This is a genomic window from Streptomyces sp. NPDC085481 (assembly GCF_044541845.1).
Lineage (GTDB): Bacteria > Actinomycetota > Actinomycetes > Streptomycetales > Streptomycetaceae > Streptomyces.
On the sequence record NZ_JBITTJ010000015.1, the window covers coordinates 113,830 to 223,729 of the forward strand.

Here is a 109,900-nt window from a genome sequence, read left to right on the forward strand (position 1 = left end):
CTGCGCCGGCGCCGTCGCGCCGCGCTGCTCGGCTGGGACGATCCCGAGCACAACGTCCAGCGGCGGATGCTGATCCCGAGCTTCACGCTCAAGCGCGCCGAGGGGCTGCGACCCCGTATCCAGGCCACCGTGGACCGGCTGCTCGACGCGATGGAGGAGCAGGGGCCGCCGGCCGAGCTGGTGAACGCGTTCGCGCTGCCGGTGCCGTCGATCGTGATCTGCGACCTGCTGGGGGTCCCGTACGCGGACCACGCCTTCTTCGAGGAGCAGTCCCGGCGGCTGCTGCGCGGCCCGACGAGCGAGGAGAGCGAGGCCGCGCGGACCGAGCTGGAGGGCTATCTGGGCGACCTGATCGACTCCAAGCGGGACAAGCCCGGAGAGGGTGTGCTCGACGACCTGGTGGCGCGGCAGCTCCAGGAGGGTCGGCCCGAGCGCAGGGAGCTGGTGGAGCTCGCCACGATCCTGCTGGTCGCCGGGCACGAGACCACGGCCAACATGATCTCGTTGGGTACGTACACCCTCCTGCGCCACCCCGAGCGCCTGGCCGAGCTCCGCGCCGATCCCGGGCTCGTTCCCACGGCCGTGGAGGAGCTGCTGCGGTTCCTGTCGATCGCGGACGGGCTGCTGCGGGTGGCACGCGAGGACGTGGAGGTCGAGGGGACGGTGATCCGCGCGGGCGAGGGGGTGGTGTTCTCCACCTCCGTCATCAACCGGGACACCACCGCCTACGCCGACCCCGACACCCTGGACTGGGGCCGCTCCGCCCGCCACCACGTGGCGTTCGGCTTCGGCATCCACCAGTGCCTCGGGCAGAACCTGGCCCGTGCCGAGATGGAGATCGCGCTCGGGACGCTGCTGCGGCGGCTGCCGGGGCTGCGGCTCGCCGTGCCCGCGGAGGAGATCCCGTTCAAGCCGGGCGACACCATCCAGGGGATGGTCGAACTCCCCGTCACCTGGTGAGAGGAGCAGCGCGGATGCGTATCACCATCGACTCGGGCGTCTGTATCGGCGCCGGGCAGTGCGCCCTGACCGTGCCGGACGTCTTCACTCAGGACGACGACGGGTTCGGCACGGTCGTCCCCGGCCACGAGGACGGAGCCGGCCGGCCGCTGGTCCACGAGGCCGCCCGGGCCTGCCCCGTGCAGGCGATCACCCTCGACCACGATCAGGAGGGGTGAGGACCGCCGCTGTCGCCCCGGCCGGGGCTTCCATGACCGCGCTCGTGTGTGCCGGTCACAGGCTCGCGAGGAGGTCGTCGAGCGGGGCCGGTACCTGTCCCGGGTCGAGGGCCTCCACCAGGAGGCGACCGTAGCGGATCTTGCGGCCCTTCTTCGTACCGAGGAAGCGCCGCAACTGCCGCTCCCGCGGCCGCCCGTCCTGTGCGGGCTGGCGCTGGAAGGTCTGCCAGGCGCGCTGGTCGCCCTCGGTCCGGACGATCTCCTCGACCTTCGCGGCGCCCAGCGCGCGGATGAGCTCGTCCTCCAGGTCCGCCACGCAGACGAAGAAGCCGTCGCGTGGCGCCCCGGCCCGCTCCAGGCCACGGACGTAGAAGGGTTGCTCGCGCTCGTCGCACAGTCCTGCCAGTCGCAGGGCGAGACCGGGCGGCCCGAGCAGTTCCGCGTAGCGGCCGACGCTCATCGCCCCGCCCATCGCCACGACGCTCACGCCCTCGCTCGCGAGGTCCCGGCCGCGCCGCGCCGCGAGCGCCTCGACGGCCTCGAGGTCGCTGCGCCCCTCCAGCAGCACCGCCGTGCGCAGCCCGAGTCGCACCGCCAGGTCGCTCGCCGGTTCTCCCGGGCCGCCGGCCGCCCAGCCACTGACCGCGTCCCGGAACGCCCCCATGTCCACCATGGAGCGAGTCTGCACGGTCACCGACCGGCACCGCACGGAATATTCGGAGGGGTGGCTCGGGGGCCGCTCCTCTTCCCGGCGGCTTCTTGGCGGCTTCTTGGCGGCTTCCCGGCGGCTTCCCGGCGGCTTCTCCGAGGTCAGGCCCTGCCGCGCCCCGGGCGGTTGCCACGACGCCTGTTGCCTCCGCCGCCGCGGCGGTGCGGAGACGGGACGGGGGCCTGGCCTCCGGCGGCGTCCGGGGACGAGAAGGCGACCGGGACCACGGGCGGAGGCGTCGCGGGCGCGGGGGACGCGGGGGCCGCCCCGACCGCGGCCGGCTGGGCGGTCAGCGTGTCGCGGGTGCCGGAACTCCCGGCGCCCGCGAGGACGGTGGCGTGGTTGATCAGCGGCGCGCAGGCCTGGCAGATCTCGGCGAGCGTCCAGACCTCGGCGATGGCCGGGTTGTGGATGAGGACGAGCAGCGTCCGGCCCGTGCAGGTGGCGCGCGCGGAGTGGTGGCGGCAGGCGCTCGCGCCGCACGCGCAGGCGGCGTTCGGGCGCGGGGTGGCCAGGCGGGCGTGGGCGCGCACGTGCTCGGCGGCGAAGGCCCGCAGCGCTCGGAGCTCCTTGGACCTGGCGGGCATACGGCAGCCCGGGGTGGTGCAGGTGACCGTCGCGGAGTGGTCGGGGTGGCCGGTGAGGCGGATCGTCCAGATTCTGCCTGGCAGACGTGATCCGGGAAGCATGCTCAACGCGCGTGTGTCCGTTCGAACGAGAGGGGTGTTGGTGATGGTTTTACCCCGAAGGCGTCGAGACTTCACCTCTGACCCCCGTTCCACGGCCGCGCATGACCGCGTCGGCCCTGTCAGCCGACCGGCCTCGCGCGGAGCCGGCGCACGGCGAGGAGGCCGCCCACGCCCGGCAGGAGGGCGGTCGCCCGCGTCCGGGGCGCGGCGTGCGCGAAGCGCCAGGTCGCCACGACCACGAACAGGTAGGCACACCCGTGGGCCGGGCCGAGCAGCGAGGAGAGCGGGCGCAGATGGACGGTGGCGAGGTTGGCCAGCATGAGGACGAGCGTGGCGAGTTCGGCGTGGGCGGCGATGCGCAGCGGTCGGAGGTCCATGGTCATGCTCCGGTGGTCGAGCCGGGGCGGATGATCATCAGGACGGTGACCGTGGCCCACAACAGGTTGAACACGCCGGTCAGCATCGCCAGTCGGCCCGCCGACGGCGCGTCGAGGTGCTGCGGGGCGGCGGGCTGAGAGGCGGCGTGCTGTCCCTCAAGGGTGGCGAGTTCGCGGCGCTGGGCCGGGAGGACCGCGAGCACCAGGACGGCGGCCGCCGCCGCGGTCAGGGCGATCGAGGCGATCAGCCAGGCGCTGCCGAGCACGCCGAGGCTGCCGGCCGTGGCGAAGCCGAAGACGGGTACGGCGATGCCGAGGGCCGCGTACACGCGGCAGATGCGGTGCAGCGTGCGCAGCGTGGTGCGCGCCTCACCGTCCTCGGGGGCGCGCCGCGCGCGGCGCAGGGCGGGCGGGAACATGCCGGCCGCGACGGTGACGGGGCCGACGGCCACGATGGCGGCCAGCACGTGCAAAGTGAGGAACAACTTCGTCAAGTCAGGACTCCTGGGGTGACAGAGCGACGGGTTCCGACGCTATGCCGTGCGTCCGACCGCCCCCAGTGGCGTAAGTGACAGGTTCCAACGGAAAAGTGCCAATGACGGCACGAGCACGCTTGACCTGGGAGAACAGGGGTCAGTCGCCCTCGACAGCGAGGCTCAGCACCCCTGTGTGTGGCTATATTCCTGCCATGCACACCGTCGCCGTCCTCGCCCTGGACCGGGTGATCCCCTTCGACCTGGCCACTCCCGTCGAGACCTTCACCCGCGCCCGTCTGCCCGACGGTCGCCCCGGCTACCAGGTCCGTGTGTGCGCCGCCCGGCCGGAGGTCGACGCCGGGGCGTTCACCCTGCAGGCGCGCTGGGGACTCGAGGCGCTACGGGATGCGGACACCGTCGTCGTACCCGGTACCGCCGATCCGACCGCACCCCTGCCCGACGACGTGCGCGACGCGCTGTGCGCGGCGGCCGCGAGCGGGACGCGGATCGCGTCCATCTGCGTGGGTACGTTCCCGCTGGCCGCGACCGGTCTGCTGGACGGGCTGCGGGTGACCACGCACTGGATCGCGGCCGATCTGCTGGCTGCCACCCATCCGGGGCTCACGGTGGACCCGGAGGTGCTGTACGTCGACAACGGCCAGTTCCTGACTTCGGCTGGCGCGGCGGCGGGGCTGGACCTGTGTCTGCACATGATCCGCCGCGACTACGGGTCGGCCGTCGCCGCCGACGCCGCGCGGCTGTCGGTGGTGCCCCTCGAACGGGAGGGCGGGCAGGCCCAGTTCATCGTCCACGACCGGCCGCCCGTTCCAAGCGGCTCCGACATGGAGCCCCTGCTCGCCTGGTTGCAGGACAACCTGGCGCGCAGCCTCACCCTCGACGACATCGCCGCCCGCGCCGGGACCAGCACGCGGACGCTCATCCGCCGCTTCCGCGAGCAGACGGGGACGACCCCGTTGCAATGGCTGCACCGGGCGCGGATCCGGCAGGCCCAGCACCTGCTGGAGACCACGCGGCACTCCGTCGAGCGCATCGGCGCGCAGGTCGGGTTCGGCTCCCCCACCGCGTTCCGCGACCGGTTCAAGCGGACGACGGGGATCAGCCCTCACACGTACCGGCGCAGCTTCAGCTGACCGGGAACCCTGCCCCCGGGCGTGCGGCTCACGCCGGACGGCGGCGCGCGTAGCAGAACAGGTGCTCCTCAGGGGCGGCCGTGTCACCGTCGGGCCGGAAGAGGGAGACGGCGTCGTGGAGGACCTCCAGGCCGCACTCCTCCCGCAGCAGGCCTGCGTACTCCTCGGCCGAGAAGCTGGAGACCCGCACCGGGTGGCCCATCCACTCGATCTCGACCTCCTCGACGCGCGTTCGTACTCCTGGCCCACGTCGTCGAAGAGCTCCGCCGCCGAGACCGGTTTCCTGCGGCGCGAAGCCGACTGTCGGCGTTCTTCGTGTCCGTCCACCGTGCTCTCCCCTCCGTCGGGTGCCCGGGTCGGGACACCCGGGCGCTCCGGCGTCTACCCCGTTCGGTGGAGCGGTTCACCCCCTCGCGGGCGGGCCGCTCCCGCGCGGCCGGCCCGCCTGCGGTGGCGGGGCGCTGGTGGGCCACGGAGCATGGAATTCGGCGATGCTGATCGCAGAGTGTCTGGAGTTCCGCATGACCGAGAACGAGGCCTGGGGCGACGACGTCTACCAGCCCGACGGCAGTGAGGTGCAGGACGACGCGGGACTTCTGGACGCCTCGGACACGCTCGACGGCCCCCTCGACAGCCCCCTCGACGAGGGGTACGCGCCGCCCGACCGGCCGTGGGGCGTCGAGAGCGCGGGCACCACGGCGGCCGAGCGGTTGCAGGGCGAGAGCCTCGACGAACGGCTCGCCGAGGAGGAGCCCGATGTCGCCGACACGGACTGGGACGGCATCGGTGACACGACGGACACCGACGGCGAACCGCTGGACGACCAGGTGGGCCATCGCCGGGCCGGTCGTCTCGTGTCCGACGGGGAGGGCGTCGTCGTGTCCGCGCGCGAGGGGTTCGCGCGGGACGTGGGGATCGACGGGGGCGCGGCTTCCGCCGAGGAGGCGGCCATGCACATCGTCGACGAGGAGTAGCCGAGGCTTCGATCACGGGGAGGGGCCGGGGCTTCGATCACGGGGAGGGGCCGGGGCTTCGTCCACAGGGAGGGGCCGGGGCTTCGTCCACGACGAGTGCCGCCCCGTCGTCGCCGGGCGTGTCCCAGGGATGATCCCTAGAGGACCACGCGCAGGGAGACCCACAGCGCGAACGTGGCGGTGAGCAGGGTGAACGGGACGGTGAGGAGACCCAGTCGGCTGAACTCGCCCAGTTCGACGTCGTGGCCGTGCTGGTGGGCGATGCGCCGCCACAGGAGGGTCGCCAGGGAGCCCGCGTAGGTGAGGTTCGGGCCGATGTTGACCCCGAGGAGTACGGCGAGGACCGCGCCTGGGCCCGAGGGCGCCGCCAGCGGGGCCAGGGCCAGGACAGCCGGGAGGTTGTTGATCAGGTTCGCGAGGAGGGCGGCGACAGCCGCGGTGCCGAGCAGGGCGGGAAAGGAGACGCCGTCCGGCAGGATCGCGCCCAGCGCGTCACCCAGGCCGTTGTCGACGACCGCGCGGACGACGATACCGAGGGCGAGCACGAAGCCGAGGAAGGGGAGGGCGGCGGAGCGTACGACGGCGGCGGGGGTCGTACGGCGCCGCACCAGCGCGCGGACGGCCAGCACCGACGCGCCGGCCGCGGCCGCCCACGCCGGGGCTACGCCGAGTACCGAGGTCACCCCGAAGCCGACGAGGGTCGCGAGGACGGTCACCAGGGCGAACCACGGCATCTCGGGGCGCTCGGGAGCGGCGTCCCCGGTGGGCACGGCATCGAGGCCGGCGGCGAAGAAGCGGCGGAAGAACGCGTACTCGACCGCGATCGCCGCGAGCCACGGCAGGAGCATGACGAGGGCGAAGCGGGTGAAGCCGAGGCCGGTGGCGGTGAACGCGAGCAGGTTCGTGAGGTTGGAGACCGGCAGGAGCAGCGAGGCCGTGTTCGCCAGGTGCGCGCCGGCGTAGGAGTGGGGGCGCGGGCTCGTCCCCATGCGGGCGGCCGTGGCGAAGACGACCGGGGTCAGCAGGACGACGGTCGCGTCCAGGCTGAGGACGGCGGTGATCAGCGACGCGAGGGCGAAGACGGCGCCGAGCAGTCGCCGGGGCCGGGCAAGGGCCCAGCCGGCCATCCAGGTGCCACAGGCGCGGAAGAGCCCCTCGTCGTCGCAGAGCTTCGCCAGGACGAGGGCCGCGGCGAGGAAGCCGACGACCGGTGCGAGGCGCGTGAGCTCCTCCTGCGCGTGCGCCACGGATATCGCGCCGCTCGCGATCAGGAACACGGCCGGGGGGATCGCGAACACGGCCTCCGACAGCCCTCGGGGGCGGACGACGGCGCAGACCAGCACCACGCCGAGCGCGGCGACGGACAGGGACTCGAACAGCATGCCCACGATCATGCGGCAGGCATGCGGACGCCCCTGCCGCGGGGGCCCGCGCTGACGCCCCACCGCCGGGCGTTTTCGCAGGTCCTCAAGGGGAGACACGGCGAGACGCCCTCTAGGGTGTGAGCATGACGACGCGACCTCAGACCCCCGCGGACGCCCTCGACGCGCTCATCTCCGGCAACCTCCGATTCGTCTCGGGCACGCCCCACCACCCGAACCAGGACGCCGTGCGCCGGGCGGAGCTCGCGCCGGGGCAGCAGCCGTTCGCCGTGCTGCTCGGATGTTCCGACTCGCGGCTCGCCGCGGAGATCATCTTCGATCAGGGGCTCGGTGACCTGTTCGTGGTCCGTACGGCGGGCCATGTGATCGGGCCCGAGGTGCTCGGCAGCATCGAGTACGCCACCACCGTCCTCGACTGCCGGCTCGTCGTGGTCCTGGGGCACGACTCGTGCGGGGCGGTGGCGGCGGCGCGTGCGGCCGTGGACGACGGGATGGCGGCGCCCGGGTTCGTCCGTGACATCGTCGAGCGGGTCACCCCGAGCGTCCTGGCCGCGCGCGCCGCGGGTCTGACCGAGGACAGCGACATCATCGACACGCACATACGGCACACCGTCGACCTCCTCCTCGACCGCTCCCGCGTCCTCGCCGGGCAGGTCGAGTCGGGCAGCACCGCCGTGGTCGGCCTCGGCTACCGTCTGGCCGAGGGCACCGCCCGTACGGTCACCGTGCGCGGCCTCGAGGCTCCGGCCGTCAACGGCCGGTGACGCGGACTCTCAGGATGTAGGGGCGGCCGCTGCTGATGGCCTCGGCCTGCTCCCGCAGGTCCGCCGGGGTGAAGCCGAGCAGTGCCCGGTCGGCGGCGTCCCGCAGCAGCGGCACGATCTCCGCCACCGGCCGGCCCCGGTGGGATGCGGCGAGTTCGGCGAAGGAGCGCTGGTAGGGCGCCTCGTACGCGCTCGCCGCGTCCGCGAGCAGGTGGTCCAGTTCACCGCGTTCGACGCTGATCTCGCCCATGACCGCTCCCGTGCGTGTCGTCGGGCCGGGCGTGCCCCGGCCTCTCCTGACGACGCTACGAGGGGGGTCTGACAATGAAGGCCTACCCGGCCTCCGTCGGGGGCCCTCGGGGTCCCTCGGCGTCCTTCACGGTCTGCCCCCGGGTCTGACCGGCGCTTCGGCGGCAGGCAGTCCGCCGGCCTCTTCCCCTTTCGGGTGACGATGCGCGATGCCTAGCCACGGCGCGACGCGGGCCGGGAGGATGGCCCTTACGCGCAGCGCCAGTTCACAGGACCCAACGGTGGGGGGATCGTGGAAAGCCTTGCCCTGCTTGCCGCCCAGGCACTCATCCAGGCCATGACGACCGACGCGTGGAGCGCTGTGCGGGAACGCCTGGTCCAGCGCTTGCGCCGGGACGACCCCGACGGGGCGGAACGGGCCGTGGACACGCTCGACAGGACCGCGTCGGAGGTGGCCGGGCATCCGGGAGGCAGCAGTGCGGTCGTGGGGCTCCTGCAAGGCCGGCTCGAGCCGCTGATCGCCGCCTCGCCCGAGCTGGGGGCGGCGCTTCAGGTCGGCACCTGTCGGCAAGTAAGCAGCGTGCTGTCGGAGCAGCACAATGACGCGATCTACCTCAAGGCGAACTCCGGGTCGGCCGATCCCTTGGAGGCCATGGCCATCCACAAGGAGAGGTTCCTCTTCTACACACGGGCGAACATCGACAGCGCCCGGCAGTCCTTCGCCTCCCTCAACACACGGGAAGTACCAGGCGAGCTGAGGGAAGAGCACGCCGCGGCGAAGAGGGCACAGGACGACTGGCTCGCCCGGATGGAACAGGACGTGCAGCGGTACGACCGAGAACTGAAGGAAGGCGACTCCGCCGGCAAGGTCAACACCATGGGCGCGGCCAGCCAGCCCTGGCACACGCGGCTCAACGACGCGATGACCTCCCTCGCGGGAGAGAGCTGCCGGACGACAGCCACCACCCCCGGCTCATGAGGCGGGCGTAGCGCCCAGCACGTCCACGACCGAAACCGCGCCCCCGAACCCGTACACCTGACCCCGCCACGCGACCTCAAACGCGAAAGGCGGAGGGATCTCACGCCGTCTTGACGCCTGAACAGACCGCGCGACAGGCGTTACCCAGCCGTTATAAACGGGCAGTTTGCCCCCCGTCCTCCGCATTTTCCGGGCGGCAAGTGAGGGATTTCCCGCACGCCGGCGATTCGTGCACCTATCGCACTTCCCTCCTCTTGCACAACCCCTTCGCCCGAGGCAGTTCGGCGACCCGCTCGGTAGCTTCGGCCCACATGACCACAGCCCACACCACGCTCCCGACCAGGGGACTCGCCATCGGCAGGGCCCAGATCACCGACGGTGCCGATCTCTGGCGGATCGCCCGCGACTCGGGGGAACTGGACGTCAACTCGCCCTACAGCTACCTGCTGTGGTGCCGGGACTTCGCCGACACGACCGCCGTCGCCCGCGACGCCGGAGGGCGGGCCGTCGGGTTCGTCACCGGCTATCTGCGGCCCGAGGCGCCGCACACGCTCTTCGTCTGGCAGGTAGCCGTCGATGGTTCGTATCGCGGAAGCGGGGTAGCCGGAGCACTGCTCGACGCTCTGACCTCCCGTGTGGCGGCCGAGCGCGGGCTGAGCCGGGTCGAGGCGACCGTCACTCCGGGGAACGTGGCCTCCGACCGGCTCTTCCGTTCGTTCGCGCGCCGCCACGGCGCGGCCGTGACCCGGGAGGTCCTGTTCGCGTCCGCCGTCTTTCCCGGCGGTTCCGCCACCGACGTCGACCACGAGCCGGAAGTGCTGTACCGCATCGGCCCTCTGACGCCGAGCGCCCCTGAAGCCCTGACCTGACGACCTGATGACCTGACGACCTGACGCCCCGGCGCAACGACCGCGGGGCGATCCGACGCCCCACCCCCCACCCAGATCCGGGAGAACCGTGACCACCCTCACCGAAGCAGCCACCGCCCCGTCCGTCTTCGAGACCGTCGAATCCGAGGTCCGCAGCTACTGCCGCGCCTGGCCCGTCGTCTTCGAGCGGGCCGTCGGGAGTCGGCTGTACGACGAGCACGGGCGGCCCTTCCTCGACTTCTTCGCCGGAGCGGGCTCGCTCAACTACGGCCACAACAACCCCGTGCTCAAGCGGGCACTGCTCGACTACCTCGCCGGGGACGGCGTGACGCACGGCCTCGACATGTCGACGACCGCCAAACGCGACTTCCTGGAGACCTTCCGCACCACGGTCCTGGAACCCCGCGCCCTCCCCTACAAGGTGATGTTCCCCGGGCCCACCGGCACCAACGCCGTCGAGGCCGCCCTGAAGCTGGCCCGCAAGGTCACCGGCCGGGAGACGGTCGTGTCGTTCACGAACGCCTTCCACGGCATGTCGCTCGGGTCGCTCGCCGTCACCGGCAACGCGGCCAAGCGGGCCGGCGCGGGCGTCCCGCTCAACCACGCCACGCAGATGCCGTTCGACCACTACCTCGGCGGTCACACCCCGGACTTCCTGTGGTTCGAGCGGCTGCTGGGGGACCCCGGCTCCGGTCTCGACCACCCGGCGGCCGTGATCGTCGAGACGGTCCAGGGCGAGGGCGGAATCAACGTCGCCCGGGCCGAGTGGCTGCGCAAGCTCGCCGACCTGTGCCGCCGCCGCGACATGCTCCTGATCGTGGACGACGTCCAGATGGGCTGCGGTCGCACCGGCGACTTCTTCTCCTTCGAGGAGGCCGGCATCACGCCCGACATCGTCACCCTTTCCAAGTCCATCAGCGGCTACGGCCTCCCCATGGCCCTGTGCCTCCTCCGCCCCGAGCTGGACCTGTGGCAGCCGGGCGAGCACAACGGCACCTTCCGCGGCAACAACCCCGCCTTCGTCACCGCCACCGCCGCCCTCGACGCGTACTGGCGCGACGGCCGCCTGCGCGAGCGCACCCTCGCCCGGGGAGCGCGCGTCGAACGCGCCCTGCTCGAACTGTGCGGTGACGACGGCCGCTCGGGCGTCGCGGCCCGTGGGCGAGGGCTCGTGTGGGGCCTGGAGTTCGCCGACGGGGAGCGGGCCGAGGCGGTGTGCCGGCGGGCCTTCGAGCTCGGGCTGCTCCTGGAGACGTCCGGGCCGCGCGGCGAGGTGGTCAAGCTGCTGCCGCCGCTGACCGCGACGGACGACGAGCTCGACGAGGGCCTCGGCATCCTGGCCCGCTCCGTACGCCACACCGCCTGATCACCCCACGACCGAAAGGCCCCCGCACATGATCGTCCGTTCCTTCGACGAGCTGGAGAACACCGAGCGGCACGTGAGGGCCGCGTCCGGCACCTGGGAGAGCAAGCGCATCGTCCTGGCCCGCGAGCGGGTGGGCTTCTCCCTCCACGAGACCGTGCTGTACGCCGGGACCGAGACCTCCATGTGGTACGCGAACCACGTCGAGGCCGTCGTCTGCACCGCCGGCGAGGCGGAGCTCACCGACCACGAGACGGGCCGGACCCACACCATCGTGCCCGGAACGATGTACCTCCTCGACGGGCACGAGCGGCACACCCTCAGGGTCAAGCAGGACTTCCGCTGCCTGTGCGTCTTCAACCCGCCCGTCACCGGCCGCGAGGACCACGACGAGAACGGCGTCTACCCCCTCCTCACCGAGCCCGAGCCCGAGCCCGAGCCCCGTCCCGGTCCCGGCAAGGCCTGAGAGCCAGGCCTGGGCGCCAAGGCTGAGCGCCAGGTCCGAGCGCCACGTCTGAGAGCCAGGTCCGAGACCACCCCCGAGTCCGTACGCGAAAGGAAGGCAGCCCGCCCTATGACCTCCGCACCCACCCGTCCCGTCGACCTCTACCCCACCCGCGGCCCCAAGGAGGTGCTCATCGGCCGCAAGGACCCCGTCGTGTGGTCCGCCCCCGGCACGGCCGGCCCCTTCTGGGCACGCGAGCTGGACGGTTACGAGCGCGACGGCTTCGTCACGGTCGACGAGCTCGTCACCCCGGACGAGGTCGTGGAGCTGCGGGCCGAGCTCGACCGGCTCGTCGCCGACCCGGAGGTCCGCGAGGACGACCGGGCGATCGTCGAACCGCGCTCCCAGGAGATCCGCTCCGTCTTCGAGGTGCACCGGACCAGCGAGGTCTTCGCCCGGCTGGCCGCCGACCCGCGCGTCGTCGGGCGGGCGCGGCAGATCCTCGGCTCCGACGTGTACGTCCACCAGTCGCGCGTCAACGTCAAGCCGGGCTTCGGCGCCAGCGGCTTCTACTGGCACTCCGACTTCGAGACCTGGCACGCCGAGGACGGGCTGCCGCAGATGCGGACCGTCTCGGTCTCCATCGCGCTCACCCCGAACCACACCACCAACGGCAGCCTCATGATCATGCCGGGCTCGCACCGGACCTTCCTGGGCTGCGCCGGCGAGACGCCCAGGGACAACTACAAGAAGTCGCTGCAGATGCAGGACGCCGGGACGCCGTCGGACGAGTCGCTCACCACCTTCGCCGACGCCTGCGGCATCCGCCATTTCACCGGCCCGGCCGGCTCGGCCACCTGGTTCGACTGCAACGCGCTGCACGGCTCGGGCGACAACATCACCCCGTATCCGCGCAGCAACGTCTTCCTCGTCTTCAACAGCGTCGAGAACCGGCCGGAGGCGCCGTTCGCCGCCCCGGTCCGGCGGCCCTCGTTCATCGCCGCACGCAACTTCACGCCCGTCGGGTGAGTCGCCGGGTCAACCCCGTCCGGTGAACCCGCAATTCCCCACCCCTCCCCTACGCAGAAGAGGACGGTCATGCCCACTCCCTCCGCCGCACCGCTCGACCGCCGCGGATTCCTCAGCAGAACGGCACTGCTCGGCGGCCTCGCCCTGGCGCCCGGTCTCGTGACGGCCTGCAGCCGCACTGAGGCCGGCACGGGGGCGCCGAAGGACGACGCCGACCTCCTGGCGAAGCTGCGCGAACAGGGTTTCGTCCGGGTGGGGTTCGCCGGTGAGGCGCCGTACGGGTTCCAGGACGGCGGCGAGGTGGCCGGCGAGGCGCCGACGCTGCACCGCGAGGTCTTCAAGGCGCTGGGCATACCGGAGCTGCGGCCGACGCTCACCGAGTTCGGCGCCCTGATCCCCGGGCTGCTTGCCGACCGGTTCGACGTGGTGAGCGCGGGGATGTCGATCACGCCGGAGCGCTGCGCCAAGGTGAGCTTCTCCGAGCCCGAGTTCGTCTCCCCCACCGCGCTGATGGTCCGCAAGGGCAATCCGAAGCAGCTCGGCGACCTCAAGTCCTGTGCGGCGGCGGGCGCGACCGTGGGTGTGCTGACGGGCGCCGTGGAGGCCTCGTACGCGAAGGCCGCGGGCGTCCCGGACAAGGCGGTGAAGTCCCTCGCCAAGCAGCAGGACGGCGTGGACGCCCTGCTCGCCGGCCGGATCGACGCGTTCGCGCTGACCGGCATCTCGCTGCGCTGGCTCGGTCGGACGAACCAGGGGGCGGCCGTGGAGGTGGGCACGCCCTTCATCCCCGAGATCGGCGGCGTGCGGCAGTTCAGCGCGGGCGGCGCCGTGTTCCGGCAGGGGGCGAGCTCGCTGCGGGACGCCTTCAACCGCGAGCTCGCGAAGATCACCGGCGCCCCGGACCGCTATGTCGCGCTCATCGGCCGCTACGGCTTCACCGAGCGCGAGGTCCCGCCCCGTTCGCTGCGGACGGCCGACCTGTGCGCGGGCTGAGCGGGGGGCGGCCGGCATGACCGACTTCCTGCCCGAGGTGCGCCGGGCGCTGCCCCGGCTCGGCGAGGGGCTGCTCGTCACGGTCGAGGCCACGGTGCTGGGGGCCGCGCTCGCTCTCGTCCTCGCGTACGCGCTGGGGCTGATGTCCCGCTCCGCACGGCTGCCCGTGCGGGGCGGGGCGCGGGTCGTGGTCGAGTTCTTCCGGGGCACCTCGCTTTACGTGCAGCTGTTCTGGCTGTTCTTCGCGCTGCCGATGCTGGGCTTCCGGCTTGAGCCGCTGACGTGCGCCGTCGTCGCGTTCGGGCTCAACTACGGGGCGTACGGCGCCGAGGTCGTGCGGGGCGCGATCGGGGCCGTGCCCCGGGCGCAGAGCGAGGCGGCCGTCGCGCTGGGGATGGGACCGGGGCTGCGGCTGAGGCGCGTGGTCCTGCCGCAGGCGCACGCGCTGATGGTGGCGCCGTTCAAGAACCTGCTCGTCCAGCTCCTGAAGGCGACGCCGCTGCTCTCGCTCGTCACCGTGCCGGATCTGACCTTCGAGATCGACCAGTTGCGCTCCGCGACCGGCGACACTGCGGCCGCCTATCTGCTGCTCCTGGTGCTGTACGGGGCGCTCGCCGTGGTCCTGAGCCTGCTGATGAACGCGCTCGAACGGGCGGCGAAGGCCCGGCTCGGGCAGGGAGGTGGTGCGTGATGTGGGACGGGGAGGCGGCATGGGCCGCGCTGCCCGCCGTACTGGAGGGCTTCGGCATCACGCTCATGGCGACGGTCCTCGGCTTCGCCGTGGCGGTGGTCCTGGGGCTCGTCCTCGCCCTGGTCCAGCGGGCTGGGCCGCGGTGGGCGGCGCTTCCGGTGGGCGGGGCGGCCGCGTTCGTCCGCTCGACGCCGCTGCTCGTGCAGCTGTTCGCGGCGTGGGTGCTGGTGCCCGGCCTGGACCCGCTGGTGCTCGGTGTCCTGGTGTTGGGCGTGCACTACGCCACGTACCTCTCCGAGGTGTACCGGACGGGCATCGACGCCGTACCGAAGGGCCAGTGGGAGGCGTGCACGGCGCTCTCGCTGCCGCGCCGGCGCGTGTGGCGGGCGGTCGTGCTGCCGCAGGCGGTGCGCAACGTGCTGCCGCCGCTGGGCAATTACGCCGTGTCCATGTTCAAGGAGACTCCGCTCCTCTCGGTGATCACCGTGCACGAGATGGTCCACGAGGCGAACGCCTTCGGCAGTACGCACTTCGCCTATCTGGAGAGCTTCACCCTGGCCGCCGTGGTGTTCCTGCTCGCGAGCTGGCCGACGTCCCTGCTGGTACGACGACTGGAGGCACGCCTTGCCCACTGATCACCGGACCGAGAGGCCGGTCGCGAAGAAGACGGCGGAGAAAGCGACGGAGAGGACGACGGACGGACCGCCGCCGTCCGGGATCACCGAGGCGGTCCGCTTCGACCGGGTCACCAAGCGGTACGGGGAGCACACCGTGCTCGACGGTCTCGACATGGCGGTGGAGCGCGGAGAACGGGTGACGCTGATCGGGCCGAGCGGCTCGGGCAAGACCACGATTCTCCGGCTGCTGATGACGCTGGAGCGGGTCACGGAGGGCGTCATCCATGTCAACGGCCTGCCCTACTCGCACATGCCGGGCGGAGCGGACGGGAGGCTGGTGCCGGCGAGCGAGCGCCGACTCGCGCAGCGGCGGCGCGGGATCGGCATGGTGTTCCAGCAGTTCAACCTCTTCCCGCACATGAGCGTGCTCGAGAACGTCGTCGAGGCGCCCGTGCACGTGCTCGGGGAGAGCCGCGAGCAGGCGGAGCCGCGCGCCCGTGACCTGCTCGGCATGGTCGGCCTCGGGGACAAGGTCGACGCCCGGCCCACCCGGCTATCCGGGGGCCAGCAGCAGCGCGTGGCCATCGCCCGGGCGCTCGCGATGCGGCCGGAGATCCTGCTGCTCGACGAGGTGACCTCCGCGCTGGACCCGGAGCTGGTGGCGGAGGTGCTGGACGTGCTGCGGGACATCGCGCGCGACACCGACATCACGCTGCTGTGCGTGACGCACGAGATGGGCTTCGCGCGGGACGTCTCGGACCGGATCCTGATGTTCGACCAGGGGCGGATCGTGGAGTCGGGGCCGGCCGGGCGGCTGCTCGACGCACCGGAGCACGAGCGGACGCGGGCGTTTCTGCGATCGGTGGGGTGATCCCGTGGCCTCCGTGCGGCGCCGGTGGCGGGCCGCTCCGCCCGTGGAGGGCGAGCGGCCCGCCACCGGTACCGCCGTTCAGCACTCTGCGGAAGGGGCGAGCATCCCCTCGCGCAGCCGGGCCAGGCTGCGGGAGAGCAGCCTGGAGACGTGCATCTGTGACACGCCGAGCCGCTTGCCGATCTCCGACTGGGTCAGCTCCTCCACGAACCGCAGGTGCAGCAGCAGCCGGTCGCGCTCGTCGAGGAGCCCGACGAGCGGGGCGAGCGTGTGGAAGTCCTCGAACAGCTCGATGGCCGGGTCCTCCTCGCCGATGAAGTCGGCGAGGGAGGCGTCCACGTCCTCGTCGTCGCCGTGGCCCATCGCGGCGTCCAGAGAGGCGGAGTGGTAGCCGTTCGAGGCGATCTGCGCCTCGACCACCTCGTCCTGCGAACGGTCCATCACCTCCGCGAGTTCCGCGACACGCGGTGCGCGCCCCAGCCGTGAGCTCAGCTCCTCGTTCGCCTTCGCGAGCTCGACCCTGGCCTCCTGGAGCCTGCGCGGTACGTGCACCGCCCAGGTCGAGTCGCGGAAGAAGCGCTTGATCTCCCCCACGATGTAGGGCACGGCGAAGGTCGCGAACTCCACCTCGCGCGTCAGGTCGAAGCGGTCGATCGCCTTGATCAGGCCGATGAGCCCGACCTGGACGATGTCCTCCATCTCGTCGCCGCGGGCGCGGAACCGTCCCGACGCGTAGCGGACCAGCGACATGTTCATCTCGATCAGGGTGTTGCGGGCGTACTGATGCTCCTCCGTCCCTTCCTCCCGAGCCGCCAACTCGCGGAAGAACACCTTCGACAGAGCACGCGCGTCGTGTGGCGCGACCTCGTGAGGTGCCTCGAGCACGGGCAGGTCGCTGCGCGTACCGTCGTCCGCGTACGTCGTCGTCGCCTTGGCCACCTCGGTCCCCACGGGAACAACCTCCTGTTTCTCGCCGACTGTTCACCTGTCAGCGCATCGCCTACCCGCGCTTCGCGCGCGCACTCGTCCCTCGTCGGGAACTTCTCGGTGCGTCCGTCCGGAACCTCTCGGTGCGCCGGACCCAGGGCGCCCTGTGTCAGTCGAGGGGGAGCCGGGCCCGTACGCGCTTGCCGTGCGGAGTGGGCTCGGTCTCCACCCGGTCGCAGAGGGCGGCCACGATCTCCATGCCGTGGCCACCGATCCTCTCGGGGTCGTGGGGGCGCGCGACGGGGGTGGCGGGGCGGGTGTCGTACACGGAGATGTCCAGCCCGCCGGCGCGCAGGACGAGTTCGAGCACGAGCGGGCCGGGGGCGTGGACGACGGCGTTGGTGACGAGTTCGCTGACGACGAGCAGGGCCGCGTCGTGTGCCGTCGGCGGCCAGGGGGAGACGGCGGCCGCCGCCCGGTGCAGGAAACGTGCGGCGGCGGTGCGGGCGGCCGGGATCGTTCCCTCGGCCCTGCCGTCGTACTGCCAGGCGGCGACGGCGACGCGGCGACGGTCCCCGGCCCCGTCGTCCAGGCGACCCGTGGTCGTCTCCGTCATGCCGTGCCTCCGTACTCCTCCGCTCACCGGCCGTCCGGTCCCTCCACGGGAGGGCTGCCGGGCATCTGCCCTTGATCGCGGTGTCTACACCCGTCCTCCGGGCGCCGGCCAGGGGGCATCTCTCGGGGTTCCCCGGGAAGGTGGAGACGGTCGGAAGTCATCAAAAGGGGAAGAAGGCGACTCGAGATGGAAACTCGGGGGGACATGTGGTCCCGACTTTCCACGCCCATGACGGGGCCTCACGTGCGGACACCGGCGCAGGCACGCCGGTACCTGCGCAGGGCCCTGGCGACCTCGGGCCCGATCCCGCCGTCCCGGGTCGACGACGTGCTGCTCGTCGCCTCCGAGCTGGTCACCAACGCGCAGCGGCACGCCGGCGGGGTGACCGGCTTCGCGATCGACGTCGCACGCGGGAGCGTGACGCTGTCCGTCAGCGACGCCAGCGAGCAGGCGCCGCTCTACACGCTCCACGAGGAGCTCAGGCCGGGAGGCTACGGATGGCCGATCGTGCTGCATCTGTGCCGTGAGGTGACCGTGGACGTCGGGCCGGACGGCAAGACGGTACGTGCCGTGGTGGCGGTCGACCGCTGACGTCGCGGGGGCTCGGCGACCGCGGTCAGCGTGAGGCTCTCACCGGCTGGCCGTCGGGCCGGTGGTCCGGGAGCGCGTGGAGGCGGACCGCGTGGGGACCCGCCGTGCAGTGGCGTTCGGCCCAGGCCGCCAGGGCCGCGCGGCAGGCGTGGTCGAGGTGGTGGACGCCGGAGAGGTCGAGTTCGACCGCGCGGTCGCGGGGCAGGGCTTCGAGGGCGTCGAGTATCTTCGGCAGGCGCAGGAAGTTGACGGTCCCCGACAGCCGGACCCGGACCGGGCCGCGGCCGTCGTCGGTGCGTTCGAAGCGGAGGTGGGAGGCCTCCCAGGCGGCCTTGGCGATGGACAGGGCGAGGCCGATGAGGACGCCGTCGAACATGTCGACCGCGACGATCGCCACGGCGGTGACGACGAGGACGAGGGCCTCGCCGCGGTGCGCCCGCCAGAGCCTGACCACTCCCCGGAAGGGGATGAGCTTCCAGCCGGCGAGGACGAGGATCCCGGCGAGCGCGGCGAGCGGGACGTACGCGAGGGTGGCCGGCAGCAGGGCCGCGAAGAGCAGCAGCCACACGCCGTGGAGGACCCGGGACGCCTTGGTCCTGGCGCCCGCCTGCACGTTGGCGGAGCTGCGCACGATGACGGCGGTCATGGGCAGGGCGCCCAGGAGGCCGCAGACGGTGTTGCCGACGCCCTGGGCGACGAGCTCCTTGTCGTACTCCGTGCGCGGCCCGGCGTGCAGGCGGTCGACGGCCGCCGCGCTGAAGAGCGACTCGGCGGACGCGATCAGCGCGAAGGCGAGGACGGTGCCGAGGAGGGCGAGGTCGGCGAGGGAGGCGAGCGAGTCCGCGCCGGGCAGGCGCAGGGCGTCGAGCACGCCGCTCACCCGCACGGTCGCGACGGGCAGGTGGAACAGCGCGGTCGCGAGCGCGGCGAGCAGGACCGCCGCCAGCGCGCCGGGGACGGCGCGGGCCGCGCCGGGCAGCCGGCGCCAGCCGACGATCACGAGGATCGTGCCGGCGGCGACGGCGAGGGAGGCGAGCGCGGTGGTGCTGCTCAGGGCCTTGAGAAGGGCGCCCGGCAGGCCCGCGAGTTTCGCCGGCCCCGAGGCCGGGGCGGGCAGGCCGGCCGCTGCGTAGAGCTGGCCCGCGATGATGACGAGGCCGATGCCGGCGAGCATGCCCTCGACGACGGAGAGGGAGATGGCGCGGAACCAGCGCCCCCATTTCAGCGCGCCCATCACGACCTGCACGAGGCCGGCGAGCAGGACGATGACGCCGAGGGCGGGCAGGCCGAACGCGCGGACGGCCTCGTGGACGAGCACGGTGAGCCCGGCGGCCGGGCCGGACACCTGGAGGCTGCTGCCGCGCATCAGGCCGGTGACGACCCCGCCGACGATTCCGGTGATGAGGCCGAGTTCGGCGGGGACGCCGGAGGCGACGGCCACGCCGATGCAGAGCGGGAGGGCGACGAGGAAGACGACGAGCGAGGCGGCGAAGTCCTGCCTGAGGTGGGAGAAGCGGGCGGACTTGTCGGGGTGCTGCCCGAACCTGCGGGCGTGGTCGATGAGGGGCTGCATGGATGATTCCTCCTGGCGCGCCGTGGAGGCGCGTCGGGCTGACAGGACGGCGTGCGGACGTCCTGCCTGTCAGCAGCGAAACACCTGGAGTGCGGAGGGCTCGGGTACGGCGGTGGGTCCGGCCCGGGTGCGCCGCGTCCCGTGGGTCCCGCCCGGAGCGGTCGTCCTGGGCTCCCAGTGCGGGGTTCCGGGCGGGAGTTCGGGGAGACCGGCCGGGCGGGTCGCGGGGCGGCGCCGGTCGCGGTGCCGGGCGGAGCCCCGGAGTGCGGCGGTGGGCTCGCAGTCCTTCGTGGGGGCGATCTCGTACGGTGCGGTGGCGCCGGGCATCTGGGCGCGGGGCGGCTGCGTGCCGGCCGCGCGTGGTCCGTGGGTCGTCGCGGGGTTCCAGCCGCCGCAGATCAGGGCGAGGACGAGGAAGGACCCGACGAGGGGGACGAGGGGCGCGAGGGCGAGGACGGAGGTGAAGGACGTGCGGGGTGTCCCGGGGGCAGGCCGCCGGGCTGTCGCCATGAGCACATCCCTCCCCCGGGTCGCACCGTCAGCAGAATTCACCAAAGCAAGTTCAAGAGCAGGTCAATGAAGCGTAATACGCCCACGTGGGGCCTCCCCCGCAACACCGCATGAACACGCGGGGTTTCCGACGGGAACCAGCCTGAAGTTGACGCGATCGCCTCCGGAAGGGGCGCCCGGAAGCATCGGCACCGGGGCTCACCCGCCCCCGGACGCCCGCTCACGGCGACAGGACGGGGGCGCGCGGGGCGCGGCGGGGGCGGGCGCGTGACGAGGCGCGGGATGCCGCCGGTGCGCGGTGCGGGCCGACCGGCCAGAGGAGCGGGTCGGTGAGGAGGAGGCGGGGGTCCGGAGATCACCCTGCGGGCGTCACCGCGGCTCGCCGAGAGTCGAGCCCACAGGGGGCATTGCATGGTCATGCGTAATGATGCATACTCTTCCTATGTCTAAGGTCCTCACCTCCCTCCCCGTCGGCGAGCGCGTCGGCATCGCCTTCTCCGGCGGACTCGACACCTCCGTCGCGGTCGCGTGGATGCGCGACAAGGGCGCCGTCCCCTGCACCTACACCGCCGACATCGGTCAGTACGACGAGCCCGACATCGCGTCCGTGCCCGGGCGCGCCAAGACCTACGGGGCCGAGATCGCGCGTCTGGTGGACTGCCGGGCGGCGCTGGTCGAGGAGGGCCTCGCCGCGCTGACCTGCGGTGCGTTCCACATCCGCTCGGGCGGGCGGGCCTACTTCAACACCACCCCGCTCGGCCGTGCCGTCACCGGCACGCTGCTCGTGCGGGCCATGCTCGAGGACAACGTCCAGATCTGGGGCGACGGCTCCACCTTCAAGGGCAACGACATCGAGCGGTTCTACCGTTACGGCCTGCTCGCCAACCCCCACCTGCGGATCTACAAGCCCTGGCTCGACGCGGACTTCGTCACCGAGCTCGGCGGCCGCAAGGAGATGTCGGAGTGGCTCGTCGCCCACGAGCTCCCCTACCGCGACAGCACCGAGAAGGCGTACTCCACCGACGCCAACATCTGGGGCGCCACCCACGAGGCCAAGACCCTCGAGCACCTGGACACCGGCGTCGAGACCGTCGAGCCGATCATGGGCGTGCGGTTCTGGGACCCGTCGGTCGAGATCGCCCCCGAGGACGTCACCATCGGCTTCGAGCAGGGCCGGCCGGTGACGATCAACGGCAAGGAGTTCGCCTCCGCCGTCGAGCTCGTCATGGAGGCCAACGCCATCGGCGGCCGCCACGGCCTCGGCATGTCGGACCAGATCGAGAACCGGATCATCGAGGCCAAGAGCCGCGGCATCTACGAGGCCCCCGGCATGGCCCTGCTGCACGCCGCGTACGAGCGCCTGGTCAACGCCATCCACAACGAGGACACCCTCGCCCAGTACCACAACGAGGGCCGGCGCCTCGGCCGCCTCATGTACGAGGGCCGCTGGCTGGACCCGCAGGCGCTGATGATCCGCGAGTCGCTGCAGCGCTGGGTCGGCGCGGCCGTCACCGGCGAGGTCACCCTGCGGCTGCGGCGGGGCGAGGACTACTCGATCCTCGACACCACCGGACCCGCCTTCAGCTACCACCCGGACAAGCTGTCGATGGAGCGCACCGAGGACTCCGCGTTCGGCCCGCTGGACCGGATCGGCCAGCTCACCATGCGCAACCTCGACATCGCCGACTCGCGCGCCAAGCTGGAGCAGTACGCGGGCATGGGCCTGATCGGCACCTCCACCCCGGCCATCGGTGCGGCCCAGGCCGCCGCGACCGGGCTGATCGGCAGCATGCCGGAGGGCGGCGCCGAGGCGATCGCCTCCCGCGGCGAGGTCTCCGCCGACGAGGAAGTGCTCGACCGGGCGGCGATGGAGTCCGGGACTGACTGACCGGCACCCCGAGACGATGGAAGGGCCGGCCCGGCGCCCGTGTGGCACCGGGCCGGCCTCTCCGTGTCGCCGCACGGCCGACCTGCACCGGCCGGGCGGTCAGGCGGTCAGGCGGTCAGGCGGCGCACAGGTCCTCCGCTCAGCCCGCCAGGAACTCCCAGCCGAACTCCTGCATGAACCCGTCGTGCATCATGTCGCCGAGCGACGGCACGCCCCACCCCACCAGCCGGTGGGACTGGATGAGCGTCAGGCCGGTGCTCGACGAGGCCACCGCCCCGGCGACGCCCAGCGCGTTCGACAGCCCCCAGCCCTCCAGGGTCCCGCTCGTCGCTCCCCCGCCCGTCGCGCTCGTGGACGCCAGGGTGCCCCGCCCCGGCAGGCTGTCGCTCAGCGCGGCGATGGCCGGGGCGGCCGTACGGGCGAAGTAGCCGTCGTCGATGCCGCTGCGGATCACCCGGGCGAGGACCAGGGCCATGAGGGCCGCCTGCCTGAGCTTCAGGTTGATCAGCCCGGCGGCGGGGACGTCGGCGCGGAGCAGGCCGCCGTCGCGCGGGGTGCCGCCGGGTTCGGTGACCTCGTACGTGACGATCTGCACCGACGGGTTGGCGGCCCGGACGGCGTTCAGCATGCGCCAGGTGTTGCGGGGCGACCCGGCGGACGGGACGGAGACGCCAGGGGGTTGGGGTGGTGGTGAGACACCGCTCGGCAGCTGCGGCTGGTCGCCGAAGAACAACGCGTCGTAGAAGATCAGGCGTTTGATGGCGCCGAGGGGGATGAAGCCGTTGTTGACGGTGCCGTTCACGCCCCGGTGTCCGGTGCTGTATCCGGCGACCGTGTCGATCGTGAGCGTGCCGTTGAAGGTGGGCAGCACGGTGGTGAGGAGGTCGCGGACCATGGCCGTGGTGATGCCGATTCCCCAGGCCTGGTTGCCCGTGCTCGCGGTCGCCTCGATGCCCGGGATGTAGACGAGGACGCGATCGGAGAGACCCGCGAAGAAGGTCCGCAGACCGTGCCGGGCGTACTCGTCGAACGCGCCGAACAGCAGGGACACCTTCAGCCGCGCCCCGGGCGTCGCGCCGAACGCCAGCGCGGACGGCGAGGCGAAGAGCACGTACTCGTGCTGCCGCCCCTGGTTGACCGCCTGCATGTGGCTCTCCGGCTGCGGCCGCGGGACACCCACCGGGGTCGACGGATCGAGCGGGTTCCTCAGGTTCTTCACCACGGTCAGCGGCTGGATCAGCGGACTGGTGAAGGTGTTGAAGTGAACGTCGCGCGGATGGGTCAGACTGATCGGGGCCCATTCGTCGCGGAAGAACGCATCGACGCGGGTATCTCTCGGTGATGGCATCGTCGCCCCTTGGACGGTGGGGAAGTTCGGGGGCCGCGCGCGCTCGCACCGCTTCCAGGATGCGCGCGAAACCGGGGCGGCACAACCGCGATCTTCGCCCTGTGGGTGCCCGCCGAGCACCCTGTGGGAGGGTGAGCCCGTGACCTCACAGGAGACGAACGACCGCCTCGTCCTCGGCTGCATGGGCCTGGGCGGGAGCTGGGACCCCAGCCCCTACACGCCCGCCGACGTCGACGCCGCACAGGCGGCGGTCGAGGCCGCGCTCGAGAGCGGCATCACCACGTTCGACCATGCCGACATCTACCGGCTCGGCAAGGCGGAGGCCGTCTTCGGCGAGGTGCTCGCCCGTTCGCCCGGGCTGCGCGGGCGGATCACGCTGCAGTCGAAGTGCGGCATCCGGCTCGCCGACGGCGACCTGCCGGGCCACTACGACCTGCGGGGCACCACCATCGTCCGCCGGGTCGAGGAGAGCCTCGCACGGCTGCGGACGGACGTCCTCGACGTGCTCCTGCTGCACCGCCCCGACCCGCTCGCCGACTTCGCCGAGGTCGCGGCCGCCCTGGAGTCGCTCCACCGGCAGGGCCTCGTACGGCGGTTCGGCGTGTCCAACATGAACGCGCCCCAGATCGCCCGGCTCCAGGCCCACCTCGCGCTGCCCCTCGTGGCCGACCAGCTGGAGATGAGCCTGCTGCGGCGGGACTGGCTGGAGGACGGCGTGCTCGTCAACACGCCCGCCTCGGCCGCCAACGGCTTCCCCGCCGGGACCGTCGAGCACTGCCTGAACCACGGGATCGCCCTCCAGGCCTGGGGCCCGCTGGCCCAGGGCCGCTACACCGGGCGGCAGGAGACCGAGCAGGAGCGGGCCACCGCCGCGCTCGTCACCGAGCTGGCCAAGGCCAAGGGCACGACGCCCGAGACGATCGTCCTGTGGTGGCTCCAGCGGCACCCGGCCCGCATCGTCCCCGTCGTCGGCACCAGCAACCCGGACCGCATCCGGGCCTGCCGCGACGCCGCCGTCGGCGCGCCGGAGCTGAGCCACGAGGAGTGGTACGCCCTGTGGGTGACGGCCCGCGGCGCCGCCCTCCCGTAACCCCCGTCGTCCGGCACACCCCACCCCACCCGAAGGACTCCCTCTGTGAGCAGCACCGCAGCCACCCCCTCCTTCCGACTCCTCGCCGGCGCACCGGACTCCCCCGTCCTCCTCCACGTCCCGCACTCCTCCCGTGCCGTGCCCGCGCACGTCCGCGACGGCATCGTCCTCGACGACGACGAGCTGGCGCGGGAGCTGGACCACATCACCGACGGCCACACGGAGGACATAGCCGCCGTGGCCGCCGCTGCGGCCCGCTCCACGCCCTGGCGGTTCGTCAACCGGCTCTCCCGGCTGGTCGTCGACCCCGAGCGGTTCCCCGACGAGCGCGAGGAGATGCTGTCCGCCGGGATGGGCGCGGTCTACACCCGTACGACGCACCGCGCCCCGCTGCGGCCCGCCGGATTCGACCCGGAGCCGCTGATCGAGCGGTACTTCACCCCGTACGCCGCGGCCATGACCGACGCCGTCGCCGAGCGGCTCGCGACGACGGGGCGTGCCGTGATCGTCGACGTGCACTCGTACCCGACGCAGGCCCTCCCGTACGAACTGCACGGTGCCGGCCCCCGTCCGCCGGTTTGTCTCGGCACGGACGCCTTCCACACGCCGCCGGCGCTCCTGGCGGTGGCGCGGGAGGCGTTCGCCGGGTTCGGCGGTGTGGGGACGGACAGTCCCTTCGCGGGGACGTACGTGCCGCTGGCGTACTACGGCCGGGACCCCCGGGTCAGCGCGCTGATGGTCGAGATCCGCCGCGACCAGTACATGACCGAGCCCGGAGGACCGGTGGGGCCGGGCGCGAAAGCGCTCGGGGAGGCCGTGGCCTCTCTGGTCGACGCCGTGGCCGCCGGCTGAAGAGCGGCCAGGCAGCCCCGGCGTAAAATGAGCCGGGTGAGCGCACGCAGATACGAGCTGGTGTTCTCCGACGAAGCGGGGTCGGCCCAGGACGTCGTGGTCGTCGAGCGCACCGACGCCAAGGGCCCGGGCGGGCACCCGGTGTACGCCGACCCGACGGGCATCATCCGTGCGGAGATCGCGGAGATCGGCGACCGGGCCGAGGTGCGCATCCTCGCCTCGGGCGGCCATCAGCAGGCCCCGCACGCCGTCGAGGCCCATGCGCTCCCGGACGCCGCGGCCTAGGGGTTTCTCGTCGGACCAGGCCGGACCAGGCCGGATCTGACCGATCGGTCCGCGAGCCCGGCATGATCGGCGAGACCCCCGAGGCAGGCCGTTGGCTTCGGATCACCCGGGGCCACGGGGTGGCCCGGAGGTCGTGGGCGCCTGGGCTCCCCCGCGTCGCCTAAGCTGCCGGAATGACCAGCAACAACCCCGCCGAGCAGTCCGCTCCGCGCTACGTACGTCTCACCATCGAGCTCGTCGCCGAGATCACCGACGAGCAGGCTCTCAAGGCCGCCGCCCTCGCCCAGGTCCAGGACGACGAGTACCTGGACGACGCGGAGCGCGCCGAGTCCGTCGAGGCGATCGAGGTGGACCCGTCCGGTTCGCTCGCCCACTTCATCGACCCGGTCGCCCTCCTCGGCGACGTCCCGGGCGTCGAGCTCGCCTCGGCCACCTGGGAGTCCGCGCACACCGAGTACGACCCGGACGACGAGACCTGGGAGGAGCACGAGCTGGACTGATCGCCGCGGCGGGGAGATCCTGTCACGGTACGTCGTGCGAGGGGGAACCATGAGGCCGCTGGATGCGAGCGATCCGGAGTCGGTCGGCGGAGGCAGATACCGGTTGGTCGGTAGGCTTGGCCAGGGCGGCATGGGGGTGGTCTATCTCGGCCGGTCCCAGTCCGGCCGGGCGGTGGCCGTCAAGGTCGTACGCCCCGAGCTGAGCACCGATCCGGGCTTCCAGCGCAGGTTCGCCCGCGAGGTGGCGGCGGCTCGTCAGGTCGGCGGCTTCCACACGGCGCCCGTGGTGGACGCCGACCCCGAGGGCGACCCGGCCTGGCTCGTGACCGCCTACGTGCCGGGGCCCACCCTGCGGGCGGTGCTCGACGAGGTGGGCGCGCTGCCCGCGGACACCCTCACCGTGCTCGCCGCCGGGCTCGCGGAGGCGCTGGAGGCGATCCACCGGGCCGGCGTGGTCCACCGCGATCTCAAGCCGGCGAACATCATCGTCGCCGAGGACGGCCCGCGCGTCATCGACTTCGGCATCGCGCGGGCCCTGGACGGCACGGCCGCCCTGACGCAGACCGGTTTCCAGGTCGGTACGCCCGGCTATCTCGCGCCCGAGCAGCTGACGGGCGGCACGATCACCCCTGCCGTGGACATGTTCGCGCTCGGGGTGGTGCTCTGCCAGGCGGCCGGCGGCTCGCCGTTCGGCGACGGCTCGACTGCCGCCTGGCTCTACCGGGTCGTCCACGAGGATCCGGACCTGACCGCCGTACCGGAGGCGCTGCACGGCGCCGTCCGGTCCTGCCTGGCCAAGGACCCGCTGCGACGGCCGACGCCGTCGGCGCTCCTCGCCGGCCTGACGGTCCACCACCGGGCGGACGGTGGCTGGCTGCCGGACGCCGCGGCGCAGTTGCTGTCACCGCGCGACGCCTCGGTGCCGGAGCGTGCGGCGACCGTTCTCGTACCGGATGAGACACCTACGCCTACGCCTACAGCTACTCCCCTCGGCGAACCGGCGCCCGCGACGGTGACGCAGGAGACGAGGCCGCAGGAGGCGCCGACGCACGCGGCGCCCGTCCCCGCGCAGCCTGTCGAGGCGGCGCCTGCGCGCGGCCAGGCGGACTCCGATTCCGGGGGCTCGCGACGCAGGAACCGCCGGACGGTCACCGGGGCGGCGCTGCTCGCGTGTGTGGCCGTGGCCGCCGGCCTCGTCATCCTGCGGCCGTGGGCGCACTCGCCAGGCAACGGAGCGAAGCCCAAGGGTGGTTCCTCCTCGTCCGCCGCTTCCTCCCCCGCCGCGTTCCCGACGGCTCCCCTGCTCGTACGGCAGGACACCGCGCCCGGCTGGCCCGCGACCTGCCACGGCGTGATCGCCGTCCGCGCCGCGGCCACGGACGAGGCGCGCCGACTGGTCCGGGGCGGGACGTGCGACATCCTGCCGCAATGGGCTCCGGACCGGCGCTCGTTCGCGTTCACGCGCATCACCACCGCCGGCACGGAGGTGTGGACGGCGGACGCCGACGGTTCCGGGGCGCGGCGGGTCGCCTCCATCGCGGGCGGCCGTGTGTCGTGGTCGCCGGACGGCACGCGCCTCGCCGTGCTCCGCAAGAAGGACGGGGTGCAGCAGTTGTTCGCGGTGAACGTCTCCGACGGCTCCGCGCGGCAACTCACCAGCGGGAGCGGCCGGGTGGAGGATCCGGCATGGTCGCCGGACGGGACCCGGATCGCGGTGTGTCTCGAGACCTCTCCCGGCGACTGGCAGATCCATCTGGTGGACCCTTCCGACCCGGACCGCGCCCCGGTCCAGGTGACCCGACTGCCGCATCCGGCCCTCGACCCCGTCTGGTCACCGGACGGCCGGACCTTCGCGTACACGGCGGGGACGTACAAGGGGAGCACCAAGGGGGACATCCACCTCGTCGGCGTGGACGGTACGGGGGACAGGGCGCTGGTGGCGACCGACGCGCACGAGATGGACCCGGCGTGGTCGACGGACGGGCGGTGGGTGGCGTTCGTGCGGGGTCCGTACGAGAAGCCGGTCGTCTGGGCGGTGCGGGCGGACGGTACGGGTGAGCGGAAGCTGACGACCGGCGGCTCGGCGGAGGGGCATCCCGCCTGGCGGTGACGTACCGCCAACTCAGCCGCCGCTTACAAGAGTTCGCAGGATCGGGGTGGAAAACACCCCGATCCCTCCAAGGCATTGACAGGAACACTCCACCGTCAACATCCTGAGAGCGCTCTCAAGCGGATTCCCCCCACACCTCCAGGAGCCGCCCCGTGCCACTCTCCCCCTCCCGACGCAGGCTCGCCCTGCTCGCTCCCCTCGCCGCCGCAGCGTCTCTGGCAACGGCGCTGACCGGCACGGCCCTCGGCACCGGTGCCGATGACACCGGTGCCGCCGATGCCGTCGCGGTCCCCGCCGCGCAGGCAGCCGTGCCGGCCACCATCGCGCTGACCGTCAAGAACGACTCCCGTCGCAACGAACCTGTCTACGTCTACAACCTGGGCACCGAGCTCTCCACCGGCCGTCAGGGCTGGGCCGACGCCAACGGCACCTTCCACCCGTGGCCGGCCGGCGGCGGTGTCCCGGTCCCCGCGCCGGACGCCTCCATACCGGGACCCGCCGCCGGGCAGTCCCTGACGATCCGGATGCCCAAGTTCTCGGGCCGTGTCTACTTCAGCTACGGCCGGAAGCTCGTCTTCAAGGTCGCGACGGGCGGGCTCGTGCAGCCGGCCGTCCAGAACCCGAGCGACCCCAACCGGGACATCCTGTTCAACTGGTCCGAGTACACCCTCAACGACTCGGGCCTGTGGATCAACAGCACCCAGGTCGACATGTTCTCGGTGCCGTACGCCGTCGGCCTCAAGCGCCCGGACGGCAGCGTCGTCACCACGGGCCGCCTCAAGCCGGGCGGCTACCGGGGCTTCTTCGACGCCCTGCGCGGCCAGCCCGGCGGCTGGGCGGGTCTCGTCCAGACGCGGTCCGACGGCACCGTACTGCGCGCGCTCGCCCCGGGCCACGGCATCGAGGCCGGGGGCCTGCCGCGGGACGTGATGAACAACTACATCGACCGCGTCTGGTCCAAGTACGCCACCTCGACTCTGACCGTCACGCCCTTCGCCAACCAGCCGTCCGTGAAGTACTACGGCAGGGTCTCGGGCGACGTCATGAACTTCACCAACGGCTCCGGCACCGTCGTGACGTCCTTCCGCAAGCCCGACTCCGACAGCGTCTTCGGCTGCTACAAGCTGCTCGACGCTCCCAACGACCAGGTGCGCGGCCCCATCTCCCGCACCCTGTGCGCGGGTTACAACCGCTCGACCCTGATCTCCAACCCCAACCAGCCCGACACCGGTTCGTCCGGCTTCTACCAGGACGCCGTGACCAACCACTACTCCCGGAAGATCCACGCGCAGATGGCCGACGGCAAGGCGTACGGCTTCGCCTTCGACGACGTCGGCGCCCACGAGTCACTGGTCCACGACGCCGCACCGCAGCAGGCGTATCTCACCCTCGACCCGCTGGACTGACGCGCTCGACCGGCCGGGGCGGTCCGTGCGGGCGGCGGCACCGGGCGGCCCCGGGTGTCCGGGCGAAGAGCCCGGCCCCCCGGGGCCGTCGGACGCATCACCGCTCAAGTCCTCTAGCGCAGCTGCCACTGCTGGTTCGCCGCGCCCGTGCAGGACCAGATCTGGGCCCTGGCCCCGTTCGCCGACGCGTTGTCGGTGACGTCCAGGCACCTGTCGGCCGGTACGTTCACCAGGTCGGTGCCGGTGGTCTCGTAGCGCCAGGCCTGGGCGCCGGTGCCGTTGCAGGTGTAGAGCTGGACCTTGGCGCCGTTCGCCGTCGACGCGGAGGTGACGTCGAGGCACTTGCCGAGGGCCTGGACCGTGCCGTCGGCGCGCAGGGTCCAGCGCTGGGCGGCGGAGCCGTTGCAGTCCCAGAGCTGGACGGGGGTGCCGTCCGAGCTGCTGCCGCCCGCGACGTCGAGGCACTTGCCGCCGAGACCGACCAGGGTGCCGGTGCGGTCGGTGCCGCCGGACGGGGTACCCGACCAGGTGAACGTGGCGGAGGTCTTGCCGGGCAGGGAGTAGGTGGCGTGCCGGCCGCCCCAGTTGACGGTCAGCGTCTGCGCGGCCGAGGAGTCGTTGTACGCGATGAGCGCCTTGGAGCCGTCCGGGTTGCGCCAGGCCACGTTCGGCACGGTGCTGCTCGCGGTGGAGGCGATCCGCTGGGCGCCCGGCTTCACGAACCTGGTGAGGTGACCCATCGTGTAGTACTCGATCGTGTAGTCGACCTGGCCGTGCCGGGCGTCGCCGTTGTGGACGGTGATCAGGCCGTCGCAGACGCCGCAACCGCCGTTGTGCGGGCCGCGGTTCTGGTCGACCGCGAGCGACCACTTGGTCACCGACTTCGCCCAGTTGCGGGTGTAGTCGATGATGTTCGTCATGTCCTCGCGCTGCTGGTCGGCGATCCAGGTGCCGCCGGAGTGCTCGGTCTGGAAGGCGTCCAGCTGCGGGTAGCGGTCGTGGATCTCGGTCTGCTTGGCGATGTCCCCGCCGTAGCCGTGCCAGGCGACGCCGCCGAAGTTCGGGTGGCTGCGTACGGCCGCGTCGTCCACCGTCGGCGCGGCGTACGCGTCGTAGGTGTCCCAGTTCCAGTCGTGGGCGAGCACCTTGGTGGCGAGGCCGGCGGCCTGGAGCCTGGGCAGCAGCTCGTTCCTGGTGAAGTACGCGAGGCCTGAGCCGTTCCAGCTCATGGAGGGGTATCCGGAGCAGCAGGTGGGCTCGTTCTGGGCGGTGACGTAGTCGACGGGGACGCCCTGGTCGCGCCAGCCCTGGAGGTACTTCACGAAGTAGTCGGCGTACGTGCCGTAGTGCTCGGCCTTCAGCCAGCCACCGTCGAGCCGGCCGCTGTCCTTCATCCAGGCGGGCGCCGTCCAGGGGGAGGCGACCAGCGTGAGCTGCGGGTTGAGCTGGCGGGCCTGCCTGGTGAGGGGCAGGACGTCCTGGAGGTCGTGGGCGAGGGAGAAGCGCGAGAGCGTGGGGTCGGTCTGGCCGGCGGGCAGGTCGTCGTAGGTGTAGCCGAAGCGGGCCAGGTCGGAGCCGCCGATGGGGTTGCGGACGAAGGAGAGCCCGATGCCCTCGGTCGGCGAGAAGAGCTTCTTCATCGTCTCGTCGCGGGTGGCCTGGCTCAGCGCCCCGGAGCCCTTCATCAGCCAGGCCGCGGTGTCGGTGAAGGAGGCACCGCCGCCGGTGAAGGTCTGGTAGCGGGTGTTCTCGTCGACCGTGACCGTGGTGCCGCCGCCTCCCGTTCCGGCCTGGAAGGCGAGCGGGGCCTGCTGCTGGAGTCCCCGGACGACATGGCGGCCGCCGGCGTCGTCGGTCGTGGTCAGCCAGAGGTTCACCTGCTCGCCAGCGGCCTGGGCGGCCGGGGCGGCGGACAGTCCGATGGTGCCGGTGAGGCCAGCGGCGGCGAGGGCGCCGGCGAGCAGTGTTCTCACCAGGCGGCCACCGAGGGCCGGGGCGGACAGGGGCCTGGGTGCGGGCATGCGGGTGCCTTTCTCGGAGGGGGTGTGGGGGCGGGGATCCGAGGGCCGAAAGCAGGAGCGCCGAGGCGTGAGTGAACTGGTGGAGACCAACATCCGTCAAGGGTCTGCGCATTCAGATCTTGAACGCATAACTCGCCACATGCGCCCTGGACTTGGGTTTTGCCGCGGAGTGGCATGAAGTATTGACGGCATGATGCGCACGTTGTTGACTCTTCGGTGACGCCGGAACCGGTTCCGGAAGCGGTTCCGACAGCGATGTCTTGCGGCGATGTGAGGCAGCGAGCGAGGGCCTCGCCCAGCACGCGAGCGCCCCGCCCACACCGTGGGTCACGGTGTGGGCGGGGCGCTCGGATGCTGCGCGCGCGAGGCCTAGAAGGTGAGGTTCCAGGCGTCGATGCGGCCGGTGTCCTGCGAGGCGATGTCCTGGACGCGGAGCTTCCAGGTGCCGTTGGCCACCTCGGACGAGGCGTTGACCGTGTAGGTCTTGGCGACGTTGTCCGTGCCGTCGCTGTTGGCGAAGTCCTCCAGCGTGTACACCGTGCCGTCGGGGGCGACGAGGGAGATCACGAGGTCACCGCGGTAGGTGTGCTTGACGTCCACGCCGACCTTCAGCGTCGCCGGGGCGTTGCCCGTGACACCGGTGACGGCGATCGGGCTCTCGACGGTGGCGTTGTCCGCGATGGTGACGTCGGTGAGGTTCTCGAAGTACGGGCCGGTGGGCGGCGGCGTGGTGCCGCTGACCGCCTTCAGGGCGTCGACCGAGCCCTCGCCGAAGAAGCCGTTCTTGGTCGTGGTGCCCTGGCAGCGGCTGTCGGCGGGGCAGGCGCGGTCATTGGCCTGGGTGCCGAGCGCGGCGCGGATGTCCGCCGGGGTGTAGGTCGGGTTCGCGCTGGCGAGGAGCGCCGCGACACCGGTCACGTGCGGGGAGGCCATCGAGGTGCCGCTCATGTTGCCGTACTTGCCGCCCGGCAGCGTCGAGTAGACGCCGGAGGCGCCGTCGCCGCCCGGCGCGGCGACGTCGATGACGCCGTTGCCGAAGTTGGAGTACGAGGCCTTGGCGCCGCCGTTGCCCTGCGCTGCGACCGTCACGACGCCCGGCAGTTCGGTCGGGATGTCGATGCAGGCGTTGGTGATGGTGCGGGTGACCGGGGTGGAGTCGTTCGGGCTCTCGCTGTCGGTCGTCTTGTTGGCGAGGTCGTAGTTGGAGTTGCCGGCCGCGGCGACCTGGAGCGAGCCCTTGGACTCGGCGTACGCCTGGGCCCGGCGGACGCCCTCGATGATGGCGGCCTGGTCGACGTTGTCCGGGCAGTTGAACTGCCACGGGTCGGTGTAGTAGCTGTTGTTGGTGACCTTGAAGCCGTGGTCACCCGCCCACATGAAGCCGCAGACGGTGTTCTCGGCGAAGAACAGGCTGCTGGTGGGCTCCGCGATGCGGACGGAGGAGATCTTCACGCCCGGCGCGACGCCGATGACGCCCTTGCCGTTCTTCGCGGCGGCGATGGTGCCGGCGACGTGCGTGCCGTGGCTGCCGACGTCACGCCAGGCACCGGCGCGCGTGTCCGCCTTGCCGTAGGCGCAGGAGACGGAGTCGGCGGCGTTGAAGTTGGGCGCGATGTCCTGGTGCTGGTCGTCGACGCCCGTGTCGAGCACACCGACCTTCACCGAGGCGGAGCCGGTGGTGACGGCCCAGGCCTGGTCGGCCTTGATCTGGGTCATGTCCCAGCGGTTCGACTCGGTCAGCGTCGTGGTGGCCTGCGTGGGGTTCGCGGGCAGCGCGGGGCTGTAGGCGTCCGCGGGCACGTCGGAGGTACGGGTCGCGCCGACCTGCTGCACTCCGGTGACGCCGCGCATGGTCGCGGCGAAGGAGGAGCTGGTGGAGTGGGCCACGATCACGCCGATGGCGTCGTACGCGGCGAAGACATTGCCGCCGTTGGAGGTGACGGCCGTCTGGACGGCCGCCGTGCCGCCGGGCGCCGTGATCACCAGGTACGCGCGGGTACCGGCGGCCCAGGCGCCGGCGGCGGCCTGCGCGCCGGCGCTGCCGCTGCTGTGCGAGGCCGAGGTGGCCCGGGTCTCCGTCGGCGCGGAGGGCGCGGACGGGGCGGCCTGGGCGGGGGCGGCGAGTGCGACGGCGGCGCTGACGACGGCAGCGGCCGCGATCGGAAGTCTCAGCCGGGTTGATATGTGGGAAAACAATGCGTCCTCCGATGACCCGGTGACGCTGGTGGCGCCGGCCGGGCCCTGTGATGTGTGGGGTGGACGCAAGATCCCAGTCGAGCGGGACCGGAGGGAAGGATTCTGCCCGACAAGCCCCTTTTCGTTACACGTTGTTGATCTGGGCTGACCGCAATCGGACGACAAATGGACGCAGTTGAGACACCTCGGGTGAGGCCCGTCATGCCTACCCGCCGGCGCGGATCGTCGGCCTCCGGTAGGGCGGGACCCCGTCCGGCCTCGGGGCTGAGAGGATGGGGCGGACCGTACCGAAGGGAGAGGCACATGATCCTGCTCGTGCTGTCCGGAATCCTCGCGCTCGCCGTCGCCGGCTGCGTCTGCGTCGTCTGGGCCGCCCGCGGCGGACCGCGCTGGGTCCGCGCGGTGGCCACCGTGACCCTGCTGGCCGGCGACCTCGTCCGCACCGAACAGCGGCGCGGCCGCAGCCTGGACCGGGGCACGACGGACGGGGACGGCTAGGACTCGTCCGGGCGATCACGTTCGCAGCCGGATGGTGAGGGCCGCTGCTGTGGCGGTGCGGAGGTCGACGTGGCCGCGTTCGTCGTAGCGAGTGGCGACAGCGACGACCCTGCCGACCTCGGCCTCCAAGGCCACCTGGTCATCGGTCGGAACGGCTGGCAGCCCTTGGTGCGCGGCCCGCGAGCCAGACGGCGATCCGCTCCTGCAACCCGCGGTCGGAGTTGTCCCTCCACGACGCGAACCATTCCAACTGCCGCAGGATCTTCTCCGAGCGGTCCGGGTGGCCCACCGCCACCACGTCGACGCCCCTCTCACCCGTCGAGCAACGGATGTACACGCTGCTGTCGAGCGCCATCATGCCGAAGCCCGGATGGCCCGCGCGAATGCCGAGGAACGCCGATGCCGCACCCCGGCCCATGATGTCCCAGCGTTCGAGGAGCCGGACCCTGGTCCAGACCGCCGGTGCCGCGCGGCGGCCCCGGTGCAAGTCCTGCAAGAAGGCGGCGTGTGTACGGGCGCCCTCCGGGAGCAGGACGAGGAACTCGCGCTGCCGGTCGAAGAGTCCCGAGGAAACAGCCAGGTCGTACCAGTCCTCGTTGAGACGCTCGACAAGCCGTGGGGTCTCGTACCGGTGAGAGAAGCCACCGACGACGTCCTCGGGGCCGTATCCGAGGACGAACGGTATCGTGCCGTCCGGCACGGCGTTCGGGATCACCTCGATGCCGGCCCGCCGCAGCGGCCGGTACATCTTGCGCTCGCGCTCCTGAATACCCACAGGTCGGTGTTCTACCAGGCCCGGCGCGCCACATTTCCCCCCGGGTCAGCCTTCCCGATTCCCGACCTCCAAGACCGGACCGGTGCTCGGATCAGCCGCGTGATCGGCCGAACCCTAAAGCAGTGGACAGCCCTACCGTCGTCGGCGAGCATCGCCGCGATGAACAGCGAACCCCTCTCCGTACCCAAGCGCGTCCGTTTCGTCCCGCTCAGCGCCAAGGCGCTTCGGGCGCTCGCCGACGGTGACCTCGCCGGCGGTAGCGCCGAGGCCGGCGTCGCCCTCGACGAGTACTTCGTCGGCGACCGGGCCCGCTGGATCTTCGGCTATCGCGCCGACCAGCTCGCCAAGGACCCCTCCGCCGCGCCCTGGATCACCCGGGCCGCGGTGTCCGAGCCGGACGGGACCGTCATCGGCGACGCCGGGTTCCACGGGCCGCCGGACGAGGCCGGCCTGGTGGAGGTCGGCTACTGCGTCGCGCCGGCGTACCGTCGCCGGGGTTACGCCCGTGCCATGCTGAGGGCGCTGCTCGTCAGGGCCGCGGCCGAACCCGGCGTCAGGACCGTGCGGGCCACGATCAGGTCCGACAACCAGGCCTCCCTGGCCACCGTCGCGGGCTTCGGTTTCACACGCGTCGGCGAGCAGGGGAACGAACAGGACGGGCTGTCGGTCGTCTTCGAGATCCCGGCCGACGCGGTACCGGCCGAGTAGGCCTTTCCGCCTGGCGGCGGGTCACAGGCCCACGACCACGAGGGCCGCGTCGTCGGTGGCTCCGCCGACCGGGAGCATGTCGAGGAGCAGGGCGTCGGCGAGGTCCTCGGGGGCTGCGGTGTGGTGGTGTTCCAGGGCCGCGGCGAGGCGGGTGAGGCCGGTGTCGATGTCTTCGTGACGGCGTTCGACCAGGCCGTCGGTGTAGAGCACCAGGGTGGCGCCTTCGGTGAAGACGGCCTCGGCCTGCGGCCTCACGACGTGGTCGAGTCGGGCCCCGAGCGGCGGGTCGGTGGCCCGGTCCAGGAATTCGACGGTCCCGTCGGGGTGCAGGAGCGCGGGCGGTGGGTGGCCGGCGCAGCTGTACGCGATGACGCGGCGGCTCCAGTCGATCCAGGTCTCGACGACGGTGCAGTTCTCGGCGCCGGCGACCGACCTGGCGTACAGGTCGAGGACGTCCAGGGCCTGCGCGGGCCCCTCCGCGACCCGAGACGCGGCGCTGAGCGCGCTGCGCAGCTGGCCCATCACCCCGGCGGCGGGCAGTCCGTGCCCCACCACGTCGCCGACGGCCACGCCGAGGCGGTCGACGCCGGGCAGCGCCACCAGGTCATACCAGTCGCCGCACACGTTCAGCGCGCCGACGGCCGGCCGGTAGCGCACCGCCACCGGGTGCGGCCCGATGGTCACGGGGGCCGGCAGCATCGCCTCCTGCAGGGCGAGCGCCACCTCGCGCTCCCTGGCATGCGCCTCGCGCAGCCGCTCGTTGACCTCCTGCAGCTCCCTGGCGCGGGTGTACAGCTCGGCCTCCAGGACCCGCGCGCGGCTGCCGGTGGGGGCGGTGCGGGCCCGGATCAGCTCGGTGACCTCCTCCACCCGGTGCACGAGGAGCACCACCTGCCCGTCCGGTCCGAGTACGGGGGCGTTGACCGGGCTCCAGTACCGCTCGTCCCACTCCCCCGGCCGGTCCGTCGACTCCACGTCGTACCGCTGCAGTGCCATGGCGTCCCGCTCGCCGGTCTCCACCACCCGCCGGAGCGACGCCGCCAGGTTTCGCATGCCGCTCGCCGCAGGATCGTGCGGGTTGTCGGGGAACACGTCGAACAGGTAGTGGCCGAGCAGCTGCTCCCGGGTCCGGCCGGACACGCGGACGAACTCCTCGTTGGCGTCCAGGTACACCAGGTCGGGGGTGAGCAGCGCGACCATTCCGGGCAGCGCCTGGAACACCCCCGCGTAGTCGATCTCCGTTTCCGCCATCCGTTCCGCTCCGCCGCTCTCGTGTCCCCTGAAGTCAGAGTGCGCCGGGCGCGGGCCGTTCACATCTCGGAGCCGTCTCGCGTGTCCCGGACGGTGCGGCACCGGGTCCGCGGTCAGGTGGTCGCCGTCAGGGACGCGCGCGCGGCGGCGAGGATCTCCTCGGAGATCGGGGATCCCTTGGTGGCGCGGGCCAGGAGGAGCGCGCCGACCATGGTGCAGAGCCGGGTGATGCCGTCGTCGCCCTCGGCGAGCCCGGTGACCTCGGTTTTCCCGGCTTTCTCGGCTTTCCCGGCTCTCCCGGCATTCTCGGCTTTCCCGGCTTTCTCGGTGGCCTCCGCCGCCTCGGTGGTGGTCGCACCCTCGCCGCCCTCCGCACCGAGCCACTCCGCGAAGGCCCTCACCCCCTCGACGTACACGCGGTGGGCGCCGCCGTCGTCGTCCACCCCGCCGCGCGCCATGTCGGCGGCCAGTGCGGCCGCGGGGCAGCCGCCTGCCGCGTCGTCGCGGTGCGCCGGGGAGAGGTAGGTGTCGATGAGCGCCTGCCGGGCGGCCCCGCGCTGCCCGGCGTGCCGCTCGACACCGGCGTCGCGGTAGCGGGCGAGCTCTTCGAACGCGTGGGTCGTGGCCTCGTCGACCAACGCCTCCTTGGAGGCGAACTGCTTGTAGAAGCCGCCGTGGGTCAGCCCGGCCGCCTTCATGAGGTCGGCGACGCTGACCTGGGTGCCCTGCTCCCGGAACAGCCGGGAGGCGGTCTCGACGACCCGCCTGCGGTTCTCCTCGGCTTGCGCCTGCGATACGCGGCCCATCGGCCACCTCCCCATGGATGTCGGTTGACATCTATCGTACCGTCGAGTTTAGATTTCATTCGTAATCTAATGACGCGGGCCGCTTGGGCCCCGCAACGCCAGGAGCGGAATCATGGAACTGAAGGACGCGGTCGCCGTGGTCACCGGAGCCAACCGGGGACTGGGCCGCCATCTGGCCGCGCAGCTCACGCAGCGCGGGGCGAAGGTGTACGCGGCGGCCCGCCGCCCCGAGACGGTGGACCTGCCGGGTGTCACCCCGCTGCGGTTGGACGTGACGGACGACGAGTCGATCCGGGCCGCCGCCCGCATCGCATCCGACGCGACGCTGCTCGTGAACAACGCCGGCATCTCCACTGCCACGCCGCTCATCGCGGGCCGCCTGGACGCGGTGCGCCTGGAGATGGAGACGAACTTCTTCGGGCCGCTCGCCGTGACGCGGGCCTTCACCCCGGTCATCGAGGGCAACGGCGGCGGCGCCGTGCTCAACGTCCTGTCCGTGCTGTCCTGGCTCCACCCGGCCGGCCTCGGCTCCTACGCGGCGGCGAAGGCCGCGGCCTGGGCGTTGACCAGCGCGGCCCGGGAGGAGCTTGCGCCGCGCGGCATCGCCGTGTCGGCCCTGCACGTCGCGTACATGGACACCGACATGGCCGCGAGCGTCCCCGCCGACAAGAAGGTCGACCCGGCCCAGGTCGCCGCCCAGGCCCTGGACGGCATCGCGGCGGGCCTGCCCGAGATCCTCGCCGACGACACCACCCGGTACGTCAAGCAGAGCCTGTCCGGGGCGCCGAGCACGGTGTGAGAAGACGGCGCCGGGGCCGCTACCCGGCCGCGCCCGCCGGCGGCTCACCGAGTTCGGCCAGTTCCTTCAGCGCCGCCCCCACGCTCGCCGCGCTCGCCGGCAGCAGCGGAAGACGCACGTCGGGGGTGGCGATGCGGCCCTGGGCATGGAGGACGCCCTTGACGACGGTCGGGTTGGGCTCGGCGAACAGCAGTGCCGACAGCCTGGCGAGACGGTGGCCCAGCGCGCGGGCCCGGGGCGCGTCACCCGTCCGCCAGGCCTCGACGAGCTCCGCGAAGCGGCCGGTGTCCAGGTGGGCCGAGGCGAGGATCCCGCCGGTCGCGCCGAGGGCGAGGAGCGGCGAGAGGTAGGTGTCGTCGCCTGCCAGGACCGCGAAGTCCTCGGGCAGGTCGCCGAGGAGGGCCACGGCCTCCTGGTCGACGGCGCCCGTGGCGTACTTGACCCCGATGACGCCGGGGATCCCGCCGAGCGCCCGCAGGGTGGCGGCGTCGAGCGGGCGCGCCGTGCGGTACGGGATGTGGTAGACGATCAGCGGTACGGGGCTGTCGGCGGCCAGCCGCTCGAAATGGGCGACGACACCGTCGGGCGAGGGCCGGACGAAGGACGGGACGGGGACGAGGGCGGCCCGGACCTCGGGCCGTCGGCGCAGCTCCGCGAGCTCCAGGGCGACCGCCGCAGTGGCGCCGCCGCCTGTGCCGACGACGAGCGGCGCGCCGTGCTCACGGCAGACCCGCGCGCAGCTGTCGACGACGGCCCGGCGTTCGCCGGCGTCGAGCGTGCCGGCCTCGCCGGTCGTGCCGAGGGCGACGATTCCGGCGGCGCCGGCGTCGAGGACGGAGCGGGCGAGGCCCTCCAGGGCGTCGAGGTCGGGGCGGCCGTCCTGCCCGAAGGGCGTGACGAGGGGTACGTGGATCCCGTACGGGATGAAGTCCTGTGCCATGTCGTCGAGGTTCGCCGCCTCGAACCCCTCAGGTCCAGTTCGCTTTTCCGATCCGAACCGTAAGCTGAGCTGATGCTCGATGTGCGACGACTGCGCCTGCTGCGCGAACTGGCCCTGCGCGGCACCATCGCCGCTGTGGCGGAGGCCCTGTCCTTCACCCCGTCGGCGGTCTCCCAGCAACTGGGCACCCTGGAGCGGGAGGCCGGGGTGGCCCTGCTGGAGCGGACCGGGCGACGGGTGCGACTCACGCCGGCCGGGGAGAAGCTCGTACGCCACGCGGAGGCGGTGCTCGAACGGCTGGAGCAGGCGTCAGCCGAGCTGGCGGAGGCGCGCGGCGGGCCGGCGGGGCCGCTGCGGATCGGGGCCTTCCCGACGGCCACCCGGACGATCGTGCCGGAGGCGCTCGTGCTCCTCGCCTGCCGGCACCCGGTGCTCGAACCGATGGTCTCGGAGACGGATCCCGCCGCAGTGGCGCACGCGCTGCGCGCGGGGGACCTGGACGTGGCCCTCGTCCACGACTACGACCTGGTGCCCACGGCCCTGGAACCGGGGCTCGCGGCGGAGCCGTTGTGCGACGAGGCGATGTTCCTCGCCGCCTCCGCCCCCGCGCCCGCCGGTCTCGAGGGCCTCGCGGTCCTCGCGCACGGGCGGGACGAGCCGTGGATCGTGTCGGGCCCGGACACCCTGTGCCGCGAGGTGACCGAACGGATGTGCCGGGCGGCCGGGTTCGCGCCGCGGGTACGCCACCAGGTGGACGAGTTCGCCACCGTCCTCGCCTTCGTCGGAGCCGGCCAAGGGGTCGCCGTCGTCCCCCAGTTGGGCGCGCTGAGCCTCCCGCCGGGAGTGTGCCTGACGCCGCTCCCGGTCCGCCGCCGCACCACGATCGCGTACCGCAGCGGCGCGGGCCCCCACCCGGCGATCGCCGCCCTGGTCCGCGCGCTGCGCGACTCCGTGCCGGCCGCACTGAGAGAGGACCCGCCCGCCCGACGGGTCGCCGAGGCACGGTCCTCGGCGTGACGGGTGTCGGAGGACTTGTGTCGGCGTGCATGCCGCGCGGGTGCCGGGTGACCGCGGACCGACATGCGTCCGCATGGGTCCGGTGATGCAATGGGTCACGGGGAGATCCACGAACTCCAGGGGTCACGCCGTGAACGAAGCCCTGAACGAAGAAGTCGAAGAACTGGGACCCATCGACTACGTGGTCGTGGAGTTTCCCGGCAACCGGATGACCGGCGAGGGCCTGCCCCTCCTGGTCGATCTCGTGGACCGCGGCCTCATTCGCATCCTCGACCTGACGTTCGTCAGGAAGGACGAGGACGGCACCGTCAGCGGTCTGGAGCTCGCCGACCTCACCGGCGACGGCGAACTCGACCTGTCCGTCTTCGAAGGCGCCTCCTCCGGCCTCCTCGGCCAGGACGACCTCGAGGAGGCGGCCCACGCGCTCGAGCCCGGCAGCTCCGCCGGCGTCCTGGTCTACGAGAACCGCTGGGCCGCGCCCTTCGCCGCCGCCCTGCGCCGTGGCGGCGCCCGGATGGTCGCCTCGGGGCGGATCCCGGTGCCCGCCATCCTGGCCGCGCTCGACGACACCGAGGCCGCCGGCTGAGGCCGACAGCGGCCGGGGAGCAGAAGGGAAACCGCCATGCCAGGTCTTCTTCGCGGCGTCGCGCGCACGGCGGTGGTCGCCGGAACCGCGACTGCCGTATCGAACCGCGTGAGCCGCCGCCAGGCGGGACGGTGGGCCGCCCAGCAGGAGTACGAGGCCCCGCCGCCGCCCCCCGTCCAGCAGCAACCGGCCGCTCCGCCCGCCCCCGACATGAGCAGCAAGATCGAACAACTCAAGCAGCTCGGCGAGCTCAAGGAGCAGGGGGTGCTCACCGAGAGCGAGTTCGAGGAGCAGAAGCGCAAGATCCTTGGATCATGACCGGCCCCGGTCGACGCGGCTAGGGTCGGCGCATGACCGAGACGTGCCGCGACACAGAGAAGCCCGCGACCTCAGCGCAGTTCGACACGGCGGTCGCCGCCTGGCAGGACTGGCAGGAGGCCCCCTGGGGGCGGCTGCGGTACGCGGTCGCCGAGGCGAACCTGGCGCGTCATCTCGACGGCCTGGGCGCCCGGCCGCTACGGGTGCTCGACCTCGGGGGCGGCGACGGCGGGGACGCCCTCCGGCTCGCCGTGCGTGGACACCACGTGACCATCGTCGACTAAGCGCCGGCGATGCTGGCGACCGCGGCACGCCGCGCCGCCGAGGCCGGGGTGAGCCACCGGGTCGTGGGTGTCGAGGCGGATGTGAGCGCGCTGCCCCCGGAGCTGACACACGGCGGGTTCGATGTCGTGCTCTGCCACGGCGTGCTGCCCTACACCGCGGACGCGGCAGGGACGCTCGGCATGGCGCTCGGGGCGCTCCGGGACGGCGGGCTGCTGTCGGTGATCGCCATGAACCGGCACTCCGAGCCGCTGCGGTCGGCGGTACGGACCATGGATCCCGAGGACGTGCTGAGGGCTCTCGACGCGGACAGGGTGCACACCGAGCTGTTCGACGCCAAGCTCCGGCTGCACACCGCCGAGGAGCTCGGCGATGCGCTCCGCGCGCTGGGGTGCGGGCAGGTGCACGACTACGGGATCCGGGTGTTCTGCGACTACATCCCCGACGACTCGATCAAGTACGACCCGGCGTACTACGCACGCCTGGAGCGCGTGGAGATCGAGGCGGCCGGGCGCGCGCCGTACAAGCACACCGCCCGGCTGCTGCACCTCGTCGCCTACCGGGCGGGGTAGGCGCGGCCAGGGTGGGGGTGTCGCCGCGCCCTGAGCAGGTCAGTCGCGTTCGGCGGCCTTCGCGGCCTGCTCGGCCTGCTTCTCCTTGATGCGGACGGACTCCTTGCGGACCTCGGCCTGGGTGGCGCGCTCCTTCTGGAGCCAGTCCGGGTTCTCCGCCTTGAGGGCGTCGATCTGCTCGGTGGTCAGGGCCTCCGTGACCCCGCCGCGGGCCAGGCCGGAGATGGAGATGCCCAGCTTGGCCGCCACGACCGGGCGGGGGTGCGGGCCGGTGCGGCGCAGTTCGCGCAGCCACTCCGGCGGGTCGGTCTGGAGGGCGTTGAGCTCGGCGCGCGAGACCACACCCTCGCGGAATTCGGCGGGGGTGGCGTCGAGGTACACACCCAGCTTCTTCGCCGCGGTGGCGGGCTTCATCGTCTGGGCGGTCTGGTGCTGCGTCATGGTGACAAGAATATCGGCCGGGTGCGCCCCCGCCGACCACGGCCGGTAATCTGGCCTGGTGACAGGCTCGGATGCATCCTCCTCCCCCGCTCTCTCCTTCCGGCTGGCGTACGTGCCGGGCGTGACGCCCTCGAAGTGGGTGCGGATCTGGCACGAGCGGCTGCCCGAGGTCCCGCTCGACCTGGTGCAGGCCGAGGCGGCCGAGGTGCCCGGTCTGCTGCGGGAGCGGAAGGCCGACGCCGGTTTCCTGCGGCTTCCGGTCGACCGTACGGAGCTGAGCGCGATCCCCCTCTACACCGAGACCACCGTCGTGGTGATCCCGAAGGATCACCTGGTGGCCGCGGCCGAAGAGGTGACCGTCGACGACATCGCCGACGAGATCGTGCTGCATCCGCTCGACGACACCCTCGACTGGGAGCAGCCCCCGGGCCGTCCCGCCTTCGAGCGGCCGACGACCACGGCGGACGCCGTCGAGCTGGTGGCGGCCGGGATCGGGCTGCTCGTCGTGCCGCAGTCGCTGGCCCGGCTCTACCACCGCAAGGACCTCACGTACCGGACGATCACCGGGACCCCCCAGTCGCAGATCGCGCTGTCGTGGCCGGAGGAGGCCACCACCGATCTCGTGGAGGACTTCATCGGGATCGTGCGCGGGCGGACCGTCAACAGCTCGCGCGGCCGGCGGCCGGACGAGGCGAAGGACACCAAGGCGACCAAGGACGCCCAGGGCGGGCGTGCCGCCAAGCCGAAGCAGAGCCAGAAGCAGAGCGGGAAGCAGAGCCAGAAGCCACAGGGCGCCGGCGCTCGGCGCAAGGCCGGCGGCGCCGCCCCCAAGAGCCCCCGCTCCGGAAAGCCGCGCCGCCGCTCCTAGGGGCGCCTCAGCCACGACGGGCCGGCTCTACCAGGTGACGCGTACGGACGCGTCGGGTCCGGCCCCGAAAGTGAGGCGGCTCGCCGCCACGGTTCCATCGCTCCAGGAGAGGGGTGGCGTGTGCGACCCCGCTTGCCACACACCGCTGGATCCCGGGTCCAGATTCGGCGCGCCCCTGTTCATGGGGGTGCGGGCCGGGTCGATGTGCCAGATGAGCAGGCCATCGCCAGGGAAGGAGCGGTCGTACCTCCGAGGCCCGTTGGCCCGGCGGCGTTCGAGGAGGAAGTACTCGGACGCGCCACGGCTCGGATGCCAGAGGATCACCGCCCCGTCCGGACGCTGTGCGGAGATCTCGGCGACGTCCGCGCTTCCGTGAGCCGTCAGTTCGACCTGCCGGGGCTCGCACCAGCCGAGCTGGAGCTTGTGCCAGGCGTCCAGGTGAACGGTCGCCTGGTCGTTCGCGTAGAAGGGGTAGGCGCCCATCAGCGTGAGCAGGTAGTTCATGCTGCCGGGGTTGTACATGTCGACAGTGCCCAGTGAATGAGCGACCTCGTGCGCTACCTGGTAGAAGGGGGTGAAGGGGCCGGCGAAGGCGATCCGCACTTCGAGGGCCACGGTCACCTGTGAGAGCGGCTGGCCGATGAAGTACTCGGTCGTCGCGTACACGGGCTCGTTGGGCCGGTTCGCCGGGAAACGCTTGCGGATGTTCTCGACGACGAGCACCACGAGCTCGTCGCTGCTGACCAACAGGTCGAACACGTCGCCGTCGATCCCGATGAACATCCACGGCGAGTAGTCGATACATACGTACGGAGCGATTCCGCTGGACCGCCCCTCGCGCCGCTGCCACCATGCCCCCATGCGATTACGCCCCTTGCAGATCGCCGCCCTGGCCTTGCTCTTCCCGCTGGTCGCCTGCGGCTCGGACACCGATGAGGACGCGGGCCGAAGGGAGACCTCACAGAGTCCCTCGGCCGGGCAGCCGGCGCCGGCGAAGGAAGCGCCACGGCCCGGCGATCAGACGGTCGCCATGGGCTGGAAGGGGCAGGAGCGTGTCTACACGGTCCACGCGCCACCCGGCTACACGCCGAGCAAGCCGCTCCCCCTGGTCGTCGTCCTGCACCCCTACCCGGCCGACGGCGCGTACGCCGCCCGACTGACCGGCTTCAACGCCAAGGCCGACGAGGAAGGCTTCCTCGTCGCCTATCCGAACGGAGTGGACCAGGGCTACAACGCCCTCGTCTGCTGTGGCAGCGAGGACGACGTCGGTTTCATCGGGGCGATGACGAAGCGCCTGGTCGGCACGTGGAAGGCCGACCCTCAGCGCATCTACGCCACCGGCATCTCCAACGGCGCGGACATGTCCTTCAGACTCGCCGTCGAGCTCCCGGGCACGCTGGCCGCGATCGCCCCGGTCAGCGGCGGCTACATCGGCACGGCCGCGGAGAATCCCGCCTTCGTGCCGAAGACCCCGGTGTCCGTGGCCACCTTCGTCGGCGGTCGCGACACGTACTACGAACAGTTCGAGCAGGGCATCAAGTCCTGGTCGGCACGCCTGGGTTGCGAACCCGGCAGGCCCGAGAGGGTGGAGGGCGGCAACACGCGCACGCGGGCGACGTGCCGCGACACGTCGGAGTTCCTGACGTACCGCCTCCCGGACATGGGCCACAACTGGCCGGGCAGCAAGGACCCGACGATGGGCGAGCAAGCGACGGGTGTCACCGCGACCGATCTCATCTGGGAGTTCTTCGACGCACACCCCAAGAAGTCGTCCTGAAGGCAGGAACGCCGCCCGTCACCGACCTGCCCTGGTCCGAACCGGTCTTTCCGGCCTGGGGGCCGCTCGTCAGCCTCGACATCCTGTGGGGCCGGCGTCCCGCCGCGCCACGGCCCGCCTCGACCTGATCGCGCCGCACCGCTCACTCGAACGGTCATCTCCTCGTCGCCGCCGCCCGCCGGGCCACCGAGAGTGGTCACAGAAGGCCTGACCGGGCCATCGGAGAGGACCGATCTCGTGGTCAGGATCGCCGTCGATCTCAACCGCTGTCAGGGGTACGCGCAATGCGCCTTCCTCGCTCCCGGGATCTTCGCCATGCACGGCGAGGAGGCACTGCTGTACGACCCGGAGGCCGACGATGCACAGCGGGAGAAGCTGGCCCAGGCCGCCGCGGCCTGCCCCGTCCAGGCCATCCTCGTCGATGCCGTGGACGATCCTGCCGAGGTGGTGTCCGGTGCTCGGTGACGGAGCCCTGGAGCAGCTCAAACGCGAGGGCCGCATCGTCGTCGTCGGCGCCTCGCTGGCCGGGCTGCGGGCCGCCGAAACCCTGCGGGCCAAGGGCTTCGCGGGGTCACTGACCATGATCGGCGACGAGCCCTGCGAGCCGTACGACCGGCCCCCGCTGTCCAAGCAGGTCCTGCTCGGCAGGGCCCGCGCCGACCACACCGCACTGCCCAGGCTTCGATCCGTCGACGCGACCTGGCGGCTCGGCGTTCCGGCCACCGGCCTGGACATGGCCGCCAGGCGGGTGCGGCTGGCGGACGGCGACGAGGTGCCCTACGACCGGCTGCTGATCGCCACCGGGGTCCGGGCGCGCCCGTGGCCGCGCGAAGAGGAGGCGGAACTCGACGGCGTCTTCGTGCTGCGGACCCGCGAGCACGGCGCCGCACTCGCCCGGCGGCTCGCCGAGGGCCCCAGGCGCGTCCTCGTCATCGGGGCGGGGTTCACCGGCTCGGAGATCGCCTCCGCCTGCCGCGAACGCGGCCTCCCCGTCACCGTCGCCGAACGCGGCGCTGCGCCCCTGGTCGGCGCACTCGGCGGGGTGGTCGCGGCGGTGGCGGCCGACCTCCAGCGCGAGCACGGTGTGGACCTGCGGTGCGGGGTCATGGTGACCGCTCTGGAAGGCGACGCCTCGGGACGGGTGCGTGCCGCGCATCTGTCCGACGGCTCCACCGTGGAGGCCGACGTGGTGATCGTGTCGCTCGGCGCCATCCGCAACACCGAGTGGCTCGCCGGTTCCGGACTCGGGGCCGGCCCCCGGGGCATCGCCTGCGATGCCGGCTGCCGTGCCTTCGACATCCGCGGAATCGTCACCGACGACATCTATGCGGCGGGCGACGTCGCCCGCTGCCCACACCCGCTGTTCGGCTACCAGTTCCTGTCTCTGGAGCACTGGGGCAACGCCTCAGCCCAGGCGCGGATCGCGGCGCACAACATGCTCAGCGAGAGCACCGACCGGTTGCCGCACTTGGAGGTGCCGGCCTTCTGGTCCTCTCAGTTCGGCGTCAACATCAAGTCGGTCGGAGTGCCGTCGATGGCGACGGAGATCCTCGTCTCGCAGGGCTCACTCGAAGGCCGCCGGTTCATCGGCGTCTACGGGTACCAGGGGCGCGTCATCGGCGCGGTCGCCTTCGACCAGGCGAGGTGGCTGCCGTTCTACCAGGAGCTGATCGAGACCACCGCGCCGTTCCCGCCGACGTTCGCCACCGTCGACCGGCGCCCGGACGGACAGCGACCGGTCGACGCGGACTTCCCCGACCCCTCGGTGCCCAGCCACGGCCCCACCGTGTCCCTCAGCGGATACTCGCCGGCCGACCGCCGGATGACCTTCACCCCCGCGCACTGACCCGCACGGCCCCGAGGAACCGCCATGACGCCATCCCTGCTGCACCAGATCCTGGACTACGCCAACCGGGCCGATCCGTACCCGATCTACGGACAGCTGCGGAAGACGCCGGTCCACCACGAAGCCGACGGGCCGTACGTGATCAGCACCTACTACGAGATCCGCAGCCTCCTGCACGACCCCCGGATCAGCTCCGACGCCGGCAACCTGGCCTCGCGCACCGCCGACCCGCTGGCCGAGACGGCCCCGGAGGAGAGCGCCCTGCCGCCGAGCTTCCTGAGGCTCGACCCGCCGGAGCACGACCGGCTGCGACGTATGACCAACCGGCACTTCGGCCCTCCGCACTCGCCCCACCGCGTCGACGGAATGCGCCCGGAGCTCCACGACATCGTCGCGGGCCTCATCGACGGCATCGACGACCCGGGGCGGATCGACCTGGTGGAACAGGTCTCCTACCCCTTCCCGGTGACGGTGATCTGCCGGCTGCTCGGAGTGCCGCGCGAGGACGAGCACCGCTTCCACACCTGGGCGGACACCCTCGCCGCCAGCCTGGACCCCGACCCGGACGCCGACCCCGCCGAGCAGGGCACGGGCGCGCACGACGCCCGGATGCAGTTGGGGATGTATCTGGCCGGCCTGATCGAGGAGCGCCGCAAGAACCCCGGGGATGACATGCTCTCGCAGCTGGCGACGGCCAGGGGCGAGGACGGTCCGATGACCACGATGGAGCTGCTCAGCACGGCTGCGCTGCTGCTGATCGCGGGGCACGAGACCACGGTCAACCTCATCACCAACGGAATGCTGACCCTGCTGCGCAACCCCGAGGTCCTCCAGCGGCTGCGTGCCGAACCGCGGCTTGCCGTGCCCGTCGTCGAGGAACTGCTGCGCTTCGAGCCGCCGGTCCAGCTGCTGCCCCAGCGCACCACTCTCGCCGACATCGAGGTCCGCGGCGTCACCATCCCCAAGGGCGCCTCTCTCTGGCTGGTCCTGGCGTCCGGCAACCGCGACCCCCAGCGCTTCGAGGACCCGGACCGTTTCGACCCGGACCGCCCGGACGTCCAGCACCTCGGCCTGGGCAGCGGCATCCACAGCTGCTTCGGCGCACCGCTCGCCCGGCTGGAGGCCCAGCTCGCCCTGTCGGAGCTCGCCCGGAGGCTGGAGAACCCACGCCTGCTGGAGGACCCGCCCCCGTACCGGCGGAACGCCGTACTGCGCGGGCCGCGGCATCTGCGCATCTCCTGCGACGGGATCCGCCCCTAGGGAGTGCTGTCCCGACGTTGCGGGCGGGCTGCTCAGGCCGCGGTCTCCGTCGCCGCCACCGGCTCCTTCGCCGGTGCAGGCGCCGGCAGCGGGCGTACGGGGATGAGGGCGGCCACGGCCGCCGCTGCGAGGCCGACTCCGCCGCCGATGAGCAGGGCGACGCGGAAGCCGTCCTCCGAGGGCAGCGGGTGGCCGCCGAAGTCGGTGGTCAGCTGGGCGAGGACGACGCCGATGACGGCCGCGGAGACGGAGCTGCCGATGGAGCGCATCAGGGTGTTGAAGCTGTTGGCGGAGGCGGTCTCCTGCTGGGGCACGGCGCCCATGATGAGCGCGGGCATCGCCCCGTACGCGAGGCCGACACCGGTGTTGCAGATGAGGGTGACGGCGAGCAGGCCCCAGGTGGAGCCCATGAGGAGCAGCGAGGACAGGTAGCCGAGGGCGATGACGAGGCTGCCGACGGCGAGGGTGACCTTGGGGCCGCGGGCGGCGGAGAGCTTGGCGCCGAGCGGGGCCAGGACCATCATCAGGCCCGCCGGGGCCATCCTCAGGCCCATGGCCATCATCGACTGGCCGAGGCCGTAGCCGGTGGCCTCGGGCAGCTGGAGCAGCTGGGGGACGACGAGCGACTGGGCGTACATCGCGAAGCCGACCAGGATCGAGGCGGCGTTGGTCATGAGGACCTGCGGGCGGGCGGTGACGCGCAGGTCGACCAGCGGGTCGCGGGTGCGCAGCTCCCAGCGTCCCCAGGCGAGCAGGACGACGGCCGCCGCGGCGAAGAGGCCGAGGGTGGTGGCGCTGCCCCAGCGGCGATGCTCCGCGCCGGCGTTGTCGAGCGCATCCCCGACCCGGACGGCGGGATCGCCCGCAAGTTCCGCATCACCGCCGAGGGCGAGCGGCGCCTCGACGCCGACCGGGCCTTCAACATCCAGGGCCTGGAGCGGGTGCTGGAAGAGTGGACACCCGAGGAGGTGGCCGGTTTCGCCGCCACCCTGAAACGCTTCAACCGGGACATCGAACGACTCGACGGGCGGCCCTGGCCGCGCCCCTGATCCGGGAGGAACCCCGCATGCGCGTCGCCCTGTTCGTCACCTGCGTCAACGACGCCCTGTTCCCGGCAACGGGGGTGGCTACCGTCCGGCTGCTCGAACGCCTGGGGGTGACCGTCGACTTCCCCGCCGCGCAGACCTGCTGCGGCCAGCCGCAGTTCAACACCGGCTACCGCGCCGCGACCGCTCCCCTCGTCAGGCGCACGGTACGTGCCTTCGAGGGGTACGAGTACGTCGTCACCCCCTCCGGCTCGTGCGCGGCCATGGTCCGCCGGCACTACGCGCCGTTCGGCGCCGGCGCGGCGGAACTCGGCCCGCGCACCTACGAGTTGACGGAGTTCCTGGTCGACGTGCTCGGTGTGACGGACGTCGGCGCGTATTACCCGCACCGGGTCACCTACCACCCCTCGTGCCACGGCCTGCGGCTGCTCGGGCTCGGCGACCGGCCGCGGCGGCTCCTGGAGGCGGTCAGGGGCCTTGAGCTCGTCGACCTGCCGGGGGCGGAGGAGTGCTGCGGATTCGGCGGGACCTTCGCCGTGAAGAACGCGGACGTGTCGGCGGCCATGGGCGCCGACAAGGTGCGCAGCGCGGTGTCGACGGGCGCGGAGGTGCTGTGCGGGGCGGACAACTCCTGTCTGATGCACCTGGGTGGCACGATGAGCCGGATGAAGGTGATCCCCGAGATGCGACCGGTCCACCTGGCGGAGATCCTGGCGAGCACGGAAGAGGAGCCCCTGGCATGAGCGGCACGTTCGTGGGAATGCCGTCCTTCCCCGAGGCCGCGCACGACGCCGTCCGCGACGAACGGCTGCGCGGCAATCTGCGGCACGCCACCCACACCATCCGCGACAAGCGGGCCCGGGCCGTGGCCGAACTCGACGACTGGGCGGAGCTGCGGGAAGCCGGGAAGGCGATCAAGGACCGGACGCTGCGTCAGCTCGACCGCCACCTCCTCCGGCTGGAGGAGGCGGTGACCGCCGCGGGCGGCACGGTCCACTGGGCGGCGGATGCCGGCGAGGCCAACCGGATCGTCGCCGACCTGGTGAAGGCGACCGGCGAGACCGAAGTGGTCAAGGTCAAGTCCATGGCCACCCAGGAGATCGGCCTCAACGAGGCCCTGGAGGCCGAGGGCATCCGCGCCTACGAGACGGATCTCGCCGAACTCATCGTGCAGTTGGGCGACGACCGCCCCTCGCACATCCTGGTCCCCGCCATCCACCGCAACCGGGGCGAGATCCGCGACATCTTCCGGACCCGCATGGGCGCGTGGGGCCGGCCGGCGCCCGAGGACCTCACCGACACGCCCGCCGAGCTCGCGGAGGCGGCCCGGCTGCACCTGCGGGAGAAGTTCCTGCGCGCCAAGGTCGGCATCTCCGGGGCCAACTTCATGGTCGCCGAGACCGGCACCCTCGTCGTCGTCGAGTCCGAGGGCAACGGCCGGATGTGCCTCACCCTCCCCGAGACCCTCATCTCGGTCGTCGGCATCGAGAAGGTGGTGCCCACCTGGCGGGACCTGGAGGTGTTCCTCCAGACGCTGCCGCGCTCATCGACGGCCGAGCGGATGAACCCCTACACCTCCATGTGGACCGGCACCACCGACGGCGACGGGCCGCAGACCTTCCACCTCGTGCTGCTCGACGCGGGGCGCACCGACGTCCTCGCCGACGAGGTCGGCCGGCAGGCGCTGCGCTGTATCCGCTGCTCGGCCTGCCTGAACGTCTGCCCGGTGTACGAACGGGCGGGCGGCCACGCGTACGGCTCCGTCTACCCCGGCCCGATCGGCGCGATCCTCACCCCCCAGCTGCGCGGCACAGCAAGCGAGATCGACGCCTCCCTGCCGTACGCCTCCTCACTCTGCGGGGCCTGCTACGACGTGTGCCCGGTCGCCATCGACATCCCCGAGGTGCTGGTCCATCTCCGGGAGCGGGTCGCCGGGCAGGGCGGGCCCGGCCACCGACTGGAGCGGGTCGCCATGAAGGCGGCCGGGTGGGTGCTCGACCGGCCCGGGGTGCTCGCCGCCGGGGAACGGATCGCGGCGAGGACCCGCGCCCTGCACCCGAAACGGCCGCCGGGCGCCGGGGCCTGGACCGCGAGCCGTGACCTGCCCGAGGTGCCCGCGGAGTCGTTCCGCGACTGGTGGAGGAGGAACCGTACGTGACCGACTCCTCCTCCCGGGACCGGATCCTGGCCCGGATCCGCAACGCCGTCGCCCGGGCGCCCGAGGCGCCCGAGCCCGAACGCCGCTATCGCGAACGGCACGCCCCTGACGATCCGGCCGCCCTCGTCGACCTGCTCCACGCGAACCTGGCCGACTACCGGGCCGTCGTGCACCGCACCGGCGCCGAAGGGCTCCCGGGCCTGGTGGCCCGGCTGCTCGCGGAGCACGGGGCGCGCAGTGTCGCCGTACCGCCATCGCTGCCGGAGGAGTGGCTGTCGGGCCTGGACGGTGGCGTCGAACTCCGTGCCGACGACGGGTCGCTGACGCCCTACCGGCTGGACGCCACCGATGCCGTGGTGACCGGCTGCGCCGTCGCCGTGGCCGAGACGGGGACGATCGTCCTGGACGGCGGCGCGGGGCAGGGGCGGCGCGCCCTCACCCTCGTGCCCGATCTGCATCTGTGTGTCGTCCGGGTGCCGGCGCAGGTGGTGGCCTCGGTGCCGCTCGCCCTGCCCCGGCTCGACCCCACGCGGCCGCTGACCTGGATCTCCGGGCCGTCGGCGACGAGCGACATCGAGCTGGACCGGGTGGAGGGCGTGCACGGCCCGCGCCGCCTCGAGGTCGTCCTCCTGACCGCCTGACGCACCTGGCAGCAACGGCTGGGACCCGGCCGGCCCGGCCTCGGGCAACGGCAGGGAGAAGCAGGCGCTGTTCGACCACGACGACGAGCCGCTGCCCGCGGCGGGGCTGCTCGCCCACCGCTGACCGGTGGCAGGCAGGGCCTCCGGCGAGGCTCCGGTGGCGGGGCCCGGCGGGGGACGCTGGGATGGGGGCATGGACGATCGCCCCGCACCCTGGTCGGCCGCGCTGCCGCCTGTCGCGGGGGCGGCGGTGATGGCCACCGGCATCCTCTCCATCGGGTTCCATCCGGCCGGCTTCGAGGTGCTCTCGCTGGTGGCGCTCTGGCTCGCCGCGGCGGTGTGGCTCCTGCTCGCCGGCGCGTTCGCGGCCCTCTTCCTGAGCGACCGACGCGGCTGGGAGGCGCGGGCGGACACCCCGCCCGCGCTGACCGCCGTCGCCGCCACCTCCGTCCTCGGGGTGCGGTTCTCGCAGCTCGGGTGGGGGCCGCTCGCCGTGGCGCTGCTGGCCCTCGCCGCCGTGGCGTGGGTGACGCTGCTGCCGACGGTGCTGCGGCACCTCGGGCATCACATGCCCGGCGGGGCCTTCCTGATCTGCGTGGCGACCCAGGGGCTCGTCGTCGTGGCGGGCACCCTCGCGCCGCGTTACGGCCGGTGGCTCGCGTGGGCGGGTCTGGTGCTGTTCGTCCTCGGGCTCGTGCTGTACGTGGACGCCCTGGTCCGCTTCGACCCGCACCAGGTCGTGACCGGAGCGGGCGACCAGTGGGTGGCCGGCGGGTCGCTCGCGATCTCGGCGCTCGCCGGGGCCAAGCTGCTCGCCACGGGCGTGTGGACCGGGGCGGCGCACGAGGCGCTGCGGACGACCACCCTCGTACTCCTCGGCCTGTCCCTCGCCTGGTGCGCCGTCCTGGCCGCGGCCGAGGTGGCGCGCCCCCGCCCGGCATACGACGTGCGGCGCTGGGCCACGGTCTTCCCGGTGGGCATGACGGCGGTCGCCTGCCTGTTCTCGGCGGTCCCGACAGGGGTCGGGTGGCTGGATCCGCTCGGGCGGGTGCTGCTCTGGACCGGCGCCGCGGTCTGGCTGCTCACCGCGTACGGCCTGGTGCGTCAGGCGTCGATGGGGAGGCCGGTGTAGTTCTCGGCGAGTTCGGCGGCGGCGTGCGGTGAGCCCGCGATCCGGTCCAGCTGGGAGAGCTGGAGGCGGGTGTCGAAGGGCGACTGGCCGGGGTCGGCGTGGAGGGTGGTGGTCATGACGTACGAGAAGTGCTCGGCCCGCCAGACCCGGCGCAGGCAGGTGTCCGAGTAGGCGTCGAGCAGCCCGGTGGAGCCGGTGTCCTTGAGGTGGGCGAAGGCGCGGGCGAGGACGACGACGTCGGCGGCGGCCAGGTTGAGGCCCTTGGCGCCGGTCGGGGGGACGATGTGAGCCGCGTCCCCGGCGAGGAACACCCGGCCGTACCGCATGGGCTCGGTCACCGAGCTGCGCATCGGCAGGACGGACTTCTGGGTGACGGGCCCGCGCCTGAGCCGCCAGGCGGGATCGCCCCGCAGGGCGAGGCGGGCGTCGAGTTCGTCCCAGACCCGCTCGTCCGGCCAGTCGGCCGGGTCGGTGCCGTCGGGCACCTGGAGGTAGAGGCGGCTGACGGACGGCGAGCGCATGCTGGCGAGGGCGAAGCCGCGCTCCGAGTGCGCGTAGATCAGCTCGTCGTACACGGGCGGGGCCTCGGCGAGGATGCCGAGCCAGGAGTAGGGGTAGGTACGGGTGAAGGTGCGCCGCTCGCCTTCGGGGACGGCGTGGCGGGTGACGCCGTGGAAGCCGTCGCAGCCGACGACGTAGTCGCAGGTGAGGGTGTGGCGGCGGCCCTGGTGGGTGTAGCGGACCAGGGGGCGCTCGGTGTCGGCTCCCTCGACGGCGGTGACCTCGGCCTCGAAGAGCAGCGGGCCGCCTTGGGCGACCTGGAGGGCGACGAGGTCCTTGACGACCTCGGTCTGCGCGTAGACCCAGACCCGGCGGCCGCCGGTGAGAGCGGGGAAGTCGATGCGCGTGGCGCGGCCGTCGTGGCGCAGTTCGATGCCGTCGTGCGGAATGCCCTCGGCGTCGAGGCGGGTGCCCGCGCCGGCGGCGCGCAGGGCGTCGACGGTCGCCTGTTCGAGGATGCCGGCGCGCTGGCGCCGCTCGACGTAGCCACGGTCGCGGCTCTCCAGGACGACGCTGTCGATGCCCGCGCGGTGGAGCAGGCGGGCCAGGAGCAGGCCGGCGGGGCCGCCGCCGATGATGCCGACGGTGGTGTGCATGGGGTCTCCTCGTCGCGTCGGTCTGTCTGCTGTGCGTTGCCGCGGGCCTGACGGCTGTTCGCATAGTGAAGAGACCTTCACTATGCTGGGAGTGTGGGCGCGGCCGGGTGCGCCTGTCAACGGACGGAGAGCGCATGCCAGCGACGCACCACGACCCGATCGCCAGCGCGCCGCCCGAGGCCGTGACCCCGCTCATCCGCGGGATCGGTGTGCTGCGCCGGCTCACGGACGCGGGCGGGCGGATGACGGTCGGCGAGCTGGAGCGCGCCACCGGGCTCGCCCGGTCGACGGTCGACCGGGTCACCGGCACCCTCGCCCGCATGGCATACGTACGGATCGAGGACCGCGATGTCGTCCTCGCGCCGGGTCTGCTGGAACTGGGCAACGCGTACCTGGCCTCGGTGCGGCTGCCGGACCTGCTCGGCGGGCGCGCCGACGCGCTGGCCGACGAACTGGACGAGTCGGTGTCGCTCGCGGTCGCGGACGGCGACGGCATCCGCCTCGTCCGCCAGGCGACCCGGCGGCGCGCGATGGCCGTCAGCTTCCGCATCGGCGACCTGCTGCCCGCCGAACGCACCGCGCCCGGGGCCGTGTTCGCCTCCGAATGGGACGAGGCCGGGTGGGCCCGGTGGCGGGAACGCCGGGCCGCCGATCCGCAGGACCGGGGCTTTCCCCCCGTACCCCCGCGGCCGGTCGGCGCCGGGGACTTCGAGCAGCGCGCCGCCGAGGCGCGGGAGCGCGGCTGGGCGGTCGACGACCAGCTGATCGAACCGGGGCTCGTGGCGCTCTCCGTGCCGGTACGTGCGGCCGGCGGCCGGATCGCCTGCGTGCTGAGCGCCGTGAGCCACACCAGCCGGCACGACGCCGCCTCGCTGCGGACGGCCCTGCTGCCCCGGCTGCTCGCGGCCGCGGGCGGGATGGAGCGGGTGCTGCGGGAGGCGCCGGCGGCCGCCCCGGTCGCGCCGAGCGGGCTCGCCGGCTGGACGGGCGCGTCCAAGCAGGAGTTGGGGCGCGGGTTCGTCGAGTCGCTGGCGCGCGGTCTGACCGTCCTCACGGCGTTCGGCGAGGGGCGTGCCGCCCTGCCCCTGACGGCCGTCGCCGAGGCCACCGGCCTGGCGCGGGCCACCGCGCGGCGGGCCCTGATCACCCTGGAGCACCTGGGCTGTGTGGCGGTGGACGGCCGGGAGTTCCGGCTCACGCCGCGCGTGTTGTCGCTGGGCTTCGCGCCGTTGTCCCGGACCACCCTCACCCGGATCGCACAGCCCCATCTCGCGGGCCTGGCCGACCGGGTGCGCGAGTCCACCTCGCTGGCCGTGCTCGTGGGCGACGAGGTCCAGTACACCGGCCGGGTCGAGACCAGCCGCATCATGAACGTCCACATCACCATCGGGACGCGCTTCCCCGCGTACGCGACCTCCATGGGCCGCGTGCTCCTCGCCGGCCTGCCCGCCGAGGAGCGCACGGCGCGCCTCGCGCGGACGGAGCTGCGCGCCCTCACCCCGTACACGGTGACGGGGCGGACCGAGCTCGCCGCCGTCCTCGCGGAGGTGGGGCGGCAGGGTTACGCGCTCGTCGACGAGGAGTTGGAGGAGGGGCTGCGGTCGATCGCGATGCCGGTCCACGACCGCACGGGAGCGGCCGTCGCCGCCGTCAACGTCGCCCTGCACAGCAGCCGCAGGTCGCGCGAGGAGTGCGAGGCGGAGGTCCTGCCGGAGCTTGCGGCCGCGATCGGCGGCATCGAGGCGGATCTGCACGTCACGGAGCGGTTCGCCCGGGTTCCGGCGTACTGATCTCCTCGTCCTCCAGGACGCGCTGGGCACGCGATCTTCGCACGACTGCGACGGGTTCTGCGGCGCTGTTAGCCTGCGGTCCATGATCAAGGGCGGTTTGGCAGGTCGAATAGGCCGGATGGCGGGGGACAGTGGGCCGGAGCGCGTGCTGGTCGCCGCCAGTTTCGTCAACCGGGTCGGCAATGGTCTGTTCAACGCGGCGTCGGCGCTCTACTTCACCTTGGTCGTGGGCCTGCCTGCGGTGCAGGTCGGCGCCGCGCTCACCATCGCCGGAGTGATCGGCTTGTGCGCGGGGATACCCGGGGGTCATCTCGCTGACCGGCGCGGCGCACGCGTGATCATGATGCTGGCCCTCGCGGTCCAGGCGGTATCGATGGCGGCCCTCGTCCTCGTCGAGAGCTGGGCCGCGCTCACGATCATCGCGACGGTCGACCAGATCGCCGCGGCGGTCGGAGGGGCGGCGTGGGGGGCTCTGGTGGCCCGGGTCGGGGGTGAGCGACCGGCCGTGTTCCGGGCGAAACTGCGCACCTTCGTCAACCTGGGCGTCGTCCTGGGAACGGTGGGCGCCGGGCTGGCGCTGGCCGCGGACACCCGTGGCGCCTATGTCACGCTGATTCTCGGCAACGCGGCGAGCTTCGCCCTGTGCGCGGTGCTTCTGCTTCTGCTGCCCCGCTATCCGGTGCTGCCAGCGCCGCCGCGGCAGCGGCGCTGGCTCGTCTTCGCGGACCGTCCGTTCCTGACGTTCACCGCCCTCTACGGGGCCATGGGACTGCAGTACCCGGTGGTCTCCCTGCTCCTGCCGATCTGGATCTCCGAGCACACCGAAACGCCGCGTTGGACGGTGGCCGCGCTGTTCGCAGTCAATTCCGTCTTCTGCGTACTGATGCAGACCAGGATCGGCTCCCGTATCGAGACCCCGTACGACGGCGGCAGGGCGTTTCGCACTGCGGGGCTGCTCTTCCTCGTCAGCTGCCCGACGATGGCGCTGGCGGCGTACGCCCCTGTCTGGGCGGCAGCAGGACTGGTCCTGGCGGCGATCTTCGTCCACAGCCTGGGAGAGGTCTGGGAGTCCTCGGCGTGCTTCGCCCTGGGTTTCGGTCTTGCCCCCGACCATGCCCAGGGCCAGTACCAAGGTGTCCTCGGCCTCGGCTTCAACGCGGGCCAGGCTCTTGCCCCTGCGATCCTCACCACGGTGGTGCTGGGCCTCGGCACGGCGGGCTGGCTGCTGCTGGCGTTGTTCTTCGCCATGCTGGGTGCTGCCGGCCCATCTCTTGCCCGCTGGGGTATGCGGACCCGGCCGCAGCCGGGCGTTGCTGCGGAAGCGACGAGATGACCAGGGAGCAGGTGCCGGCAGCCTTCCCCGTGGCATGGAACAGTGTGGGTGCATCGCGTGGCCGCTGGAGTAGCGACATGACACGGGTGGTCAGGCCGCCTGACCCCAGCCGTCCGGCGCGGGCGGGGCGTCACCGCGCAGCGGGCTGAAGTCGAGGTCCGGATGCGGGTCGTACGCGTCGGGCACGAGCCGCGTTCGTGAGGGGCTCAGTTCAGCAGCGCGGGCGCCGCCCGGTCGAGCACCCCTTCGATGCGCGCCCAGGTCTCCTCGTCCCGCGCCACCGGGGGCAGCGCCTTCCCCTCCCCCGCACCCCAGGCGGCGGCGAGCGCCACCGGGTCGGTCCCGCCGACCGCCGCCGCCGCCAGCGCGGCGGCGCCGAGGGCGACCAGCTCGGTGGCGGCGGGGACGAGGAGGGGCCGCCCGGAGAGCCGGCGCACCGTCTCGGTCCATGCCCGGCCGCGCGCGCCGCCGCCGATGAGGCGCAGGGGGCGTTCGCGTACGGCGGGGTCGGCGGGGTCGAGTCCGCAGGCGGCGAGGAGTTCGTCGAGGGCGCGCAGCACGGTGAAGACGGCGCCCTCGTAGGCCGCGCCGAGCAGGGCGCGCGGGGTGGTGGTGTGCCGCAGGCCGGTGAGGAGGCCGGTGGCGTGCGGCAGGTCGGGGGTGCGTTCGCCGTCGAGGTACGGCAGGAGGACGAGGCCGTCGCCGGGCTCGGCGTCCTCGCGGTCGAGACCGAGGAGTCCGGCGATCCTGTCGACGGCCAGGGTGCAGTTGAGGGTGCAGCCGAGCGGCAGGAAGGTTCCGTCGGCGGCGGCGAAACCGGCGATGCCGGGGCTGGCGGGGCGGGTGCGGGTGGCGGCGAAGACGGTGCCCGAGGTGCCGAGACTGACGACCGGGTGGTCCAGGAGTCCGCCGGCGCCGAGGCCGAGCCCCACGGCGGCCGCCATGTTGTCGCCCGTTCCGGCGGCGACGACCACGCCGCCGGGGAGTCCCAGGGCGTCGGCGGCGGCCCGGGTCAGGGTGCCGGCGCGCGTGGCGGCGGTGGGCGCGAGGGCCGGCAGTAGCGCGGGGTCGAGACCGAGCAGGTCGAGCAGGCCGTGGTCGTAGGCGGCGTCCGCGGTGGAGTACCAGCAGGTCCCTGAGGCGTCGCCGGGGTCGGTTACGGCCTCGCCCGAGAGGCGTTCGGTGAGGAAGTCGTGCGGCAGGCGAACGGCGGCTGCGCGTGCGGCGGTGCCCGGTTCGTGCGCGCGCAGCCACTGCCACTTCGCGGCGGTCATGGCGGCGACGGGCACGGAGCCGGTGCGGGCGAGCCAGGCGTCGGGGCCGCCAAGCGCCGGGGCGAGGGCGGCGGCCTGGGGTGCGGAGCGGGTGTCGTTCCACAGGAGGGCGGGGCGCAGCGGGCGGCCGGCCGCGTCGAGGGTGACGAGTCCGTGCTGCTGTCCGGCGACCGCGATGCCGGTGACGGCGGAGGGCGGCACGGCGGCCTCCTTCAGGCCGGCGGAGACGGCCCGGGCCAGGGCGGTCCACCAGATCTCGGGGTCGGTCTCGCGGGCCCCGTCGCCGCCCGTGACGGTGTGCGGGGCGCGGCCGACGGCGAGCAGGGCGCCGGTCTCCGCATCGACGATCGCGGCCTTCGTGGACTGCGTGGAGCTGTCGACGCCGATCACCACCGGGCGTGCGGTCATGGGCCACCTCTTCTCGTTCCCCAGGTGCGGGCACTGGCGCCCGGCTCACCCTGACGGTATTAGTTATCTCAGAAAACAAATCTGGCGGCCAGCCTCGCCACGAAGGAGCCGGACATGCCGCAGCATCTCCTCCCCACCCCCGACGACCGCTTCACCTTCGGCCTGTGGACCGTCGGCTGGCAGGGCCGGGACCCGTTCGGGGACGCCACCCGCCCAGCGCTCGACCCGGTCGAGTCGGTGGAGCGGCTCGCCGCCCTCGGCGCGTACGGCGTCACCTTCCACGACGACGACCTCATCCCCTTCGGGGCGAACGAGGCCGAGCGGGAGACCGCGGTGAAGCGGTTCCGGGGCGCGCTCGACCGCACCGGCCTGAAGGTGCCGATGGCCACCACCAACCTCTTCACCCACCCCGTCTTCAAGGACGGCGCCTTCACCGCCAACGACCGCGACGTGCGCCGCTTCGCCCTGCGCAAGACGATCCGCAACATCGACCTCGCCGTGGAGCTCGGCGCCTCCGTGTACGTGGCCTGGGGCGGCCGGGAGGGCGCCGAGTCGGGCGCGGCCAAGGACGTCGGCCTGGCCCTGGACCGGATGAAGGAGGCCTTCGACCTGCTCGGGCAGTACGTGACCGAGCAGGGTTACGAGCTGCGCTTCGCGATCGAGCCCAAGCCGAACGAGCCGCGCGGCGACATCCTGCTGCCGACGATCGGCCACGCCCTCGCGTTCATCGAACGCCTGGAGCGCCCCGGTCTCGTCGGCGTGAACCCTGAGACGGGCCACGAGCAGATGGCCGGCCTGAACTTCCCGCACGGCATCGCGCAGGCGCTGTGGGCCGGCAAGCTGTTCCACATCGACCTCAACGGGCAGTCCGGTATCAAGTACGACCAGGACTTCCGCTTCGGGGCGGGCGACCTTCGCCAGGCCTTCTGGCTCGTCGACCTCCTGGAGACGGCCGGCTACGCGGGGCCGCGGCACTTCGACTTCAAGCCCGTACGCACCGACGGCATCGACGGGGTGTGGGAGTCGGCGAAGAACTGCATGCGCAACTACCTGATCCTCAAGGAGCGCGCGGCCGCCTTCCGCGCCGACCCCGAGGTCCGGGACGCCCTCGCCGCCTCCCGTCTCGACGAACTGGCCGTGCCCACCGCCACGGACGGTCTCGCCGGTCTGCTGGGTGACCCCACGGCGTACGAGACCTTCGACGCGAACGCGGCGGCCGAGCGCTCGATGGCCTTCGAGCGCCTCGACCAGCTCGCTCTCGAGCATCTGCTCGCGGTGCGCTGAGCCGCTGCCAATTGGCTGTACGGGCTTCCCTGTTTGTGCCATTCTCCCGACACCACCACTTTCGGGGGAAGGGTGATGCGCAATGGGGACTTCAACGAGCGTCGCCCGCTTGGTCGTCGCCCTTCTTCTCTGCCTGCCGGTCGCCGTGGCCTGCGACGACACGGGCGACGAAGCGGGCGGCGGCCCGGGCGGCGGGACCAGCGGCGGAGGGGTGCCGGGGCCCGGGAACGGCGGCGGGCCGGGGGGAAGCGGAGGCGACAACGGTGGCGCCAAGCCCAATCCGCTGAAGATCCCCGAGTGGGGCAGGAACGGCTTCCTGTTCGACGACAGGAGCCCGGAGGGGCCCGGCAACTGGAAGAACATCAAGGACGCGTTCGTAGCCGAGTGCAAGGACGGCACGCTCTGCGTGGACCTGGTCCGCGTCTACCGTACGGTGGACGGACAGAGGTCCGAGGGTCCGTGCGGCTACGACCACGTGGAGCCCTCGGCAGGCACCTGGGTCAAGCGGCACCGGACCGTGTACGTGGTGGGCGTCTGCGGCCCTGAGGGTCCTGAGGTCATCGAGACGGAGACCGGCGGGCCCGAGGAGACCGGCGGACCGGAGCAGACCGAGGGGCCGGAGGAGACCGAGGGACCGGAGGAGACCGGGGACCCGGGCACCTCGCCGACCGACCCGTCCTCGCCGTCCACCGAGACCACCGCCCCTGCCTCATGAACGAGGGTGTCGGCGGCCTCGGCCGGCTCGGCACGGTCGTCGGCGCGATCGCCGCGCCGACGAGCCTGGTCACCGCACTGCTCTACTACTTCGGCTACTACCACGCCTACTGGTTCTTCGCGTATTTCAGGGTGCACTCCACGCTCCTCGGCTTCGGCACGGCCGACTACCTGATGCGCAGCCTGGACGCCCTGTGGGTGCCGATGACGGTGACCGCGACCGTCGGTGTGGTCGTGTTCTGGGGGCACGACCTGGTGTGGCGCAGACTTGCGACGCGGCTACGGCGGTCCGTGCTGCGCGGTGCGACGGCGGCTGTGGCAGTGCTCGGATTCCTGTTGACGCTCGGGGGCCTCTGGTCGACCTTCACGACGACCTTCCTCAGCAGTGTCCTGACCCTGGCCCCGCTGAGCCTGTCCGTCGGGGTGATGCTGCTGGTGTACGCGCGACACCTGGGCCGGGCGGTCGCGGTGGCGGGGGATGGGGCCGCGACGGCGAACCAGGCGGAGGAGCCCGTGGAGGCCGCCGCGCAGGGCGCCCTCCAGGACGCCCCGCAGGACGCCCAGGGCCCACCACCGGCCCCTCCAGCGGCCGACGCCATCGAGGCGACCGGCACCGCGGCCGAAACCACCGAAACCGCCGAGTCGACCGAGACCACCGCAGTCGCCACCGACGGCGACGCCCCCTCCCCCACGCCGGCCGCTTCCCCGTCCCCGCCCCCTTCCCCGCCCTCTCCCCCTCCCGCCCCGCGCCCCGAATGGGCCACCCTCGTCGAATGGACCGTGGTCTTCGCGCTGGTCATGCTGGGCCTGGTCTGGGCCGCCGGAGACTACGCCGCCTCCGTCGGCACGACCCGGGCCCAGCGCTTCACGGCCGCGCTCGCCGAGCAGCCCTCCACCGTGGTCTACAGCGAGCACAGCCTCAGCATCAGCGGTCCCGGCGTGCGCGAGACCCGCTGCGGCAACGACAAGGCCGCCTACGGCTACCGCTACGACGGGCTGGTGCTCATCCTGCAGTCGGGCAACCAGTACGTCCTCGTGCCCGCGCGCTGGAGCCGGGCCGACGGGGTCGCCCTGGTCCTGCCGCGCAACGACTCCGTACGCCTGGAGTTCGGGCCGCCGGCGAGCGTGCTCAGCAGGGCGGCGCAGCGGCCGTCCTGCTGACGACCCGCTGCCCGGCCGGATGCTCGACGAGGTCCGCGACCAGGCCGCCCCGGTGTCCACCGTGGCGTGGGCCGCGGCCCCCCCTGGGAGCGGGAGGCCGCCGAGCACGAGGAGATCCTGCGGCTGGCGGTCGGCGGGGACGTCGAGGGTGCCGGACGGGCCGGGCCTGGTCGGCCACTGCGCGGGCGCCGGCAGGCCGCGCCGACCCGCCGCCCGCCGTCGCTCCGCAGGCCGTGAACCAAACGCCCATGCCCAGGGGCTGTCGGTCAGCCGGTGAACGGCGCGGCCGGCAGCCCCTCGCCCATGTCCGGGAAGACCAGCAGCGAGCCCGCGAGCGGCTCCGGCTGGGCCAGGCCGCTTCGTGCCGTGGTCACGTACAGGTCGCGCAGGCCCGGGCCGCCGAACGCGCACGCCGTCGGCCGGGCGACGGGGAGCGGGACGATCCGGTCGAGCGCGCCGTGCGGGGAGTAGCGGTGCAGCGCGCCGCCGTCCCAGAGCGCGACCCAGACGCAGCCCTCGGCGTCGACGGCGAGCCCGTCGGGGTAGCCGTCCCGCTGCCCGACGGTGACGAACTCCCGGCGTTCGACGACCTGTTCGTCCGCAACCCGCAGGATGTCGATGCGGCGGGTGGGAGTGTCGACGTAGTACGCGAGGCTCGCGTCCGGGCTCCAGCCGATGCCGTTGCTGATGGTGACCGGGTCGAGCAGCGGGGTGGCACGGCCGTCGGGGGCGATCCTGACGAGGTCGCCGCCGCCGGGCGCCTCGTCGTAGCGCATGGTGCCGGCCCACAGGCTGCCGTCCGGGGCGACGGCGGCGTCGTTGCCCCGGCGCCCGGGGACGGGATGGTGGCGGAGCCAGGAGAAGGCCCCGTCGGTGTCGTAGAGGCCGACGCCGTCGCGCAGGTTGGCGACGATGCCGCCACCGGCACGGGGTTTCGCCGCGCCGACGTGCTGGTCGGTGGCGAGGACGGTGCGGCGGCCGCCGGCCGGCTCGTAGGTGTGGATGCGGGAGCCGAGGATGTCGACCCACAGGAGCCGGGCGCCGGCCTCGTCCCAGGTGGGGCCCTCGCCGAGTTCGGCGGACTCGCGGACCGCTGTCTCGGGGCTCACCGCACGCCCCGGTGGCCGAGGCGGACGGAGAGGTCGTCGGCGCCCTTGGCGGCGAGGGCGGCGAGTTCCGTCTCGCGCTCCTCGGTCCAGCGGATGACGGGCACGGAGATGGACAGGGCGGCGACGACCCGGCCCGCCCGGTCGCGTACGGGGGCGGCGACACAGCTGACGTCGGGATTGGACTCGCGGTGCTCGACGGCGGTGCCGCGGGTCCGGGTCTCGGCCAGGGCGGCCCGCAGGGCGTCCGGTTCGGTGATGCTGTCCGGGGTCAGCGCGGCGAGCGGGCGGCCCTCGGGGTGACCGGCGAGGCGGGCGTCGAGCTCGGCCTCGGGGAGTGCGGCGAGCAGCATCTTGCCGACCGCCGTGCAGTGGGCGGGCAGGCGGCGGCCGGCGGCGGAGACCATGCGCACGGCATGGGTGGAGTCGACCTTGGCGATGTAGATGACGTCGGTGTCCTCCAGGACGGCGACGTGGACGGTCTCGCCGCAGGTCTCGGCGACCTCGCGGGCGACGGCCTGGCCTTCGGCGGCGAGGTCGAGCTGCTCCGCGTACCGGCTGCCGAGCTGGTACGTACGCACGCCGAGGCGGTAGCGGCCGGGCTGTTCGGGGACGGGCGCGAGGTAGCAGCGGGCGGTCAGGGTGGAGAGCAGCTCGTGGGTGGTGGTGCGCGGGAGCTGGAGCCTGCGGGTGATCTCCGGGGCGGAGAAGGTCTCCTCGCCCTGGAGGAACAGCTCCAGGATGTCGAATGCTCTGGCCACCGCGGGCACGAGACGTCCCATGACCGCCACCCCCTCATGTTCGATATCTCGGCCGACGGCCGTCATCTCGAACGAAGGCTAACCACGCGGACGTTGAGGAGGCAATGGCCACGGCCGAGCCGTGCGCACCCCGTTGACAGCGCGGAGGGCCTCCCTTACGGTCGCGCCACCATTTCGAACAGGTGACGAAATTTCGAACAACCAGGGAGTCGCTCACCGTGCGGATCACGGGAATCACCACACATGTCGTCGGAACACCCTGGCGGAACCTTACGTATGTGCTCGTGCACACCGACGAGGGCCTGACCGGCGTCGGCGAGACACGCATGCTCGGCCGCACCGACGCGCTCGTCGGCTATCTGCGGGAGGCGCAGGCCAACCACATCGCGGGCTCCGACCCCTTCGCCGTCGAGGACCTGGTCCGCCGGATGAAGTACGGCGACTACGGCCGGGCCGGCGAGATCGTCATGTCCGGCATAGCCGTCGTCGAGATGGCCTGCTGGGACATCAAGGGCAAGGCGCTCGGCGTGCCGGTCTGGCAGCTGCTCGGCGGCAAGGTCACGGACCGGGTCAAGGCGTACGCGAACGGCTGGTACACCACCGAGCGCACCCCTGAGGCGTACCACGAAGCCGCCCGTGGCGTGGTGGCGCGCGGCTACCGGGCGCTGAAGATCGACCCGTTCGGCACCGGCCACTTCGAACTCGACGCCGAGCGGACCCGGTACGCGGTCTCCCTCATCGAGGCAGTCCGCGACGCGATCGGCCCCGACGCCGAACTCATGCTGGAGATGCACGGGCGCTTCTCCCCCTCCACGGCGGTACGGCTGGCCCGCGACCTGGCGCCGTTCCGGCCGGCCTGGCTGGAGGAACCGGTCCCGCCGGAGAACCTGAAGGCCCTGGAGAAGGTCGCCGCCAAAGTGGACCTGCCGATCGCGACCGGCGAGCGGATCCACGACCGGATCGAGTTCCGGGAGCTGTTCGAGGCGCAGGCGGCGGACGTCATCCAGCCGGACCTCGGGCACATCGGCGGCATCCTGGAGACCCGCAAGCTCGCCGCGACCGCCGAGGCCCACTACGTGACGGTGGCACCGCACAACGTCGGCGGCTCGGTGCTCACCGCCGCCTCACTCCAACTCGCCGCCTGCACACCGAACTTCAAGATCCTGGAACACTTCAACGACTTCGCGGACGCCGAGATCAAGAAGGTGGTGCACGGAGCGCCCGAGGTGGATCCGGAGACGGGCTGCTTCGCGATCTCGCACGCACCCGGCCTGGGCGTCGAGCTCGACGTGGACGCGGCGGCCGAGTTCCCGCAGCAGCGGGCCCGGTTCGACCTGTGGGCCGAGGGCTGGGAGCGGAGGACGCCGCGGTGAGCCGTGCGGTGGTGGTCCTCACACCCGGCCGGCACCGGCTCGTGACACGGGAGATCCCCGAGCCTGGCCCCGGCGAGGTCCTCGTGCGGGTCGCCGCCGCGGGCATCTGTTTGAGCGACCGGGAGCTGTACGACGGGCATCGCGCCCCCGGCTTCGTCCGCTACCCCGTCGTTCCTGGCCACGAGTGGGCCGGCACGGTGGAGGCGGTCGGCGACGGGGTCGACACCTCCCTCCTGGGGCGGGGCTGCGTCGCCGAGGGCTTCCGCTCCTGCGGAAGGTGCGAGCGGTGCCGGCACGGGGAGACCAGTCTGTGCACGGCGGGGTACGCGGAGACCGGCTTCACCGAGCCGGGCGCCTTCGCCGACCATCTGCTCGTCCCCTCGCGGCTGCTGCACCCGCTGCCCGAGGGCGCCGACCTGCGCGCCGCCGCCCTCGTCGAACCCGCCGCCGTGATCGCCGCGGCGGTACGGGCCGGGCGTCCCCGGCCGGGCGAGCGGATCGCGGTGGTGGGGGCCGGCACGCTGGGGCTGCTCGCCGTCCAGTGGCTGGCCGGCTCCTCCCCCGCCGAACTCACGGTGGTCGACCCCCGGGCGGCGCGCGGCGAACTGGCGCTGCGGCACGGCGCCGACGAGGCCCTCACCCCGGAGGAGGCCACCGCGTCGCACGGCCGCTTCGACCTGGTCGTGGAGACCGCCGGGGCGCCCTCCACCGCCGCCTCCTCGTGCCTCCTCGCCCGGCGGGGCGGGCGGGTGGTCCTGACCGGCATGTTCACCGAGGGGGCCGCCGGGATCGACCCCGTCCACCTGTCGGTGAGCCAGCTGGAAGTGCGCAGCGTCTTCGGGGCGCCGTCCGTGGCCTGGGCCGACGCGGTGAGCGCCTTCGGCCGGGGCCTGCTCGATCCCGGGCCGCTGGTCACCCATGAGTTCCCGCTGGAGGAGTTCGGCGCGGCCGTCGCCCTGGTGGGCGGCGGGGACCCGGCCGTCGGGAAGGTGCTGCTGCGCCCCTGAGGGGGCGGCCGGAGCGCATGTCGTCCAGCCGGGCCGTGGCTGGTGCCGTATCCCCGAACTTCGTCCGACATCCCGAACCACCCGAGGAATCCCCGTATCACGACCGACTCGCCCCGAGGAGACGCGTGACCCCGCACCCGAAACCCACCCGCCGTCCCGGCGCCGACGCGCTCGCCCGGATCGGCCACTCCTTCCCCACGCTCGACCCCGCCCGCGCCTCCCCGCACGCCTTCCCCGACGGCGGTACCTGGCGGACCGAGATCCCCTCCGTCGAAGGCCCGGAGGCACTGGCCGTCGTCCTGAAGGAGAGCACCCGCCTCGGCGTGCCCGTGCACCGGATCAGCCAGGGCAGCGGCGTGTGGATGCTCACCGACGCCGAGATCACCGAGATGGTCGACGGCTGCGCCGAACACGGCGTCGAGCTCTGCCTGTTCACCGGACCACGCGGCACCTGGGACATCGGCGCCGCCACCCGCACCGACTCCGGCGGCGCCGGGCTGCGCGCCCGCGGCCACGACGCGCTCGCCGGCTGCGTCGAAGACGCCCTGCGCGCCGTCGAGTCGGGCGTCCGCTGCCTGCTCGTCGCCGACGAGGGCGTGCTGTGGACCCTGCACCGGCTGCGCGCGGCGGGCGCGTTGCCGGCCGACACCACCTTCAAGGCCTCCGCGCTCATCGGGCCGGTCAACCCCGCCTCGTACGCCGTGTACGAGCACCTCGGCGCCGACTCGCTCAACGTGCCCTCCGACCTCACCCTCGACCACCTCAGCGAGATCCGCCGGGCCAGCCGCGCCCCCATGGACCTGTATGTCGAGGCCCCCGACGACCTCGGCGGCTACGTCCGCATGTACGAGACGGCGGAGCTGATCCGGCGCGGCGCGCCGCTGTACCTCAAGTTCGGCCTGAGCAGGTCCGCCGGGATCTACCCGTACGGCGCCCATCTGCGCGAACACGCCCTGGCGACGGCGCGTGAGCGGGTGCGGCGCGGCCGCCTCGCCCTCGATCTGCTGGCCCGACACGGCGCCGACGGAGGCATGTCCCCGCTCGGCTCCCGGCACCCCGGCGAGCTCCGCCGCTTCCCCGTCCCGGAAACCCCCGAAGCCCCCGAAGCCCCCGAAGGGAACTGACCATGCGCACCCGCACCCTGCGTGCCGCAGCCGTGGCCGCGCTGCTCACCACACTCCTGGCCGCCTGCGGCCAGGAGGCCCGCGGCGGCAGCCGCTACCATCCCGACGCCGGCAAGGGCGGCACGATCGGCCTCGCCATGCCCACCAAGTCCTCCGAGCGGTGGATAGCCGACGGCGAGAACATGGCCGAGCAGTTCCGCAAGGCCGGCTACGCGACCGACCTGCAGTACGGCGACGACAAGGTCGAGAACCAGATCGCCCAGATCGAGAACATGATCACCAAGGGCCGCCGGCTCCTCGTGATCGCCGCCATCGACGGCTCCGCGCTCACCGAGGTCCTGAAGCGGGCGCACGAGGCGGGCATCCCCGTCATCTCGTACGACCGGCTCATCATGGGCACCGCGAACGTCGACTACTACGCCTCCTTCGACAACGAGCGGGTCGGCGAGCTCCAGGCGGCGTACATCGTGGAGCGGCTGAAGCTGGGCGCGCCCGTGAAGGGCGCGGGGAAGCCGTACGACATCGAGCTGTTCGCCGGCTCGCCGGACGACAACAACACCCGGTACTTCTTCAACGGCGCCATGAAGGTGCTGCAGCCCTACCTCTCCAGCGGCCGGCTGGTCGTGCGCAGCGGCCAGACGAAGCTGAACCAGACCACGACCCTGCGCTGGGACGGCGGCACCGCGCAGAAGCGGATGGACGACCTGATCAGCAAGAACTACGCCGAGGAGAGCGTCGACGCGGTCCTCTCGCCGTACGACGGGATCTCCATCGGGATCATCTCCGCGCTCAAGAGCGCCGGTTACGGCACCGCGGACCGGCCCCTGCCCGTCGTCACCGGGCAGGACGCCGAGCTCGCGTCGGTGAAGTCCATCATGCGCGGCGAGCAGACGCAGACCGTCTTCAAGGACACCCGCAAGCTGGCCGCCCGCGCGGTCGCGATGGGCGACGCCGTCCTGAACGGCCGGAAGCCCGAGGTCAACAACGTCGACGACTACGACAACGGAAAGAAGACCGTTCCCTCCTACCTGCTCGATCCGGTCAGCATCGACCGGACGAACACCCAGCTCCTGGTCCGCGAGGGCTACTTCACCGCGGGACAGCTCTCATGACCGGGCCCGCGGTCCTGGAGATGCGGTCCATCACCAAGACCTTCCCCGGGGTCACCGCGCTGAGCGGGGTCGACCTGACCGTGCGGGCCGGCGAGGTCCACGCGCTGTGCGGGGAGAACGGCGCGGGGAAGTCCACCCTGTTGAAGGTCCTCAGCGGCGTGCACCCGCACGGCTCGTACGAGGGCGAGATCAGCTTCGAGGGCGAGCCGGTCGCGTTCCGGGACATCCGCGCGAGCGAGCGGCGCGGCATCGTGATCATCCATCAGGAGCTGGCGCTCGTCCCCCACTTGTCGATCGCCGAGAACATCTTCCTCGGCAACGAGCGGACCCGGCGCGGCCGGATCGACTGGAACGAGACGCTGCGCAGCGCCGGCCGGCTCCTCGGGCGGGTCGGGCTGCCCGAGAACCCTGCGACGCCCGTGGCCGAACTCGGCGTCGGGCAGCAGCAGTTGGTGGAGATCGCCAAGGCCCTGTCGAAGGAGGTGCGGCTGCTCGTCCTCGACGAGCCGACGGCGGCGCTCGGCGCCGAGGACAGCGCCAAGCTGCTCGGTCTGATCCTGGAGCTGCGCGCCGAGGGCATCGCCTCCGTCCTCGTCTCCCACAAGCTGGACGAGATACGGCGGGTCGCGGACACCGTGACGGTGCTGCGCGACGGCCGCACCGTCGAGACGCTGCCGGTCCGCCCGTCCCCGGACGCCCCGGCCGGGCTCTCCGAGGACCGGATCATCCGCGGCATGGTCGGCCGCGACCTCGACCAGCGCTTCCCCGAGCGCACCCCGTACGAGGGCGAGGACGCCGGCAGGGTGGCGCTCGCCGTGCACGGCTGGACCGTGCACCACCCGGCGGACCCGCGGCGCACCGTCGTGGACGACGTGTCGCTGACCGTCCGCCGGGGTGAGATCGTCGGCATCGCGGGCCTGATGGGCGCGGGCCGCACCGAGCTCGCGATGTCGCTCTTCGGCCGCTCGTACGGGCGGTGGGCGGCGGGCAGCGTGGAGATCGACGGCCACGAGACGGACACGGGGACGGTGCCGCGGGCGATCGCCGCCGGACTCGCGTACGTGACGGAGGACCGCAAGCGCTACGGCCTCGTCCTCGGCGACACCGTCCACCGCAACGTCTCGCTGGCCTCGCTGCCCGGGATGCGGCGCCGCGGGGTCGTCGACGAGCTCGTGGAGCGCCGGGTCGCCGAGCGGTACCGCTCCACCATGAACATCAAGACGCCGACCGTCTTCGAGGAGGTCGGCCGGCTCTCCGGCGGCAACCAGCAGAAGGTCGTGCTCAGCAAGTGGATCCACGCCGACCCGCGGGTGCTGATCCTCGACGAGCCGACCCGCGGCATCGACGTGGGCGCCAAGTACGAGATCTACACCGTGATCGACCGGCTGGCCGCGCAGGGCAGGGCGGTGCTGTTCCTCTCCTCCGAGCTGCCGGAGCTGCTCGGGATGTGCGACCGGATCTACACGATGGCCGAGGGCCGGCTGACCGGTGAGGTCACCCGTGCCGACGCCGACCAGGAAACCCTGATGCGCCACATGACCAAGAGCCGAAGCTGAGGGCCCCGCCATGACCGTCTCGACCTCTTCCGCGCCCGACAAGGCGGCACCGCAGGCCGCGCAGCCGTCGGCCGCCGCACTGCTCCTGCGGGGCGTCCGGGCGAACATGCGCCAGTACGGCATGCTCGTCGCGCTCGCCTCCCTCGTCGTGCTGTTCCAGATCTGGACCGACGGCACGCTGCTGCTGCCGAACAACGTCTCCAACCTGGTGCAGCAGAACAGCTACATCCTGATCCTGGCCATGGGCATGATGATCGTCATCGTGGCCGGCCACATCGACCTGTCCGTGGGCTCGCTCGCCGCGTTCGTCGGGGCGCTCGCGGCGGTGCTGATGGTCCGCCACGACGTGCCCTGGCCGGCGGCTCTCGCGCTCTGCCTCCTCGTCGGGGCGCTCGCCGGCGCGTGGCAGGGGTACTTCATCGCGTACCTCGGCATCCCGTCCTTCATCGTGACGCTGGCCGGCATGCTGCTGTTCCGCGGCCTGACCCAGATCTTCCTCGAGGGCCGCTCGCTCGCGCCGTTCCCCGACGGCTTCCAGAACATGGCCAAGGGCTTCATCCCCGAGATGGGCCCGTACACGCAGTACCACAACCCGACGCTCCTCCTCGGCCTGGTGACGGTCGTCCTCCTCCTGCTGCGCGAGACGCGCGACCGCAAGCGGCAGCTGGCGTACGAGCTCGACGTGCTGCCGACGGGCCTGTGGGTGCTGAAGTGCGTCGCGATGACGGCCGCGGTCACCGCCTTCACGCTCACGCTCGCGAGCTTCCACGGCGTGCCGGTGGTCATGCTCATCATGTGTGCGCTGCTGATCGGCCTCGGTTACGTGATGCGCAACGCGGTCGTCGGCCGGCACGTCTACGCCCTGGGCGGCAACAAGGCGGCGGCGAAGCTCTCGGGCGTCAAGGACCGGCGGGTCACCTTCCTGGTCTTCGTGAACATGGGCGCCCTGGCAGCCCTCGCGGGCTGCGTCTACGCGGCCCGCCTCAACGCGGGCACGCCACAGGCCGGCCTCAACTTCGAACTGGAGGCGATCGCGGCCGCGTTCATCGGCGGCGCGTCGATGAACGGCGGCGTCGGCACGGTGATGGGCGCGGTGATCGGCGGCCTGGTGCTCGGCGTCCTCAACAACGGCATGTCCCTGGTCGGCATCGGCACGGACTACCAGCAGGTCATCAAGGGCCTCGTCCTGCTCGCGGCGGTCGGCTTCGACGTGTGGAACAAGCGCCGGGTCGGCCGCTAGCCCAAGGACACGGCCCGGCCGTCCCAGGCGTCGCGGTCCACCAGGTCCAGGACGAGGGCGGCGATGTTCCAGGCGTCGTCCTCGCCCCGGTGGTGGCGGCCTTCCAGCGGGAGCCCGGCGATGCGCAGTGCTCCCGCCATGCCGGGGCGCTTGCGCAGGCCGTACGCCTCGGTGAAGGCGGCCTTGGCGTTGGTGTGGCCGCGCTCCGCCGGGCGACCGAACGGGTAGGCCACCCCGGTGGCACGGCACTGGCGGTCGAACTGGTTGCGGTCGTAGTCGCCCCAGCTCGCCCAGGGGCGCTGCCGCGCGTCGTGCTCGTCGGCGAGGATCCGGCAGGCGTCGGCGAAGGTCACCCCGCCGGCCACGTCGTCCGGTGTCAGGCCGGTCAGTTCCGTGCAGAAGGCACTGACCTCCGAACGGGCCGGCCGCACCACGATGCCGTGCCGGGACACGCGGCGTCGTGCCGTCAGGTCGACGACGGTGAGCCCGATCTCGATGATCTCGCTCACCGCACCGGGCGGCGGCCGGCCGTCCCAGCAGGTGGCCTCGACATCGATGACGTTCAGCAGGGCGGGGGTGCTGTCCATGGCGCCAGGTTAGGGAAGCGGCCCGGACTGCGGCATCCCCATTTACCGTCGGGGCCTTCCGGCGACGGGCGGGCCCATGGACGAGCGTAGAATTGTCATGTTCAGGGGCACCCCTCGCGAGGGTGCGGAAAGGCGTCGTGCAGGATCAGGCCATGAAGTTCACCAGCAGACGCACCGTCCTCACCTCCGTCGCCGCCGTGGCGGCGAGCCTGCCCACCCTGAACGCCGTCGTCGGCAACGGCGCCACGCCCGCCGCCGCCGCCGACCTGTACGCCTCCAACACCGAGCTGTACACGCGTACCGCCGACAAGGAGGGCATCGACTGGATGCGCCGCTTCCGCTGCGGCGCCCCGGTCCAGCTCGCGGACAACGCCCGCACCACGAGCGTCACCGTCAGCAGCACGGCGATCGTCACGCCGCACGGCGGCGGCATCGAGGCGGGCACCAGCGAGCTGTGCATGGCGATCGCCGGCTACAAGCCCTTCGACGCGGACACCGACCCGGCGGACGCGGCGGTGGCGGGCCTGGTGCAGCGCGACTACTGGATGTTCGAGGCGCTGGCGAACTCGGCCGCGCAGCACGTCACCTCGACGCACTGCGACGACCCGGCCGCCCTCGCGGTCTGCGCCAACAACCTGTACGCCGTCTCGCTGCACGGCTTCGAGCCGGACGACGACGCCAACGCCAAGCGGATCGTCATCGGCGGCCTCGACCAGCGGCTGAAGCTCAACCTGGCCGCGGCCTTCGCCCGGCACGGCCTCACCACCGACCTGGGCGTGACCGTGGTCGTCGGGGGCACCGACCCGGGCATCGACGGCAACCACCCCATGAACATCGTCAACCGCACGCGCACCGCCGCCGGCGCCCAGCTGGAGATATCCACCGCGCTGCGCAGGGCGATGTTCGGCGACTTCTCGAGCGGCTCCAAGCGCCGGACGACCGCCGGCGTGCCGAGCACCGGCAACCCCGACGCGGCCCGCTACTGGAACGGCTTCGTCGACGCCGTGCGCGAGGGGATCACCGACCACGAGCGCGGCCTCGCCCGCTGAGGCCGCTCCGTCGGAGGCGCGAACCCGCCGCGTACGGCGCCCCGGCGTCCGGAGCCGTCCGTGGCCGTCACGGTGTACGCGTCGGCTCGGGCGTCCCGCCGCGCCCTCGGCGTGGTCGTACTGGGCGGCGAAGACATGCCGGCCGGCGGGCGCCGTGCGGCCAGGCCTGAGGATCCAGCGGTAGACGAGGAAGCCGGCCTGCTCGTGTGCCGAGACGGTGAAGTCCTCGGCGGGCAGGGTGCGCCAGTTGCCGGTGCCGGCGACGCCGCCGGTCTGGGCGACCCGCAGCTCGACGGTGAGTGCGGTCAGCGGCTGCGCGGTGGTCAGGGTGAGGTCGCTCTGGGCCCAGTAGCGGTTGCTGGCGGGGTCGATGACGCCGGTGGCGGTGAGGCAACGGGGCGGGGGCGGTCACGCCGGCCGCGGGCACGGCCGGCCGGGAGGGCCGTCAAGCGCCGTCACGGCGAAGCCGCCGCCCGCGACGACCGCGGCAACGGCCAGGGCCGCGCAGGCCGTCCTCAGCCAGGGTGCGGGGCCCAGGCCGACGGGACGCACGGGGGCCGCGGACGGGACCGTGGCCATGCCGCGCTCGACCCTGGCCAGCATCCGGGCGCGGTCGGGCACATGGGCGCCCGCCGCGTGGCGAAGCCCTGCGCCGCCTGGGCGGGCGGCCCGACGGCCAGCAGCCCGGCGGGCAGGGCGAGTAGGGCGGCCAGCGCGGTCAGGGACCGGCGTGGTCCCCACGGTCTGCGTGGTCGTGGTGGCATGGGGTGGTTCTCCTCGCGGCTCGGGAGACGGGGGATGTGCCGGCGGGGCACGGTCAGGCTCTGAACCAGTGGGAGCGCTCCCACTGTGCAGACCGGACGCTACGCCGTCAAGGCACCCGAAGAGGTGAAGGCATCCGGTGCGGGAATTTGGCCAACTCCTCTTTTCCTTGACGCCAGTTGACGCTACGGTCTGCCCGACCAGTGGGAGCGGTTCCATCCAGCGGCACGCCATCAGGGGCGTGCCCTCGCTGTGAGGACTCGCTCATGCGACATCCCCCACGTCTGACAGCGCTGCTCGCGGGAGCGGCGCTCACGGCGGCGAGCACCGCGCTCGCCCTCTCGGGTTCGGCCTCAGGAGCCGCGGCCGCACCCGCCTGCACGGTGGAGTACTCGGTCGCCGGCCAGTGGGCCGGCGGCTTCCAGGGCGCCGTCACCGTCACCAACAACAGTGCCGCGCTGAGCGGTTGGAGCCTCGGCTTCGACTTCCCGGCCGGTCAGGTCGTGAGTCAGGGCTGGGGCGGGAAGTGGTCCCAGTCCGAGAAGTCCGTGACCGTCGTGAACGAGAGCTGGAACGGCGCGCTCGGCACGGGCGCCAAGGTGACGGCGGGCTTCATCGCGTCCTGGAGGGGCGCCAACACCGCCCCGACCGCGTTCACGCTGGACGGCACGCCCTGCGACACGGACACCCCGACACCGACACCCACTCCGACGACGCCGACACCGACACCGACACCGACACCCACCGATCCGACCACCCCGCCCACGACTCCCCCGGCCCCGGCCCCAGGCGCACCCGAGCTGAGCGTGTCCGGAAACCGGCTCACCGACCAGAACGGCGCCACCCGCCGTCTTCTCGGCGTGAACCGGTCCGGCGGCGAGTTCATGTGCGTGCAGGGCCACGGCATCTTCGACGGCCCCGTCGACGACGCCTCGGTCCAGGCGATCGCCGACTGGAAGGCCAACACGGTCCGCATCCCGCTCAACGAGGAGTGCTGGCTCGGCCTGGACAACATCAAGCCCGAATACCGCGGCACGAACTACATCAACGCCGTGAAGGACCTGGTCGGCCGGGTGATCGCGCACGGCATGACCCCGGTGGTCGAGCTGCACTGGACGTACGGCCGGTACGCCGGCAACTCCGCGGGCTGCGCCGACGTGCACGCCTCCTGCCAGAAACCGATGCCGGACGCCCGGTACAGCCCGGCGTTCTGGAGCTCGGTCGCGGACACCTTCAGGAACGACGGGCGGGTCGTCTTCGACCTGTTCAACGAGCCCTACCCCGACCGGGCGACCTCCACCGCCGGCCAGGCCTGGACCTGCTGGCGCGACGGCGGGACCTGCCCCGGCATCGGCTACGAGGTCGCCGGCATGCAGGACCTGGTGGACGCGGTCCGCGCGACCGGAGCGCGGAACCTGCTCCTGGTGCCCGGTCTCGCGTACTCCAACGACCTGAGCCAGTGGCTCACGTACCGCCCCACCGACCCGGCGGGCCGCACCGCCGCCGCCTGGCACGTCTACAACTTCAACACCTGCGCCGACGAGACGTGCTGGACCTCCACCCTCGCCCCGGTCGCCGCCCAGGTTCCCCTGGTGGCGGGCGAGATCGGCGAGAACACCTGCGGACACGCCTTCGTCGACCGCGTCATGAAGTGGTTCGACGACCGCGCCCTGTCGTACCTCGGCTGGACCTGGAACACCTGGAACTGCAACTCCGGGCCGGCGCTCATCACCTCGTACGACGGCACCCCCACCGCATTCGGCATCGGGCTGCGCGACCACCTGCGCACCCTGAACGGAAACTGAAAGGGCAACCCACCCCCATGAGCCGCACAACCAGCCGCACCGCCCTGCTCGCGGCCCTCGGCCTGATCACGGCGACCGGTGCCACCGCGACCGTGTTCGGCACGGCCGCCGCGGGCGCCGCCACCCCGGGCTGCCGGGTCGACTACCAGATAACCAGCCAGTGGAACACCGGCTTCGGCGCCAACGTGACCGTCACCAACACCGGCGACCCGGTCTCCGCCTGGACCCTGGAGTGGTCCTTCGCCGGCGACCAGCGGGTCACCCAGGGCTGGAACGCCGCGATCGCCCAGTCCGGCGCCGCCGTCACCGCCAGAAACGTCTCCTACAACGGCGCTCTGGTCACGGGCGGTTCGACGTCCTTCGGCTTCAACGGCTCCTACGGCGGGACCAACGCCGTGCCGACGGTCTTCAAGCTGAACGGCGTCGTCTGCAACGGCGCGACCGAGCCCACGACTCCCCCGACGACGCCACCGACCACCCCGCCGACGACACCCCCGACCACCCCGCCGCCGGCCGGCACCAAGGCCGACAACCCGTACGCCGGCGCCAAGGTGTACGTGAACCCCGAGTGGTCCGCCAGGGCGGCGGCCGAGCCGGGCGGCACCAGGATCTCCCAGCAGCCGACCGGCGTCTGGCTCGACCGGATCGCCGCCGTCAACGGCTCCGCCACCTCCATGGGCCTGCGCGCCCACCTCGACGAGGCCCTCAAGCAGAAGGGCAGCGGCGAGCTCGTCGTCCAGCTGGTCATCTACAACCTGCCCGGCCGCGACTGCGCCGCGCTCGCCTCCAACGGCGAGCTGGGCCCGACGGAGATCGACAAGTACAAGACGCAGTACATCGACCCGATCGCGACGGTCCTCGCCGACCCGAAGTACGCGGGCCTGCGGATCGTCAACACGGTCGAGATCGACTCGCTGCCCAACCTCGTCACCAACGTCTCCGGGCGCCCCACGGCGACCGCGAACTGCGACGTGATGAAGGCCAACGGCAACTACGTCAAGGGCGTCGGCTACGCGCTGAACAAGCTCGGCTCGATCGCCAACGTCTACAACTACGTGGACGCCGGCCACCACGGCTGGCTCGGCTGGGACGACAACTTCGGCCCCTCCGCCGACCTGTTCAAGACCGCCGCGACCGCCGAGGGCTCGACCGTCGCCAACGTCCACGGCTTCATCGTCAACACCGCCAACTACAGCGCCCTGAAGGAGGACCACTTCACGATCGACGACTCCGTGAACGGGGTCTCGGTGCGCCAGTCGAAGTGGGTCGACTGGAACCGCTACACCGACGAACTGTCCTACGCCCAGGCGATGCGCGACAAGCTGGTCTCGATCGGTTTCGACTCCAGGATCGGCATGCTGATCGACACCTCCCGCAACGGCTGGGGCGGCACCGCCCGGCCCGCCGGCCCGGGCGCGACGACCGACGTGAACACCTACGTGAACGGCGGCCGCTACGACCGCCGCATCCACCTCGGCAACTGGTGCAACCAGTCGGGTGCGGGTCTGGGTGAGCGGCCCCAGGCGGCTCCGGCCGCGGGCATCGACGCGTACGTGTGGATGAAGCCCCCGGGCGAGTCCGACGGCTCGAGCGAGGAGATCCCGAACAACGAGGGCAAGGGCTTCGACCGGATGTGCGACCCGACGTACACGGGCAACGCCCGCAACGGGAACAGCATGTCCGGCGCGCTCCCGGACGCCCCGATCTCGGGCCAGTGGTTCTCGGCCCAGTTCCGGGAACTCCTGAAGAACGCCCACCCGGCGCTGTGACGCCCTGACACCGACGCACACGACGGCGGGCCGGAACCCCTCGGGGTCCCGGCCCGTCCGCGTACGCCGGGGACGAGTCGTCCCTGTACGTCCGAAGCGGGTCCTCCGGTTACGCTCAGGACGAGTCCCGCACCACCAGCTCCGTCGGCAGTACCCGGCTCGGCTGGGCGGCCGCTCCGGCGGTGCCGCCGATCTCCTGGAGGAGCATCCGGGCCATGGTGCGGCCCATCTCCTCGATGGGCTGGCGGACACTGGTGAGCGGCGGGTCGAGCAGACGGGCCACGGCCGAGTCGTCCACGCCCACCAGGGCGACGTCCTCGGGGACGCGGCGGCCCGATTCACGCAGGATGCCGCGGGCGCCGGCCGCCATGACGTCGGAGGCGGCGAAGACGGCGTCCAGGTCCGGGGCGCGCTCGATCAGTGCGCGCATCGCGCGGCGTCCGCCTTCCTCGGTGAAGTCACCGGTGGCGACGAGGAGTTCGTCCGGTTCGAGGCCCGCCGCCGCGATGCCCTCGCGGTAGCCGTCGAGGCGGGCGCGGGCCACGTACATGTCGAGGGGGCCGGTGATGGTGGCGATGCGGCGCCGGCCGCGGCCGGCGAGGTGGCCGACCGCGGCGCGCCCGGCGCCGGCGTTGTCGGAGTCGACGTAGGCGGCGGACTCCTCGGCGGCGCGACGGCCGTTGAGGACGACCGGGAGGCCGAGTTCGCGGACCAGTTCGGGCAGCGGATCGTCGGCGTGGACGGAGGCCAGCAGGACGCCGTCCACCCGCTGCGCGGCGAGGTACTGCTCGAAGCGCTGCCGCTCCCGCTCGGTGCGCACCAGGGTGAGCAGCAGCTGCTTGTCCGCCTCGCCGAGTTCGGCGCTGACCCCGCGGATGATGTCGAGGAAGTACGGCTCGGCGAAGAGGCGGGCCTCGGTCTCGGGGATGACGAGGGCGATGGCGTCGGTGCGGCTGCCGGCGAGCGCGCGGGCGGCCTGGTTCGGTACGTAGCCGAGCTCCTCGATGGCCCGGTGGACGGCCTGGCGGGCCTGTTCGCTCACCCGGGGCGAGCCGTTGATCACCCGGGACACGGTGCCCCGGCCGACCCCGGCCCTGGCCGCGACCTCTTCCAGCGTGGGCCTGCCACTCTGCCGTCCGCTCACGCCTTCGTACTCCCCTCGTGCGGGCATCGCCCGATGCGGCGATCAGGTCAAGATAGGCCACGATCCCTGCTCCCGTCAGAAGCGGCGCCGTTCGACACCCGAAGGATGGGAGCGCTCCCACAGTAGCGGATTCCGGGCAAGCATCCCGCCGGTCCCCGCCCCGTAACGAATCCGCGTTCACGTCTTGACACCGACACCCGCCAGGCAGCAACCTTCCGGCAACGACGACGTGGGAGCGCTCCCATCACGGGGCGCGCAACGGTCCCTACCGGCCCGAGCCGAGCCGCGAGAGCCGCCGGACCCCCTGGCGCACAACGAGCACCACCTTGGACGAGGAGAGTGGAATGCGCACTTCCAGCAGCAGACGGGCCCCCGGCCGCGCGCGCCGCACCGCCGTCACGGCGGTCGCGGCCCTGACCGCCGGCACGGCCCTGCTCACCGGCTGCGGCGGCGACGGAGAGGACGCCGCCGGGGACGGGACGATCACGCTGCGGGTCGGAACCTTCGGTTCCTTCGGCTACGACGACAAGACGGGCGCCAAGCTCTACGCCGAGTACGAGAAGTCGCACCCCGGCATCAAGATCGTCGAGTCGAACGTCGCCGACGGCCAGAAGTACTGGGACACCCTCAAGCTGCGCCTCTCCCGCAACAGCGGCCTCGCCGACGTCCAGGCCGTCGAGGTCGGCTACATCGCCGAGGCCACCGGCGCCTCGATGGCCGACAAGTGGGTCGACCTCTCCAGGAACGGCGGCGCCGACCTCGGTGCCTTCCTCGACTGGAAGGTCAAGCAGGCCACCACCGCCGACGGCAGGGTCATCGGCCTCGGCACCGACATCGGCCCCATGGCGATCTGCTACAACAAGGAGCTCTTCGCCAAGGCCAGGCTGCCCACCGAGCGCACCGAGGTCGGCCGGCTGTGGGCCGGCGACTGGTCGAAGTTCCTGGAGGCCGGCAAGACGTACCGGAAGAGCGCCCCCGCCGGGACCTTCTTCCACGACTCGGCGAGCGGTCTGTTCAACGCCGTCGTCTCCAGCGAGCCCGAGCAGTACGCCGGCGCCGGCGGCGAACTCGCCTGGGAGAACAGCCCCGGCGTGAGGAAGGCCTGGGACACCGCCGTCGCCGCGGCGCAGAGCGGCATCACCGCCAAGCTCCGCCAGTTCGACGAGAAGGGCACCTGGAACGCCGCCTTCAAGAACTCGAAGTTCGCCACCGTCGCCTGCCCCAGCTGGATGACCGGAATCATCAAGGACCAGGCCGGCTCGGCCAACCAGGGCAAGTGGGACATCGCCTCGCCTCCGGTGGCGGGCAACTGGGGCGGCGCCTTCCTGGCCGTGCCCAAGTCGGGCAAGCACACCAAGGAGGCCGCGGAGCTGGCCGCCTGGCTGACCGCCCCCGAACAGCACGCCAAGGTGTTCGCGGTGAACGGCAACATCCCCTCCACCAAGAACACCCTCTCCTCGTCCGCGGTCGTCGGCGCCAAGCTGCCGTACTTCGGCGACACCCCGGTCGGCGAGATCTTCGCGGCCGCCGCGGCCGGCATCCGCCCGGCTCCGATCAGCCGCTGGGACGGCCAGGTGAAGACCTTCCTCACCGACAACGGCATCCTCGACATCGAACAGCGGGGCACCGATCCGGCGAAGGCCTGGGAGAACGTCAAGAAGCTGGTCGACGACAAGATCGACCAGTAGCGGGAGGGCGGTGGGGGCCGGCCGTCCGTGGCGGGCCCCCACCGAGCAGCTCCACCCGTACGCATCGACCTGGAAGGACGCCCCCGTGGCCACCTCCCTACGGGCGAGGGACGACGGCCCCCCGTCGCCCGACGCACCGCCCGCCCGCTCCCCGCGCCCCGGCTCCGGCCCGACCGCCCGGCGCAGCAGGCTCTACCGGTGGGACCTGAAGGCGACCCCGTACGTCTTCGTCGCCCCCTTCTTCCTCACCTTCGCCGCGTTCGGTCTCTTCCCGCTGCTCTACACCGGCTGGCTCTCGCTCAACCGGGTCGAGCTCGGGGGCGATCCGCAGTGGAGGGGCCTGGAGAACTACACCGACCTCGCCGACAGCGAGTTCTTCTGGAACGCGCTGGCCAACACCTTCACCATCGGGGTGATCTCGACCGTCCCGCAGCTGCTCATGGCCCTCGGGCTCGCGCATCTGCTCAACTACAAGCTGCGCGGGCGCGGTTTCCTCCGGGTCGCCGTCCTCGCCCCGTACGCGACCTCGATCGCGGCGGCGACGCTGGTCTTCGCCCAGCTGTTCAACACCGACTACGGTCTGATCAACTCGGCGCTGGGCCGGGTGGGTTTCGACCCGGTCGACTGGGAGTCGTCCAAGTGGCCCGCGCAGATCGCGATCTCGGTGATCGTGACCTGGCGCTGGACCGGCTACAACGCGCTCATCTATCTGGCCGCGATGCAGGCCGTCCCGCAGGACCTGTACGAGGCGGCCGCCCTCGACGGGGCCTCGCGCTGGCGCCAGTTCCTCAGCGTGACGATCCCCTCCATCCGCCCCACGATCCTGTTCACCGTCATCGTCTCGACCATCGGCGCCACCCAGCTGTTCGGCGAGCCGATGCTCTACGGCGGCAGCGTCGGCATCGCCGGCGGCAGCGGCAACCAGTTCCAGACGCTCAGCCTGCTGATGTACGAGAAGGGCTGGGTCACCGGCGCCCTCGGCCAGGCCTCCGCGATCGCCTGGGTGATGCTGCTGCTCCTGCTCCTCATCGGCGGCGTCCGGTCCCTCGTCGCCCGCACGAACCGCAAGAAGCTGGGGGGCTGAACCCGTGCGCACCCGTCTCCGGCAGTCGGCCGGCCGGCAGCACCACGCCGGTCCGCTGACCTACGTCCTGCTCGGCATCGCCGCGCTGGTCTCCGTCTTCCCGCTCTACTGGAACCTCGTCGCCGCCTCGCACACCGGCGAGCGGGTGGTCACGGCCCCGGCGCCGCTGCTGCCCGGGCCACGGCTCCTCGACAACCTGACCTTCGCATGGAACCAGGTCGACATGGGCGAGGCACTGGTCAACACGACGGTCGTGGCGGTGCTCGTGGCCCTGTCCACCGTCCTGTTCTCCACGCTCGCCGGCTTCGCCTTCGCCAGGCTGCCGTTCAGGGGGCGCAACGTCCTGCTGACCCTGGTGGTCGCGACGATGACGATCCCGCCGCAGCTCAGCGTCATCCCGCTGTACCGGATCATCACCGACCTCGGCTGGGTCGACCAGCTCCAGTCGGTGGTCCTGCCCTCGCTCGTGGCCGCGTTCGGCGTGTTCTTCATGCGCCAGTTCCTGATCGAGGCGCTGCCCGTGGAGCTGGTGGAGGCGGCCCGGATGGACGGCGCGCACTCGCTGCGGATCGTCTGGCACGTGGTCTTCCCGGTCGCGCGGCCCGCGATGGCCGTGCTCGGGATGCTGGTCTTCGTGCAGGCGTGGAACGACTTCTTCTGGCCGTTCATCGCACTCACCCCCGACGGCAACCCCACCCTCCAGGTGGCGCTCGCCGGCCTCGGCGCGGGCAACCACAGCGTCGACCAGGCGGTGGTGCTGACGGGCGCGCTGATCTCCACGGTGCCGCTGCTGCTCGTGTTCGCCGTGCTCGGCAAGCACATCGTCGGCGGGATCACCGCGGGCGCGGTCAAGAGCTGACGCCCGTCCCCTCTTTCCCGTACCGCATCCGCTTCTCCCGCCGATCCGCCTTCCGTCCTTCTGCCTTCTGCCGTCTGTCCTTCTGCCTTCTGTCCTTCTGCGTTGGGAGCGCTCTCCTATGACCGCGTCCGAGACCCGGCCGCTCACCGCCGTCCGTCGTTTCCCGCCCGACTTCCTGTGGGGCGCCGCCACCGCCGCGTACCAGATCGAGGGCGCGGCGACGGAGGACGGCAGAACGCCGTCCATCTGGGACACCTTCTCGCACACGCCGGGCAAGGTCTTCGAGGGCCACACGGGCGATGTGGCCGTCGACCACTACCACCGCTTCCGCGAGGACGTCGGGCTCATGGCCGGACTCGGCCTGAACGCCTACCGGTTCTCGGTCTCGTGGTCCCGGGTCCAGCCGACCGGCCGGGGCCCGGCCGTCCAGAAGGGCCTGGACTTCTACCGGCGGCTGGTCGACGAGCTGCTCACGGCCGGGATCGAGCCGGCACTCACGCTCTACCACTGGGACCTGCCGCAGGAGTTGGAGGACGCGGGCGGCTGGCCGGAGCGGGCGACGGCCGAGCGGTTCGCCGCGTACGCGGGTCTGCTCGGCGACGCCCTGGGCGACCGGGTGACCCGCTGGACCACCCTCAACGAGCCCTGGTGCACGGCCTTCCTCGGCTACGGCTCCGGGGTGCACGCCCCCGGCCGCACGGACCCGGTGGCCGCGCTGCGCGCCGCGCACCACCTGAACCTCGGGCACGGGCTCGCCGTGCAGGCGCTGCGGGCCTCGCTGCCGGCCGCCGCCCGGCTCGCGGTCTCGCTCAATCTGCACGAGGTGCGCCCGCTGACCTCCTCGCCCGCCGACCGCGAGGCGGCCCGCCGGATCGACACCGTCGGCAACGGGGTCTGGCTGGGCCCGATGCTGGAGGGCCGCTATCCCCAGGAGCTGTTCGCCGACACCGCGCACCTGACCGACTGGGGTTTCGTACGGGAGGGGGACACGGAGACGGCCGGGCAGCCGCTGGACTGGCTGGGCGTCAACTACTACACGCCGACGGTGGTCTCGCAGGTCGCCGAGGGCGAGGCCAAGCCGCAGGACGACGGGCACGGCAACAGCGAGCACTCCCCCTGGCCGGGCGCCGAGGACATCGCCTTCCACCAGGCGGACGGCGCCCGCACGGCGATGGGCTGGCCGGTCGACCCCTCGGGCCTCTACGACCTGCTCATCCGGATCTCGGCCCGCCACCCCGGACTTCCGCTGGTGGTCAGCGAGAACGGCGCGGCGTACGAGGACGTGGTCGCGCCCGACGGCTCGGTGCACGACCCGGAGCGCGCCGCCTACGTGTACGCCCATCTGGAGGCGGTGCACCGGGCGGTGGAGTCCGGCGCCGAGGTGCACGGCTACTTCCTGTGGTCGCTGCTCGACAACTTCGAGTGGGCGTACGGCTATGCGAAGCGCTTCGGCGCCGTGCACGTCGACTACGACACCCTCCGCCGCACGCCCAAGTCCAGCGCCCGCTGGTACGCGCGGGTGGCCCGCTCGGGAGAGTTGCACACCCCGGGTACGGACGTCTGAGCCAAGGAGCCGGGGAGGTACGGTTCTTGGGCGGTCAGCCGACCGGAAACCGTACCGTCACGGAGGATGTGCACGAGAATGGCCCTGATCCACCAGACCACCATGACGCCGACCAAGCTGGAGCTGCTCGCCTCCTGGCTGCCCACCCGCTCCTGGTACCAGGGCGCGGGCGGCGTGCCCGAGCTCGCCAAGGCCGGCGGGTTCCGGCTGGACGACCCTGAGGGCGAGGTGGGCATCGAGTTCATGGTGGTCCGGGACGCCTCCGGCGCCGAGCCGCACGGCTATCTGGTGCCGATGACCTACCGCGGCAAGCCCCTCGACGGCGCTGAGGGGGCGCTGATCGGCACCTCGGAGCACGGCGTGCTCGGGACCCGTTACCTGTACGACGGGGCGCACGACCCGGTCCTGGTGGGCGGGCTGGCGGCGCTGTTGCAGGGGCGCGCCGAGCCGCAGGCGCAGAGCCTGACCGACACGCCCGACCCGTCGGTGACCGCCACCCTCGACGGGGAGGCCGGCTGGGCGACGCCGGTCGCCGAGGTGTCCGTCGAGGAGGACGGGCCGGACGGCACGGTGGTCGGGCTCGGCGCGGGCGCGCCCCGGCTGCGGCTGACCCGGGTGCTGGGGACCGGCCGGGAGCTGCCGGCGGGCGCGCGGGGCGCGGTGACGACCGGGTGGCACCCGGTGGACGGCGAGGAGCGGCGCGAGGCGTTCGTGGTCGTGCTCGACGCGAACTGAGCCGGCCCGGGCCGCTCGCCGGGTTTCCGGGCCGGTCCGGGCGGATCAGAACACCGACAGGCCGGTGATGGTGGTGAAGCGGTCGAGGGCGGCGACGCCCGCGACCGAGTTGCCGCGCTCGTCGAGGCCGGGACTCCACACGCACAGGGTGCAGCGGCCCGGGACGACGGCGATGATGCCGCCGCCGACTCCGCTCTTGCCGGGCAGTCCGACCCGGTAGGCGAAGTCGCCGGCGGCGTCGTACGTCCCGCAGGTGAGCATGACGGCGTTGACCTGCTTGGCCTGGCTGCGGGTGAGCAGCCGGGAGCCGTCGGCGCGGATGCCGTGGCGGGCGAGGAAGCCGGTGGCGAGCGCGAGGTCGGCGCAGGACGCCTCGATGGAGCACTGCCGGAAGTACTCACGCAGCAGTGTCGGCACGGGGTTGGCGATGTTGTCGTAGGCGGCCATGAAGTGCGCGAGGGCGGCGTTGCGGTCGCCGTGCGCGGTCTCGGAGGCGGCGACGTCCCGGTCGAAGTCGAGGTCCTCGTTGCCGCTCTCGGCGCGCAGGAAGTCGAGCAGGACGCCGGAGGCGTCGCCGGTGATCCGGTGGAGCTGGTCGGTGACGACGAGGGCGCCCGCGTTGATGAACGGGTTGCGCGGAATGCCGTTCTCGTACTCCAGCTGGACGAGCGAGTTGAACGGGTTTCCGGAGGGCTCGCGGCCGACGTGCTCCCAGAGCGGGTCGCCCTTGCGGGCCAGGGCGAGGGCGAGGGTGAAGACCTTGGTGACGGACTGGGTGGAGAAGGGCTGCTGCCAGTCCCCCACGCCGTACACCGTCCCGTCGAGCTCGGCCACGGCCATGCCGAAGCGGCCTGGGTCGGCGGAGGCGAGCGCGGGGATGTAGTCGGCGGGCCGGCCGCGGCCCGCGAGCTCCTCGATCTCCTGGGCGATCCGGTCGAGGACGGGTTCGAACGTCAACAGCATGATCACATCATGCCGTCCGCTGTGGCGGCGCACCTGCGGCCGCCCCGCTCCCGCCCCATATGATCATCATCTTTCTGTGATGATTTCCTTGGGAGGGGACTCGACGATGCGACTTCACGGCATCCGACGACGTGGTGTCCGACTGGCGCTCGCGGGGGCGCTGGCCGCCGTGCTGCTGCCGGCGACGGCGGCGCAGGCCGAGACGCCGGCACCGCGCACGTACACGGTCTGGCAGTGGAACGTGGCGGGGAACACGATTCACGACGCCTCCACGACCGACGGCATGGTCACCCAGGCGGCCGCCTCGATCGCCGCCCGCGGCGCCGACTTCGCCGCCTTCAACGAGCTGTGCCAGGGCCAGTACAGCGCCCTGGTGGACGAGCTGCGGGCCAAGGGCTGGGCCTCGGACCCGCAGAACTTCGCCCGCTTCGAGCCGAGCCGCCCGGCCGGTAACGCCGCGGTGTGCAACGGCGAGGCCTTCGGCAACGCGATCTTCAGCAAGCGCCCGCTGGGCGGCGCCGCCCGCTTCGCCCTGCCCGACGACGGCTCGGCGGAGAAGCGCAACATGCTGTGCGCGCCGCTGACCGACGGCACGGCGACCCGGTTCTGCACGACGCACATCACGACGAACCAGTCGTTCAACGTCGCGCAGCTGGAGTTCGTGCGGGAGAAGATGGAGGCGTACCACGCCGCCGGCGAGACCGTCCTGATCGCCGGCGACTTCAACGCCCAGCCGAACTACGGCCGGCTGAACTCGTACTACGCGCCCAGCCTGGACGTGCCGAACAACACGGGCAACACGGGCCAGTACCGGGAGCTCGACGACAACGACGAGGCGAACTGCCTCGGCTACGGCGAGTGGACGGCCGACGGGACCCCCGGCACGACGCCGCCCTGCGGAGGCTTCGCGAAGATCGACCACATCTTCGTCCGCGAGAGCGCCCTCGCCGGGCCGTACAGCGCCGACTCGCTCGGCATCTCGACGACCTGCACGGGCGTCCCGGCCTGCTCCGACCACCGGATCCTCGTCGGCACGGTGACGGTCAAGTAGCCCGCGGCGGGCGACCCGCGGGCGCCGGGTGACGGGCCCGCCCGCGCGTGCGCCCGCTTGCGACGACGCTACAAGTGGCGGAGCCGGAGCGTCCGGGCGAGGGTGGCCTGGGGGACGGACCGAAGCATGCCCCGGGGGACGAACCGAAGTGAGGTGAGCCGGGTGCCGTTGACCGCGGATGAGCCGGGCGCGCCCTGCTGGCTGAGTCTGGCGGCGCGTGATCTGGCGGCGGCGGAGCAGTTCTACGGGGCGGTACTCGGCTGGACCTTCCGGCACGGCCCGCTGGGTCACGGGTTCTCGGTCGGCGAGCGGGACGGGGTGCCGGTGGCCGGGATCGGCGAGGTGGCCGTCCGTATGGGGGTGCCGGTGGCCTGGACGGCGTACTTCGCGGTCGCCGACGCGGACGAGGCCGTGTCCCGCATCCGGGAGCGCGGCGGCACGGTCGGGGTCGGCCCGGTGGCCTTCCCGCCGCGCGGCCGGGCCGCGCTCGCCACCGATCTGGAGGGGGCGGCGTTCGGCGTATGGGAGGGCAGGATCTCCTCCCGCTGGCGGGTGGGCGAGCAGCAGGCCCCCGCGTGGCTCGAGCTGCACACGCGCAACGCCTTCGACGCCGCCGTCTTCTACGGGCAGGTCCTGGACTGGGCCGACGAGGGAACGGAGCGTTTCGAGCTCTCGTACGAGGACGAGCAGGTGGTCCTGCGCCGCCAGGGCGACGCCATCGCCCGCCTGAACAGCGGCCCGGCGGAGGCGGCCGCGGCGCAGCCGCAGCTGCGCCCGCGGTGGCTGGTCCACTTCCGCGTGCCGGACCTGGAGCGGGCGACCGCCGCGGTCCTGGACCACGGCGGCTCGCTGGTGCCCGAGGCCGACGAGGGATGGCGGGCGCCGGTGGCCCTGCGGAGAACGGTCAGGGATCCGGAGGGCGGTCTGTTCACCCTTGACGAGTTCGCCCCGGACGGGTCGGCAGCGGACGGTTCCGCATCCGGTGCGACGCCGGAGGAACCGTCCTGACCTCGGTGTTCCCGGGCTCAGTGGTCCCGGGCTCAGTGGTCCCGGGCTCAGTGGTCCCGGGCTCAGTGGTCCCGGGCTCAGTGGTCCCGGCCGCCGGGCGCCGTGAGGCCGAGCTCGCCGTACGGAGACGGGGCGAACCAGCGCGCGGTGGCCTCCGACGTCACCCCGCCGAGGGTTGGCGGAGTCCAGCGAGGGTCGCGGTCCTTGTCGACGACCTGGGCGCGGATGCCCTCGACCAGGTCGGGCGAGACGAGGGCCGCGCAGGAGAGCCGGAACTCCATGTTCAGTACCGATTCCAGGGAATCGAGCTCGCGGGCCCCGCGCACCGCGGCCAGGGTGGCCTTCAGGGCGGTGGGCGAGCGGGTGAGCAGCACGCCTGCGGTCTCCTTGGCCGCCACGACACCCGAGTCGGTCAGGCGCTCCACGATGCCCTCGACGGTGTCCGCCGCGTACCCGTCGTCGATCCACGCGCGCTGCTCGGCGAGCTCACCGGGCGGCGCCGGGCGGGCGAAGGAGGCCACGGCCTCGGCGGCGGGCACCCGGCTGAGCTCGGCGGCGAGCGCCGGCAGGTCGGCGGAGGCGACGAAGTGGTCGGCGAGACCGGCCAGGATCGCGTCGGCGGGACCCGCCTGCGCGCCGGTGAGGGCGAGGTGGGTGCCCAGTTCGCCGGGGGCACGGCTCAGCAGATACGTACCGCCGACGTCCGGGACGAAGCCGATGCCGGTCTCCGGCATGGCGACCCGGGAACGCTCGGTGACGATCCGGACCGATCCGTGCCCGGAGACGCCGACGCCGCCGCCCATGACGATGCCGTCCATGAAGGCCACGTACGGCTTGGGGTAGCGGGCGATCCGGGCGTTGAGCCGGTACTCGTCGCGCCAGAAGTCCACCGACTCGGTGCCCCCGGCGCGGGCGTCGGCGTGGATGGCCCGGATGTCGCCGCCCGCGCACAGGCCCCGCTCACCCGCACCCCTGATGACGACGGTGTCCACGGCCGGGTCGTGCTCCCACCCGGTCAGCGCCTCGTCGATCAGGCGCACCATGGCGTGCGTGAGGGCGTTGATCGCCCGGGGCCGGTTCAGGGTGAGGAAGCCGGCGCGGCCCTCGGTGTGCACGAGCACGTCCGGCTCGCGGGGGTCGCTGGTGCCGTGGGGCATGGTCTCGCTGCTTCCTGCCGGGGTCGAAACGATCTTCCGTCCACCGTAACGGTCCGGGGCCCCCGCGCCCAGGGCCCTTCGGCCGCCCCCGGGCGGCGCGCCCCGTTTCCCCTGACGGTCGCGGCGGGGGCAGCATGGAAGGAGGCGCCCGTGGACCGGGCGGGAAGGAGCGCACCGTGACGCGAGGCGCGGAACGGTCCGCCGGTGGCAGCCGGGGGCACACCGGGCTGCGGAGCGTCGCCGGCCAGGTCTTCGCCCTGCAGGCGATCATCGCGCTGCTGATCATCGCGGCGGCGGCGATCGCGCTCGTGCTGCAGGGGCGGTACGACAGCGAGCGCGACGCCCGCAACCGGTCCGTCGCGGTCGCCGAGGCCTTCGCGCACGCGCCCGGCATCGCCGAAGCGCTCACCTCCCCCGACCCCAGCGCGGTCCTCCAGCCCAGGGCGGAGGCGGCCCGCCTGGGCTCGGGTGTCGACTTCGTCGCGGTGCTCGCCCCGGACGGCGTCCGCTACACCGACTCCCAGCCGTCGCTCATCGGCAAGCGGGCCAGTGGCGACATCGCGCGAGCGGCGGCCGGCGAATCCTTCACCGAGGTGTTCCACGGGGATCCGAACGACGCGGTGCGCGCCCTGGTCCCGGTCCGCGACGACAACGGCACCGTGGTCGGCATGGTGACCAGCGGCATCGAGGTGGAGACCGTCGGCGCGGCGGTCGAGCGCCGGCTTCCGCTGCTGCTCGGCGCGGCCGCCGGCGGCCTCGCCCTCGCGGTGGGCGGCGCGGGCCTGGTGAGCGCCCGGCTGCGGCGCCAGACCCACGGCCTCGGCCCGGCCGAGATGACCCGGCTCAAGGAGCACCACGAGGCGGTGCTGCACTCGGTGAAGGAGGGCGTGGTCATCGTCGCGGGTGACGGGCGGCTGCTGCTCGCCAACGACGAGGCCCGCCGGCTCCTGAAGCTGCCGCAGGACGCCGAGCGGCGCCACGTCACGGAGCTGGGTCTGGAGCCCCGTACGGCCGCGCTGCTGCTGTCCGGGCGGCCGGTGACGGACGAGGTGCACCTGGCCGGGGACCGGCTGCTCGCGGTGAACGTCCGGCCGACCGGGGACGGCGCGGCGGACGGCGGCACCGTCATGACCATGCGCGACACCACCGAGCTGGCCGCCCTGACCGGCCGGGCCGAGGTGGCGCGGGGCCGGCTGCGGCTGCTGTACGAGGCGGGCACGCGGATCGGCACCACCCTGGACGTGGTGCGGACGGCGGAGGAGCTGTCGGAGGTGGCGGTGCCGCGGTTCGCCGACTTCGTGACGGTGGAGCTGCTCGACCCGGTGGTGCGGGGCGAGGAGCCCTCCGGGGCGTTCACCGAGATGCGGCGAACGGCCGTGAGCGGCATCCGCCCGACGTCGCCGTTGCAGCCGGTCGGCGACCTCATCCGGTTCGTGGTGCCGAGCACGCCGATGGCCACGGCCCTGGACGAGGGGCGGGCGGTGCTCCAGGCGGACCTGGCGGCGGCGCAGGGCTGGCGGGCCCAGGACCCGGAGGGGGCGGCGCAGGCCCTCGCGTACGGGCTGCACTCGCTGCTCACCGTGCCGCTGCTCGCCCGTGGCGTGGTGCTCGGGATGGCCAACTTCTGGCGGGGTGGGGACACGCCCGAGCCGTTCGGGGAGGAGGACCTGTCGTTCGCGGAGGAGCTGGCGGCCCGCGCGGCGCTCGCGATCGACAACGCGCGCCGCTTCACCCGCGAGCACACGATGGCGGTGGCACTGCAGCGCAGCCTGCTGCCGCGGGTGCTGCCCGACCAGAGCGCCGTGACCGTCGCGTACCGCTATCTGCCGGCGGAGGCCGGGGTGGGCGGCGACTGGTTCGACGTGATCCCGCTGCCGGGGGCGCGGGTGGCGCTGGTGGTCGGGGACGTGGTGGGCCACGGCGTGCACGCGGCCGCCACGATGGGCCGGCTGCGGACGGCGGTCGCCAACTTTTCCACCCTCGACCTGCCACCGGACGAACTCCTCGGCCACCTCGACGAGCTGATCGACCGGCTCGGCGAGGAGAACGAGTCCTCGCAGGAGGGCGACGACCGGACCGACCGGGACCGCGCCGCGGAGGGCATCACCGGCGCCACCTGCCTGTACGTCGTCTACGACCCGACCTCCGGCGGCTGCACGATGGCCAGCGCCGGACACCCGGGACCGGCCCTCGTACGGCCCGACGGAAGCGTGGAGTTCCCGGCGCTGCCGGCCGGTCTTCCGCTCGGGCTCGGGCTCGGCGACCGGCCCTTCGAGTCGGCGCACCTGCGCCTGGAGCCGGACAGCAAGCTGGTGCTGTTCACCGACGGGCTCCTGGAGGACAGGACACGGGACTTCGACACCGGGCTCGCGCTGCTGCGCGGCACCCTCGCGCGCGCCGACCGCACCGCGGAACAGACCTGCGCGGACGTCCTGGCGGCGCTGCTGTTCCCGGTGCCGGCCGACGACATCGCGCTGCTCGTGGCGAGCGCCAACCGGATCGCCCCGGACCGCATCGCGGAGTGGGACGTGCCGGGCGACCCGTCCGCCGTGGCCCCGGTACGCAACGCGGCGGCGGCGCGGCTGGCGGAGTGGGGCCTGGAGGAGGTCGGGTTCACGGCGGAGCTGGTCCTCAGCGAGCTGATCACCAACGCGATCCGGTACGGCAGGCCGCCGGTGCGGGTCCGGCTCGTGTACGACCGGGTGCTGATCTGCGAGGTGTCCGACGGCAGCAGCACCTCCCCGCACCTGCGGCACGCGACGGACACCGACGAGGGCGGCCGCGGCCTGTTCCTGGTGGCCCAGTTCGCCCACCGCTGGGGCACCCGCTACGCACGGCGCGGCAAGACCATCTGGGCCGAAGTGCCCATCACCCCGGACCAGCCGGGCTCGGACGGCGGCGGGCCGCTCCTCGACCCGGACGCCCTGGAGGACCTCGCCTGGTGAACGCGGTAGCCCGCCGGCGGCCTGTTCAGGGTCCGATGTGCAGATGGGAGGCCCACAGGAGCGGGCTGTTGCCCGCGTACTCGTCGCGTACGGCCAGGGTCGCCGCGTGCAGCAGCCGCGCCGGGTCCGCTCCGTCGGAGAGCCCCGCGTAGACCTCGGCCGCGACGCGGGCCGCCACGTCGTCCACGATCGGCCACAGGGTGCCGATGACGTGCGCGTATCCGGCGAGCTGGAACGCGGAGGAGATGTGCACGACCTCGTCCGACAGGGCGTCGCCGCCGCGGGCGGTGCCGCAGGCGGAGAGGAAGGCGAAGTGGGCGTCGGGGTTGCGCATGCGGCCGATCTCGGCGACCGACAGGTCGCCGCCCGCCAGGGCGAGCCGGTTGGCCGAAGGGTCGGCGACGTCCGTGGTGGCGTGGCAGGCGATGTGCACCCAGGCCGCGTCCCCGAGCGCCTCCCGTACGGCCTCCGGGCGCGCGGCCGCGTCGGCGAGCAGCCGGGCGCCCGGCAGGTGGGCGCGGGCGAGTTCGGCCTCGCCCGCGGCGGCCGGCAGCCGGTAGCCGGGCAGGTCGCCGATGGCCACGACGAGCGAGCGGTCGGCGGGACGGCGGGCGGTGCGGGCCCGGGCGCGCAGCAGTTGACGGAGCGTCGGCACGGTGGAGGACACGACCCGGTCGGGCACCGTACGCCCGTCGCCCGCGGCGTGATGGCCCGCGGCGTGCAGCGGCAGCAGGGAGAGCTGCCCGGTGGGCAGCCACCACAGCCGGGGCAGCGGCCTGGGGGGTGTCTCGCCGGTCATGCCGGGCGTGCGAGCACCGGGGCTCGCGGCGAGGCCGAGGGTGTCGAGGACCGGGCCCGCGACGGTGTCCCAGAGCCAGCCGAGCAGCCTGGACACCGAGCGCCCGGCGGCCCAGCGCAGGCCCGGGTCGGCCTCCGGGGTGCGCAGCAGGTCCTGCGCCAGGTCCAGAGCGATCCGCCGGTCCTCCACGGCGGCGGGGGTCAGGCCCGGCAGCGGCACGGTGAGGATGCCGGCGGCGGTCAGGACGAGGGCGTGGCTGCCGAGCCGGCTCACGTTGACGACCACGACGGGACCGCCGGCGGCGACCTGCGCGCGGACCACCTCGTCGACCGGGACCGGCTCCTCGCCGAGCGCCCGCGAGAACAGCACGCACCGGCCGCGCTCGAGGAGACTGAGCGCCTCCGCGGGGCTGCCGCCCCGGCCGAGGACGCACGCGGCGGCGTCGGAGGCGAGGCCGGCGAAGGGCAGCAGCCGGTACTCCTGGTCGTCCCGACGCTCCAGGTCGGCGACGAGCTCGGGTAACAGGTCGACGGTGAGCCGGTACGCCGTCTCGGCGGCGCGCAGGTCCCCGCGGCCCGCTGCGGCCCTGGCCCACTCCTGGCTGGCGAGGCCCCGGACGAGCAGCGGGGCGCCGGGAGTACGGGCGGCCTCGGCGTACGCGGCGAGCGCCCGGTCGGCCTCGGCGGCCGGCAGCGAGCGGGCCAGGTCGAGCAGGTTCTCGGCGCGGCGGGGCCCTTCGGGTGCCGGGGCCGGCCGGTCGGCGTCCGGAAGCAGTCCGGCGAGATCGGCGAGGACGCCGTCACGGGCGGGGTGGCCCGGCGGGTGGGCGTGGGCGAGTTCGGCCGCGAGGAGCCCGGCCTCGGCGAGGTGTACGGGGCGTCCGCCCTCGGCCTCGTACCGGGAGACGAGGGCCGTGGCCAGCACGGCGGTCGCCTCGGTGCGCAGGGCGGGCCGGTCGATGGGCAGGGCGAGCGCGGCCCGGCAGGCGGCCACGGCCTCCTCGACGGTGGCCGGGGCGGGCCGGCGCAGGTGCGCGGCGTGCAGGGCGGAGCCGAGGCGGGTCAGGCGCAGCGGGAGGTCCCGGTGGTCGTCGGGGGTGAGGGCGAGGGCCCTGCGCAGGGCGGCGACGGCCTCGTCGAGCCCGGCCGAGTCGCCGGCGGCCCGGAAGCGGGCGAGCCGTTCGGCGGCGTGGTCGGTGAGCGCGGCGGCCTCGGCCAGGGGGCCGGGCAGCGCGGACGGCGGGGCGGCGGCCGGGGCGGTGAGGGCGCGTCGGTGGGCCCGTACCGCGGCGAGCCCGCCCTCGGCCCGCTCGCGCTCCCCCTCCCTCGCGGTCCCCCTCGCCTCGGCGTAGTGGGCCTCGGCCTCGACGAGGGCGGCGCGGTCGCCGGTGTGCTCGTGACGGCAGCGCAGGGCGTCCGCGCAGACGAGGAGCCGCTCGGGCCGGGTCGTTCCGAAGGCGGCCGTGTCGAACACCGCGTCCCTGCCCAGCCGGACGGCGGCGTCGAGCAGCGGCAGGTCCGGGGTGGCGGCGTAACGGCCGAGGAAGCGGGCCGAGAGGGCGGCGAGCGGCGAGACGATATCGGTGAGCCAGACGGTGGCGAGCAGGTCGCGCCACACGGCGCAGGCCATGAGGACGGCGTACGGATCGCCGGTGCGGTCCCACTGGCGCAGCACGGCCGTGCCCAGGTGGTGCAGATGGGCGGCGAGGGCGGACTGGTCCCAGGGAGCGTCCTCGGTGCGGACGGGGGCGAAGCGCTCGCGCAGCGTGCCGAGGGCGGTCCGCAGGTCCTCCGCCTCGTTGTCCTCGCGCAGGGTGCGCCGCCACTGGGCGGGGGTCGGGTCGACGTGCGCCAGGGGCGAGGCGCGCAACTCGTCCACGGCGGCGTCGAACGCGGCGTGGGCGGCGGCGTCGAGGGGGTGGCCGTAGCCCCTGCCCCGCCCGGGGTCAGCCGGCACGGCGGCACTCCAGGATCAGCCGGACCGGGCCGGGGATCTCTAACCCCTCGGCGCGGTCGTGGACCTCGGCGAGCAGCCGCACCGCCTCGGCGAGGTCCTCCTCGGAGGTGCTGCCGGCGCGGTAGCGGGCCCAGTGCACCATGCCGCCCACGTGGGCGGCCTCGGTGTCGAAGCCCTCGTGGGGGCCGAGCAGGGCGGCGAGTTCGAGCTCGGCCTCCAGGTCGAGGACGGCATCGCGGTCGCCGGTGGCGTGATAGCGCGCCAGCCGCTCGCGCAGACCCTCCCGGACCGGATCGCTCATGGCAGCTCCGCCAGCTCCCGCCGCACGCCGTCGACCATGGCCTCCAGGAAGGAGCGGTTGAAGACGACGGACGCCTCCTCGTCCCTGATCTCCCGGCCGTACTCGGTGAAGAACGCCGAGTCGGGGACGCGGTCCGCACCGGGCGGGACGAACTTCAGCATCTCCTGGTAGGCGGCCAGGCACTCCTCCAGCATCGCCTTCCGCCGCACGGGGTCGGCCCTGACCTCCTCCGCCTCCGACATGTAGCTGAGGGCGATCATGCGCCATTCGCCGGCGTCGATGATCCGCGAGGGCTCCGGTCCGCCGTAGCGGTCGGCGTGCTGGGGCGCGAGGCCGGGCAGCCGGAAGACGAAGCGCCGGCGGGTGCCGCAGCCGGCGCAGACGAACTGGTGGTCCGAAGCGATCCCCTGCTCGGTCTGCAGGAGACCGTGCGTGATCCCCGTCTTGGCGGATTCGCCGCACTCGCACGGATGCAGCTCCATGTACAGATGCTCTTCGGCGATGGAACGGGCATATGGGAGAGCCATATTGAGCACTGTAGGCCTCAACTGACATTACGATCAGCCCTTATGACCGAAGATCGCCGTGAAATCGCCCGTCTCTGCGAGAACTTGACCTGGTTACGGGGCGCCGCCGAGGAGGCGGGGCTCGGCGAACGCCTCGCGGCCGCGATCTCCGCCGCCGCGGCCGGGCGGGCCGAGGGCGTCACGGATCTGCTGCGCCGGATGGACGTGCCGGAGGCGCCCGCGGTGCGCTCGCCCGGCGGCATCGTGCATCCGGCGACCACCGAGGAACGGTACGGCGTGGAGGTGTACGGCTGCCCGGGCGCGGCCTGCGACCGCAGCTGGATCAGGCCGCCGGGCGTCGCGGTCCCGAGGTGCGCGGTCCGGGGCTCCCTGCTCGCCCAGCGGGACACGTGATGACGGGGCTGCTCGTCGACGTCGGCCGCAGGCTGGCCGAGCGCTGGCTCTCGGTCCTGGTGCTGCCCGGCCTCCTGCTCGTGGCCGTGGTGGCGACGGGACTGCTGCTCGACCCCGCCGACGCCCTGTCGGTCCGGGAGCTGGCCCGGGCGGCGACCGCGGCGGCCCGCCGCATCCAGGCCGACGGCGGTGCCACGTTGCTGCTCACCGCGGCGGTGGCGCTGCTCGCCGCGGGCGCGGCGGGGCTGGCCGCGCAGGGGCTCGGGCGTGCGGTGCGGGCGGTCTGGCTGGGCGACTGGCCGCGCTGGGCCGGTCCGGCCCGTCGGCGGCTGGTGGCACGGCGGGCGCGCCGCTGGCAGGAGGGCCAGTCGGCGGTGGAGGCCGCGGTGCGGGCGGGCCGGGACCCCGCGCCGGCCGCGGCGCGCCGTAACGCCGTCGCGCTCGCCCCGCCGGTGCGGCCCACCTGGACCGGCGACCGGCTCGCCGGGGCCGATGTCCGCATCCACGCCGAGTACCGGCTCGATCTCGCGTCCTGCTGGCCCCGGTTGTGGCTGGTGCTGCCGGAGGACGTGCGCGAGGAGCTGCGGGCGGCGTCGGGGGCCTTCGAGGCTGCGGGCGTGCTCGCCGGGTGGGCCGTGCTCTACGGGCTCGCCGCGCTGGTGTGGTGGCCGTCGGCGGTGGCCTTCCTGGTCGTGTACGCGACGGCGCTGTACCGGGGCCGGGGGGCGGCGGCGGATCTGGCGGACCTGGTCGAGGCGGTCGTCGACGTCCACGGGACGGCGCTCTGCGAGGCCCTGGGCCTGGGCCCGGCGACGGTCCTGACACCGGAATTGGGGGCGGCCGTCACGGCGCGCTGCCGCAAGGGCGCGTAGCCGGGCAGCGCGCACAGCGGGGCACCCACGCGTAGCCGGGCAGCGGCTCACGATTCACTCCGGGCGTAGTACTCTGACCGGAGTACATATTCCCGACGGGGTCGGACGGACAGGAAGTGGTGCCGGTGGCGCGCAGCAACCCCGAGCGCAGGGCGGCCCTCGTCGACGCCGCCATCGAGGTGCTCGCCCGCGAGGGGGCCCGTGGTCTCACCTTCCGCGCCGTGGACACGGAGGCGGCCGTGCCGCCCGGCACCGCCTCGAACTACTTCGCCAACCGCGACGACCTGCTCACCCAGGCGGGCGCCCGGGTCTACGAGCGGCTCCAGCCCGACGAGGAGACCATCGCCCGGCAGCAGGCGGCGCCCACGGACCTCGCCACGTACACCGACCTGATGCGGGAACTCGTCGGCCGGGTCAGCGGCTTCCGCACCGGCTACCTCGCCCTCCTGGAGCTGCGCCTGGAGGCGACCCGCCGCCCGGAGCTGCGCCAGGTCCTCACCGAGCGGGTCCGCGCCGACGTCGACGCCAACGTCGCCTACCACGAGGCCTCCGGCCTGCCCGGCGACGCGACCGCCGTCAAGCTGCTGATCCTGACCCTCAACTGGCTGATCGTCGAACAGCTCACGCTGCCGGACGTGTTCTCCGAGGAAGAGCGCGACGCCCTGATCGCGGCCGCCGTGGACCGGATCGTCGGCACCTCCGGCTGACCGGCCTTCCGGACCCCGCCGGGGCCGCCGGGGGCCGCCGGGGTCGCCGGGGTCGCCGGGGTCGCCTGCACGGTCACAGTCGCTCGGCGAACCACGCCGCCGCCAGCGTGCCCACCCGCTCCAGGGCGCCCGGCTCCTCGAACAGGTGGCCCGCGCCCGGCACGGTGACGAGGCGGTGCTCGCAGCGCAATCGTTGCTGAGCCCGGTTGTTGAGGTCGAGGACGAGCGGGTCGGCGCCGCCCACGATCAGCAGGGTGGGGGCCGTGACGTCGGGTAGCCGTTCGTCGGCGAGGTCCGGCCGGCCGCCGCGCGAGACGACCCCGGCGACGGTGCTTCCCGGCTCGGCGGCGGCCCACAGCGCGGCCGCCGCACCCGTACTGGCCCCGAAGTAACCGGTCCGCAGCGTGGCCGTGGCCGGCCGGTCCGCGAGCCAGTCGCCCGCCTGGAGCAGGCGCGCGGCGAGCAGCGGCGTGTCGAAGACGTTGGCGCGGTCGGCGGCCTCGTCCTCGGTGAGCAGGTCGAAGAGCAGCGTGCCGAGCCCGGCCCGGTTGAGCGTGGCGGCGACGGCCCGGTTGCGCGGGCTGTGCCGGCTGCTCCCGCTGCCGTGCGCGAACAGCACGATGCCGGTGGCCCGTTCGGGCACGGTGAGCCGCCCGCCGACCTCCAGGGCGCCGAGCGGGATGCGTACCTCGGTGTCCTCACCGCGCGCCCCGCGACGCAGCCGCAGACACGCGACGACCTCCTCGTCGGGGGTCTGCGAGAAGTCCCGGTAGAACTGGCCGATGGCGTAGAAGAGGTCCGGTTCGTGGACGCTGTACGTCTCGTCCGCCGCACCCGCGACCCGCTCGGCCCAGCCGCGCGGCGCGACCGGCACCGCGAGCACGATCCGGGCGGCGCCCCGGGCCCGTACGACCTCGCAGGCGGCGCGCGCGGTGGCCCCGGTGGCGATGCCGTCGTCGACGATCACGGCGGTGCGCCCGCGCGGATCGGCCGGCCCGCGGGCCGCGCGGTAGCGCTCGGCCCGCTCCTCCAGGACGGCCCGTTCGCGCCGTTCGGTCTCGGCGAGGTCGCGCTCCGAGACCCCGGTCTCCGCGATGACCCGCTCGTTGAGGACGCGTACCCCGTTCTCGCCGATCGCGCCCATGGCGAGCTCCGGCTGGTAGGGCACGCCGAGTTTCCGTACGAGACAGATGTCGAGCGGCGCTTGGAGCGCGTCGGCCACCTGCGCGGCGACGGGCACTCCGCCGCGCGGCAGCCCCAGGACGACGAGGTCCTGTCCCTTGAGGCCCTCCAGACGGGCGGCGAGCTGCCTGCCCGCGTCGGTGCGGTCGGTGAAGTACATGTCCAGCTCGCCTTCCTGCCCGTCCGCGCGCACCGGCCCCGACGGGCCGTCACGCGGGCCGGGCCGTCAGGGCCGGTCCGCCGGCCACCGGGTCGGGGGCGGCCTCGATCCGCATCCCGAAGGGGCGGCTGGTCCGGCCGAGCACGTCGTGGAGCCACCGCACGTCCTGCTCCGGGGCCCGTTCGAGACGCAGCCGCCGGGTGCGCAGGGGCACGAGCCGCACCTCCTCCAGGGCGCCGTCCTCGTCGTGGACGGTGACGAAGTGCAGGAGCCGCAGGTCGTCGCGGTAGCGCTCCTGTCCGCTGATGCCCTCGTAGTCGTTGACGAGGTCGCCGCAGCCGTGCAGGACGAGCCTGCCCCGGTACGCCTCCAGGGGCCGTGGGTGGTGCGAGGAGTGCCCGTGCACGATGTCGGCGCCCGCGTCGACGAGCGTGTGGGCGAAGGAGACTTCGGAACGGTCGGGTCTGTAACCCCAGTTGGGGCCCCAGTGGAGGGAGACGACCACGAGGTCGCCGGGGCGGCGGGTCGTGCGCAGCCGCGCCGCGAGCCGGGTCGCCGCGGGGTCGCCGGGGCCCGCGGCGAAGTGGACGCCGCCGCGCCGGGCGGTGGCGGCCCAGTCGCGGGGCACGCCGCTGGACGCCAGACCCAGCGCGAAGACCAGCAGCCGCCGGCCCTCCGGCAGTGGGACGGCCGCCGGCCGGCTCGCCTCCTCGGCGTCGCGCCCCGCGCCCGCGGTGCGCAGTCCGGCGGCCGCGAGGGCGTCGAGGGTGTCGCCGAGCCCTCGGCGGCCGTAGTCGAGGACATGGTTGTTGGCCAGGACGACGACGTCGGGGCGGACGGCGGTCAGGGCCGGCAGGTTGGCCGGATCCATGCGGTAGTGGACGGCCTTGCCCGGGACATGGCCGTCGTGCCGCGTCACGGAGGTCTCCAGGTTGACCACGCGGACGTCGGGCCGTGCCGCGTCGATCAGGTCGAGGGCCTCGCCCCACGGATAGGCGTACCCGGCCCGCCGTGGCACCGGTCCGGAGACCGTCTCGGCGAGGGACACGTAGTCGCGGGCGTCGCGTACGTACCGCTCGGGCAGGGCGGGGTCGAGGGGATGGGGAAGGATCTGGTCGAGTCCCCGGCCGAGCATCACGTCTCCGCAGAGGAACAGTCCGGTCAGACCGCCGCCGCCCATACACCCAGGGTAGTACCCCGGTGGTATCGCGTTCCGGCGATCGTGATCGTTCCGGGGAAGGAGGCGGCGCCCCGTGCCGGGCGGCGAGGATGGACGGTCCGCGCACGGGATCGCGTGCGCGACGACCGACGGAGGGGAACTTCCTCATGCGCTTAAGCGCCACCCGCACGGCACGGACGACGGCCGTGGTCTCGACCGCCCTGCTGACCCTGTCCCTGGGGGTGCTGCCGGCCCAGGCCGCCGACGCCGCGGGGGCGTCGGCGGGCACCACGGCGGCGGTCCGCCACCGGCCCGCCCTCGACCGCGAGGCCCTGCGCGCCTCGCTCGACGCCTTCCACACCGCCGGCATGTACGGGGCGTACTCGGCGGTCCGCGACGGCCACGAGCAGTGGCGGGGCGCCACGGGCGTCGCCGACCCCGCCACCGGCCGTCCGACGGGACCGGACTTCGAGCACCGGATCGGCAGCATCACCAAGAGCTTCACGGCCGTCGCCGTCCTGCAGCAGGTGGAGCGCGGCCGGATCGACCTGGACGCGCCCGTCGGCCGCTACCTCCCGGACCTCGTCCCCGGGGAGCGCGGCGAGAAGGTGACGGTCCGGATGCTGCTCAACCACACCAGCGGCATCGGCGACTACGTCCTGCCGGCCTTCCCCGGGATCCTCCAGGACCCCGGCAGGACCCTCGACGAGAACCGGCTGCGGCACATCGAGCCGGAGGAGCTCGCGCGCCTCGGGCTCGCCGCCCCGCCGGCGAAGGAACGCGGCAAGTGGGCCTACGCCAACACCAACTACATCCTCGCCGGACTGATCCTCGAGCGGGTCACCGGCCAGGACCCGGAGGCTTACATCACGCGCCACGTGATCCGCAAGGCAGGCCTGCGCCACACGTACTTCCCGTCCTCGCCGGCCATCAAGGGCCCGCACGCGGGGATGTACGAGTCGTTCTTCGGCCTCATCGATCCGCCGCGGGACTACAGCACGTACGACATGTCGTGGGCCGGCACCGCCGGCGCGATGGTGTCGACGACGAACGACCTCAACGTCTTCTACCGCCGGCTGCTCGGCGGGAAGCTGCTCGGCCCGGCCGCGCTGCGCGCGATGAAGACGACGGTCCCGATGGAGGAGCCGGAGCCCGGTCAGGAGGAGGCGATGCGGTACGGCCTCGGCATCTACACGCTGAGGATGCCGAGCGGCGACTGGTACTGGGGCCACGACGGCGCGGTCTTCGGCGCGGGCACCTGGTCGCTCGCCACGGAGGACGGCCGGCGCCAGGTCTCCATCGGCTACACCCTGATGAAGTACCAGCGCTTCGACGCCGAGGGCAAGCCGCTGCCGGACCCGATCACCCCGGCGCTGTACGCGCACGTGAACGGCGCCCTGAGCGGCACCCCGGCTCGCGCGGGCCTGCGGTCCGCCGCTCCGGCACAGGCCCTGCCGCCGCTGGTCGACCAGCTGCCGGTGCGCTGACCTCGCGTCAGCGGCCCGCCCGGGCCGCGCGGCGGATGGTGGCGTCCACGAGGGCGAGCGCTTCCGCCGCGGTCCGGCCCGGGGCGCGGTTCCACGGGCCGATGAGCTCGGTCCAGCCGTACGAACGGAGCTCCTCGAGCATCCAGGCCCCGGCCTCGTTCATGGTGGCGGCGCTGCCGTGACCGAGGCGGTGCGCGGCGAGCATCGCGCCGCAGACACATCGCGCGCCGCGGCGGTCGCGCAGCTTGTACGGGGTGTTCTGCCAGCCCCATTCGGTCAGGACGCGCCGGGCGTGGGCCAGATGGACCGAGGGCGGCACGTCGGGGCTGCCGATCCGGCGCCAGACGTGCAGCCGGTCGGGCAGGATCGCGCCCAGCCGCCTGGGCAGCGGCCGCTGGGCGGGCAGGGGTGCGGGGAGGGCGTCCAGCGCGTCGGCGACGAGCCGTTCCACGGGGACGGAGAGCAACTGCCGCCAGTCGCCCGCCGCCACCTCCTCCCGTACCGGCGGGGCCTCGGACCAGCGGGCCACGATCTCCTGCCAGGCCGCGCTGTCGAGCAGGGCGGCGGCCTCGCGATCCAGGGAGTCGGGCGTGACGGGGGTGACGGGTGTGAGAGGGGTGGCGGCGGGGCTGCTCGGCATGCGGCGACTCCAGGATTGATTCGTACCGTTTCCGGTAAGAATGTCGGCCTTGTCGCGCGCGTACTTGAGTCTCCGGCGCCTGCGGGGCCTACGGTCGTCCGTGAACGTGCATGTCCCCACGGCAACGAAGGAGCGCACGCGCATGAGGATCGCCGTACTCGGCACCGGTGAGGCCGGCCGCAGGCTCGGGAGCAAGCTGGTGTCGCTCGGTCACGAGGTGACGCTCGGCTCCCGGTCGGCCGACAACCCCAGGGCCGCGGAATGGGCGGCCGGGCACCGGTCCGCGCACGGCACGTTCGCGGCGGCCGCGGGCGGGGCGGAGCTGGTCGTGAACGCGACCGGCGGGCTCGTGTCGATGGCCGCGCTGGAGGCGGCGGGCACGGAGAACCTGCGGGGCAAGGTCCTGATCGACGTGTCGAACCCGCTCGACTTCTCCGCGGGTATGCCGCCGAAGGTCGTGACTCCGGACGGCGGCAGTCTGGCCGAGCAGATCCAGCGGGCGTTCCCGGAGACCCGCGTGGTGAAGACGCTCAACACCATGACCAACACGATCATGGTCGACCCGGGAAGGGTCCCGGGCGACCACGTCGTGTTCGTCTGCGGCGACGACGCGGAGGCCAAGTCCGTGGTCACCGGTCTGCTGCGGTCCTTCGGCTGGCCGGAGGCCCGGATCGTCGACCTGGGCGACCTGACCGGGGCCCGCGCGACCGAGCTGGTGCTGCCGCTCTGGCTCCGGTTGTTCGGGATCTTCGGCTCAGCGGACTTCAACTTCGCACTGCCGAGGGCCTGACCGGCCCGATCAGACCTTGAGCACCCCGCCCGCCGTGCCCGTGAGGTGCTCGGTGGTGAGGAGCTCGGCGAGCCGCTCGGGCGGGAGCAGGCCCTTCTCCAGGGTGAGTGCGGCGACCGAGCGGCCGGTGGCCAGCGCCTCCTGGGCGATGGCGGTGGCCGTCGTGTAGCCGAGGTGCGGGTTGAGCGCGGTGGCGAGGCCGATGGAGTTCTCGACGCTCGCGCGCAGGGTCTCGGTGTTGGCGGTGATGCCGGTCACGCAGCGCTCGGCGAGGGTGAGGCAGGCCGCCTTCAGGGAGGTCAGGCTCTTCGACAGGGCGTGGAAGATGACCGGTTCGAAGGCGTTGAGCTGGAGCTGGCCGCCCTCCGCCGCCATGGTGATCGTCATGTCGTTGCCGATCACCTCGAAGGCGACCTGGTTGACGACCTCCGGGATGACCGGGTTGACCTTGCCGGGCATGATGCTCGAACCGGCCTGCACGGGCGGCAGGTTGATCTCGCCGAAGCCGGCGCGCGGACCCGAGGAGAGCAGCCGCAGGTCGTTGCAGGTCTTGGAGAGCTTCACGGCGATCCGCTTGAGGACCCCGGACAGCTGGACGAACGCGCCGCAGTCCTGGGTGGCCTCGACCAGGTTGGCGGAGGTGACCAGGGGCAGGCCGGTGATGCCGGCGAGGTGGCGGCGGGCGGTCTCGGCGTAGCCGGGGGCGGCGTTGAGACCGGTGCCGATGGCGGTGGCGCCGAGGTTGATCTCGTGGATCAGCTCGATCGCCTCGGCGAGCCGCCCGCGGTCCTCCTCCAGCATCACGGCGTACGTGGAGAACTCCTGGCCCAGCGTCATGGGCACCGCGTCCTGGAGCTGCGTGCGGCCCATCTTGACGACCGTGCCGAACTCGACGGCCTTCTCGGCGAAGGCGTCCTGGAGGACGGCCATCGCCCGCAGCAGCTCGCGGCCCGCGCCGATGGCGGCGATCCGGATGGCGGTCGGGTAGACGTCGTTGGTCGACTGGCCGAGGTTGACGTCCTCGTTGGGGTGCAGCCGGCCGTACGTGCCCTTGGCGTGGCCGAGCAGCTCCAGGGCGCGGTTGGCGACGACCTCGTTGGCGTTCATGTTGGTCGAGGTGCCGGCGCCGCCCTGGACGACGTCCACGACGAACTCCTCGTGCAGCGCGCCACCGCGGATCTCGCGGCAGGCGGCGACGATGGCGCCGGCCTTCTCCGCGGGGAGCAGGCCCAGCTCCTCGTTGGCGAGGGCGGCGGCCTCCTTCACGGCGGCGAGCGCGTCGATCAGCTGCGGGTAGACGGAGATCGGGATGCCGGTGATGGGGAAGTTCTCCCGGGCGCGCAGGGTGTGGACACCCCAGTACGCGTCGGCGGGGACGTCCCGGTCACCGAGCAGGTCGTGCTCGCGTCGGACGTCGTGCTGCTGTGCGGGTATCACGGTGCGGGGTGCCTTACGCGTGGGAGGGGGTGGCGGCGAGGGCGGGCTCGGAACGGACCGGGCCTTCGAGCAGGGTGCGCAGCAGGGCGGTGCGGCGCTCGGTCGATGGCGTGTCCGACAGGAGGGCGGTGAGGAGGGCTATCCGGGCCTGGCCGGGGCGCAGCGTGCCGGCCAGGACGGCGCCCGCGGCGGCCAGGTCGACGGCGCCGCCGCCCGTGTAGACCTCGGCGACCGGGCCGGAGGCGACGCGGGTGGAGAGGACCACGAGGACGCCCCGGTCGACGGCGTGGGCGACGGCCTCGGCCATCTCGGGCGTGGCGTTGCCGGCGCCGGTGCCGACGAGGACGATGCCCTGGGCGCCGGCGGCGAGGGCCGCGTCGAAGAGCAGCGGGTCGGCGTCGGAGTGGTGCATCACGATGTCGACGCGGGGCGCGGGGCGGCCGGTGGCGGGCAGCGGCAGGGGGGCCGGGCGCTCGGGCTCGCGCTCGACGTCGACCTGGCCGAAGCCGAGGCGGCCGAGGCGGTCACCCGAGGGGTCGGCGAACGGGTCGGAGGCGAGCGTCTTGGTCTTGACCGTGCCGCGGGCGGCGTGGACCAGGCCGTCGAAGACGACGAGGACGCCGAGGCCGTGCACGGTGGCGGCGACCTGCAGGGCGTCGTAGAGGTTGCCGGGACCGTCACCGTCGCCCGTACCGAAGGGGCGCTGGGCGCCGGTGAAGACGACGGGGCGCGGGTCGGAGTGGTGCAGGTCGAGGAAGAAGGCCGACTCCTCGAGGGTGTCGGTGCCGTGGGTGACGACGATGCCGTCGACGCCGGGGTCGGCGAGCGTCTCGTGGACGGTGCGCAGCAGGGCCAGCTGGCGGCCGGTGGTCATCCGGGAGCTGTTGACGTTGAACAGGTCGACGACCTCGACGTTCACGGCGTCGGGGACCGCGGCGGTCGCCACGACGTCGTCGCCGGAGGCGTCGGCGGCGTATCCGCTGCCGGTCCAGCGGCTGGCTATGGTGCCGCCGGTGCTGATGACCACGATGCGGCGCGGCCTGCTGTCGCGCGTCCACTTCATGAGCGTGCTGTCCTTCCCTGGGGTGCGCGGCAAGGATAGGCCAACGACTACGCAACGCGATTGCGAAATCACCCCGGAACCATGAACAGAGCGGTGGATAATTGCGCCATGGACCGAATCGATCTCCATATCTTGCGCGAGCTCCAGGAGGACGGCCGGCTGAGCAATCAGGAGCTCGCCCAGCGCGTCGGCCTCAGCCCTTCCCCCTGCATGCGGCGGGTCCGCCAGCTGGAGCAGGACGGGGTGATCCAGGGCTACCGCGCGGTCATCGCCCCCGAGGCCGTCGGCCGGAGTTTCGAGGTACTGGTCTCCGTGGAGGTGAAGCGGGACCGGGAGACGGTCGAGGCCTTCGAGGAGGCCCTGCAGGACATCCCCGACGTCATCGAGGCCTACCGCCTCTTCGGCAGCCCCGGCTGCCTCCTGCGCATCGCGGTCGCCGACCTCGCGGCCTACGAACGGCTGTGGATCGAGCGCCTGACGACCCTGGCGGGGGTCACGGAGGTCAACTCGCAGATCATCATGAAGCGGGTGAAGGAACCCCGCGGGCTGCCGGTCGAGCGCTGAGGCGGCTTCCCGTCAGCCGCCGTGCGGATACGTCCGTACGTCGTCCTGGTAGGTACGGGCCCGCTCCTGGACGAGCGCGGGCAGCTCCCCCGTCACCAGGTCGGCCAGGGTCGTGCCCTCCAGGACCTGACGGAGGCTCGTCCGCACGGCACGCCACACGTCGGGCAGCGGGGCGGCCGCGCCCTGGTACTCGAGGCCCGTCAGTTTCAGGTCGCGCACGCTGACGAGCGGTCCGTCCATCGCCCTGATGACGTCGGCGAGGGTGATCTCCCCGGGCGGCCGGGTGAGCGAGTAGCCCCCGTCGGGGCCGCGCACGCTCGACACCAGGCGTGCCTGGCGCAGTTCGCTGAGCACGACGAAGAGAAAGCGGACGGGGATGTCCTGGCGTCCGGCGATGTCCTCGGCCTTCAGCGGTCGTTCCGGGGCGCCGGCCAGCTCCGCCATGGCCCGGATGGCGTAGTCCGTTCGCGCTGAGATCCTCACCGGCCAAATGTCTCACGAGGCCTTGTTGTCCAAAACCGGCGTTGTGAGTTCATTTTGTTCATCGACATAGTGAACATTGCCCGTGCCGTGCCCGCTTCGCACCGGAGGTACCCGTGGTGTCCGCCGCGTCCGCTGTGTCCGCCGAGTCCGCATTCGCCAAGTCCGCTGAGTCCGTTGGCGCCGCCGAGTCCACTGAGGCCGTCGAGGCCGTCGAGGCCACTGAGGGCACGCATCGGCGACCGACGGTGGCCGTCGTCGGCGCGGGCGCGGCCGGCGCCCTCGTCGCCGTCCAGCTCTGCGAGGCGGCGGCCCGGCGGCGCACGCCGCTCGACCTGGTCCTGATCGACCCCGCGCCGGAGGCCGGCCGGGGCATCGCGTACGCCACCGAGGTCCCCGAGCACCGGCTCAACGTGCCGGTCGGCGGCATGAGCTGCTACCCGGACGACCCCGGCCACTTCCTGCGCTGGCTCACCCGCCACGGCGAACCCACCGTCACCGCGGCCGACTTCGCCTCCCGCTACCGCTACGGCGCCTACCTCGCCGACACCCTCGGCCGCGCCGTCATCGCGGCGCACGGCACCGTCTCCGTACGACGGTTGCGCACCCGGGCGACCGGCTGCGCCGACGCGCCCGGCGGACGCGTCGGACTCCGGCTCGCGGACGGCGGGTCTGTGACGGCGGACAGCGTGGTGCTCGCCACCGGGCCCGCCGCGGGCCGGGCCGACTGGGCGCCGGCCGGACTCGCCGGCTCCGACCGGTTCATCGCCCGCCCCTGGGCGCCCGGCGCACTCGACGCCGTGGGCCCGTCGGACGACGTCCTCCTCGTCGGCACCGGCCTCACCGCCGTCGACCTCGCACTCGTCCTCGACCGGCCCGGCCGTACGCTGCACGCCGTGTCCCGCACCGGGCTATTGCCCCGGCCGCACGCCGTCGCCCCGCTCCCCGCCGTACCCCCGCCGCCGGACCTCGCCGGGCTCCCGTTCCCCCGCCTGCGCAGGGCGGTGGCCCGGCACGTCGCCGCCACGCGCCGCACCCACGGCGACTGGCGGCCCGCCTTCGACGGACTGCGGCCCGGGATCGCCCGGCTCTGGCAGGGCCTCAGCGACGACGAGCGGGCGGAGTTCCTCGGGCGGGACGCGACCCTCTGGAACGTCCACCGGCACCGGATGGCCCCGTCCACGGCCGAGGCGGTCACCCGGGCGCGCGCCGCCCGCCGGCTGCGGATCCACGCCGGCCGGGTCGCCTCCGCCGTACCGGCCGAGGACGGCGGCCTCGCCGTGTCCCTCGTCGACGGCCGCGAGCTGCGCGTGGCGTGGGTGGTGGACTGTACGGGGCCGGGGCTGCGGGCGGACGCGGGCGGCGACCCGCTGTGGGGCGGGCTCCTCGCCGACGGGCTCGCCGTACCGGGACCCCTGGGCATCGGCGTGGCCACCGACACCGGACGGCTGCGGGACGCCCAGGGACGCGCCGCGCGGCCGCTGTTCACGCTCGGCGCGCCGCGCCGGGGCGAGCTGTGGGAGACCACCGCGATCCCCGAGATCCGCGCCCAGGCCAAGGAGATCGCCGAGGCCGTCCTCACGCCGCTCCCCCACAGCCCGCGGGCGGCGCGGCGCCGGCCCACCGACCAGTTCGGTCTGCCGCTGTCCACCCATGCCGCTGCCGCCGCGGCCTTCCGTACCGGACTCGGCCGGGTGATCACCGTACGGGCGAAGGCGGCCGAGGCGTTCACGCGCGCCACCGAACTCGACCCGGGCTTCGCCCTCGGGCACGCGGCGCTCGCCCTGCTCGGCCACGAGGGCGGGGCGGACGTCGATGTCGCGCGGGCCCTCGCGGACGCCCGACGCAGCGCTCGGGAGCGGGGGGACGAACGGGAGCGTTCGTTCGTCGACGTCGTCACGCGCCGGATCAGTACGCACGACGGGCCCGGGGACGGGGACGGCGACACGGCGCTCGTCGCCCACCTGGACCGCTTCCCCGGCGACGCGTTCGCGCTCGGCATCGCGGTCCCCACCATCGCCTTCGCCGGTGTCGGGGACCTCGACGGCACCCTGGCCCTGCGCTTGGTGGAGGGCACCGCACCCGCGTACGAGGGCCACTGGTTCCACACCTCGCTGCTCTCCTTCGTCCGCCAGGAGCAGGGCCGGATCGACGAGGCGGGCGAGCTGGCCCGGGCGGCGCTCGCCGCGGAGCCCGCATCCGGCCACGCCGTGCACGCCCTCGCCCATGTCCACTACGAGTCCGGCGCCCACCGGGCGGGCCGGGACTGGCTCGACGGCTGGATCGGCGGCCAGGGCCGGGGTGCCGTGCACCGGGCGCACTTCTCCTGGCACGTGGCCCTGCACGAGCTCGCCCTCGACGACTCGGCGGCGGTACGCCGTCGCTGGTTCGCCCAGCTGGCTCCCGGTCAGGTGAGCGGCGTCCGCGCGCTCGTCGACTCCGGCTCGCTCCTGTGGCGGGCCCGCATGTCCCGGAACTGGACCGGCCGGGTCCCGGTCGACGGCGTCCTCGACGCGGTCGCCCGCGACCTGGTGGAACGCCCCTCGACGGCGTTCACGGCCCTGCACGGCGCCGTCGCCCTGACCGCCGCGGGCGACCTGCCGGCCCTCCGCCGCCTGCGCACCCACGCGGCCGGGGCGGACCCGGTGCAGCGGGAGGTCGTCGTGCCCCTGTGCAGCGCGCTGGAGGCCGTACTGGAGGAGGAGTGGGACACGGCGGCCGAGCGACTGCGCTGCCTGCTGCCCTCGCTGCGCCGGGTGGGCGGCAGCGCGGCGCAGCGCGAGGTCGTCGAGGAGACCCTGCTGTACGCCCTCGTGGAGGCGGGCCACCGCGACACCGCCCGCCGGCTCCTGGAGCAGCGGCTCGACCGCCGCGCTTCGCCGCTGGACCGCCGCCGACTGGCGGGCCTGCGGGGCTGAACCATCCGCACGGCCGATCGGACATCGGCCGTGGTTCCCCCGTATGCGAGAACGTCACGCAATAGCCTTCTGACCGTTACACGACAACCCACCACCCCATGTCACTCTCCCGGTGACAGAAAGTCAACACGCGTAGATCGCGGTGCCCTTGAGCCGGGCGCCACGATTCCCCCACGCGTACCGTCCCCGGGAAAGGGCCCCCCATGTCCGTTGTGAAGACTGGCAGATCGAAGATGCTGGTGGCAGCGATCGCCGCCGCCCTCGTCGGCCTCACGCTCCCTGCGGTCACCGCGACTCCCGCCGGCGCCACGACCACCGCGTACGACAGCACGTACTACCAGAACGCCGTCGGCAAGACCGGCACGAGCCTCAAGTCCTCGCTGCACACGATCATCAGCAGCCAGAGCAAGATCTCGTACGACGCGGTCTGGAACGCGCTGAAGGTCACCGACCAG

Annotated in this window: 106 protein-coding genes and 4 pseudogenes (2 of these 110 running past the window's edge); 71 read left to right on the forward strand and 39 right to left on the reverse strand. The window is 73.0% G+C overall.

Translation table 11 applies throughout. The annotated features are described in order from the left end of the window. Both ACIGEZ_RS27950 and ACIGEZ_RS27955 read left to right on the forward strand, forming a co-directional pair. Positions 1–960, forward strand: partial view of a cytochrome P450 gene (locus ACIGEZ_RS27950; protein WP_399836108.1) — the 3' portion only. The gene continues 231 nt to the left of window position 1, outside the view; the window shows 960 of its 1,191 coding nt (coding positions 232–1,191); its start codon lies beyond the left edge, outside the window; its stop codon occupies positions 958–960. Between the two features lie 14 nt (positions 961–974). Next, positions 975–1,178, forward strand: coding sequence for a ferredoxin (locus ACIGEZ_RS27955; RefSeq protein ID WP_399836110.1), 204 nt, complete (start codon positions 975–977; stop codon positions 1,176–1,178). 55 nt (positions 1,179–1,233) lie between these two features. Here the strand turns inward: ACIGEZ_RS27955 and ACIGEZ_RS27960 are convergent, their stop codons facing one another. The 4 genes from ACIGEZ_RS27960 to ACIGEZ_RS27975 all read right to left on the reverse strand — a co-directional run bounded on the left by ACIGEZ_RS27960 (position 1,234) and on the right by ACIGEZ_RS27975 (position 3,447). Continuing rightward, positions 1,234–1,851, reverse strand: coding sequence for a TOPRIM nucleotidyl transferase/hydrolase domain-containing protein (locus ACIGEZ_RS27960; RefSeq protein WP_399836388.1), 618 nt, complete (start codon positions 1,849–1,851; stop codon positions 1,234–1,236). A gap of 137 nt (positions 1,852–1,988) precedes the next feature. Then, a complete protein-coding gene (locus ACIGEZ_RS27965; RefSeq protein ID WP_399836391.1) occupies positions 1,989–2,576 on the reverse strand; it encodes a hypothetical protein in 588 nt (195 codons plus the stop codon). 119 nt (positions 2,577–2,695) lie between these two features. Continuing rightward, a complete protein-coding gene (locus tag ACIGEZ_RS27970) occupies positions 2,696–2,953 on the reverse strand; it encodes a DUF3817 domain-containing protein (protein WP_399836113.1) in 258 nt (85 codons plus the stop codon). A gap of 2 nt (positions 2,954–2,955) precedes the next feature. After that, positions 2,956–3,447 carry a DUF2269 family protein gene (locus ACIGEZ_RS27975; RefSeq protein ID WP_399836116.1) on the reverse strand — a complete coding sequence of 164 codons (492 nt, stop codon included), beginning with the start codon at positions 3,445–3,447 and terminating at the stop codon, positions 2,956–2,958. A 194-nt stretch (positions 3,448–3,641) separates the two neighbouring features. Between ACIGEZ_RS27975 and ACIGEZ_RS27980 the strand changes: the two genes are divergently transcribed. After that, positions 3,642–4,580 (forward strand): GlxA family transcriptional regulator, encoded by a 939-nt coding sequence (locus ACIGEZ_RS27980; RefSeq protein WP_399836118.1) that lies wholly within the window; start codon positions 3,642–3,644, stop codon positions 4,578–4,580. A gap of 28 nt (positions 4,581–4,608) precedes the next feature. On the opposite strand, the gene ACIGEZ_RS27985 is transcribed toward ACIGEZ_RS27980, so the two are convergent. Beyond that, positions 4,609–4,782: a hypothetical protein gene (locus ACIGEZ_RS27985; RefSeq protein ID WP_399836121.1), complete on the reverse strand. Its 174-nt coding sequence runs from the start codon at positions 4,780–4,782 to the stop codon at positions 4,609–4,611. Between the two features lie 319 nt (positions 4,783–5,101). Between ACIGEZ_RS27985 and ACIGEZ_RS27990 the strand changes: the two genes are divergently transcribed. Beyond that, positions 5,102–5,554: a DUF5709 domain-containing protein gene (locus ACIGEZ_RS27990; RefSeq protein WP_399836394.1), complete on the forward strand. Its 453-nt coding sequence runs from the start codon at positions 5,102–5,104 to the stop codon at positions 5,552–5,554. Between the two features lie 137 nt (positions 5,555–5,691). On the opposite strand, the gene ACIGEZ_RS27995 is transcribed toward ACIGEZ_RS27990, so the two are convergent. Beyond that, a complete protein-coding gene (locus ACIGEZ_RS27995; protein ID WP_399836123.1) occupies positions 5,692–6,936 on the reverse strand; it encodes an SLC13 family permease in 1,245 nt (414 codons plus the stop codon). Between the two features lie 125 nt (positions 6,937–7,061). Between ACIGEZ_RS27995 and ACIGEZ_RS28000 the strand changes: the two genes are divergently transcribed. Beyond that, positions 7,062–7,700, forward strand: coding sequence for a carbonic anhydrase (locus ACIGEZ_RS28000; RefSeq protein ID WP_399836125.1), 639 nt, complete (start codon positions 7,062–7,064; stop codon positions 7,698–7,700). Here ACIGEZ_RS28000 and ACIGEZ_RS28005 read toward each other — a convergent pair. Next, entirely contained in the window at positions 7,687–7,950 is a 264-nt protein-coding gene (locus tag ACIGEZ_RS28005; RefSeq protein ID WP_399836128.1) for a hypothetical protein, read from the reverse strand. The two genes, ACIGEZ_RS28000 and ACIGEZ_RS28005, sit on opposite strands and share 14 nt — an antisense overlap. Before the next feature lie 291 nt (positions 7,951–8,241). Here ACIGEZ_RS28005 and ACIGEZ_RS28010 point away from each other — a divergent pair, with 291 nt between their 5' ends. From ACIGEZ_RS28010 to ehuA, 9 genes are all read left to right on the forward strand, one after another. Then, positions 8,242–8,928, forward strand: coding sequence for a hypothetical protein (locus ACIGEZ_RS28010; protein ID WP_399836131.1), 687 nt, complete (start codon positions 8,242–8,244; stop codon positions 8,926–8,928). A 311-nt stretch (positions 8,929–9,239) separates the two neighbouring features. After that, the gene (ectA, locus tag ACIGEZ_RS28015; RefSeq protein WP_399836133.1) at positions 9,240–9,797 is read left to right on the forward strand and encodes a diaminobutyrate acetyltransferase; all 558 of its coding nucleotides are present in this window, start codon (positions 9,240–9,242) and stop codon (positions 9,795–9,797) included. 88 nt (positions 9,798–9,885) lie between these two features. Beyond that, positions 9,886–11,163, forward strand: a complete 1,278-nt coding sequence (gene ectB / locus ACIGEZ_RS28020) for a diaminobutyrate--2-oxoglutarate transaminase (RefSeq protein WP_399836135.1) — start codon at positions 9,886–9,888, stop codon at positions 11,161–11,163. A gap of 28 nt (positions 11,164–11,191) precedes the next feature. Beyond that, positions 11,192–11,626, forward strand: a complete 435-nt coding sequence (locus tag ACIGEZ_RS28025; RefSeq protein WP_399836138.1) for an ectoine synthase — start codon at positions 11,192–11,194, stop codon at positions 11,624–11,626. A 108-nt stretch (positions 11,627–11,734) separates the two neighbouring features. After that, positions 11,735–12,634, forward strand: a complete 900-nt coding sequence (gene thpD, locus ACIGEZ_RS28030) for an ectoine hydroxylase (RefSeq protein ID WP_399836141.1) — start codon at positions 11,735–11,737, stop codon at positions 12,632–12,634. Between the two features lie 69 nt (positions 12,635–12,703). After that, complete coding sequence (gene ehuB / locus ACIGEZ_RS28035) at positions 12,704–13,627, forward strand: ectoine/hydroxyectoine ABC transporter substrate-binding protein EhuB (RefSeq protein ID WP_399836144.1); 924 nt, start codon at positions 12,704–12,706, stop codon at positions 13,625–13,627. 16 nt (positions 13,628–13,643) lie between these two features. Continuing rightward, positions 13,644–14,318 (forward strand): ectoine/hydroxyectoine ABC transporter permease subunit EhuC, encoded by a 675-nt coding sequence (ehuC, locus tag ACIGEZ_RS28040; protein WP_399836147.1) that lies wholly within the window; start codon positions 13,644–13,646, stop codon positions 14,316–14,318. After that, positions 14,318–14,953, forward strand: a complete 636-nt coding sequence (gene ehuD / locus ACIGEZ_RS28045; RefSeq protein WP_399836397.1) for an ectoine/hydroxyectoine ABC transporter permease subunit EhuD — start codon at positions 14,318–14,320, stop codon at positions 14,951–14,953. The genes ehuC and ehuD overlap by 1 nt, the downstream gene beginning before the upstream one ends. Continuing rightward, a complete protein-coding gene (ehuA, locus tag ACIGEZ_RS28050) occupies positions 14,943–15,806 on the forward strand; it encodes an ectoine/hydroxyectoine ABC transporter ATP-binding protein EhuA (RefSeq protein ID WP_399836150.1) in 864 nt (287 codons plus the stop codon). Before ehuD ends, ehuA begins: the two co-directional genes overlap by 11 nt. A 78-nt stretch (positions 15,807–15,884) precedes the next feature. Here ehuA and ACIGEZ_RS28055 read toward each other — a convergent pair whose 3' ends face one another. Next, a complete protein-coding gene (locus ACIGEZ_RS28055) occupies positions 15,885–16,757 on the reverse strand; it encodes a SigB/SigF/SigG family RNA polymerase sigma factor (RefSeq protein ID WP_399836153.1) in 873 nt (290 codons plus the stop codon). A 145-nt stretch (positions 16,758–16,902) separates the two neighbouring features. Then, a complete protein-coding gene (locus ACIGEZ_RS28060) occupies positions 16,903–17,349 on the reverse strand; it encodes an ATP-binding protein (protein ID WP_399836156.1) in 447 nt (148 codons plus the stop codon). A 228-nt stretch (positions 17,350–17,577) separates the two neighbouring features. Between ACIGEZ_RS28060 and ACIGEZ_RS28065 the strand changes: the two genes are divergently transcribed. After that, positions 17,578–17,940, forward strand: a complete 363-nt coding sequence (locus ACIGEZ_RS28065) for an ATP-binding protein (protein WP_399836159.1) — start codon at positions 17,578–17,580, stop codon at positions 17,938–17,940. Positions 17,941–17,965: 25 nt separating this feature from the next. Here the strand turns inward: ACIGEZ_RS28065 and ACIGEZ_RS28070 are convergent, their stop codons facing one another. Both ACIGEZ_RS28070 and ACIGEZ_RS28075 read right to left on the reverse strand, forming a co-directional pair. Beyond that, complete coding sequence (locus ACIGEZ_RS28070) at positions 17,966–19,513, reverse strand: SulP family inorganic anion transporter (RefSeq protein ID WP_399836163.1); 1,548 nt, start codon at positions 19,511–19,513, stop codon at positions 17,966–17,968. Positions 19,514–19,582: 69 nt separating this feature from the next. Continuing rightward, positions 19,583–20,023 (reverse strand): hypothetical protein, encoded by a 441-nt coding sequence (locus tag ACIGEZ_RS28075; protein WP_399836166.1) that lies wholly within the window; start codon positions 20,021–20,023, stop codon positions 19,583–19,585. Between the two features lie 442 nt (positions 20,024–20,465). Between ACIGEZ_RS28075 and argG the strand changes: the two genes are divergently transcribed. Beyond that, positions 20,466–21,911 carry an argininosuccinate synthase gene (gene argG, locus ACIGEZ_RS28080; protein ID WP_399836169.1) on the forward strand — a complete coding sequence of 482 codons (1,446 nt, stop codon included), beginning with the start codon at positions 20,466–20,468 and terminating at the stop codon, positions 21,909–21,911. 139 nt (positions 21,912–22,050) lie between these two features. Here the strand turns inward: argG and ACIGEZ_RS28085 are convergent, their stop codons facing one another. Next, on the reverse strand, positions 22,051–23,259 hold the full coding sequence (locus ACIGEZ_RS28085; protein ID WP_399836171.1) for a hypothetical protein: 1,209 nt from the start codon (positions 23,257–23,259) through the stop codon (positions 22,051–22,053). A gap of 139 nt (positions 23,260–23,398) precedes the next feature. Here ACIGEZ_RS28085 and ACIGEZ_RS28090 point away from each other — a divergent pair, with 139 nt between their 5' ends. The 6 genes from ACIGEZ_RS28090 to ACIGEZ_RS28115 all read left to right on the forward strand — a co-directional run bounded on the left by ACIGEZ_RS28090 (position 23,399) and on the right by ACIGEZ_RS28115 (position 29,502). Then, positions 23,399–24,349: an aldo/keto reductase family oxidoreductase gene (locus tag ACIGEZ_RS28090; RefSeq protein WP_399836174.1), complete on the forward strand. Its 951-nt coding sequence runs from the start codon at positions 23,399–23,401 to the stop codon at positions 24,347–24,349. Positions 24,350–24,394: 45 nt separating this feature from the next. Next, positions 24,395–25,201 carry an N-formylglutamate amidohydrolase gene (locus tag ACIGEZ_RS28095; protein ID WP_399836177.1) on the forward strand — a complete coding sequence of 269 codons (807 nt, stop codon included), beginning with the start codon at positions 24,395–24,397 and terminating at the stop codon, positions 25,199–25,201. Positions 25,202–25,228: 27 nt separating this feature from the next. After that, on the forward strand, positions 25,229–25,486 hold the full coding sequence (locus ACIGEZ_RS28100; RefSeq protein WP_399836180.1) for a DUF6296 family protein: 258 nt from the start codon (positions 25,229–25,231) through the stop codon (positions 25,484–25,486). Positions 25,487–25,659: 173 nt separating this feature from the next. Next, positions 25,660–25,986 (forward strand): hypothetical protein, encoded by a 327-nt coding sequence (locus tag ACIGEZ_RS28105; RefSeq protein WP_399836183.1) that lies wholly within the window; start codon positions 25,660–25,662, stop codon positions 25,984–25,986. A gap of 49 nt (positions 25,987–26,035) precedes the next feature. Next, positions 26,036–28,096 carry a protein kinase gene (locus ACIGEZ_RS28110; RefSeq protein WP_399836186.1) on the forward strand — a complete coding sequence of 687 codons (2,061 nt, stop codon included), beginning with the start codon at positions 26,036–26,038 and terminating at the stop codon, positions 28,094–28,096. 152 nt (positions 28,097–28,248) lie between these two features. Continuing rightward, positions 28,249–29,502, forward strand: coding sequence for a glycoside hydrolase family 64 protein (locus ACIGEZ_RS28115; RefSeq protein WP_399836190.1), 1,254 nt, complete (start codon positions 28,249–28,251; stop codon positions 29,500–29,502). Between the two features lie 113 nt (positions 29,503–29,615). Here ACIGEZ_RS28115 and ACIGEZ_RS28120 read toward each other — a convergent pair whose 3' ends face one another. Together ACIGEZ_RS28120 and ACIGEZ_RS28125 are read right to left on the reverse strand one after the other, a co-directional pair. Continuing rightward, positions 29,616–31,523, reverse strand: coding sequence for a ricin-type beta-trefoil lectin domain protein (locus ACIGEZ_RS28120; RefSeq protein WP_399836192.1), 1,908 nt, complete (start codon positions 31,521–31,523; stop codon positions 29,616–29,618). A 369-nt stretch (positions 31,524–31,892) separates the two neighbouring features. Next, on the reverse strand, positions 31,893–33,719 hold the full coding sequence (locus ACIGEZ_RS28125) for a S8 family peptidase (protein WP_399836195.1): 1,827 nt from the start codon (positions 33,717–33,719) through the stop codon (positions 31,893–31,895). A 303-nt stretch (positions 33,720–34,022) separates the two neighbouring features. Between ACIGEZ_RS28125 and ACIGEZ_RS28130 the strand changes: the two genes are divergently transcribed. After that, positions 34,023–34,217, forward strand: coding sequence for a hypothetical protein (locus ACIGEZ_RS28130; RefSeq protein WP_399836198.1), 195 nt, complete (start codon positions 34,023–34,025; stop codon positions 34,215–34,217). A 139-nt stretch (positions 34,218–34,356) separates the two neighbouring features. On the opposite strand, the gene ACIGEZ_RS28135 is transcribed toward ACIGEZ_RS28130, so the two are convergent. Next, on the reverse strand, positions 34,357–34,992 hold the full coding sequence (locus tag ACIGEZ_RS28135) for a hypothetical protein (RefSeq protein ID WP_399836201.1): 636 nt from the start codon (positions 34,990–34,992) through the stop codon (positions 34,357–34,359). A gap of 159 nt (positions 34,993–35,151) precedes the next feature. Between ACIGEZ_RS28135 and ACIGEZ_RS28140 the strand changes: the two genes are divergently transcribed. Continuing rightward, positions 35,152–35,700 carry a GNAT family N-acetyltransferase gene (locus ACIGEZ_RS28140; RefSeq protein ID WP_399836204.1) on the forward strand — a complete coding sequence of 183 codons (549 nt, stop codon included), beginning with the start codon at positions 35,152–35,154 and terminating at the stop codon, positions 35,698–35,700. 21 nt (positions 35,701–35,721) lie between these two features. Here the strand turns inward: ACIGEZ_RS28140 and ACIGEZ_RS28145 are convergent, their stop codons facing one another. Both ACIGEZ_RS28145 and ACIGEZ_RS28150 read right to left on the reverse strand, forming a co-directional pair. Further along, entirely contained in the window at positions 35,722–36,951 is a 1,230-nt protein-coding gene (locus ACIGEZ_RS28145; protein WP_399836207.1) for a PP2C family protein-serine/threonine phosphatase, read from the reverse strand. A gap of 113 nt (positions 36,952–37,064) precedes the next feature. Continuing rightward, positions 37,065–37,757, reverse strand: a complete 693-nt coding sequence (locus ACIGEZ_RS28150) for a TetR/AcrR family transcriptional regulator (RefSeq protein WP_399836210.1) — start codon at positions 37,755–37,757, stop codon at positions 37,065–37,067. A gap of 112 nt (positions 37,758–37,869) precedes the next feature. Between ACIGEZ_RS28150 and ACIGEZ_RS28155 the strand changes: the two genes are divergently transcribed. Further along, complete coding sequence (locus ACIGEZ_RS28155; protein ID WP_399836213.1) at positions 37,870–38,556, forward strand: SDR family oxidoreductase; 687 nt, start codon at positions 37,870–37,872, stop codon at positions 38,554–38,556. A 19-nt stretch (positions 38,557–38,575) separates the two neighbouring features. On the opposite strand, the gene ACIGEZ_RS28160 is transcribed toward ACIGEZ_RS28155, so the two are convergent. Further along, positions 38,576–39,496: a dihydrodipicolinate synthase family protein gene (locus ACIGEZ_RS28160; protein WP_399836214.1), complete on the reverse strand. Its 921-nt coding sequence runs from the start codon at positions 39,494–39,496 to the stop codon at positions 38,576–38,578. 72 nt (positions 39,497–39,568) lie between these two features. Here ACIGEZ_RS28160 and ACIGEZ_RS28165 point away from each other — a divergent pair, with 72 nt between their 5' ends. The 5 genes from ACIGEZ_RS28165 to ACIGEZ_RS28185 all read left to right on the forward strand — a co-directional run bounded on the left by ACIGEZ_RS28165 (position 39,569) and on the right by ACIGEZ_RS28185 (position 42,271). Then, the gene (locus ACIGEZ_RS28165; RefSeq protein WP_399836217.1) at positions 39,569–40,513 is read left to right on the forward strand and encodes a LysR substrate-binding domain-containing protein; all 945 of its coding nucleotides are present in this window, start codon (positions 39,569–39,571) and stop codon (positions 40,511–40,513) included. Between the two features lie 163 nt (positions 40,514–40,676). Next, on the forward strand, positions 40,677–41,099 hold the full coding sequence (locus ACIGEZ_RS28170; protein WP_399836400.1) for a DUF6325 family protein: 423 nt from the start codon (positions 40,677–40,679) through the stop codon (positions 41,097–41,099). A 36-nt stretch (positions 41,100–41,135) separates the two neighbouring features. Then, positions 41,136–41,417, forward strand: a complete 282-nt coding sequence (locus ACIGEZ_RS28175) for an SHOCT domain-containing protein (protein ID WP_399836220.1) — start codon at positions 41,136–41,138, stop codon at positions 41,415–41,417. Positions 41,418–41,449: 32 nt separating this feature from the next. After that, positions 41,450–41,701 (forward strand): hypothetical protein, encoded by a 252-nt coding sequence (locus ACIGEZ_RS28180; RefSeq protein ID WP_399836222.1) that lies wholly within the window; start codon positions 41,450–41,452, stop codon positions 41,699–41,701. Positions 41,702–41,710: 9 nt separating this feature from the next. Next, positions 41,711–42,271, forward strand: a complete 561-nt coding sequence (locus ACIGEZ_RS28185) for a methyltransferase domain-containing protein (protein WP_399836224.1) — start codon at positions 41,711–41,713, stop codon at positions 42,269–42,271. A gap of 39 nt (positions 42,272–42,310) precedes the next feature. On the opposite strand, the gene ACIGEZ_RS28190 is transcribed toward ACIGEZ_RS28185, so the two are convergent. Then, positions 42,311–42,712 (reverse strand): DUF5997 family protein, encoded by a 402-nt coding sequence (locus ACIGEZ_RS28190; protein ID WP_399836227.1) that lies wholly within the window; start codon positions 42,710–42,712, stop codon positions 42,311–42,313. 58 nt (positions 42,713–42,770) lie between these two features. Between ACIGEZ_RS28190 and ACIGEZ_RS28195 the strand changes: the two genes are divergently transcribed. Further along, on the forward strand, positions 42,771–43,580 hold the full coding sequence (locus tag ACIGEZ_RS28195) for a LysR family substrate-binding domain-containing protein (protein WP_399836230.1): 810 nt from the start codon (positions 42,771–42,773) through the stop codon (positions 43,578–43,580). A gap of 27 nt (positions 43,581–43,607) precedes the next feature. On the opposite strand, the gene ACIGEZ_RS28200 is transcribed toward ACIGEZ_RS28195, so the two are convergent. Next, positions 43,608–44,363, reverse strand: coding sequence for a hypothetical protein (locus ACIGEZ_RS28200; RefSeq protein ID WP_399836232.1), 756 nt, complete (start codon positions 44,361–44,363; stop codon positions 43,608–43,610). A 76-nt stretch (positions 44,364–44,439) separates the two neighbouring features. On the opposite strand from ACIGEZ_RS28200, the gene ACIGEZ_RS28205 reads away from it, so the two are divergent. The 4 genes from ACIGEZ_RS28205 to ACIGEZ_RS28220 all read left to right on the forward strand — a co-directional run bounded on the left by ACIGEZ_RS28205 (position 44,440) and on the right by ACIGEZ_RS28220 (position 48,463). Beyond that, a complete protein-coding gene (locus ACIGEZ_RS28205) occupies positions 44,440–45,357 on the forward strand; it encodes an alpha/beta hydrolase family esterase (protein WP_399836235.1) in 918 nt (305 codons plus the stop codon). 237 nt (positions 45,358–45,594) lie between these two features. After that, positions 45,595–45,822: a ferredoxin gene (locus ACIGEZ_RS28210; RefSeq protein ID WP_399836238.1), complete on the forward strand. Its 228-nt coding sequence runs from the start codon at positions 45,595–45,597 to the stop codon at positions 45,820–45,822. Then, positions 45,779–47,203, forward strand: coding sequence for an NAD(P)/FAD-dependent oxidoreductase (locus ACIGEZ_RS28215; protein WP_399836240.1), 1,425 nt, complete (start codon positions 45,779–45,781; stop codon positions 47,201–47,203). The genes ACIGEZ_RS28210 and ACIGEZ_RS28215 overlap by 44 nt, the downstream gene beginning before the upstream one ends. Positions 47,204–47,227: 24 nt before the next feature. Next, positions 47,228–48,463: a cytochrome P450 gene (locus tag ACIGEZ_RS28220; protein ID WP_399836243.1), complete on the forward strand. Its 1,236-nt coding sequence runs from the start codon at positions 47,228–47,230 to the stop codon at positions 48,461–48,463. A gap of 32 nt (positions 48,464–48,495) precedes the next feature. On the opposite strand, the pseudogene ACIGEZ_RS28225 reads toward ACIGEZ_RS28220, so the two are convergent. Next, a pseudogene (locus tag ACIGEZ_RS28225) lies at positions 48,496–49,266 on the reverse strand (MFS transporter); the annotation flags it as partial. Between ACIGEZ_RS28225 and ACIGEZ_RS28230 the strand changes: the two are divergent. The 5 genes and pseudogenes from ACIGEZ_RS28230 to ACIGEZ_RS28250 form a co-directional block, all read left to right on the forward strand. After that, positions 49,198–49,512: pseudogene (locus ACIGEZ_RS28230) on the forward strand (MarR family transcriptional regulator); the annotation flags it as partial. The pseudogenes ACIGEZ_RS28225 and ACIGEZ_RS28230 sit on opposite strands and share 69 nt — an antisense overlap. A 17-nt stretch (positions 49,513–49,529) precedes the next feature. Next, positions 49,530–50,252 carry a (Fe-S)-binding protein gene (locus ACIGEZ_RS28235; RefSeq protein ID WP_399836246.1) on the forward strand — a complete coding sequence of 241 codons (723 nt, stop codon included), beginning with the start codon at positions 49,530–49,532 and terminating at the stop codon, positions 50,250–50,252. Beyond that, on the forward strand, positions 50,249–51,667 hold the full coding sequence (locus ACIGEZ_RS28240; RefSeq protein ID WP_399836249.1) for a lactate utilization protein B: 1,419 nt from the start codon (positions 50,249–50,251) through the stop codon (positions 51,665–51,667). The genes ACIGEZ_RS28235 and ACIGEZ_RS28240 overlap by 4 nt, the downstream gene beginning before the upstream one ends. Continuing rightward, positions 51,664–52,308 carry a lactate utilization protein C gene (locus ACIGEZ_RS28245; protein ID WP_399836252.1) on the forward strand — a complete coding sequence of 215 codons (645 nt, stop codon included), beginning with the start codon at positions 51,664–51,666 and terminating at the stop codon, positions 52,306–52,308. Before ACIGEZ_RS28240 ends, ACIGEZ_RS28245 begins: the two co-directional genes overlap by 4 nt. A 193-nt stretch (positions 52,309–52,501) precedes the next feature. After that, positions 52,502–53,440, forward strand: coding sequence for a tellurite resistance/C4-dicarboxylate transporter family protein (locus ACIGEZ_RS28250; RefSeq protein ID WP_399836255.1), 939 nt, complete (start codon positions 52,502–52,504; stop codon positions 53,438–53,440). On the opposite strand, the gene ACIGEZ_RS28255 is transcribed toward ACIGEZ_RS28250, so the two are convergent. Further along, on the reverse strand, positions 53,413–54,597 hold the full coding sequence (locus ACIGEZ_RS28255) for a 4-hydroxybenzoate 3-monooxygenase (RefSeq protein WP_399836257.1): 1,185 nt from the start codon (positions 54,595–54,597) through the stop codon (positions 53,413–53,415). The two genes, ACIGEZ_RS28250 and ACIGEZ_RS28255, sit on opposite strands and share 28 nt — an antisense overlap. A gap of 134 nt (positions 54,598–54,731) precedes the next feature. Between ACIGEZ_RS28255 and ACIGEZ_RS28260 the strand changes: the two genes are divergently transcribed. Beyond that, on the forward strand, positions 54,732–56,387 hold the full coding sequence (locus ACIGEZ_RS28260) for an IclR family transcriptional regulator C-terminal domain-containing protein (RefSeq protein ID WP_399836260.1): 1,656 nt from the start codon (positions 54,732–54,734) through the stop codon (positions 56,385–56,387). An 82-nt stretch (positions 56,388–56,469) separates the two neighbouring features. Beyond that, on the forward strand, positions 56,470–57,720 hold the full coding sequence (locus tag ACIGEZ_RS28265) for an MFS transporter (protein WP_399836263.1): 1,251 nt from the start codon (positions 56,470–56,472) through the stop codon (positions 57,718–57,720). 206 nt (positions 57,721–57,926) lie between these two features. Here ACIGEZ_RS28265 and xylB read toward each other — a convergent pair whose 3' ends face one another. Continuing rightward, positions 57,927–59,402 carry a xylulokinase gene (xylB, locus tag ACIGEZ_RS28270; protein ID WP_399836266.1) on the reverse strand — a complete coding sequence of 492 codons (1,476 nt, stop codon included), beginning with the start codon at positions 59,400–59,402 and terminating at the stop codon, positions 57,927–57,929. Positions 59,403–59,516: 114 nt separating this feature from the next. Between xylB and xylA the strand changes: the two genes are divergently transcribed. The 4 genes and pseudogenes from xylA to ACIGEZ_RS28290 form a co-directional block, all read left to right on the forward strand. Then, complete coding sequence (gene xylA, locus ACIGEZ_RS28275; RefSeq protein WP_399836270.1) at positions 59,517–60,686, forward strand: xylose isomerase; 1,170 nt, start codon at positions 59,517–59,519, stop codon at positions 60,684–60,686. Between the two features lie 82 nt (positions 60,687–60,768). Beyond that, the gene (locus tag ACIGEZ_RS28280) at positions 60,769–61,401 is read left to right on the forward strand and encodes a hypothetical protein (RefSeq protein ID WP_399836272.1); all 633 of its coding nucleotides are present in this window, start codon (positions 60,769–60,771) and stop codon (positions 61,399–61,401) included. Continuing rightward, on the forward strand, positions 61,398–62,561 hold the full coding sequence (locus tag ACIGEZ_RS28285; RefSeq protein WP_399836274.1) for a hypothetical protein: 1,164 nt from the start codon (positions 61,398–61,400) through the stop codon (positions 62,559–62,561). Before ACIGEZ_RS28280 ends, ACIGEZ_RS28285 begins: the two co-directional genes overlap by 4 nt. Further along, positions 62,554–62,798: pseudogene (locus ACIGEZ_RS28290) on the forward strand (GntR family transcriptional regulator); the annotation flags it as partial. The gene ACIGEZ_RS28285 and the pseudogene ACIGEZ_RS28290, both read left to right, overlap by 8 nt. A gap of 29 nt (positions 62,799–62,827) precedes the next feature. Here the strand turns inward: ACIGEZ_RS28290 and ACIGEZ_RS28295 are convergent. Further along, positions 62,828–63,670, reverse strand: coding sequence for an SMP-30/gluconolactonase/LRE family protein (locus ACIGEZ_RS28295; protein WP_399836278.1), 843 nt, complete (start codon positions 63,668–63,670; stop codon positions 62,828–62,830). After that, positions 63,667–64,449, reverse strand: coding sequence for an IclR family transcriptional regulator (locus tag ACIGEZ_RS28300; RefSeq protein ID WP_399836281.1), 783 nt, complete (start codon positions 64,447–64,449; stop codon positions 63,667–63,669). Before ACIGEZ_RS28300 ends, ACIGEZ_RS28295 begins: the two co-directional genes overlap by 4 nt. A gap of 197 nt (positions 64,450–64,646) precedes the next feature. On the opposite strand from ACIGEZ_RS28300, the gene ACIGEZ_RS28305 reads away from it, so the two are divergent. From ACIGEZ_RS28305 to mmsB, 6 genes are all read left to right on the forward strand, one after another. Further along, positions 64,647–65,801: a mandelate racemase/muconate lactonizing enzyme family protein gene (locus tag ACIGEZ_RS28305; protein WP_399836284.1), complete on the forward strand. Its 1,155-nt coding sequence runs from the start codon at positions 64,647–64,649 to the stop codon at positions 65,799–65,801. Beyond that, on the forward strand, positions 65,798–66,808 hold the full coding sequence (locus ACIGEZ_RS28310) for a zinc-binding dehydrogenase (protein WP_399836286.1): 1,011 nt from the start codon (positions 65,798–65,800) through the stop codon (positions 66,806–66,808). The genes ACIGEZ_RS28305 and ACIGEZ_RS28310 overlap by 4 nt, the downstream gene beginning before the upstream one ends. Positions 66,809–66,933: 125 nt before the next feature. Next, a complete protein-coding gene (locus ACIGEZ_RS28315; protein WP_399836288.1) occupies positions 66,934–67,932 on the forward strand; it encodes a hypothetical protein in 999 nt (332 codons plus the stop codon). Between the two features lie 2 nt (positions 67,933–67,934). Then, positions 67,935–69,044, forward strand: coding sequence for a multiple monosaccharide ABC transporter substrate-binding protein (gene chvE, locus ACIGEZ_RS28320; RefSeq protein WP_399836290.1), 1,110 nt, complete (start codon positions 67,935–67,937; stop codon positions 69,042–69,044). Then, complete coding sequence (gene mmsA, locus ACIGEZ_RS28325; RefSeq protein ID WP_399836293.1) at positions 69,041–70,600, forward strand: multiple monosaccharide ABC transporter ATP-binding protein; 1,560 nt, start codon at positions 69,041–69,043, stop codon at positions 70,598–70,600. Before chvE ends, mmsA begins: the two co-directional genes overlap by 4 nt. 10 nt (positions 70,601–70,610) lie before the next feature. Beyond that, positions 70,611–71,840, forward strand: coding sequence for a multiple monosaccharide ABC transporter permease (mmsB, locus tag ACIGEZ_RS28330; RefSeq protein WP_399836296.1), 1,230 nt, complete (start codon positions 70,611–70,613; stop codon positions 71,838–71,840). On the opposite strand, the gene ACIGEZ_RS28335 is transcribed toward mmsB, so the two are convergent. Further along, positions 71,837–72,427, reverse strand: coding sequence for an exonuclease domain-containing protein (locus ACIGEZ_RS28335; protein ID WP_399836299.1), 591 nt, complete (start codon positions 72,425–72,427; stop codon positions 71,837–71,839). The two genes, mmsB and ACIGEZ_RS28335, sit on opposite strands and share 4 nt — an antisense overlap. Positions 72,428–72,579: 152 nt before the next feature. Here ACIGEZ_RS28335 and ACIGEZ_RS28340 point away from each other — a divergent pair, with 152 nt between their 5' ends. Beyond that, complete coding sequence (locus tag ACIGEZ_RS28340; protein ID WP_399836301.1) at positions 72,580–73,476, forward strand: poly-gamma-glutamate hydrolase family protein; 897 nt, start codon at positions 72,580–72,582, stop codon at positions 73,474–73,476. Here ACIGEZ_RS28340 and ACIGEZ_RS28345 read toward each other — a convergent pair. After that, positions 73,407–74,097 (reverse strand): annotated as a pseudogene (locus ACIGEZ_RS28345) (hypothetical protein). The gene ACIGEZ_RS28340 and the pseudogene ACIGEZ_RS28345 overlap by 70 nt on opposite strands. A gap of 407 nt (positions 74,098–74,504) precedes the next feature. Here ACIGEZ_RS28345 and ACIGEZ_RS28350 point away from each other — a divergent pair. Together ACIGEZ_RS28350 and ACIGEZ_RS28355 are read left to right on the forward strand one after the other, a co-directional pair. After that, positions 74,505–76,043 carry a cellulase family glycosylhydrolase gene (locus ACIGEZ_RS28350; protein ID WP_399836304.1) on the forward strand — a complete coding sequence of 513 codons (1,539 nt, stop codon included), beginning with the start codon at positions 74,505–74,507 and terminating at the stop codon, positions 76,041–76,043. A 17-nt stretch (positions 76,044–76,060) separates the two neighbouring features. Further along, positions 76,061–77,812 (forward strand): glycoside hydrolase family 6 protein, encoded by a 1,752-nt coding sequence (locus tag ACIGEZ_RS28355; protein ID WP_399836307.1) that lies wholly within the window; start codon positions 76,061–76,063, stop codon positions 77,810–77,812. A gap of 115 nt (positions 77,813–77,927) precedes the next feature. Here the strand turns inward: ACIGEZ_RS28355 and ACIGEZ_RS28360 are convergent, their stop codons facing one another. Beyond that, entirely contained in the window at positions 77,928–78,956 is a 1,029-nt protein-coding gene (locus ACIGEZ_RS28360) for a LacI family DNA-binding transcriptional regulator (protein WP_399836310.1), read from the reverse strand. 344 nt (positions 78,957–79,300) lie between these two features. Between ACIGEZ_RS28360 and ACIGEZ_RS28365 the strand changes: the two genes are divergently transcribed. From ACIGEZ_RS28365 to ACIGEZ_RS28385, 5 genes are all read left to right on the forward strand, one after another. Then, the gene (locus tag ACIGEZ_RS28365; protein ID WP_399836312.1) at positions 79,301–80,644 is read left to right on the forward strand and encodes an ABC transporter substrate-binding protein; all 1,344 of its coding nucleotides are present in this window, start codon (positions 79,301–79,303) and stop codon (positions 80,642–80,644) included. 85 nt (positions 80,645–80,729) lie between these two features. After that, complete coding sequence (locus ACIGEZ_RS28370) at positions 80,730–81,728, forward strand: carbohydrate ABC transporter permease (RefSeq protein WP_399836314.1); 999 nt, start codon at positions 80,730–80,732, stop codon at positions 81,726–81,728. 4 nt (positions 81,729–81,732) lie between these two features. Then, positions 81,733–82,587 (forward strand): carbohydrate ABC transporter permease, encoded by an 855-nt coding sequence (locus ACIGEZ_RS28375; RefSeq protein WP_399836316.1) that lies wholly within the window; start codon positions 81,733–81,735, stop codon positions 82,585–82,587. A 118-nt stretch (positions 82,588–82,705) separates the two neighbouring features. Next, positions 82,706–84,151, forward strand: a complete 1,446-nt coding sequence (locus ACIGEZ_RS28380; protein ID WP_399836319.1) for a GH1 family beta-glucosidase — start codon at positions 82,706–82,708, stop codon at positions 84,149–84,151. A gap of 78 nt (positions 84,152–84,229) precedes the next feature. Then, positions 84,230–84,886, forward strand: coding sequence for a 1,4-alpha-glucan branching protein (locus ACIGEZ_RS28385; protein ID WP_399836403.1), 657 nt, complete (start codon positions 84,230–84,232; stop codon positions 84,884–84,886). Positions 84,887–84,931: 45 nt separating this feature from the next. Here the strand turns inward: ACIGEZ_RS28385 and ACIGEZ_RS28390 are convergent, their stop codons facing one another. Continuing rightward, on the reverse strand, positions 84,932–85,849 hold the full coding sequence (locus ACIGEZ_RS28390; protein WP_399836322.1) for a glutaminase: 918 nt from the start codon (positions 85,847–85,849) through the stop codon (positions 84,932–84,934). 106 nt (positions 85,850–85,955) lie between these two features. Between ACIGEZ_RS28390 and ACIGEZ_RS28395 the strand changes: the two genes are divergently transcribed. Together ACIGEZ_RS28395 and ACIGEZ_RS28400 are read left to right on the forward strand one after the other, a co-directional pair. After that, positions 85,956–86,900, forward strand: coding sequence for an endonuclease/exonuclease/phosphatase family protein (locus tag ACIGEZ_RS28395; protein ID WP_399836325.1), 945 nt, complete (start codon positions 85,956–85,958; stop codon positions 86,898–86,900). Positions 86,901–87,062: 162 nt separating this feature from the next. After that, a complete protein-coding gene (locus ACIGEZ_RS28400) occupies positions 87,063–87,908 on the forward strand; it encodes a VOC family protein (protein ID WP_399836328.1) in 846 nt (281 codons plus the stop codon). Between the two features lie 77 nt (positions 87,909–87,985). On the opposite strand, the gene ACIGEZ_RS28405 is transcribed toward ACIGEZ_RS28400, so the two are convergent. Beyond that, entirely contained in the window at positions 87,986–89,065 is a 1,080-nt protein-coding gene (locus ACIGEZ_RS28405) for an enoyl-CoA hydratase/isomerase family protein (protein WP_399836331.1), read from the reverse strand. Between the two features lie 134 nt (positions 89,066–89,199). Here ACIGEZ_RS28405 and ACIGEZ_RS28410 point away from each other — a divergent pair, with 134 nt between their 5' ends. Then, a complete protein-coding gene (locus tag ACIGEZ_RS28410) occupies positions 89,200–92,010 on the forward strand; it encodes a SpoIIE family protein phosphatase (RefSeq protein ID WP_399836334.1) in 2,811 nt (936 codons plus the stop codon). A gap of 25 nt (positions 92,011–92,035) precedes the next feature. Here the strand turns inward: ACIGEZ_RS28410 and ACIGEZ_RS28415 are convergent, their stop codons facing one another. Genes ACIGEZ_RS28415 through ACIGEZ_RS28425 form a run of 3 tightly spaced genes read right to left on the reverse strand, consistent with a single transcriptional unit; the run spans position 92,036 to position 95,593 of the window. Beyond that, on the reverse strand, positions 92,036–94,765 hold the full coding sequence (locus ACIGEZ_RS28415; RefSeq protein WP_399836337.1) for a CHAT domain-containing protein: 2,730 nt from the start codon (positions 94,763–94,765) through the stop codon (positions 92,036–92,038). Then, positions 94,755–95,066 (reverse strand): hypothetical protein, encoded by a 312-nt coding sequence (locus ACIGEZ_RS28420; RefSeq protein WP_399836340.1) that lies wholly within the window; start codon positions 95,064–95,066, stop codon positions 94,755–94,757. Before ACIGEZ_RS28420 ends, ACIGEZ_RS28415 begins: the two co-directional genes overlap by 11 nt. Beyond that, on the reverse strand, positions 95,063–95,593 hold the full coding sequence (locus ACIGEZ_RS28425; RefSeq protein WP_399836342.1) for a hypothetical protein: 531 nt from the start codon (positions 95,591–95,593) through the stop codon (positions 95,063–95,065). Before ACIGEZ_RS28425 ends, ACIGEZ_RS28420 begins: the two co-directional genes overlap by 4 nt. A 42-nt stretch (positions 95,594–95,635) precedes the next feature. On the opposite strand from ACIGEZ_RS28425, the gene ACIGEZ_RS28430 reads away from it, so the two are divergent. The 3 genes from ACIGEZ_RS28430 to ACIGEZ_RS28440 all read left to right on the forward strand — a co-directional run bounded on the left by ACIGEZ_RS28430 (position 95,636) and on the right by ACIGEZ_RS28440 (position 97,565). Then, positions 95,636–95,986, forward strand: a complete 351-nt coding sequence (locus ACIGEZ_RS28430) for a hypothetical protein (RefSeq protein WP_399836345.1) — start codon at positions 95,636–95,638, stop codon at positions 95,984–95,986. Beyond that, positions 95,986–96,858, forward strand: a complete 873-nt coding sequence (locus tag ACIGEZ_RS28435; protein WP_399836348.1) for a hypothetical protein — start codon at positions 95,986–95,988, stop codon at positions 96,856–96,858. Before ACIGEZ_RS28430 ends, ACIGEZ_RS28435 begins: the two co-directional genes overlap by 1 nt. A 125-nt stretch (positions 96,859–96,983) precedes the next feature. Further along, positions 96,984–97,565, forward strand: coding sequence for a TetR/AcrR family transcriptional regulator (locus tag ACIGEZ_RS28440; RefSeq protein ID WP_399836351.1), 582 nt, complete (start codon positions 96,984–96,986; stop codon positions 97,563–97,565). Positions 97,566–97,638: 73 nt separating this feature from the next. Here the strand turns inward: ACIGEZ_RS28440 and ACIGEZ_RS28445 are convergent, their stop codons facing one another. Beyond that, complete coding sequence (locus tag ACIGEZ_RS28445) at positions 97,639–98,907, reverse strand: phosphoribosyltransferase family protein (RefSeq protein WP_399836354.1); 1,269 nt, start codon at positions 98,905–98,907, stop codon at positions 97,639–97,641. Positions 98,908–98,956: 49 nt separating this feature from the next. Then, positions 98,957–100,087 carry a CapA family protein gene (locus ACIGEZ_RS28450; RefSeq protein ID WP_399836357.1) on the reverse strand — a complete coding sequence of 377 codons (1,131 nt, stop codon included), beginning with the start codon at positions 100,085–100,087 and terminating at the stop codon, positions 98,957–98,959. Positions 100,088–100,233: 146 nt separating this feature from the next. Here ACIGEZ_RS28450 and ACIGEZ_RS28455 point away from each other — a divergent pair, with 146 nt between their 5' ends. Further along, on the forward strand, positions 100,234–101,553 hold the full coding sequence (locus tag ACIGEZ_RS28455; protein WP_399836360.1) for a serine hydrolase domain-containing protein: 1,320 nt from the start codon (positions 100,234–100,236) through the stop codon (positions 101,551–101,553). A gap of 7 nt (positions 101,554–101,560) precedes the next feature. Here the strand turns inward: ACIGEZ_RS28455 and ACIGEZ_RS28460 are convergent, their stop codons facing one another. Further along, positions 101,561–102,193 carry a hypothetical protein gene (locus ACIGEZ_RS28460; protein WP_399836363.1) on the reverse strand — a complete coding sequence of 211 codons (633 nt, stop codon included), beginning with the start codon at positions 102,191–102,193 and terminating at the stop codon, positions 101,561–101,563. A gap of 142 nt (positions 102,194–102,335) precedes the next feature. Here ACIGEZ_RS28460 and ACIGEZ_RS28465 point away from each other — a divergent pair, with 142 nt between their 5' ends. Beyond that, positions 102,336–102,983, forward strand: a complete 648-nt coding sequence (locus ACIGEZ_RS28465; RefSeq protein WP_399836365.1) for an NADPH-dependent F420 reductase — start codon at positions 102,336–102,338, stop codon at positions 102,981–102,983. Positions 102,984–102,992: 9 nt separating this feature from the next. Here ACIGEZ_RS28465 and ACIGEZ_RS28470 read toward each other — a convergent pair whose 3' ends face one another. Together ACIGEZ_RS28470 and ACIGEZ_RS28475 are read right to left on the reverse strand one after the other, a co-directional pair. Continuing rightward, complete coding sequence (locus tag ACIGEZ_RS28470; RefSeq protein ID WP_399836367.1) at positions 102,993–104,420, reverse strand: aspartate ammonia-lyase; 1,428 nt, start codon at positions 104,418–104,420, stop codon at positions 102,993–102,995. A gap of 13 nt (positions 104,421–104,433) precedes the next feature. Then, a complete protein-coding gene (locus tag ACIGEZ_RS28475) occupies positions 104,434–105,483 on the reverse strand; it encodes an asparaginase (protein ID WP_399836369.1) in 1,050 nt (349 codons plus the stop codon). A 108-nt stretch (positions 105,484–105,591) separates the two neighbouring features. Here ACIGEZ_RS28475 and ACIGEZ_RS28480 point away from each other — a divergent pair, with 108 nt between their 5' ends. Then, positions 105,592–106,047, forward strand: coding sequence for an Lrp/AsnC family transcriptional regulator (locus ACIGEZ_RS28480; RefSeq protein WP_399836372.1), 456 nt, complete (start codon positions 105,592–105,594; stop codon positions 106,045–106,047). A 12-nt stretch (positions 106,048–106,059) separates the two neighbouring features. Here the strand turns inward: ACIGEZ_RS28480 and ACIGEZ_RS28485 are convergent, their stop codons facing one another. After that, positions 106,060–106,530: an RrF2 family transcriptional regulator gene (locus ACIGEZ_RS28485; protein ID WP_399836375.1), complete on the reverse strand. Its 471-nt coding sequence runs from the start codon at positions 106,528–106,530 to the stop codon at positions 106,060–106,062. 245 nt (positions 106,531–106,775) lie between these two features. On the opposite strand from ACIGEZ_RS28485, the gene ACIGEZ_RS28490 reads away from it, so the two are divergent. Together ACIGEZ_RS28490 and ACIGEZ_RS28495 are read left to right on the forward strand one after the other, a co-directional pair. Continuing rightward, positions 106,776–109,445 (forward strand): FAD/NAD(P)-binding protein, encoded by a 2,670-nt coding sequence (locus tag ACIGEZ_RS28490; RefSeq protein ID WP_399836405.1) that lies wholly within the window; start codon positions 106,776–106,778, stop codon positions 109,443–109,445. Between the two features lie 203 nt (positions 109,446–109,648). Further along, positions 109,649–109,900: the 5' end (the start) of an endonuclease I family protein gene (locus ACIGEZ_RS28495; protein WP_399836378.1), read on the forward strand. The gene runs 552 nt beyond the window's last position; only the first 252 of its 804 coding nucleotides appear in the window; it begins with the start codon at positions 109,649–109,651; its stop codon lies beyond the right edge, outside the window.

What these genes read in the sequence shown, in the direction of transcription:
- ACIGEZ_RS28460 (WP_399836363.1), bottom strand. Translation starts at nt 102,193, where the DNA reads ATGCCGAGCAGCCCCGCCGCCACCCCTCTCACACCCGTCACCCCCGTC.
- ehuC (WP_399836147.1), top strand. Translation starts at nt 13,644, where the DNA reads ATGACCGACTTCCTGCCCGAGGTGCGCCGGGCGCTGCCCCGGCTCGGC.
- ACIGEZ_RS28120 (WP_399836192.1), bottom strand. Translation starts at nt 31,523, where the DNA reads ATGCCCGCACCCAGGCCCCTGTCCGCCCCGGCCCTCGGTGGCCGCCTG.
- ACIGEZ_RS28465 (WP_399836365.1), top strand. Translation starts at nt 102,336, where the DNA reads ATGAGGATCGCCGTACTCGGCACCGGTGAGGCCGGCCGCAGGCTCGGG.
- ACIGEZ_RS28260 (WP_399836260.1), top strand. Translation starts at nt 54,732, where the DNA reads ATGCCAGCGACGCACCACGACCCGATCGCCAGCGCGCCGCCCGAGGCC.
- ACIGEZ_RS28000 (WP_399836125.1), top strand. Translation starts at nt 7,062, where the DNA reads ATGACGACGCGACCTCAGACCCCCGCGGACGCCCTCGACGCGCTCATC.
- ACIGEZ_RS28005 (WP_399836128.1), bottom strand. Translation starts at nt 7,950, where the DNA reads ATGGGCGAGATCAGCGTCGAACGCGGTGAACTGGACCACCTGCTCGCG.
- ACIGEZ_RS28175 (WP_399836220.1), top strand. Translation starts at nt 41,136, where the DNA reads ATGCCAGGTCTTCTTCGCGGCGTCGCGCGCACGGCGGTGGTCGCCGGA.
- ACIGEZ_RS28285 (WP_399836274.1), top strand. Translation starts at nt 61,398, where the DNA reads ATGAACGAGGGTGTCGGCGGCCTCGGCCGGCTCGGCACGGTCGTCGGC.
- ACIGEZ_RS28300 (WP_399836281.1), bottom strand. Translation starts at nt 64,449, where the DNA reads ATGGGACGTCTCGTGCCCGCGGTGGCCAGAGCATTCGACATCCTGGAG.
- ACIGEZ_RS28425 (WP_399836342.1), bottom strand. Translation starts at nt 95,593, where the DNA reads ATGGCTCTCCCATATGCCCGTTCCATCGCCGAAGAGCATCTGTACATG.
- ACIGEZ_RS28180 (WP_399836222.1), top strand. Translation starts at nt 41,450, where the DNA reads ATGACCGAGACGTGCCGCGACACAGAGAAGCCCGCGACCTCAGCGCAG.
- ACIGEZ_RS28165 (WP_399836217.1), top strand. Translation starts at nt 39,569, where the DNA reads ATGCTCGATGTGCGACGACTGCGCCTGCTGCGCGAACTGGCCCTGCGC.
- ACIGEZ_RS28365 (WP_399836312.1), top strand. Translation starts at nt 79,301, where the DNA reads ATGCGCACTTCCAGCAGCAGACGGGCCCCCGGCCGCGCGCGCCGCACC.
- ACIGEZ_RS28075 (WP_399836166.1), bottom strand. Translation starts at nt 20,023, where the DNA reads ATGGCGACAGCCCGGCGGCCTGCCCCCGGGACACCCCGCACGTCCTTC.
- xylB (WP_399836266.1), bottom strand. Translation starts at nt 59,402, where the DNA reads ATGACCGCACGCCCGGTGGTGATCGGCGTCGACAGCTCCACGCAGTCC.
- ACIGEZ_RS28250 (WP_399836255.1), top strand. Translation starts at nt 52,502, where the DNA reads ATGGACGATCGCCCCGCACCCTGGTCGGCCGCGCTGCCGCCTGTCGCG.
- ACIGEZ_RS28130 (WP_399836198.1), top strand. Translation starts at nt 34,023, where the DNA reads ATGATCCTGCTCGTGCTGTCCGGAATCCTCGCGCTCGCCGTCGCCGGC.
- ACIGEZ_RS27980 (WP_399836118.1), top strand. Translation starts at nt 3,642, where the DNA reads ATGCACACCGTCGCCGTCCTCGCCCTGGACCGGGTGATCCCCTTCGAC.
- ACIGEZ_RS28435 (WP_399836348.1), top strand. Translation starts at nt 95,986, where the DNA reads ATGACGGGGCTGCTCGTCGACGTCGGCCGCAGGCTGGCCGAGCGCTGG.
- ACIGEZ_RS28140 (WP_399836204.1), top strand. Translation starts at nt 35,152, where the DNA reads ATGAACAGCGAACCCCTCTCCGTACCCAAGCGCGTCCGTTTCGTCCCG.
- ACIGEZ_RS28455 (WP_399836360.1), top strand. Translation starts at nt 100,234, where the DNA reads ATGCGCTTAAGCGCCACCCGCACGGCACGGACGACGGCCGTGGTCTCG.
- ACIGEZ_RS28145 (WP_399836207.1), bottom strand. Translation starts at nt 36,951, where the DNA reads ATGGCGGAAACGGAGATCGACTACGCGGGGGTGTTCCAGGCGCTGCCC.
- ACIGEZ_RS28255 (WP_399836257.1), bottom strand. Translation starts at nt 54,597, where the DNA reads ATGCACACCACCGTCGGCATCATCGGCGGCGGCCCCGCCGGCCTGCTC.
- ACIGEZ_RS28450 (WP_399836357.1), bottom strand. Translation starts at nt 100,087, where the DNA reads ATGGGCGGCGGCGGTCTGACCGGACTGTTCCTCTGCGGAGACGTGATG.
- ACIGEZ_RS28405 (WP_399836331.1), bottom strand. Translation starts at nt 89,065, where the DNA reads ATGCCCCACGGCACCAGCGACCCCCGCGAGCCGGACGTGCTCGTGCAC.
- mmsB (WP_399836296.1), top strand. Translation starts at nt 70,611, where the DNA reads ATGACCGTCTCGACCTCTTCCGCGCCCGACAAGGCGGCACCGCAGGCC.
- ACIGEZ_RS28380 (WP_399836319.1), top strand. Translation starts at nt 82,706, where the DNA reads ATGACCGCGTCCGAGACCCGGCCGCTCACCGCCGTCCGTCGTTTCCCG.
- ACIGEZ_RS28480 (WP_399836372.1), top strand. Translation starts at nt 105,592, where the DNA reads ATGGACCGAATCGATCTCCATATCTTGCGCGAGCTCCAGGAGGACGGC.
- ACIGEZ_RS28155 (WP_399836213.1), top strand. Translation starts at nt 37,870, where the DNA reads ATGGAACTGAAGGACGCGGTCGCCGTGGTCACCGGAGCCAACCGGGGA.
- ACIGEZ_RS28150 (WP_399836210.1), bottom strand. Translation starts at nt 37,757, where the DNA reads ATGGGCCGCGTATCGCAGGCGCAAGCCGAGGAGAACCGCAGGCGGGTC.
- ACIGEZ_RS27990 (WP_399836394.1), top strand. Translation starts at nt 5,102, where the DNA reads ATGACCGAGAACGAGGCCTGGGGCGACGACGTCTACCAGCCCGACGGC.
- ACIGEZ_RS28280 (WP_399836272.1), top strand. Translation starts at nt 60,769, where the DNA reads ATGGGGACTTCAACGAGCGTCGCCCGCTTGGTCGTCGCCCTTCTTCTC.
- ACIGEZ_RS28350 (WP_399836304.1), top strand. Translation starts at nt 74,505, where the DNA reads ATGCGACATCCCCCACGTCTGACAGCGCTGCTCGCGGGAGCGGCGCTC.
- ACIGEZ_RS28200 (WP_399836232.1), bottom strand. Translation starts at nt 44,363, where the DNA reads ATGTTCATCGGGATCGACGGCGACGTGTTCGACCTGTTGGTCAGCAGC.
- ehuD (WP_399836397.1), top strand. Translation starts at nt 14,318, where the DNA reads ATGTGGGACGGGGAGGCGGCATGGGCCGCGCTGCCCGCCGTACTGGAG.
- ACIGEZ_RS27965 (WP_399836391.1), bottom strand. Translation starts at nt 2,576, where the DNA reads ATGCTTCCCGGATCACGTCTGCCAGGCAGAATCTGGACGATCCGCCTC.
- ACIGEZ_RS28430 (WP_399836345.1), top strand. Translation starts at nt 95,636, where the DNA reads ATGACCGAAGATCGCCGTGAAATCGCCCGTCTCTGCGAGAACTTGACC.
- mmsA (WP_399836293.1), top strand. Translation starts at nt 69,041, where the DNA reads ATGACCGGGCCCGCGGTCCTGGAGATGCGGTCCATCACCAAGACCTTC.
- ACIGEZ_RS28025 (WP_399836138.1), top strand. Translation starts at nt 11,192, where the DNA reads ATGATCGTCCGTTCCTTCGACGAGCTGGAGAACACCGAGCGGCACGTG.
- ACIGEZ_RS28205 (WP_399836235.1), top strand. Translation starts at nt 44,440, where the DNA reads ATGCGATTACGCCCCTTGCAGATCGCCGCCCTGGCCTTGCTCTTCCCG.
- ACIGEZ_RS28445 (WP_399836354.1), bottom strand. Translation starts at nt 98,907, where the DNA reads ATGTACTTCACCGACCGCACCGACGCGGGCAGGCAGCTCGCCGCCCGT.
- ACIGEZ_RS27960 (WP_399836388.1), bottom strand. Translation starts at nt 1,851, where the DNA reads ATGGTGGACATGGGGGCGTTCCGGGACGCGGTCAGTGGCTGGGCGGCC.
- xylA (WP_399836270.1), top strand. Translation starts at nt 59,517, where the DNA reads ATGCCGCAGCATCTCCTCCCCACCCCCGACGACCGCTTCACCTTCGGC.
- chvE (WP_399836290.1), top strand. Translation starts at nt 67,935, where the DNA reads ATGCGCACCCGCACCCTGCGTGCCGCAGCCGTGGCCGCGCTGCTCACC.
- ACIGEZ_RS28340 (WP_399836301.1), top strand. Translation starts at nt 72,580, where the DNA reads ATGAAGTTCACCAGCAGACGCACCGTCCTCACCTCCGTCGCCGCCGTG.
- ACIGEZ_RS28060 (WP_399836156.1), bottom strand. Translation starts at nt 17,349, where the DNA reads ATGACGGAGACGACCACGGGTCGCCTGGACGACGGGGCCGGGGACCGT.
- ehuB (WP_399836144.1), top strand. Translation starts at nt 12,704, where the DNA reads ATGCCCACTCCCTCCGCCGCACCGCTCGACCGCCGCGGATTCCTCAGC.
- thpD (WP_399836141.1), top strand. Translation starts at nt 11,735, where the DNA reads ATGACCTCCGCACCCACCCGTCCCGTCGACCTCTACCCCACCCGCGGC.
- ACIGEZ_RS28110 (WP_399836186.1), top strand. Translation starts at nt 26,036, where the DNA reads ATGAGGCCGCTGGATGCGAGCGATCCGGAGTCGGTCGGCGGAGGCAGA.
- ACIGEZ_RS28385 (WP_399836403.1), top strand. Translation starts at nt 84,230, where the DNA reads ATGGCCCTGATCCACCAGACCACCATGACGCCGACCAAGCTGGAGCTG.
- ACIGEZ_RS28240 (WP_399836249.1), top strand. Translation starts at nt 50,249, where the DNA reads ATGAGCGGCACGTTCGTGGGAATGCCGTCCTTCCCCGAGGCCGCGCAC.
- ACIGEZ_RS28420 (WP_399836340.1), bottom strand. Translation starts at nt 95,066, where the DNA reads ATGAGCGATCCGGTCCGGGAGGGTCTGCGCGAGCGGCTGGCGCGCTAT.
- ACIGEZ_RS28070 (WP_399836163.1), bottom strand. Translation starts at nt 19,513, where the DNA reads ATGCAGCCCCTCATCGACCACGCCCGCAGGTTCGGGCAGCACCCCGAC.
- ACIGEZ_RS28220 (WP_399836243.1), top strand. Translation starts at nt 47,228, where the DNA reads ATGACGCCATCCCTGCTGCACCAGATCCTGGACTACGCCAACCGGGCC.
- ACIGEZ_RS28190 (WP_399836227.1), bottom strand. Translation starts at nt 42,712, where the DNA reads ATGACGCAGCACCAGACCGCCCAGACGATGAAGCCCGCCACCGCGGCG.
- ACIGEZ_RS28410 (WP_399836334.1), top strand. Translation starts at nt 89,200, where the DNA reads ATGGAAGGAGGCGCCCGTGGACCGGGCGGGAAGGAGCGCACCGTGACG.
- ACIGEZ_RS28215 (WP_399836240.1), top strand. Translation starts at nt 45,779, where the DNA reads ATGCCGTGGACGATCCTGCCGAGGTGGTGTCCGGTGCTCGGTGACGGA.
- ACIGEZ_RS27985 (WP_399836121.1), bottom strand. Translation starts at nt 4,782, where the DNA reads ATGGGCCACCCGGTGCGGGTCTCCAGCTTCTCGGCCGAGGAGTACGCA.
- ACIGEZ_RS28105 (WP_399836183.1), top strand. Translation starts at nt 25,660, where the DNA reads ATGACCAGCAACAACCCCGCCGAGCAGTCCGCTCCGCGCTACGTACGT.
- ACIGEZ_RS28395 (WP_399836325.1), top strand. Translation starts at nt 85,956, where the DNA reads ATGCGACTTCACGGCATCCGACGACGTGGTGTCCGACTGGCGCTCGCG.
- ACIGEZ_RS28100 (WP_399836180.1), top strand. Translation starts at nt 25,229, where the DNA reads ATGAGCCGGGTGAGCGCACGCAGATACGAGCTGGTGTTCTCCGACGAA.
- argG (WP_399836169.1), top strand. Translation starts at nt 20,466, where the DNA reads ATGTCTAAGGTCCTCACCTCCCTCCCCGTCGGCGAGCGCGTCGGCATC.
- ACIGEZ_RS28475 (WP_399836369.1), bottom strand. Translation starts at nt 105,483, where the DNA reads ATGAAGTGGACGCGCGACAGCAGGCCGCGCCGCATCGTGGTCATCAGC.
- ACIGEZ_RS28065 (WP_399836159.1), top strand. Translation starts at nt 17,578, where the DNA reads ATGACGGGGCCTCACGTGCGGACACCGGCGCAGGCACGCCGGTACCTG.
- ACIGEZ_RS27970 (WP_399836113.1), bottom strand. Translation starts at nt 2,953, where the DNA reads ATGGACCTCCGACCGCTGCGCATCGCCGCCCACGCCGAACTCGCCACG.
- ACIGEZ_RS28390 (WP_399836322.1), bottom strand. Translation starts at nt 85,849, where the DNA reads ATGCTGTTGACGTTCGAACCCGTCCTCGACCGGATCGCCCAGGAGATC.
- ACIGEZ_RS28335 (WP_399836299.1), bottom strand. Translation starts at nt 72,427, where the DNA reads ATGGACAGCACCCCCGCCCTGCTGAACGTCATCGATGTCGAGGCCACC.
- ACIGEZ_RS28265 (WP_399836263.1), top strand. Translation starts at nt 56,470, where the DNA reads ATGATCAAGGGCGGTTTGGCAGGTCGAATAGGCCGGATGGCGGGGGAC.
- ACIGEZ_RS28185 (WP_399836224.1), top strand. Translation starts at nt 41,711, where the DNA reads ATGCTGGCGACCGCGGCACGCCGCGCCGCCGAGGCCGGGGTGAGCCAC.
- ACIGEZ_RS27955 (WP_399836110.1), top strand. Translation starts at nt 975, where the DNA reads ATGCGTATCACCATCGACTCGGGCGTCTGTATCGGCGCCGGGCAGTGC.
- ACIGEZ_RS28160 (WP_399836214.1), bottom strand. Translation starts at nt 39,496, where the DNA reads ATGGCACAGGACTTCATCCCGTACGGGATCCACGTACCCCTCGTCACG.
- ACIGEZ_RS28355 (WP_399836307.1), top strand. Translation starts at nt 76,061, where the DNA reads ATGAGCCGCACAACCAGCCGCACCGCCCTGCTCGCGGCCCTCGGCCTG.
- ACIGEZ_RS27995 (WP_399836123.1), bottom strand. Translation starts at nt 6,936, where the DNA reads ATGCTGTTCGAGTCCCTGTCCGTCGCCGCGCTCGGCGTGGTGCTGGTC.
- ACIGEZ_RS28235 (WP_399836246.1), top strand. Translation starts at nt 49,530, where the DNA reads ATGCGCGTCGCCCTGTTCGTCACCTGCGTCAACGACGCCCTGTTCCCG.
- ectA (WP_399836133.1), top strand. Translation starts at nt 9,240, where the DNA reads ATGACCACAGCCCACACCACGCTCCCGACCAGGGGACTCGCCATCGGC.
- ACIGEZ_RS28085 (WP_399836171.1), bottom strand. Translation starts at nt 23,259, where the DNA reads ATGCCATCACCGAGAGATACCCGCGTCGATGCGTTCTTCCGCGACGAA.